This window comes from Streptomyces bluensis (assembly GCF_014650715.1).
Classification (GTDB): Bacteria; Actinomycetota; Actinomycetes; order Streptomycetales; family Streptomycetaceae; genus Streptomyces; species Streptomyces bluensis.
This window is the reverse complement of the sequence record NZ_BMVM01000002.1, coordinates 692,060-807,402: the sequence shown is the minus strand read 5'-3', so window position 1 is coordinate 807,402 and position 115,343 is coordinate 692,060. Positions and strand designations below refer to the sequence as shown.

Here is a 115,343-nt window from a genome sequence, read left to right as displayed (position 1 = left end):
GACCCTGATCGCGCTGCTGCTCTTCATCATCGCGACCGCGCTGCCACCCTTCCGCTCCCGCTTCCACGACCACTTCGAGAAGATCCACCGCTTCGGCGGCTGGACCGCGCTGGCGTTGTTCTGGACGCACACGTTCCTGAGCGGCGAACGCGTCGGCCTCTGGGTCCTGGCGGTGGTCACCTTCAGCGTGGCCCTGCCCTGGATGCGCCTGCGCAAGGTGGACGTCCGGATCGAACGCCCCTCCTCGCACGTGGTGCTGGCCCGCTTCGACCACGGCGAAACCCCCTTCGCGGGCTCCTCCACGGCGATCAGCCGCAGCCCGCTCACGGAGTGGCACTCGTTCGCGAACGTGCCCGCGCCCGGCGAGTCCGGCTTCCGGCTCACGATCTCGCGGGCGGGCGACTGGACGGGCGCGTTCATCGACGACAGACCGTCCCGCGTCTGGGTCAAGGGCATCACGACAGCCGGGGTGGCGAACATCGAGACCCTCTTCGAGAAGGTGGTCTACGTGGCGACGGGCAGCGGCATCGGCCCCTGCCTGCCGCACCTGCTCGCCGCGGAGGTCCCCTCCCGCCTGGTCTGGGCGACCCGCAGCCCCCGCACGACCTACGGCGACGCCCTCGTCGACGAGATCCTCGCGGTCCAGCCGCACGCCCTGATCTGGGACACGTCCCTGGACGGCAAACCCGACATGGTGCGCCTCGCCCACGCCGCGTACCGGGACTTCGGTGCCGAGGCGGTCATCTGCATCTCCAACAAGAAGCTGACCTGGCAGGTGGTGCACGGTCTGGAGCGACGCGGGATACCGGCGTACGGCGCGATCTGGGACTCGTGAGGGAAACGAGGGAAGGCAACCCATGAACACCATCAAGCTCGAACGCCACGACCGCGTGGTGACGGTACGGCTCCACCGCCCGCAGGTGCTGAACGCGCTGAGCAGTGAGCTGATGACCGAACTCCTGGACGTTCTCCGCCCCTTGGACCCGGACCCGGAGGTCGGCTGCTTCGTGGTGACCGGCTCGGAGAAGGTCTTCGCGGCCGGGGCGGACATCAGGGAGATGTCCGGGAAGTCGGCCGTGGAGATGGCGGCGGAGGACTACTTCGCCGGCTGGGAGGAGTTCGCGAGCTTCCGCACACCCAGGATCGCGGCGGTCAACGGCTACGCCCTGGGCGGCGGCTGCGAGCTCGTGATGATGTGCGACCTGGTCATCGCGGGCGAGTCCGCGGTCTTCGGCCAGCCCGAGATCAAGCTGGGCGTGATCCCCGGCATCGGCGGCACCCAGCGGCTGACCCGGCTGGTCGGCCGCGCCAAGGCCATGGACCTGATCCTCACGGGCCGCACGATGGACGCACGCGAGGCCGAACGCTCGGGACTGGTGTCGCGGGTGGTCCCCGACGAGCGCGTCCTCGCCGAGGCCGTACAGGCCGCCACCGCCATCGCCGGGTACGGCACACCCGCGGTCCGCGCGGCCCGCGAATGCGTCGACCGCGCGCTGGAGACGGGGCTCACGGAGGGCACCCTCTTCGAACGCCGCGTGTTCCACGCGTTGTTCGCGACGCAGGACCAGAAGGAGGGCATGAGCGCGTTCCTGGAGAAGAGGGAGCCGAACTTCAGAGGCTGCTGACGCGCGGGGCCGGCCACCGGGTTCCCCGTGCTGGGGCCGGCCCCCGAAATGGGCCCGGGGCGGGACCCCGAAGAGGGCGGGTGCGGAGCCCCCTGGTCGGGGTCGAAGGGGCGGAGCCCCATGGCCCCATGGCCCCGGTGGGCAGTGCTCGTCAGCGCGTCCGGTAGGCCGCCGTCACCTCCACCTCGACGAGCCAGCCCTGCACCGCCAAGGAGGCGACCTCCATCGTTGCCCGTGCCGGCCGGGCCTTGTTGGCGAGGAGCGGCGGCTTGGCGGCCGAGGTGCCCATGGGTACCGGTACCACCTCGTTCGACTTCAGGTCGACGTTGGCGAAGTACTGCCGGTACGCCCGGTTCCAGCCCGCGTAGTCGGCGCTCTCGGAGCCCGGCGGTTTCATCAGATAGCACTTCATCGTGATGACATCGGCCGGTGTCAGGCCCGCGGCTTCGAGGTTCGTCTTGATGTTGCGCAGCACGACGAGGGCCTGCGCCTCGGTGATCGTGACGCCTTGCGCCCCCTCGGTGAGGGAGGGGTCCGTATAGCGCTCCGGCGTGCCCGCCGGCGCGGCGGGATTGAGCGCGGAGGGGCCGAGGCCGCTGCTCTGGTAGGAGGCCACGTCTCTGCCGGTCGCCACGCCGTTGGCGATGGACGGGTTGGACACGCCGTCGGGCAGCATGACGCGTACCTGCTTCGGGTCGGGCCACCAGCCTCGCCCCTCGGCCAGCGCGGTACCGCCGGTGAGGAGCGAACCGGTCAGAGCCGCACCGATCAGTACCTTCGTACCACGCTTCATGCGGACATCACCCTCTCGTGGATCTCGGTCACGACCTTGCGGGCCGAGGAGAACGCGCCGTGCTGCCAGGCGATGACGTGGCTGAGCCAGTCGCCGGCGAAGTAGACATGGCCCGCGGGCTTGTTGAGCAGGGCGTACTCCGGGCCGCTCTGCGAGGGCCAGCCCACCCAGCCCGCCTCGATGTGGGGGGTACGGTGCCAGGCCACGCTGAAGGACCGGTCGAGTTCGGTGCGGTACTTGTCGCCGTGGATCTTCACGCCCCGGCTCACCGCCCGTTCGACGCGCTCCGCGTGCGACAGGTCGCTGTACGCGAGGGCGTTGGCGCCGAAGTTGTAGTAGCCGATGAGCGTGCCGCGGCGGCCCTGGTAGCCGTACGAGGGGTACCAGATGGTGGACAGGTCCGTGTCGGTCGGCGTGATGCCGCCGTATATGTGCTGGTCCTTCTCCCACCAGCGGCTTCGGTACTCAAGCCCGACCTTGCCGACGGGGGTCGGGACGGGGTACTTCAGCGCCGCGGTGATGTCGGAGCCCAGGTTGTGCTTGATCCGGGCCATGACCATGGGCGGGACGGCCGCCACGACGAAGTCGGCGCGCTGGGTGCGGGTCCGGCCATGCGCGTCCTGGTAGGTGACCTCGGCGCCGTCCTGGAGGTCATTGACCTCCAGGGCCTTGGCGCCGTAGGTGATCCGGTCCCGGCCGACGGCCTTCGCGAGCGCGTACGGGATCGCGTCCATGCCGCCCACCGGCTGGAACATCAGCATGGCCTGGTCGTAGCCGAACTCGAACGAGAAGCGCTGCCCGACGCCGCTCGCGATGACGTCCGACAGCGACGGCACCGTGCCGAGGACCTTGCCCTCCTGGAAGGCCGCACCCGGCTCGACCGTGTAGCCGCGCCGGTCGGTGCCCGTGTAGGCGTAGTTGTCGGCCTTGCCCTTGATGGCGCCGAAGTTCTGAAGGAACGCGATCAGCCTCTCCTTGTCGGCGGCAGTCAGTTCCTTGTCGAGGGCCCCCCGGTCCGTGGCCTTGGCGAGCAGTTCGGAGACATAGCCGTAGACATCGGCCTTCGCGGTGCGCCAGCGGATCGGATTCCCTGCCAGCGCGTCGCTCTTCTCGTGGTAGATGTACGCGTTGGCGTTCTGATTGGTGAACACCTCAAGCGGTACGCCGAGTTCGCGACAGTAGTCGAGCGTGACATGGGACTGCGGCAGCCGGGCCGGTCCCGCGTTCATGTACTGGCCCTCGGTGAAGGACGCCGTCTGGGTGCGCCCGTCCAGATCGGTCAGTTTCGTGCCGCCGCGGACCGTCCAGTTGCGGCCGCCGGGGCGGTCCTTCGCTTCCAGGATCCGGCAGTCGTAACCGGCCTTGCCGAGCTCGTAGGCCGTCGCCAGGCCGGCTATGCCGCCGCCGAGTACGAGGACCTTCCGTCCGCTCCGTCCGGTCAGCGCGAAGTCGCTCCGCTGGGGCGCCCGGTACTCCGCGGCCCGTACGTCCGGGACGGGCGCCAGACCCAGTGCCCCCATCGCCGAGTACAGCACTCCGGCGCCGCCCGCGACACCGACGGATCTCAGGAAGTTGCGGCGAGATGCCTGTTGAGCCATTCGTTCCTCCCTTGCCGGCGCCCGCGGCACGGGACTGGCCGGGGGCGCATCGTTCTAGCCCGTAGCCCGGCCACATGGGGGGTGTGTTGCTGGTGGGAGCGGAAGGCCCCCTCAGCTTTCGTTTGAGGTGTTGCAATGCCATGTCCATGGCGTAACCATCCATGTTGTGGCATGAACATGCATGGTTGCTCGCCAGGCGAGGACTCGCGCCGTCGGTGCACGCACGCTCACCGTCGTGGGACGCTGTTCCGGGGGGTAGCCGGCGGCAACCGTGGTGCTGGTGCTGGTGCTGGTGCTGGTGCTCCGCTTTCAGACCCCGGGAACCGCCCCACGACCTACCGCGCAGCCCCCAACGCCCGCTCCACTCCCGACTCCTGCGGCCCCAGGAACCGCGGATCCGGCTCGAACACCGCATCCACCGCCGCCTTCCCCGCAGCGAAGATCTCCCGCACACCGCCGTAGTACCAGGTCACATTGCGTCGATCAGCAACCCCGACCCCGTACGACCGCACCCCAGCCGCCTCACACAGAGCAACCGCCCGCCGTATGTGGAACCCCTGACTGATGAGCACCGCACGATCCACCCCGAAGATCCTTCTGGCCCGCACACACGAGTCCCACGTGTCGAACCCGGCGTAGTCACTCACGATGCGCGCATCGGGAACGCCCCGCTCCGTCAGATACGCCCGCATCGCGTCCGGCTCGTCGTAGTCCTCACGACTGTTGTCCCCGCTCACGAGCACGACCTCGATACGCCCCTCCCGGTACAGCTCCGCCGCCGCGTCCAGCCGACGCGCGAGGGGCGGCGAGGGCTCGCCGCCCCGCAGCCCGGCGCCGAACACCACGGCCACATCGGTCCGCGGCACGCTGTCGGTCGTCCGCAACCGGTCACCCGCCGCGAGGAAAATCCACGTCGCCGGCAGCAGCGCCAGCGCACACAGCACCATCACCACCTGTACGGCCCGCCGCTGCCCGGCACGGGTACGTGGCAGCCGCGGCAGGCGCATGACGGGAATCCCCCTGAGACGTGTGAGAGCTGGTATGTCGATCAACGAAGACGCCGCACCCAGCGATCCGGTTCGCCCCACGACGTGACCAGGTTCACTCTCCGCGAACAAAGTCGCTGGTCACCGCACCTCACACAGCCGGGTCACCGCACCGTGAACCCCCGGAAAACACCCGTCACGCCCGTGCAACGGCTCGGCAACGTCCTGCGGCGACGATCGGTTCATGACCACCCGGCTCAGCCTCGTCACCTCCGACGGGACCCGGCGCCCCGCCCCGCCGCCCGCGCTCGTCCTCGTGGCGCACGGCAGCCGCGACCCGCGCACCCTCGCCACCGTGCACGCCCTCGTCGACCGCGTGCGCGAGCTGCGGCCCGGCCTGCCCGTGCATCTCGGGCACATCGAGCTCAACGAGCCCCTGCTCCCCGACACCCTCGCCGCCCTCGGCGCTCCGCGCGCCCTCGGCGACCAGGAGGCGGACGGCGCCGTCCTCGTACCGCTGCTCCTCAGCCGCGGCTACCACGTCAAGCAGGACATCCCCCGGATGGCGGCCGCGTCCGGGGTGCGGGCCCGGTTCGCGACGCCCCTGGGCCCGCACGCCCTGCTCGTGGACACCCTGTACGAGCGGCTCGTCGAGGCCGGCTGGCACACGCCGACGACCGGGGCCGAGCGCCGTTCGAGCGGCGTCGTACTCGCCGCCGCCGGCTCCCGCGACCCCGACGCGGCCGTGGACACCCGCCGCACCGCCGGACTCCTCGCCGAACGCCTCGGCGTCCCCGTTCTGCCCGCGTACGCCTCCGCCGCCGCGCCCACGGTCCCGGAGGCGGTACGTGCCCTGGCCGCCCGCGGCCGCCATCTGGTCGCCGTCGCCTCCTACTTCACCGCACCGGGCCGTTTCGCCACCGAGTGCGCCGACGCGGCCCCCTGGATCGCCGCCGCCCCCCTCGGCGCCCACCCGGCGATGGCCCGCCTGGTCCTGCACCGCTACGACGAGGCCGCGAGGGTCCCGGCGGGCGCGACCGCACCAGCACTGGCCACGGCCTGACGCCACGCCCCGCTTGACCGGACCGCAACGTCCCGTTTGTCGCTGCCTGCGTTTACTGTCGGGACATGGAAGGCACCCCACCCAAGGCAGCAGGCAACGAACCCTTCGCACCCGACGCGTACGACGAGACCGCCGTCGAGCGATGGGCGGCGGAACCCGACAAACGCCCCGGCCGCACCGCCTTCCAACGCGACCGCGCGCGGGTACTGCACTCCGCGGCGCTGCGCCGCCTGGCCGGCAAGACCCAGGTCGTCACACCGGGCACCCGAAGCCATGTCTGGGACGCCAGCCCCCGCACCCGCCTCACCCATTCCCTGGAGTGCGCCCAGGTCGGCCGCGAGCTCGGCGCCGCCCTCGGCTGCGACCCCGACCTCGTCGAGGCCGCCTGCCTCTCCCACGACCTCGGCCACCCGCCCTTCGGCCACAACGGCGAACAGGTGCTGAACGGGTTCGCGGAGGACTGCGGCGGCTTCGAGGGCAACGCCCAGTCCCTGAGACTCCTCACCCGTCTCGAACCCAAACGCTTCACCCCGGAGGGCTCCGTCGGCCTCAACCTCACCCGCGCCGCCCTCGACGCCGCCACCAAGTACCCCTGGCCGCGCGGCGGTCACCCCACCGCCCCCGCCTCCCCGAAGTTCGGCGTCTACGAGGACGACCGGCCGGTCTTCGACTGGATCCGCAAGGGCGCCCCCGAGCAGCGCACCTGCTTCGAGGCCCAGGTCATGGACTGGTCGGACGACGTGGCGTACTCGGTGCACGACTTCGAGGACGGTCTGCACGCGGGCCACATCGACCCGGGCTGTCTGTACGCCGAGCCCGAGCGGCAGTCGGTCTTCGCCGTCGCCCTCGGCCGGTACGCCCCCGCCGACACGGACCCCGCCGAGCTCGCCGAGGCCCTCGACCGCCTCCTCGACCAGGAGTGGTGGCCGCACGGCTACGACGGAACGGCCGTCGCGCAGGCCCGCCTCAAGGACGCCACCAGCCAGCTCATCGGCCGCTTCTGCCTGGCCGCCGAGGGCGCGACCCGGGCGGCGTACGGCAGCGGACGGCTCACGAGGTACGCGGCCGAACTGGTCGTCCCGCGCGAGGCCCGGCTGGAGTGCGCCGTGCTCAAGGCCGTCGCCGACCGGTACGTCATCCAGCGCGCCGAGCACGAACGGCTCCGCGCCGACCAGCGGATCATCGTCGCCGAGCTCGCCGAGGCGCTCACCGCCCGCGCACCGGACGGACTCGAACCACAGTTCCGTGCCCTGTTCGACGGGGCGGCCGACGACCGCGCCCGCAAGCGCGTGATCGTCGATCAGATCGCCTCCCTCACCGATGCCTCGGCGCGCACGTTGCACACGAGACTCACCGGGCACATGTGACAGCAGTGATCCTGGAGGGGGACGGGCGTGACCCTGCGTGGCCTGATCGGGCCACTCCCTCTTCCCGCATCACGCTCCGTGCGGGACGCTCGCATGTGGCGGCACCGCAATGTTCAACTGGCGCAATGTTCATCCGGGGGTCACCCCGCACCTCGGCAGGAGGAAACAAGTGGTCGACGCGGATCAGACATTCGTCATCGTCGGAGGAGGACTGGCCGGCGCCAAGGCGGCCGAGACGCTCCGGGCGGAGGGCTTCACCGGCCGCGTGATACTGATCTGCGACGAACGCGATCACCCCTACGAGCGCCCGCCTCTCTCCAAGGGCTATCTGCTGGGCAAGGACGAACGCGACAGCGTCTTCGTCCACGAGCCCTCCTGGTACGCGCGCAACGACATCGAGCTGCACCTCGGCCAGACCGTCGACGCCATCGACCGCGCCGCCCGGACCGTCCGCTTCGGTGACGACCACACCCTCGTCCACTACGACAGGCTGCTCCTCGCGACCGGCGCCGAGCCGCGCCGCCTCGACATCCCCGGCACGGACCTGGCCGGCGTCCACCACCTGCGCCGCCTCGCCCACGCCGACCGCCTCAAGGGCGTCCTCCACGCCCTCGGCCGTGACAACGGCCACCTCGTGATCGCGGGCGCCGGCTGGATCGGCCTGGAGGTCGCGGCGGCCGCCCGCGAGTACGGCGCGGAGGTCACGGTCGTCGAACCCGAGGCCACCCCGCTGCACTCCGTGCTGGGCCCCGAGGTCGGGGGCCTCTTCGCCGAACTGCACCGCGAGCACGGCGTGCGCTTCCACTTCGGCGCGAGGCTCACCGAGATCGTGGGCCAGGACGGCATGGTGCTGGCCGCGCGTACGGACACGGGGGAGGAGCATCCGGCGCATGACGTGCTCGCGGCGATCGGCGCCGCCCCGCGGGTCGCGCTCGCGGAGGCGGCCGGACTGGAGGTGGCCGACCGTGCCCACGGCGGGGGCATCGTGGTGGACGAGCGGTTGCGTACGTCCGATCCGCATGTCTACGCGGCCGGGGACGTGGCCTCCTTCCCCCTCGCCCTGTTCGACACCCGGCTGCGGGTGGAGCACTGGGCGAACGCCCTCAACGGCGGCCCCGCCGCCGCACGGGCGATGCTGGACCAGGAGGTCACCTACGATCGCGTGCCCTACTTCTTCACCGACCAGTACGACCTGGGCATGGAGTACTCCGGGTGGGCGCCGCCCGGGTCGTACGACGAAGTGGTGATCCGCGGGGACGCGGGGAAGCGGGAGTTCATCGCGTTCTGGCTGAAGGAGGGCAGGGTGCTGGCCGGGATGAATGTGAACGTGTGGGATGTCACTGAGCCGATCCAGTCCCTGATCCGGGCGAGGAACGCCGTGGACGCGGAGGCGCTGGCAGACCCGCACGTTTCGCTGGAGAGCCTGCTCGTCCACGATTCCTAATCTCTTTGTCAAGCGGCGTTTGTGACAGGGGGTATGGGTTCGTAGCACCGTCCGTCGCGCAACAGGGCCCGCAGGACGTTGACCCGCCGGTCAGCGCGGCCAAAGCGGCGGAAAGGGCGCCGGGGGCACCGGTGCGGGTTCCCCGTGCCCCCGGCCGGGCGGCGGACTCAGCGACGCGCCCCCGCCAGCCCCCGCGAGCGCAGCACCCGCCGCTCCACGGGGGCGAACAGGAGCAGGTCCACGGCCACCCCCACGGTCAGGATCTCCGCGATCGACGCGAGCACCAGCGCCATATCCTGGTACGACCGTGCACTCTCCAACAGTTGCCCGAGCCCCAGTCCCAGCTCGGGTGAACTGGCGATGAGTTCCGCCGCCATCAGGGACCGCCAGGAGAACGCCCAGCCCTGTTTGAGCCCGGCCAGGAAGCCGGGCAGCGCGGCCGGCAGCAGCACGTGCCGCACTCCGGAGACCCCGGTGGCGCCAAGCGTCCGCCCGGCCCGCACGTACAGCGGCGGCACCTGGTCGACGCCCGATAGCAGTCCGTTGGCGACGGACGGTACGGCGCCCAGCAGGACCACTGCGTAGAGCGTGGCGTCGGTGAGGCCGAACCAGACGATCGCGGCCGGCACCCACGCCACCGAGGGCAGCGACTGCAACCCGGACAGCACCGGCCCGATCGCCACGCGCAGCGTCCGCATCGCGGAGAGCAGCAGCCCGAGTGCCGTGCCCAGGCCGACCGCGACCGCGAAGCCCAGTGCGCCGCGCCGCACGCTGTTCCACACGGTGGACAAGAGCGTGCCCTCGTACCACTGGTCGCTCAGCGCACGCCACACGTCGGCGGGGGAGGGCAGCAGGTAGTCGGGTTTGAGGTGGGCCGCGCAGGCGCCCTGCCAGAGGAGCAGGATCAGTACCGCGGCGGCGAGGGGCGGCAGCGCCTTCTCGCGCAGGACCCGGCCGAGCGGCAGCCGCCCGGCCGCTCGCGGCGGGCTCTCCAGTGCGTCCAGCCCCGCCTCGACCGCGGCCGTCTCCCCGCCCGTGTCGGCCACCGCGCCGGGGTTCTTCTCCACGGTCTCACCGGCGCCCATGACGGCGTATCTCCTTGCGCAGGGCGTCCGTGATCGTGGCCGTCAGAGCGGCCTCAGGGGCGTCGCCGGCACTCCACTCGCCGACGATCCGTCCCGGTCGGGAGGAGAGCAGCACGACGCGGCGGCCGAGGCGGACCGCCTCGCGGACGTTGTGGGTGACGAAGACGACGGAGAGCCCCCGCTCCGACCAGATGCGGGCAAGTTCCTCGTGCAGGACGTCCCGGGTGATGGCGTCGAGCGCCGCGAACGGCTCGTCCATCAGCAGCACGTCGCCGTCCTGGGCGAGGGCCCGTGCCAGGGCGACCCGTTGGCGCATCCCGCCGGACAGTTCGTGGATCCGTTTGCCGTACGCGCCCTTCAGCCGCACCAGTTCCAGCAGCCGCAATGCCTCCTCCCGCCGCTCGCGCCGGGGCACCCCGCGCAGCCGCAGGGCCAGTTCGATGTTCCGGCCCGCGGTGAGCCAGGGGAACAGGGCGTGCTCCTGGAACATAAGGGCAGGGCGCCGCCCGCCGGACACGTCGATGTCCCCGGCGGACGGCCGGTCCAGGCCCGCCACCAGGTTGAGCAGCGTGGACTTGCCGCATCCCGAGGCACCGAGCACGCACAGGAACTCGCCTCGGCGCACGGTCAGGCTGACGTCTTCCAGGACGGTCTGCCGCCCGGCCGTCCCGAACCACTTCGAGACACGTGTGAGCCGTACGGCCGGACGGCCGGCCGGGGGAGCGGGGACGGGACGGACCGGAGCACCAGACGGTACCCGTAGCACCGTTTCTGACATGACAACAAATCCCTTGACTTGTCGATGAGTTACCGGATGAGTCGCTTCTCATGGGTCGGTGACACCCAGGCCCGCGTCGTCCACCGCCGCTCTGCCCTCGCGGTCGAGGACCCGGTTGAGCAGGCGGAGGTCGAAGATTCCGCGCAGTGACGCGCGTAGCCCGTCGGTGCCCGTGGGATCCCGGGGGCCGAGGAGTTCCAGCTCGGCGGCGCGCCCGGCCACCTCCGCCAGAGTGCCGGCGAGCGGATCGTCCAGGAGGTCGACGTGTCTCCAGGCCCGGTCGAGAACGCCGTCCGCCAACGGCCGCCCGGTCAGCCGCCGTATGGCCCGGTTCACGCTCGCCGCGGCCTCGGCCCGGTGGCTGTGGATCCACGCGTTGGTCCGCACCGAACCACGCAGCACCGCCTCGACGACGTCGGGATGGTCGGACAGGAACCGCTGGGAGACCACCACGAGGGCCGTGACGAACGAGCGGTCCCGCCACAGCGACCGCTCGTCCACGAGCACGCGCCCACCGGCGGCGACGAGCTGCGCGGCCACCGGCTCGGGCACCCACGCCCCGTCGATCGCGCCCCGCCGGAAGCTTGACGGGATCTCTTTGCCGGACTGCCGGACCACCGTCACGTCACCGCGCCCGGTGCGCGCGTCCACGTCCCAGCCCTGCCGCCGTATCCAGTGCAGCAGCGCCACGTCCTGGGTGTTGCCCGCCTCCGGGGTGGCGATGCGCAGCCCCCGGATGTCCGTACCGCGCACCCGGGCCGCGGAGGACACGACCAGCGCCACCCCGCCCGAGGCGGCACCGGAGACGATCCTCAGATTGCGACCGTGGGAGCGGAGATAGCCGTTGACGGCGGGCGACGGTCCCAACCAGGCGATGTCCACGGCACCGGCGTTCAGCGCCTCCAGCGCCGCCGGACCGCCGTTGAAGACCTGGGCGCGCAGCTGCGTACCGCCCAGCTCCCGAGCGAAGAAGCCGTCCTGGACGCCGATCAGCGGGGAGGCGTGGGTGACGGTGGGGAAGTAGCCGACCGTCACTGACTGGGCCGACAGGGCCGGGCCGGTTCCGGCGGCCGGCGAGCCCGCCTCCCCCGGCGTGCGGGACCCGTAGCCGCAGCCCGCCGCCAGGAACAGCAGCAGGAGCAGCGCCAGGGCCGCGCGCGGGGACGACCGGGGGCGACGGTCCCGTAGAGGGTCAGCCCAGTGCATCGCGCTCGCCCTCGTGGGGAGTGGGCACGAAAGGCGGTGGGGTTCCGCAGACCATGCCCGCCGTCAGCGTGGTTCCGTCGGCCGGGTCGATCAGGATGAAGGAGCCGGTGCGCCGGTTGTCCTCGTACCGGTCGAAAGCGAGCCGTTCCGCGGCGCGCAGCGTGACCTCGCCGATGTCGTTGAGGTCGAGCCGCCTGCCGCCGGGGATCCGCCGGATCACCGCGGGCACCGTACGCGTGGTGTGCTTGAGCAGGACGCGGTCGCCGGCGCGCAGCGGGCGCTCGTGCAGATGACAGACGGCCGCCGTCACGTCGCGGGAGACCTCCGGCGGAGCCCCGGCCGGGACCACCAGGTCGCCGCGGGCGACGTCCAGGTCGTCGGCGAGCCGCAGCGCCAGCGACTGCGGAGCCCGTGCGGCGTCGGCCGGCACCCCCAGGACCTCGATGCCGACGACGGTGGTGGTGCGTCCGGACGGCAGCACGGTCACCCGGTCGCCGACCCTGAGGACGCCGCCTGCCAGCTGACCCGCGTAAAGCCGGGCGTCACCGCTGCGGATGACGTGCTGGACGGGGAACCGGGTGGGCTCCCACGCCACGGCGTCATCCCCGACCGGCACGGTCTCCAGGTGCTCCAGGACGGTCGGCCCGACGTACCAGTCCATGTGGGCGGAGGGCTCCACCACGTTGTCCCCGGCGAGCGCGGAGATCGGTATGGCGGTGACCTCCGGGATGCCGAGGGCGGCCGTGAGACCGGTGAACTCCTCGGCGACGGAGGCGAAGACCGGCTCCGCGTAGTCCACCAGGTCCATCTTGTTGACGGCCAGCACGACGTGCGGGACGCGGAGCAGGGCGGCGACGGTCGCGTGCCGCCGGGTCTGCTCCACGACACCCTTGCGGGCGTCGACCAGGATCACCGCCAGCTCGGCCGTGGAGGCGCCCGTCACCATGTTGCGGGTGTACTGCACATGGCCGGGTGTGTCGGCGAGGATGAACCGGCGGCGGGGCGTGGCGAAGTAGCGGTGGGCCACGTCGATGGTGATGCCCTGCTCCCGCTCGGCGCGCAGCCCGTCGGTGAGCAGCGCCAGGTCGGGCCCCTCACCGGAGGAGGCCCGCGCCACGGCCTCCAGTTGGTCGGCGAGAACCGACTTGGAGTCGTGCAGCAGCCGTCCGACCAGGGTGGACTTGCCGTCGTCCACCGAGCCCGCGGTGGCCCAGCGCAGCAGGTCGGTCTCCGGCGCCGGCGCGGCGCGGTCCTGGGTGGCGTGGCTCATGGAATCTGTCTGTCCCTCCTGTGCGCGGTTGCGGGGCGGGGCCGACAGCCGGGCCCTGACCTCCTGGAAGATGCCGCGCATCATCAGCGCGGCGGTGGAGTGCGGGGGATGGCCGGCGGCCGGGAACGGGGGCCGGCCGGTCGGGGAGAGCGGCCGCCGGGGATGGTCGAGGGCCGCCATGTCAGAAGTACCCTTCGCGCTTGCGGTCCTCCATCGCGGCCTCCGACATCCGGTCGTCGGCGCGGGTCGCCCCGCGCTCGGTGAGCCGGGACGCGGTGATCTCGGTGATCACCGCCTCGACGGTGTCCGCCTCGGAGAGGACCGCACCGGTGCAGGACATGTCGCCCACGGTGCGGTAGCGCACCCGGCGCCGCTCCACCGGCTCGCCGTCCTTCGCGTCGCCCCACTCACCGGGCGCCAGCCACATGCCGGACCGCAGGAACACCTCCCGGTCGTGGGCGAAGTAGATCTCCGGCAGTTCGATGGACTCCCGGGCGATGTACTGCCACACGTCCAGCTCGGTCCAGTTGGACAGCGGGAAGACCCGCATGTGCTCGCCGGGCGCGTGCCGCCCGTTGTAGAGCTGCCACAGCTCGGGGCGCTGGCGACGAGGGTCCCAGCCGCCGAACTCGTCGCGCAGCGAGAACACCCGCTCCTTCGCCCGTGCCTTCTCCTCGTCCCGGCGCCCGCCCCCGAACACGGCGTCGAACCGGTTCCGGGTGATGGTCTCCAGCAGCGGAAGCGTCTGCAACGGGTTGCGCGTGCCGTCCGGGCGCTCCCGCAGCCGCCCCTCGTCCACGTACCGCTGGACACTGGCGACGTACAGCCGCAGCCCGTGCCGGGCCACCACGCGGTCCCGGTAGCCGATGACCTCCGGGAAGTTGTGCCCGGTGTCGACGTGCAGCAGCGGGAAGGGCAGCGAGGCCGGGGCGAACGCCTTCAGTGCCAGGTGCAGCATGACCACCGAGTCCTTGCCGCCGGAGAAAAGGATCACAGGCCGCTCGAACTCGCCCGCCACCTCGCGGATGATGTGCACCGCCTCGGACTCCAGGACGTCCAGGTGTCCGAGCCGCCCGGGAACCGGGTGCCGGGTGCCGGTACCGACCGCCGTCACAGCAACCCCCGTTCCTTCAGCAGGCCGTGGAGCGTGTTCACCGACTCGGGGACGGCCTCCTTCTGCGTCTCGATCCGCGCGTCCGGCGCCTGCGGCGGCTCGTACGGGTCGTCGACGCCGGTCAGCCCGGACAGCCGTCCGGCGCGCTGCTGCGCGTACAGGCCCTTCACGTCGCGTACGGCGCACACCTGGAGCGGTGTGGCGACATGGATCTCCAGGTACTGCGTCCCGCTCGCCTCGTGCCGCTTGCGGACCGCCTCGCGGCTGTCGGCGTACGGCGCGATCACCGGGACCAGGACCAGGATGCCGTTGCGGGCGAGGACTTCGGCGACCAGGCCGATGCGCTGCACATTGGTGAACCGGTCCTCGCGGGTGAAGCCGAGACCGGCGCTGAGGAAGGTGCGGATCTCGTCACCGTCGAGTACTTCGACCCGGTGGCCCTCCCGGGTGAGGCGGCTGGCCAGCGCCTGCGCCAGGGTGGTCTTGCCGGAGCTGGGCAGCCCGGTCAGCCAGATCGTGGCACCCCGTGTGGGGGGCGTCAGCCTGTTCATGTGCTGCTCCTCACGGTGGTGTCGGTGGAACGGGTCACGCCGTGCGCGGCGAGGGCGGAGAACCCGGCGGCGCACGCCTCGTCGAGTTCGTCGCGCTCGGCGTCGGGAAGGTCCCGCCAGGACGAGGAGGGTGTGGCCACGTGGGCCGCGGCACGCCGCTCCCACTGCTCGTCGACGTGCTCCGGGCCCAGGAACCCGGCGATACGGCGCAGGGTCTCTGCGGGCGCGGCGAGCAGGTCCTCGTACCAGATCTGCAGGACCCGGTCCTCCGGGAGCGCGGACAACGCCTCCGTGCCGCGCTTCATCTCGTCCGACCAGTAGGTGCCGAACAACGAGGCAGGGATGCGGTAGGCACGCACCGCGGCGGGGTCGAAGCGGTCGGGCAGGAACGGCAGCAGTTCCTCCGGCACGAAGCCGAGGTCGTACCCGTCGTCGGCCGGCCGTTCGGCGTACGGGTCCCTGCCCAGTGTGAGGTTCAGGGCCATCACAACAGCGGCCATGCGGAAGCCGGAGTGCCGACTCATGGACAGCGCGCAGTCCCGGCCGTCGCGCACGATGTGCAGGTAGCGGGCGTCCGGGAAGTGCTGCCGGAACTGACCGGCGAGGATCAGCGAACCGCCGCTGCGCTCGGCCCACACGGACTTGCCGAACCGCTCGCACAGCCAGGAGAACAGCCGGGTGTACTGCTCGCCGACGGGCGCGTCCGGGAAGGCGCCGACCGCGGTCTCCAGCTCGTCGTACAACTCGTCCGGGGTGTCGGAGAGATGAGGGAGGGTGGTCAACAGGACGGCCGGGATGCCCGTCTCGCGGCGGAAACGGGAGGTGTCCGTCATTCGGTAGAGGACTTCCTTCGGGGTCAGGCCGCCTGCGTTCAGCAGCCCGTTGACGGCGTTGCACGAGGAGAGGAGCGACCAGAACTCCCCCGCCGTGACAGGCCCTTGGGGGAAGACCCGCGCGGTGATCCGGTACATGTCGGTGAGGTGGTTGAAGAACTCCGACAGGCTCAGCACCCGCGGGTGGGTGCGCAGCAGTTCGGAGACGAGGGTGGAGCCGCAGCGTCCGGTGCCGGTGACGAAGACCTGGCCCGGAGGTCGTCTGCTGGGGTTGGACATGGAGAGCCCGTTCCTTCCCTGAGGTGCGAGCGGCGATGGTGGTGACGGATACCGGTCAGGAGCGCCGTAACAGCGCCGCGTACAGCGTGAGGCCGGGGCCGAAGGCCATGGCGACCACGGGGCCGGGGGCCTCGGGCAGGCGCTGGAGGACCATGAGGACGGTGGGGGAGGAGCAGTTGCCGCACTCGTCGAGCACGTCGTACGACGGCTTGAGGGCGTCGTCGGACAGGGCCAGGCGCTCGCCGACGACTTCGAGGATCCGCTTGCCGCCGGGGTGGACCGCCCAGCCGGTGACGTCCTCGGGAGTGAGCCCGTGCGGGGCGAGCAGCTGGTCGCGGACGACCCCGCCGACGTGCTCGGCCAGTACGTCGGGCACTTTGGGTGACAGGCCCATCTTGAAGCCGAGGTCGGTGATCTCCCAGCTCATGTGGTCGGCGGTGCTGTGGTCGGTGACGGCGACGACGTCGACGACCTCGAAGCCGCTGCCCGCGTCGGGTTCGAGGACGACGGCCGCGGCGGCGTCCGCGAACAGGGCGTGCGCCACGACCTGTTCGAGGTCGCGGGTGGGCGGCTGGACGTGCAGCGAGGTGAGTTCGAGGCACAGCAGTACGGCCGGCCGGCCGCGGGCGGCGACGAAGTCGGAGACCGCGCCGAGCGACGGGACTGCCGCGTAGCAGCCCATGTGGCCGATGAACAGCCGCTGGACTCTGCTGCTCATCCCCAGCTCGTCGGCGAGCCGCAGATCGAGCCCCGGTGTGGTGTAGCCGGTGCAGGAGGTGACGGCCAGCAGGCCCACGTCCTGCGGGTCCAGGCCCGCCGAGTCCAGGGCCGCGGTGACGGTCTCCTTGCCGAGCGGGACGGCCTCCTTGATGTAGCGCGCCATGCGCTGCCCGGTGCTCCACCGGGAGACCTCCCGCTCGCTGCGCGGATCCACGGCCGTGTTGCGGGCGCTGATTCCGGAGTTCTGGAATATCCGCCTGGCCAGCGGAAAACCGTCGTAGTGCGCGTGGAAGAAGTCCTGCCACAGGTCGTTCTGGCTGCTTCGCGTCCCGGGAAAGGAACGGGACGAGCCGGTGATGACCGGGCGGGCGGCGGCGCCAAGTCCGCGAGGAGCGGGCGCGAGCTTTTCTTTGAGATACATGCGTGATTCCTTTGCGATCGGCAGAGGGAATGCACCCTGGGTGGAAATCGATCCCGGAAATCGGGAGATCGGCCCCCGGGCGGGGAATCGTGCATGACGGAGTAATGGCCCGTGCGCCCTTGCGCAGACCAAACCGTACCGCAGTGCTTTCCCCGGGCTGATGTACCAGAAGGTGTAGGGACGTGCGGAGACGCGCGGTCGGCCGGGAAAGCCCCGAGGAGCGTGAAAGAGAGTCGTGGATACCCCGTTCGAACCGATAGTCGATTCGTTGCTTCATCAGTCCAACACAGGGTTCTGGGTGGAATCAAATATTCCGCGGTTAATTTTCCGGGATGAAATAATTGCCGCGTTAAATACGGCGCCCCACCCCTCTGTGGAGCGGAGAGGGGTGAGGCGTTCGAGGCTCGGTGTCCAGTTATGCTGGTACAGGTGGCCTTGTCGAGGGATTATTTTCGGCCGGATGCGGGGAGTGAATCGGTGGGCGCGGAGCCTTCCCCGCCGCCCCCGTTCCCGCCGTTCTCACCGCTCGCGCCGTTCTGCTGGGATTTCCCGCTCGGATTCGGCTCGTTCGCGTTCTTCACGTCGTCGGTGTCGCCGTGGAGCGGTCCCAGTCGGGCGCCTTCGATGTCCAGGTCGGGCAGCAGCCGGTCCAGCCGGCGCGGCAGCCACCACGCCCGGCGGCCCACCAGGGCGAGCACCGCGGGCACCAGCGTCATCCGGACGGCGAACGCGTCCACGAGCACCCCGAACGCCAGCGAGAACGCGATGGGTTTGACGATGGAGTCCTCGGTCGACACGAAGCTCGCGAAGACGAAGAACATGATGAGCGCCGCCGCCGTCACCACCCGCGAGGCATGCGCCGCCCCCTCGATCACCGAGGTCCGGGCCCGTCCGGTGCGCACCCACTCCTCGCGCATGCTGGACACCAGGAAGACCTCGTAGTCCATGGCCAGGCCGAAGAGCACCGCCATCAGCACGATGGGCAGGAAGCTGACGACGGGTCCGGTGGCGGCCACGCCGAGCGCGTTGGCGAGCCATCCCCACTGGAAGACCGCCACGACGGCCCCGAAGGACGCCGCGACCGAGAGCAGGAAGCCCACCGTCGCCTTGACGGGAACCACCAGTGAACGGAAGACCAGGAGCAGCAGCACCAGGCAGAGCCCCACGACGACCGCGGCGAACGGCAGCAGGGAGGCGCTCAGGCGTTCGGACACGTCGATCCCGATCGCCGTGGTGCCGGTGACCGACACGGTGGCGCCCGTCTCCTTCGTGATCGCGGGCGCCTCGGAGCGGATGGCGTCGACCAGGTCCTGAGTGGCCTCGTCCTGCGGGCCGCTGTCGGGGACCATCTGGATCACTGCCCGGCCGGAACCGGCGTCGTACTGCGGTGCGCTCACCCGGACGACGTCCGGCAGTTGCCCCAGCCGCTTCGCCACGGCCCCCGCCGCGCGCTGTCCCGCCTCGCCCTCGGTGTCCGTCTCGGCCAGTACGAGCAGCGGGCCGTTGAAGCCGGGGCCGAAGGCGTCGGTGACGGTGTCATACGTCTCGCGCTGCGAAGTGCCGTGTGCCGCCGAGCCGTTGTCAGGCAGGGCGAGTCGCAGGTCCGTGGCGGGCAGGGTCGACGTCACCAGGGCGGCGGCCACGCCGATCACGACGAGCAGGGGGCGGCGGGTGACCAGGTGGGCCCAGCGCTGTCCCATCACCAGGCGGCGGCGGGGGGCCGCTTCGGCGCCGCGGTTCTCCGTGCCGCCGTCATCGGTGTCCGCACCGCCCGCACCTCCGGCACGGCGGGCCGCGCGGGAGCCGGGGCGCGGGGCGAGCCGGGCGCCGGCCATGCCGAACAGCGCGGGCAGCAGGGTGACGGCGACCAGGACGGCGATCAGCACGGTGGCCGCCGCGCTCAGCCCCATCACCGTCAGGAAGGGGATACGTACGACGACCAGGCCCACCAGGGCGATCATCACCGTCGCCCCGGCGAAGACCACCGCGCTGCCTGCCGTGCCGACCGCGCGGCCCGCCGACTCGCGGGGGTCCATGCCCTGGGCGAGCTGGGTCCGGTGCCGGGAGAGGACGAACAGGGCGTAGTCGATGCCGACGGCGAGCCCCAGCATCAGAGCGAGGCTCAGCGCGGTCGAGGACACCGTCAGCGCCGAGGAGGTCAGCAGCAGTCCGCACAGCCCGGTCCCGATGCCGACGAACGCCGTCAGCAGCGGCATCCCGGCCGCCAGCAGCGAGCCGAAGGTGATGCCGAGCACGGCCAGGGCGATCACGACACCGAGGAGTTCGAGGACGCCGGGGGTCAGCACCCCGTTGCCGTACGCCTGTCCGCCCACGGACACCTCCAGGCCCGCCTGCTCGGCGGGAGCGGTGGTCTTCTCCAGTTCGTCGAGGGCGTCCTCGGCCAGGTCGGTCTTGCTGACCGAGTAGTTGACCTGAGCCAGCGCGGTCCGTCCGTCGGGGGTCACGCCGCCGGTCCTGTCGGGCGGGAGGACCACGGTGACCTGCGGGGCGTCCTTGGCGTCGGCCAGCGTCCGCTGGATCGCGGCGGCGGGGCCGGGGTCGGTGACGCGTTGACCTTCGGGGGCGGTGAACACGATCTGGGCGCTGGCCCCGGCGGCGGCAGGGAAGTCCCGCGCCATGGTGTCCAGCGCCTTCTGTGACTCGGAGCCCGGGATCGTGAACTCGTTGTCGAGCTTGCCGCCCACGACGGCCAGACAGCAGACGACGGCGGCCAGCAGGGCCAGCCAGACCGCCAGGACCGGCCGCCGACGCCTGTAGGCGCCGAGACCGAGCCGGTAGAGCCATGTCGCCACGGAAGTGCTCCTCGCGCAGTAGCAGTTGTGGGCGCGGTGGTCGCGCGGTGATGACGGAACGCTCAGGCGGAGACGGTGCTGCGGCCGCCCGCGAGGTCCAGGCGCAACCCCTGATCGGTGACGGACAGCCGCCGCGGTGCCAGGGAGAGCGGCAGGCCGGACAGGTCGAGCTCTCGGGGCGTTCCGCCCTGGAGCAGCCGATCGGCGAGGCCGTCCGGGAGGGCGCGCTCACCGATCCGCACCGCGGTGCGCTGGAAACGGAGGTTCTCGCCGTCGAGCTCCGGGCGGAACGCGACGGAGATCCGGCCGGCCGGGCCGGTGTGCACTACCAGTTCGGAGGCGGCGGGGTCGGTGGTCACGGTCGCCGATGGGCCGGCGGCGCCCCCGGTCACCGTGGCCACCGCGGCCGCCAGGGCGTCGGCCGGCATCTCGGCGCGGACCCGTGAGTCGCGCACCGACAGTCCGTCGCCGGTACGGACCACGTCGTCCAGTTCGGCGCGCAGATCCACCCCGGAGAAGCGCCGGAAGGTCGCGTCCCGCCCCGACACCTCGACCCGGGAGAACGCCCCGCGCGCCAGTTGCAGCATCACCGGTGTCGGGCCGAAACCCACGTCGAGCCCGGTGCGCAGGCGCCGCTCCACGCGGTCCGTGAACCGGTCGGCCGCACGGTGCCGGACCGCCGCCTCCGCGACCGCCCCGGTGGCCAGCACCGCGCAGACCACTCCCCAGGTGACGAGGTGTGCCCGACGGGAGACGGGTCGCCGTCGCCGCCCTCGAAAAAGTGTCATGACTGACAGTATAGCCAAAGTGTCATGACTGACACTTCTTTCGGCGCCTGCGATACTCCTCACATGGAAAGGGAGATCGTGAACCCCCCGGGCGCCGAGCCGCGCGCCCGGCCCCGGGCCGGGTCGCGCAACGAACCGCACACCGAACCCGGCGCCAGAGAGCGGGCCGATCCCCTGGGGCGGCGCGAGGCGCACAAGGCGGCGACGCGGAAGGCGCTGAACGACGCGGCACGCCGGATGTTCGAGGAACGCGGCTATGAGCGGACCACCGTGCGCGACATCGCCACCGAGGCAGGTGTCACCGAACGGACCTTCTTCCGTTACTTCCCTTCCAAGGAGGACCTGGTCCTCGAAGAGGTCCTGGAGCTCATCCCGGTCGTACAGTCCCTCGTGGTCGCCCGCCCCGCCGACGAGGACCCGTACACCGCCGCGCTCAACGCCGTGCTCGCGCTCGTGGCCGACCGGCGGCTCGCCCTGATGTTCAGCGGCCCCCCGCGGCGGTTCGGCGGCCGGCCGATGGGTCATCTGCCGCCGGTGCTGGGCCAGTTCGAGGACGGGCTCGCGAAGGCGTTCATGGAGCGGCTGGCCGCGCGGGACCCCGCGACCGCGACACCGCTGCGGGCCGCGGTGCTCTCCCGGGCCGCTGTCGGAGCCATGCGCTCCGCGCTCTTCGAGTACACGGCGCTGCCGGTGCAGGAGCGCACGGAGGGCCTGGCGCGCGAATTGCTTGACACCGCGTTTGCACACCTCACGGAGGGCTGGCCGGCATGATCTTCAACCCGTCCGCCGGGTCCTCGTCGTCAGCCCCGAGCCCCTGAAGGGGTGCTCCCATGGCCCGGAGGTGTCGGCGCTCCCCCGTAGAATCACCCCGTGGCAGGACGGATCAACGACGAGGACGTGAAGGCGGTTCGGGACGCGGTTCCGATCGACGCCGTGGTGTCCGAGTATCTCCAGCTGCGGGGCGCGGGCGGGGGAAACCTCAAGGGCCTGTGCCCGTTCCACGACGAGAAGTCGCCGTCCTTCCAGGTCAGCCCGAGCAAGGGGCTCTTCCACTGCTTCGGCTGCCAGGAGGGCGGCGACACCATCACCTTCGTGATGAAGGTCGACCACCTCTCCTTCTCGGAGGCGGTCGAGCGCCTCGCCGCGCAGGCCGGCATCACGCTGCGGTACGAGGAGGGCGGGTACAACCCGTCCCACCAGCGCGGCGAACGCATCCGGCTGGTCGAGGCACACAAGATCGCCGCCGAGTGGTACGCCGAGCAGCTGGCCACGAGCCCCGAGGCCGACACCGGCCGGATCTTCCTCGCCGAGCGCGGCTTCGACCAGGCCGCCGCCGTCCACTTCGGTGTCGGCTACAGCCCCCAGGGCTGGGACCACCTCACCCGCTATCTGCGCGGCAAGGGCTTCACCGACAAGGAACTGCTGCTCTCCGGGCTGTCGCAGGAGGGCCGCCGCGGCCCCATCGACCGCTTCCGCGGCCGCCTGATGTGGCCCATCCGCGACATCGGCGGCGAGGTGGTGGGCTTCGGCGCGAGGAAGCTGTACGAAGCGGACAACGGGCCGAAGTACCTCAACACCCCCGACACCGCGATCTACAAGAAGTCCCAGGTCCTCTACGGCATCGACCTCGCCAAGCAGCACATCGCGAAGTCCAGCCGCGCGGTCGTCGTCGAGGGCTACACCGATGTCATGGCCTGCCACCTGGCGGGCGTGACGACCGCCATCGCCACCTGCGGTACGGCCTTCGGCGGCGAACACATCAAGATCCTCCGCCGTCTGCTGATGGACAACGGCAGAGCCCGCGTGATCTTCACCTTCGACGGCGACGCGGCCGGTCAGAAGGCGGCCCTGCGCGCCTTCGAGGACGACCAGAAGTTCGCCGCCGAAACGTACATCGCCATCGCCCCGGACGGCATGGACCCGTGCGAGCTGCGGCTGGAGAAGGGGGACGAGGCGGTCGCGGAGCTGGCCGAACCGCGCACCCACCTCTTCGAGTTCGCGCTGCGCCAGATCGTGGCGCGCTACGACCTGGAAACCCCGGCGGGGCGCGCCGGGGCCCTCGACGAGGCGGCACCGGTCGTCGCCCGTATCAAGAACAGCGGCGCCCAGCACGAGGTCGCGGTGCAGCTCGCGGGCATGCTCGGCATCCTCGACACGCAGTTCGTGGTCAAGCGGGTGGCACAGCTGGCGCGTTGGGCCCGAGAGCGCGGCGGCAGGCCGCCCGCGCCGGGACCCCGCACGCCCCAGGAGTACGAGGCCGCCCCCCGCCCGACCACGAGCGGCCCCGCGCTCACGCTCCGCAATCCCGTCTACGCCACCGAACGGGAACTGCTCAAACTCGCCCTCCAGCGCCCGGAGCTGGTCTCCCCGGCGTTCGACGCGTACGGGGTCGACGAGTTCACCGCCGCACCGTACGCGGCCGTGCGCCAGACCATCCTGGACGCGGGCGGCGCCGAGTACGGCACGCGGGACCCGCAGGAGTACCTGATCAGGGTCCGCGAGGCCGCACCGGACGACACGGTGCGGGCCATGGTGACCGAGCTCGCCGTCGAGGCCATCATGCGCAAGACGGTCGACGAGGTGTACGCGGGCGAGCAGTTGGTCACCGTCCGCAGGCGTGCCGTGGAGCGCCGCGTCCGTGACGTCCAGAGCGCCCTGACCCGCCTCGGCCAGCACGCCGACCCGGCCCGGTTCGCCTCCGTGCAGAACGAGTTGTGGGTCCTCCAGCAGTACGACCAGGCGCTGCGGGAGCGGGGCGCGGAGGCGCTCTGACGCTGTTCCACGCCCCCTGGAGGGCGGGCCCGCACGTCAAGGTAACCGGGCGGTCACGGCCCGGACGCAAAAAGTCACCGCACGCCCCTCGTGGCGGCGATGTGTCGTACTCCACACTGGGTTCCGGTGCCTGAGTCCTCGGAGCGCGGCCGACCCGCCCCCGGTGGACGGCGGGTGAGGCCGTCGCCATCCCCGACGTACCGCTGCCGCACGTTTCAGCAGCGACATTCCTGGAGGTCGCCCCCGTGCAGACCCAGACCCTCACACAGCACGAGAACAGTACGGACCGTACGGAGCCCGAAGCGGAGACCGCCGTCCTCACGGCGGTACCGGTGCCGGTACCGGCTGCCGAGCTCGTGGACCCCATGGGGCTCGTGGAGCCGGTGGAGCTGCCGCGCGGGCGCACCGACACCGCTGGGCCCACCTCGGACCTTTTCCGCCAGTACCTGCGTGAGATCGGCCGCATACCGCTGCTCACGGCCGCCGAGGAGGTCGAGCTGGCGCGGCGCGTGGAGGCCGGCCTGTTCGCGGAGGAGAAGCTCGGCAACACCCCCGACCTGGACACCCAACTGGCCCTGGACCTGGACAGGTTGGTCGTGATGGGCCGTATGGCCAAGCGGCATCTGATCGAGGCGAACCTACGGCTGGTCGTGTCGGTGGCGAAGCGTTACGTCGGGCGCGGGCTGACGATGCTGGACCTGGTGCAGGAGGGGAACCTGGGCCTGATCAGGGCCGTCGAGAAGTTCGACTACGCCAGGGGCTACAAGTTCTCGACCTATGCCACGTGGTGGATCCGTCAGGCCATGTCGCGGGCGCTGGCGGATCAGGCCCGTACGATCCGGGTCCCGGTCCACGTGGTGGAACTGATCAACCGAGTGGTCCGCGTCCAGCGCCGCATGCTCCAGGAACGCGGTTACGAACCCACGCCCGAAGAGGTCGCCGTCCACCTCGACCTGCCCAGCGAGCGCGTCAGCGAGGTCCTCCGCCTCGCCCAGGAACCCGTCTCCCTCCACGCCCCCGTGGGCGAGGAGGACGACGTGGCCCTGGGCGACCTCATCGAGGACGGCGACGCGGCGAGCCCGGTGGAGTCGGCGGCGTTCCTGCTCCTGCGGGAACACCTGGAAGCGGTCCTCTCGACGCTGGGCGAACGCGAACGCAAGGTCGTCCAACTCCGCTACGGGCTGGCCGACGGCCGTCCGCGCACGCTGGAGGAGATAGGGCGCATCTTCGGCGTCACCAGGGAACGCATCCGCCAGATCGAATCCAAGACCCTCAACAAACTGAGAGACCACGCCTTCGCGGACCAGCTACGGGGTTACCTGGACTGACCGGGGATTGATTCCGCCCCCGCCGCCCCTACCCATTCCCATCCCTTCCCTGGGGGCTGCCGCCCCCAGACCCCCGCTTGTCGGCCTGAACGGCCTCGTCCTCAAGCGCCGGACGGGCTGGGGGTGCCGGGCCTCGGCCTAGAATCCCAGCCCCGCCCGCACATTCCAGCCCTGGCCGCGCATTCCAGCCCCTCCGGCGTTTGAGGAGCGGGGGTCCGGGGGCTGGCCCCCGAAACGGGGTCCGGGGCGGAGCCCCGAAGCCCTGGGGGTCCAGGGGGCGGAGCCCCCTTGGCGGGGTCGAAGGGGCGGAGCCCCTGGGGATGGGACGGGTAGGGGCGGCGGGGGCGAAAACCCCCACGACCCCCAGCCGACTCCCGACCCGCGCCCCCAACCCCCAACCCCCAACCCTCAGTCCACCTCCGCCACCGCCTGCGCGAACTGGGCCTGGTACAGCCGGGCGTACGCCCCACCCGCCGCCAACAGTTCCTCATGATCGCCCTGTTCGACGATCGAACCGTTCTCCATGACGAGGATGATGTCGGCGTCACGGATGGTCGACAGACGATGCGCGATCACGAACGACGTACGCCCATGGGCGAGTTTCGCCATCGCCTTCTGGATCAGCACCTCCGTACGCGTGTCGACCGAACTCGTCGCCTCGTCCAGCACAAGGATCACAGGATCGGACAGGAACGCCCGAGCGATCGTGATGAGCTGCTTCTCACCCGCACTCACCCCCGCCCCCTCGTCGTCGATCACCGTGTCGTACCCCTCGGGCAACGTACGGATGAAACGGTCCGCGTGCGCCGCCCGCGCCGCCTCCTCGATCTCCCCCCGGGTGACCTCCCGCGACGCCCCGTACGCGATGTTCTCCGCGATCGTGCCGCCGAACAGCCAGGTGTCCTGGAGCACCATCCCGATCCCGGCGCGCAGCTCGTCACGGGACATCGTGGCGATGTCCACGCCGTCCAGCGTGATGCGCCCACCCGTGACCTCGTAGAACCGCATCAGCAGGTTCACCAGGGTGGTCTTGCCGGCCCCCGTCGGACCCACGATCGCCACCGTGTGCCCGGGCTCCACCTTCAGCGACAGGTCCTCGATGAGCGGCTTCTCCGGGTCGTACCGGAAGGAGACCCCCTCCAGCGCCACCCGCCCCCGCAGCTCCTCGGGCAGCTTCCCCGGCAGGGGATCGGCCCCCTGCTCCTCCGCGTCCAGCAACTCAAACACCCGCTCGGCCGACGCGACGCCGGACTGCACCAGGTTCGCCATCGACGCCACCTGCGTCAGCGGCATCGAGAACTGCCGTGAGTACTGGATGAAGGCCTGCACGTCACCGATCGACAGCGACCCCGAGGCGACCCGCAGCCCGCCGACGACCGCCACCAGCACATAGTTGAGGTTCGACACGAAGAACATCAGCGGCTGCATGACCCCGCTGTTGAACTGCGCCTTGAACCCGGCCTCGTACAGCCGCTCGTTCTCCTCGGCGAACTGCTTCGCCGACTCCTCCTGCCGCCCGAACACCTTCACCAGCGTGTGCCCGGTGTACATCTCCTCGATGTGCGCGTTGAGCTTCCCGGTCGTCCGCCACTGCTGCACGAAGTGCGGCTGCGACCGCTTGCCGATCCGGGTGGCCACCACGAACGACAGCGGCACGGTCACCAGCGCGACCAGCGCCAGCAGCGGTGACACCCAGAACATCATCACCAGCACGCCCACGATCGTGAGAAGCGAGTTGACGAGCTGGCCCAGCGACTGCTGGAGCGTCTGACCGATGTTGTCGATGTCGTTGGTGGCGCGGCTGAGCACCTCACCGCGCTGCCGCTGGTCGAAGTACGACAGCGGCAGCCGCGACAGCTTCGCCTGCAACTCCTCGCGCATACGGCCCACGGTGAAGTTGATCGCCCGGTTGGAGAGCCGGGTGGCCGCCGCCATCAGCAGACCGGCCGCCACGAACACGGCGAGCGCGACCAGCAGGACGTTCCCGACGGCGGTGAAGTCGATGCCCTCGCCGGGGGTGAAGTCCGTGCCCTGGAGCATGTCGGCGACACCTCCGTCCCCGCGTTCCCGCATGCCCGCGAGCACCTCGTCCTTCGTGGCGCCCTCGGGCATCTCCCGGCCGACGACCCCCGCGAACACCAGGTCCGTCGCCCTGCCGAGAATCCACGGGCCCAGCACCGACAGCCCGACGCTGAGCACGACGCACGCGAGCATCGCGTACATGGTGGACTTCTCGGGCTTGAACTGGGCGAGCAGCCGCTTCCCGGACGCCTTGAAGTCCATGGAGTTCTGGTCGGGACCGCCCGCCATCATCCGTCCCATCGGCCCGGCCATCAGGCAGCCTCCGCTTCCGTGAGCTGGGAGAGGACGATCTCCCGGTAGGTCTCGTTGCCGGCCATCAGTTCGTGATGGCGGCCCGTGCCGACGACGAGGCCCTGGTCGAGGACCACGATCCGGTCGGCGTCCCGGATGGTCGACACGCGCTGGGCGACGATCACGACGGTCGCCTCGGCGGTCTCACGGCTCAGTGCCGACCGCAGGGCCGCGTCGGTGGCGTAGTCGAGCGCGGAGAAGGAGTCGTCGAACAGATAGATCTCCGGGCGCTGCACCAGCGTCCGGGCGATGGCGAGCCGCTGGCGCTGACCGCCCGACACGTTCGTGCCGCCCTGGGCGATGGGGGAGTCAAGACCGTTCTCCAGCCCCTCGACGAACTCCTTGGCCTGGGCCACCTCCAGCGCGTGCCACAGCTCCTCGTCGGTCGCGTCCGGGTTGCCGTACCGGAGGTTGGTGGCCACCGTGCCCGCGAAGAGGTACGGCTTCTGCGGCACCAGCCCGACCGTCCGCGCCAGCAGTTCCGGATCGAGGGTCCGCACGTCCACGCCGTCCACGAGGACGTCACCCTCGGTGGCGTCGAACAGCCGGGGCACCAGCCCGAGCAGGGTGGACTTGCCGCTGCCCGTGGACCCGATGACCGCGGTGGTCTCGCCCGGCCGCGCCACCAGGTCGATGGACTTGAGCACCGGCTCCTCGGCACCGGGGTAGCGGAAGCCACCGCCCCGGATCTCCAGCGTCCCGTGCCGCCGCAGCTCCCGTACGGGGGCGGAGGGCGGTACGACGCTGCTCTCCATGTCGAGGACGTCCTGGATGCGCTCCGCGCAGACCTCGGCGCGCGGCACCATCATGAACATGAAGGTGGCCATCATGACGGACATGACAATCTGCATCAGATAGGCGAGGAACGCGGTCAGCGCGCCAATCTCCATCCCGCCGTTGTCGATCCGGTGCGCGCCGAACCACAGCACCGCGATCGACGACAGGTTCACCACCGTCATGACGATCGGGAACATCAGGGCGAGCATCCGCCCGGTGCCGAGGGACACCTCCGTGAGGTCGGCGTTCGCGCCGCGGAAGCGGTCCTTCTCGTAGTCGTCCCGTACGAAGGCACGGATGACGCGGTTGCCGGTGATCTGCTCGCGCAGCACCCGGTTCACGGTGTCGAGCCGCTCCTGCATGGAGCGGAACAGGGGGCGCAGACGGCGCACGATGAGGCTGACGGAGATACCGAGCACCGGCACCACGGCCAGCAGCACCCCCGACAGCGGCACATCCAGGCCGAGCGCCATCACGATGCCGCCCACGCACATGATCGGGGCCGACACCATCAGCGTGAACGTCATCAGGGCGAGCATCTGCACCTGCTGCACGTCGTTCGTCGTCCGCGTGATCAGCGAGGGCGCACCGAAGTGACCGACCTCACGCGCCGAGAACGACTGCACCCGGTCGAAGACGGCGGCCCGGATGTCCCGGCCGACCGCCGACGCCGTACGGGCGCCGTAGTACACGGCCCCGATGTTGCAGACGACCTGCGCCAGCGACACCCCGATCATCAGCGCGCCGAAGGACAGGATGTAGCCCGTGTCCCCCTTCACCACGCCCTCGTCGATGATGTCCGCGTTGAGCGTGGGCAGGTAGAGGGTGGCGCAGGTCTGCACGAACTGCAGCAGCACCAGCAGAGCGATGGGTTTCGAGTACGGCCTGAGGTGGGTCCGTAGAAGTCGTATGAGCACGCGAGGTCTCTCGGTTTGTGACGGGGATGGGTGCATCACCCACCATCGTCGGACACTCCACCGGCGTTACCCCAACCAATTAACCCAAGAGAGGTTCACGGTCCGACCCGGTGCGGGTCTGGAGATGTACACGGCCGGGGTGAATGCCGCAAACACCGGATCTACCCCCTGATGACCCCCTGATGACACCTTGCTGGCAGCCGGATCACACCCGGAAGGCCCCGGGATGCGTCTGTTCCCGCACCGACACGTACTGCTGTCGCACCGCCTGTCCCACGGCCAACTCCTCGCCCGGCTCCAGGTAATGGGCGGGCGCGCCCTGCCAGGGCGGCGGGTTGTGCGGGTCGAGGGTGCCCTGGGAGACACCGAGCGCCCAGGCCGCCTGCCGGGCCGCACCGATCGCCGCGTAGTCGCCGGGCTGCGGTACGACGACCTGCACCCCGAACAGCGCGGGCGCCGCGGCCTGCACGGCCGGCAGCTCCGCCGCCGCGCCCAGCAGGAAGATCCGCCGCACGTCGACCCCGCGGCCACGCAGCACGTCCAGCGCGTCCGCGAGCCCGCACAGCATGCCCTCGAACGCGGCCCGCGCCAGATGCTCGGGTTTCATCGCCTCCCGCCGCAGCCCGGTCAGGGTCCCGGCGGTGTGCGGCAGGTTCGGCGTCCGCTCGCCCTCCAGGTACGGCAGCATCACCAGCCCGTGCGACCCCGGTGTCGACTTCATCGCCAGATCGGACAGCCCCTCCAGATCGGGCACGCCCAGCATCTCGGCGGTACCGCGCAGGGTCCGTACGGCATTCAGCGTCGTCACCACCGGCAGGTGCATACCGGTCGCGTCGGCCAGGGACGTGATCATCCCGCTGGAGTCGACGAGGGCCTCCGGGTGCACTGCCATCACGGACCCCGACGCGCCCAGCGACACGACCGCGTCCCCGAGCCCGATGCCCAGCCCGAAGGCGGCGGCCATGGTCTCGCCGGTCCCCGCGGAGATGAGGAGCCCCTCCGGTGTCGTCCCCGCCGCGTCGGACGGCCCGAGCACCTCCGGCAGCATGGCCTGGTGCCCGAGCGCGAGCTCGACGAAGTCGGTGCGGTACGAGCCGGTGGCCGCCGACCAGTACCCGGTACCGGAGGCACCGCCCCGGTCAGTCGTTCTGCGCACCGGCCGCCCGAGCAACTGCCAGACGAGCCAGTCGTGCGCCTGCATCAGCACGGCCGTGCGCAGCGCGGCGTCGGGATCGGTCCGGGCGAGCCAGCGCAGCTTGGTCACCGGCTGCGCGGCCTGGGGTACGCACCCCACGGCCTCCGCCCAGGCCTGCCGGCCGCCGAGCGCGTCGACCAGATCGGCGGCGGCGACCTGTGCCCGCTTGTCACCGCCGACCATCGCCGGCCGTACGGTGCCGCCCTGGGCGTCCAGGGCGATCAGCCCGTTCTGCTGCGCGGAGACACCGATCGCCTGCACACCCTCCAGCAGTCCGCCCCCGGCCGCCTCGCCCAGGGAGAGCAGCCACGCCTGCGGGTCGACATCGGAGGGACGGCCGCCGCTCTCCGTCTTCTCCAGCGGGTGCGGGGCATACCCCTGCCTGAGCACGGCACCGGTATCCGTGTCACAGACGACGATACGAGTGAAATCGGGCGAACTGTCCAGCCCGGCGACTATCCCCATGGCGGAAATTCTGCCGTACGGAAGAAGGTGGGACTGTCGCGCGGTACGGAGCGCATCCGGCGCACGACAGCACGGCCGAAGGGCCCCGGCGCTGCGGCCGGGAGCCTCTCCGCGCCTGCGGCATCACCGGCCGTGGCTGTTACTGGTTCCCCAGTCGTCCGTACCGCTGCCGTTCGTGTTCCGTTCACGCAGCGAGCGGACCCGCGCCGCGACCGAGTCGGGCATGTGCACGTGATCCCCGACCTTCTCGCTCACCACGTGGTACGCCTTGCCCGCGAACGCGCGCCCCTGCTGGGCGGCCGACTCGGCGGTGTTGCGCACCGCGGGGTTCTCGGCGACCTGCCGGGCGGAGTTCTTCAGCTGCTCGTAGCGCTCGCGTCCGGCCCGCGTGCCCAGCACGTAGCCCAGAGCGAGCCCGGCGACGAACGTGAGCCGATAGCGCATGGCGGCCACCTTCCCTGACGTCTGCGTCGGTCCTTGTTCTGCCCGTGTCCGGCCTCAGTCCTGCCACGGGGTACTGATTGGCGGAGCACCCCCCTGCTTGCGCTAATGTATGTGTCGCAGCGAGCGGGCGCCCCCTGGCGGATACCCAGGTAGGTACGTTCGATGCAACGAGGCATTCCTCCGTAGCTCAATTGGCAGAGCAGCCGGCTGTTAACCGGCAGGTTACTGGTTCGAGTCCAGTCGGGGGAGCTCGGTCCTCCGTAGCTCAATTGGCAGAGCAGCCGGCTGTTAACCGGCAGGTTACTGGTTCGAGTCCAGTCGGGGGAGCAGCCTGAACGAGGACCCCGGCGGGGGTCCTTTTTCATGTCCGCCGGAACCACGGAGCCGCTGGTGGGGTCCTTGAGGGCAGGCTAAGTCGACCATCCGAGGCAGGAGATCGTATGAGCGGCTATGCTGCGGCAGACGGCGCGCACAAATGTGCGCGACGCGCCGTACTGGGGCGGTAGCTCAGCCGGTTAGAGCAGCGGACTCATAATCCGTCGGCCGTGGGTTCGAGTCCCACCCGCCCCACCACTCGCTACGCGAGAAGAATCGATCTGACCAGCAACTACGCGAGCTCAGCAGCGAGTTGGGGACGCTCGTGGAGCGTCTCGATACGTGTTTTCATGATCGGCAGGACAGATTCGGGACGCTGATTACGGTCAAGTCGGTCATAGGTCCCATGGGGTGACTCCTGTCGGGGTGCGGCAGGCGCCGCTGATCCGTTCTGTGTGGGGAAGCAGTCCGAATGCAAACACCCCGACATTCGGCGCGCCTCCGTTGAGCGGTCTGTTGCGATCGGTGGCCGTACGCAATGTTGGCGATGTATCTTGGTTCCATACATTGTGGACGTTGGGGGTGTCCGGTGTCCGTCACTCAGATTGATCTCGACGACGAGGCGCTGGCCGAGGCCATGCGGCTCATGGGTGCCACGACGAAGAAGGAGACCGTCAACACGGCGCTTCGGGACTACGTGGCGCGGATCAGGAGGCTTGAGGCCGCGGAGAAGCTGGCCGCGCGAGGTGAGCGCGGCGAGTTCGAGCGGGCCGCAGCGGCGCATGAAGCCGAGAAGCGTGCGCGGCGCGAGGCCTTCGAGTGATCACGTATCTGGTCGACACCTCGGCTCTGTGGCATCTGTTCCGTACCCCAGGTGCGCTGCGCCCCTGGGAGGGACACATCGCCGCCGGGGTGTTTCACCTCTGCGAGCCGACACGTGCCGAATTCCTCTACTCGGCGACCAGCCCGTCTCACCGAGATGAGCTGGCCGAGGAACTGGACGCGCTCTGTCTGCTCTCCCCGGTTCCGAAGAACGCCTGGCGGTGGGTCGACACCGCCCAGTACAAACTGACCCAGAGGGGCCAGCATCGGGCGGCGGGAGCGATCGACCTGTTGGTGTGTGCGACAGCTGTACACCATGGGCACACCGTCCTCCATGTGGACAATGACTTCGCGACGGTGGCCGGAGTCCTCAAGGAAGTCCAGCAGCGAGACGTACGAGGCTGATCTCCGGAGGCAGGAACACGTCTGTCGGCTTCTGACCTCGGTGGCCCGCAGCGCGCCGATGAACGCGGCCACGTCGGCCCCGCGCACCCGGGGATAGTCCCAAGGCGTACCTGTCGGCGTACACCATGGCCGAGTCGCCCCCCCCGCACGCGGGGATAGCTCCGCTGCAACGGTGATCAACGCGGGTATTACTTCTGCGTACATGCCGAAGACGGCCAGGCCGCGGGCCAGGTCCAGCCCAATCAGCCGGCCCACGCCGGGCGCGCCGGTCGAGGGCTCACTGCGCTCGCGTTCGGGGGACGGCGCGTCGGCCGTAAGGGGCCGGGAGTCTGGGTGATGGGTCATGGCCCTCAGGGTGGAAACTCGGGCCGATCATGGACTATCCGGCAGAAGGCTGCCGTGTCCCTGCCGAGTGGTGGGTGCTACCCCGCCGTGTGGCTGGAGCTGCCGCTCGCCGGGTCGCAAGGGCTCTACGTGGCTTTAGGGCCGAGTCGGCATGGGCCGTAGGCATGAACGAGGGTGAGGCGGAGCGCGTGATCCGGGTAGTGGTGGTCGACGACGAGGCACTGGTCCGCTCGGGCTTCGAACTCATCCTGGGCGCGTCCGAGGACATCGAGGTCGTCGCGACCGCGAGCGGCGGCGACGCGGTGGAGACCGTCCGGCGGGAGCGGCCGGACGTGGTGCTGCTGGACATCCGGATGCCGGACGTCGACGGGCTCACCGTCCTGCGCGAGTTGCGGACGATGCCGGATCCGCCGGTGGTGGCGATGCTGACGACGTTCGACGCCGATGAGTACATCCTGACCGCGCTGCACTCCGGTGCGGCCGGTTTCCTGCTCAAGGACACCGAGCCGGAACAGCTGGCCCACCTGGTGCGGACCCTGGTCGCGGGCGGTGTGGTGCTGTCGCCCAAGGCGTCGCGGACGCTGCTGCACAGGCACCCCGGCACCGAGGCGGCCGTCGACGAGGAGGCCGCGCGGGTCCGGCTGCTCACCGCGCGGGAGCGCGACGTCCTCGTCCTGGTGGCGGAGGGGCTGTCGAACGCCGACATCGGGGCGCGCATCCACCTGGGGGCGGGCACGGTGAAGGACCACGTCAGCGCGATCCTCACGAAGCTGCGGGTGACGAGCCGGGTGCAGGCCGCGCTGCTGGCGCAGCGGGCCGGGCTGCTCGACGAGCGCACGTGGTCGGAGGCCGGCCGATGAGCCGTGCCCGTGCCGTGCGGCAGCGGGTTCCCGCGCCGGTCGTCGACATCGTCCTGGTGGCGGTGGCGGCCGTGGATGTGCTGGTGGTGGACATGTGGGAGCACACGCGCCCCGAGGTCGCGCTGGCCGCGGTCGGCTGCGCCGCGTTGGCGTTCCGGCGCAGGTTCCCGCTCGGCGTCTTCCTGCTCACCCTGCCCATCGCGCTGATGCAGGATGTCGCCGTCGCTGTGCTCGCGGCGCTGTTCACGCTGGCCGAACGCTCCCGCAACCGCCGTCTCCTCGCGGTGTGCGTCGTCCTGGCCGCCGTCGCGAGCAGTACGCCGTGGCCCCTGGCCGAGGCGGACCGGACCATGACGCTGGTCTTCTTCGTGTACGGCCTGGCAACCAGCGTCGCCCCGGTCCTCTTCGGCCAGCTTCTCCAGGCACGACGGGACCTGGCGTGGCGGCTGGCCGAGGTCGAGGAGGCCAGGGAGCACGAGCGGACCCTGCACGCCCAGGCCGTGCTCGCCCGTGAACGCGCCCAGCTGGCCCGCGAGATGCACGACGTGGTCTCCCACCAGGTCAGCCTGATCGCCGTACGGGCCGGGGCGTTGCAGGTCGCCGCCAAGGACGCGGACGCCAAGGAGGCGGCCCGCACGATCCGTTCGCTGAGCGTCACCACCCTCGACGAGCTGCGCACCATGGTCACGCTGCTGCGCGCCTCCGGCGGCAAATCCACCGAGCTGACGCCGCAGCCCACCTTGGCCGACCTGCGCAAACTGGTGGAATCCAGCGGCACTCACACGGAGCTGACGGGTGAGCTGCCGCCCACCGTGGGCACACCCGCCCAACGCGCCCTTTACCGCACGGTTCAGGAGGCGCTGACCAACGTCCGCAAGCACGCCCCCGGCGCCAACGCTCGCGTGGAGCTGTGGCAGGACGGGGACGGTATGGGAGTGACCGTCACCAACACCCCTCCCACACGCCCCTCCCTCTCCCTGCCCGGATCGCAGCAGGGCTTGGTCGGTCTGCGCGAACGGGCCGACATCCTGCACGGCACCCTGGACGCGGGCCCGACCGCGCAGGGCGGCTACCGGGTGCGGCTGAGGGTTCCCCTCAGCGCGGACTGACATGCTGTTCCGTCGGCTTGCGGCTCACAAGACCCACGCGTGAGCCGCGGCCGGCAACGGACGCCGGCGCCCCTGGACCGTGCTCCGCCGGCTCGCCCGCTCGTCCAGCTCCCCGTCCTGACCGTGTCCGGTGCCGCGTCAGCCCGGTGAGGATCCCGGCACCAGGCTGACAGTCCTGATCGCCGCCTCACTTCAGTGGGCAGCGCCGCCACTACCAGCGGCCATTCGGTGAGCACGGCACGCACCACACCTCGTACGCCGGGATGGCCTTGCGCGTCGCGGTGGGCGATCTGGTGGGCGTACCCATGAGCCAGGGCCGAGGCAAGGGCGGTGAACAGGACCCAATAGGCGGCCTTTCGGGGTCTTGGTTTCCGTGGGTGTCGGTGCGTGGGTTGTCCGGCCGGGACTGGGGCAGTGGACGACCGGACAACCCTGCGTGTGGTGGGTCATCGCGCGGGGGCCAGGAGCTGGGTGGCCGCCAGCCGCGCGTACAGCCGGTCCTGGTCCACCAGTTCCTCATGGGTGCCCACGGCCCGGACCCGGCCGGCGTCCATGACGACGATCCGGTCGGCGCCTGTCACCGTCGACAGGCGGTGGGCCACCACCAGCACCGTGGTCTCCCGGGCCACGTCCGCGATGACGTCCCGCAGCGCCAGCTCGTTGACGGCGTCGAGTTGCGAGGTCGCCTCGTCCAACAGCAGCAGCCGGGGCTTGCGCAGGACGGCGCGGGCGATGGCGATGCGCTGCCGCTCACCGCCCGACAGCTTCGAGCCGCGATGGCCGACCGGGGCGTCCAGGCCGTGGGGCAGACGCTCCACGAGGGTGTCGAGCTTCGTGCGGGTCAGGACGTCGCGGAGGGCGTCGTCCGTCGCACCGGGCGCCGCGAAGACCAGGTTCTCCCGTAGCGTGCCGGCCAGCACCGGAGCGTCCTGCTCCACGTACCCGATGGCGGACCGCAGCTCGCCCAGGGACCAGTCCCGTACGTCTTTGCCGTCGACCAGGACCCGGCCGCCGGTGGCTTCGTAGAACCGCTCGATGAGCGCGAAGACCGTCGACTTGCCCGCGCCGGAAGGACCGACGAAGGCCGTCGTCCCGGCACCGGGTACCTCGAAACTCACCTGCTGGTGGGTGTACGGCAGGCCCGGACGGTAGCGGAAGGACACGTCCTCGAAACGGACCGACGCCGGACCCGGGGCGGCTGTCCCCTGCCGGGGCAGGGCGCCTGTCCGCCGGGCGGGCGATTCCGTCGAGAGGCGTTCCACGGCCGCGATGCGGGAGATCGCGGCCGCCCCCTCCTGATAGGAGGTCACGGCGTCGACCAGCCTGGACACCGGCTCGATCAGATAGAAGAGGTACAGCAGGAAGGCGATGAGGGTGGACACGGGGATCTCCCCGGACGCCACGCGCGCCCCGCCGACGGCGAGCACCGCGAGAAAGGCCAGCTGTACGGCGAGTTCGTCGGCCGAGCCGGCCACGGCCTCCCACTTCGCGCTCTTCACACCGTGCCGCCAGGCCCGCCGTGCCGCCGCCTCCACCCGGGCGGTCTCCCGCACCTCGGCACCGGACGCCTTCACCGTGCGAAACGCCCCGAGAGACCGCTCCAATCCGACGGAGATCTCCCCGACCGCCTCCTGCGACCGCTCGGTGGCCCGCGCGATCTGTGGCATCACCAGCGCGGCGGCCCCACCGACCAACACGATCACACCGAGCGTCACACCCAGCAGCACGACGTCCAGGAACGCCATCACCACGACCGCCGCGACGAAGGCCACCGCGCCGGTGGCCGCGGAGACGACCGCCTGGGTGCTGACCGCCCGCAGCAGCGTGGTGTCCGAGGTGACCCTCGACATCAGATCGCCCGGCGGGATCCGCTCCCACTCCGCGATCCGCAACCGCAACAGCCGCCCTACAAGGGTGCGTCGCGCGGCCAGGACCACCGACTCCGCCGTCCGCTCCAGCACGTACGCGCCGAACGCCTCGACCGCCGTGCCCAGCACCACCAGCACGGTGAGCGCGATCAGGATCCCGGCGGTGGTCTCGCCGGAGGCCAGCCGGTCCACCAGCGCCTTCGTGGCCAGCGGCTGCAGCAGCCCCGAGGCGGCCCCGACCAGGGCGCACAACAGACCGAGGGCGACCGCCCACCGGTGCGGCCGCACATACGCGCCCAGTGCCTTGATCGTCTCCCGGGCGGACAGGGACGGCTCATCCGTCGTCGGAGCGGATGCGGTGTTCACGAAGTTCCTTTCTTCTGCGGTGTCGCGGCGTCACAACCCGGTACGCGGGCCGAAGTGCCGGGGCAGTCCTCGCGCTCCTTGTGCCGGCGTGGTCTGTCATGCCTCCAGCCTTCAAGCCCGGCCGCCACGCGCCCATCCGGCAACCGTCGGGTCCACCCCCGCCAAGTGGCTGAACAACACCGCCCGTCCGGTCGCACCGGACCGACGGGTCAGGACGAGACTCCGCCAGTCGGCAGGGTGGTACCCGCCGATCGGCGGGGGAGAGCCCGAGGACTGCCGGATGGTCCGCCCCCGGACGCCCACGCAGGTTCTCCGTATGACACAGACACAGCCGCCGCAGGAGACGTCAGCTCCGCAGGAGAACTCGCCTCCGCCGCCCCAGACCTCCCCCGAGTCCCCGGCCTCGCCCGGTCCCTCGATGGGACGCCTCGTCGGGGTGGACCTGGCCCGCGCGCTGGCGGTGTTCGGCATGTACGTCGTGCACATCGGCCCCCCGCTGTCCGCCACGACTGGTGTCGCCAGCTGGATCCGATACATGTCGGACGGCCACTCGTCGGTCCTGTTCGCCACCCTCGCCGGGTTCTCACTGATGCTGCTCGCCGGCCGCCGCGAGCCCAAGACCGGCCAGGCGGGCCGGCAGGCGAGGGCCCGCATCGCGATCCGCGCCGTGATCCTGCTGGCGCTGGGCACCGTGATGGCGATGGAGTACGGGGGCGTGATCATCCTCGGCTTCTACGGCGTCTACTTCCTCCTCGCCCTGCCCCTGGTGCGACTTGGCGCCAGGACCCTCGCGATCATCGCGGCCGCGTTCGCCCTCGTCACACCGCAGCTGGCGTTCGTCCTCACCTCGCTGCTGACCCCGTCGGTTCAGCAGAGCATCAACACCTACGACCCGCTCCGCCACCTCAGCGAGGTCGGCGTCCTCGATCTGGTGCTCACCGGCTTCTACCCGGCGCTCACCTGGATGTCGTTCGTCATCGCGGGCATGGCGCTGGGCCGCCTCGACCTCTCCTGCGGCACCATCCAGAAGCGCCTGGCCGCGCTCGGCGCCACCCTCACCGCGGCCGCCTACGGCATGTCCCTGCTGCTCGCCGGCAAGGGCGCGTTGCGGAGCCTCGCCGAAGACGGGCCGTCGTCCGGCGGCTCCGGGTCGATGCCCGCTGATGCAGGGTCGTTCCCCGACATGTCCGCGTCGTTTCTCCTGAAGGCCGGGCCGCACAGTGGCACCACGTTCGACATCATCGGCAGCGTCGGAATCGCGATCCTCGTGATCGTGGGCGCGACGGTGGCGATGGACCGCCTGCCCCGACTGCGCCGCCTGGCCAAGCCGCTCATCGCCGTGGGCACCATGTCCCTGACCGCCTACGTCGGCCACTTCCTCGCACAGACCGCACTGTCCACGCCCGCCGGAACCGGCACCCAGCAGTCCTGGCTGCCCCTGATCATGTACATCCTCGCAGCCATCCTGTTCGCCGCGATCTGGTCCCGCTTCTTCCGCCGCGGCCCCCTGGAGTACCTGCTCAACGCCGCCACCAAGCCTGCGAAGCACATCCGATGAGACCCGGGCCGGGGTGTGAACCTCCACACTCCACCCCGGCCCGGGCCGCTCATGGATCCAGCATCTGCCGCTGCTGCCCCAACGCCCATCCGGACAGGTGGTGCTGGAGCAGGCTCCCGTCACAACCCGGACCAGAAGGTTTCGAGACCCTCTCATCAGCTGGGGAGAGGATCCTTGAACCGGGTGTGCGCGTCCGTCCCGGGCGCGTTCTGGACGCAGGTTGGACACAAGGATCGGAAAGGACTGACAAGGGTCGAGGAGAACTGAGGCGCCAAACCTCGTCATCATCCGTCGGCCGTGGGTTCGGGTCCCACCCGCCCCACTGCGCAGGCTCCTGACCTGCGGGAACGTTTCTCGCGCTGGATCTGCGGCATTCCGGCCGCCTCAACGCGGGCCTGCCCGCGCGTGAAGTCATGCTCACGCCAGTTTCACCCGGCCCTGCTGGATCGCGGCTCATACCGATGGGTAGGCTGCGATGAAAGATCACTTTTGATGCGATGGGACGCCCACGGCGGCCATCCCATCGGGCACGGGGGTAGCCAGTGAGCTCTGATTTCGACGACATACGTCCGATATCCGCGCCGAACACGGGGCCGGATCCACGTATATCCGCGCCGACCGCGCCGAACACCGGGCCGGACCCGCGCACCGGGTACCAGATGCCGGACCCGCCCACGCAGGCCGATGTGCGCGACTTCGACCCCGCGCCGGGCGCGACCACGGGCGGCGGCCACGACAGCGGAGACATCCAGGTCATGTCCGCCGGAGGCGGCTCCGGCGGCGTACAGACGAACGGCATGTCCGGCGTGCGGGACCCCGCCGCGCTCAACCGCGCGGGTCAGGCCTCCACGGAGATGGCGAGCGTCGTACAGAGCCACGGACACGTCGGCAGCGACGACCGCATGTGGGGCGGGGTCGGCGCACTGAGCGGCGACCTGTGGGGCGGCCAGCTGGGCGCGGAGCTCAGCAAGACCATGGAGAGCTGGGACAAGCAGGCCACGAAGCTGAAGAAGCTCTGTCAGGAGATCGGCACGCGGTGCACCACGACCGCGGGGAACTACACGCGCACGGAGTCGGCGAACGAGCAGGAGATGAACGCCGTCCGCAGCTCCCTTTCCGACTTCAACTGACGGGACCCGCCCAGTGATCGCCTACGAACAGCTCTACCACCTCGACCTCGACGGCATCCAGAGCGCCATCGACTCCTGGAACGAGTGCATCCGCCGCTACGACGCCATGGACGAGGCCTACGACAAGCAGGTCGTCAAGGAGTTCGACAAGGCCGGCTGGACCAGCCTGGACGGCACCGACCTGTACGCAAGGACCCAGGTCGTCACGGCGAACCAGGAGTTCAGCGACGCGGTGACCGAGGCCAAGGGCATCCGCACCGTCCTCCAGGACGCCTACGACGAGCTCAGGAAGTACAAGAGCGACCTGCACCAGCTCACAGAAGACGCCAAGAAGGACAACATCACCATCAGCGCCACCGGCGCGGTGTCGCTGACCCAGCCGGACCCGGACGGCGACAAGCCGATCGCCCCCGGAGCTCCCGGCCACCTGATCCCGGACGCGCCCAGCACCAACAGCGTGAAGATCGAGTTCTGGGAGGGGAGGATCGCGGTCGTCCTCGCCGCCGCCGACAACGCCGACATCTCCGCCTCCCACGCCCTGCGGCGCAACACCGGGAAGGGCGGCGACGAGGGCTTCAACGACAAGACCGTCAAGTCCGTCGACCAGGACGAGTCGCAGCGCGCGTCCAAGCTGCTGAAGAAGTACGAGAAGGGCGAGAAGCTCTCTCCCGCCGAACTGGACGAGCTCGACCGGCTGATGAGCCACAACCAGAAAGACCCCGAGTTCAGCCGGATGCTCCTCGACGACCTCGGACCCGAGACCACGTTGCGCCTGGCCCAGGACCTGGAGGCCTCGTCGGGCAGCGGCGACGACCGGCAGAAGTACAGCACCATCCAGAACTCGCTCGCCAACAGCATCGGGGCGGCCAACGAGAACAAGGAGTTCTCCGACAAGTGGCGTGCGGACATGCGCGAACTGGGCACCAGGCGCCCGGAGGGCGACGCAGCCGGGCCGTACGGCTACCAGACCCTGACGGAGCTGCTCAAGCATGGTGACCAGGGCCAGTACCCGCCGCACATGACAATGGGTCTGACCGACGACATCATCGAGGCCGAGAAGGACGACCCGGAGATCTGGGACGAGTCCCAGAACATCGAACGCGGCGACGACCCCGAGGCGATGGAGATCGTCGATCCGGTCGACAACATGCTCGGCATCATGAGTCAGGACCCGGACACCGCCACGCGCTATCTCGACCCGGAGGCGGACGGGGACAAGAACCGGCTGTGGTACCTGCACGAGGACCGTCACTGGCCCGATGTCCAGGTCACCGAGTCCGTGTCCGGCCGTGGCGGCCCCACCGACGGGGCAGTTCTGGAGGAGTACGACCAGGACGCCACCAACAGCCGCACCGGATTCGGCCGGGTCCTGGAGGCCGCCACCACCGGTGCTCGGCCCGGCGAAGAGCGGATCGACTACAAGGGCCACACCGAGGCCCAGGCCCGCGTCATGCAGGACACCATCACATACCTGGACACGGACGTCGACGAGGACGGCAAGGTCACGGGCCGTGCCAAGGGCGACTCGATTCCGGAGAACATGCAAAAGCCGCTGGCCCGGGCCTTGTCCGACTACACGGCGGACACCCATGACATCATCGCGGGCAGCAAGGACGAGTACGACGACGAGCGCGGCCGGAACACCATCCTGGGCAGCGGCGACGACGCGCACATCGCCAACCGGGAGGGCAGCGTCATCCGTGTCCTGCGCGGCGTCTCCGACGACCCGGAGGCGTTTACGCAGATCCGCGAGGCCGAACGCGTCTACGCCGTCGACCAGATGGACCGGGCGCCCAGGGACCCGGGCGGGAACAACGAGAACTGGAACGTCCCGGCGCGCGACGCCGCCAACGTCCTCGGCGCGTACAACGCCATCGGCTCCGACACATATCTCGACCAACGCGACGAGAAGAAGCAGTGGGCGGACGACGTGGCGAAGGCCCGCTACCACCAGGGCGGCCTGCCGCTGACCGCGTTGCCGTACGTCGGCGACGGCGCCCAGCGCATGCTCGACCAGGACACCTACGACTGGTCGAAGGACGTCAAGGCGGAGGCCGACCTGCGGGGCAAGAGCGGCTCGGAGGAGGAGAGGGCCAAGGGCAGCGCGGGCACCAAGTCGCTCATCGACACCTGGGTGGCGGACCGCAACAGGCAGGGTGCGAACATCTCCGACAACACCGAACGTGACCTCAAGCAGGAGGCCGAGCTCAGCTACCTGGCCCACCGCGGTTCCGCCCTGGCCAGCCTGCGCGGCGAGTACTGACGGCCGCGCGCGTCGCCCTCCGGGCAGGTGCCGGGTCCCTCGCCACGCTCGCGGTGGCGGGGGACGACCTCCAGCCCAGCCCAGCCCAGGGTGGCACCGCCTTCTTCACCTCGGAGACCCTGACCAGCGGTGAACCCCGGTGCGGAGCACCGGCGTTCGGCGAGTGGTCTGCGGCTTCCGCCGGGACTGCTCGTGGAGACCGACACCATGGCCGTGCCCGGCCCCTTCCGGCCATACGGCGTGCCCGGCCGCCGCGGTATGGGTGTTCGCTCCACCATCGGTGCTCGCGGACCGTGGGTTCCCTCCGTGGCCGGGTCGCCGCGCGGCGCCCACGATGTGCGCCATGGCGAGGACGCGCGCGCCGCGCCCAGCGGCTGACGCATGCCCTGCGTCACCGACGCGTTGGACGCCCTGCCCCGCACACGTCCGTCCCCGGAACCTGGAGCCGCATCCATGTACCCCAGTCGACGCAGCACCCTTCTGTCCGCCGCCCTGCTCGCCACGGCGGCGATGACCCCCGGCGCCACGGCCCGCGCCGCCGACAACGCGCCCGGCCGCTGCGGCCACCGGCACCGCGTCCACGTCCCCGGTGCCGCACTCCAGCAGATCTCCTGTCACGACGACCTGACCACCAGCGCCCTCGCCGGCACCTCCTATACCGACACCGCCGACCAGGCCGGCCTCATGGCCCGCGGCACCCACAACCCCTCCGGTGTGCCCGGCCTGCAGATCGACGGCTACTTCCCCGACTCCTCCCACCTGAACACCACCCACGGCTGGAACCACGACGCCCAGTTCGTCATCCGGCTGCCCGAGCACTGGAACGGCAAGCTGGTCGTCACCGGCGCGCCCGGCGTGCGCAAGCAGTACTCCCTGGACGCCCTCATCTGCGACTGGGTGCTGGCCCAGGGCTACGCGTTCGCCTCCACCGACAAGGGAAACAACGGACCCGACTTCTACACCGACGGCAAGCGTCCGGGCGGTGCGCTCGCCGAATGGAACCTGCGCACCACCCAACTCACCCTCGCCGCCAAGAGGGTGGTCGCCCAGCACTACGGACACGCCCCACGGCGGACCTACATGACGGGCATGTCGAACGGCGGGTACCTCACCCGCTGGCAGTTGGAGAACCGCCCCGAGCTCTACGACGGCGGCGTCGACTGGGAAGGCGCCCTGTGGCGTCCCGACGGCCCCAACCTGTTCACCTTCCTGCCCACCGCCGTCGCCCGCCAACTGGGGCAGGCCGGCGACGAGGACATGTACGCGGCCGGGTTCAGCCGGGGCACGGAGTTCCTGTGGCCGTACCACGAGAAGGCGTACTGGGGCCTGACCCAGAAGACCTACCGCGCCGCGTTCGACCCCGGCTACGACCCCGACTGCCCCGGCGCCTCGGCAGGTTCCACCACGGAGGAGATCCTCGCCCCCTGCCCCTCCGACGCCACCTACGCCTACGCGACGCGGCCCCGTTCGGTCCATGACGCCGTCGCCCGGATCTCGCTCACCGGCCGCATCGGAAAGCCCATGATCACTCTGCACGGCACGCTGGACGCGCTGCTGCCCATCGGCGTCCAGTCCGACGTCTACGCGCGCATGGTCGCCGACCAGGGCAGGGCCGGCCTGCACCGCTACTACCGCATCGAGGGCGGCACCCATGTCGACAGCCTCTACGACACCCATCCCGACAAGCTGCGGCCGATCCTGCCCTGCTACCGAGCCGCTTTCACCGCCCTGACGGACTGGGTGGAACACCGCGAGGAGCCACCGGCCGGCCGGACCGTCCCCAGACCCACCTCCGGCGACCTCGTCAATACCGGCTCCCTGGACTGATCCCTCCCTGCCCACCGCAACGGTGGCGACCCACAGGCCCCACCACGGCGAGGTGGTGTGCCTCTCCATTACGGCCCCGGCAGGCCGGACGTAACGTCCAGTAAGTCTCGTCCTGGTAACTCCCGAGCCGCGCACCGGAATTCGGAAGCAGGGCGCGGCTGATCTCAACGTCCCCACCCGTCGCGATCACCAGGTGGCACGATGAACCCCACATCCCCCCCTTCCCGTCCGCGCCGCTCTTGGCGCCTCACACGGCCGCGTCCCGCCTCCCCGGCAGCGCTGGTCCTGTCCCTGATCGCCCTGATCCTCGGACTCTCCCCGGCCCCGGCGCAGGCGGCGAGCCTGCAGGAGATCACCGGCTTCGGCTCCAACCCGGGCAATCTGCGGATGTTCCAGTACGTTCCCGACAACCTGCCCTCCGGCGCGCCGCTCGTCGTGGCCCTGCACGGCTGCACCCAGAACGCCAGTGACTACTACGGCCACTCCGGCTGGCCCAAGTACGCCGACATGTACGGCTTCGCGCTGGTCTTCCCGCAGACCACCAGCTCCAACAACCTCAACTCCTGCTTCAACTGGTACCAGCCCTCCGACTACACCCGTGACCGGGGCGAGGCGCTGTCCATCAAGCAGATGGTGGACTCCGCCACGTCCCGCCACGGCAGCGACCCCAGCCGCGTCTACATCACGGGGCTGTCGGCCGGCGGCGCGATGACCTCGGCCATGCTCGCCGGCTACCCCGACGTGTTCGCGGGCGGTGCCATCGGCTCCGGTGTCCCGGCGGGCTGTGCGACCACCCTCTCCAGCGCCCTGACCTGCCAGTACAGCGGGGTGAACAAGACTCCGCAGCAGTGGGGCGACGCGGTCCGCAGCGCCTCCGGCGGCTGGGGCGGGCCCTGGCCCCGCGTCGCGATCTGGCAGGGCACCGCCGACTTCACGGTCAACCCGTCCAACGCCACCGAGGAACGGGACCAGTGGACCAACGTCTGGGGCATCAGCCAGACCCCGTCCTCCACCAGGACCCTGACCGGCGGCACCACACAGGCGGTCTACAACGACGCGAACGGCAGGCCCGCGGTGGAGACCTTCTCCGTCTCCGGGATGGGACACGGCCTCGCCGTCAACCCCGGATCCGGCATCGACCAGTGCGGCAGCACGGGCACGTACTACCTCAACTCCATCTGCTCGTCGTACTGGACCGCGAAGTTCTGGGGTCTGGGCACCTAGGGCCTGGCGTCAACCTCCCCCCTGCACCGAGCGATGACGACGGGAAGCCTCCTGAGGGAACGCGACCGCCACGACGTACGCCACTGGAGCTGCTCGGCCGGAACCGCGAGACCCAGGTGAGGAAAGCGTTCGAGCACGGTGCGCAGGGCGATCTGGATCTCCATCCGTGCCAGGGGCGCGCCGAGGCAGTAGTGCACGCCCTGACCGAGAGCCAGGTGCGCCTTGTCCTGACGGTGAAGGTCGAATCGGTCCGGGTCGGGGTAGCGGTCCGGGTCCCGGTGGGCGGATGCCAGGCAGAGGATGAGCGTGTCTCCCCGCGGTATCCGCACACCGGCGATCTCGATGTCCTCGGTGGCGAAGCGGCGAATGGCCATGAGGTTGGGAAGGGCGAAGCGCAGCAGCTCTTCCACGGCTTCCGGCAACAGGTCGTGGTCGGCGCGCAGTTGTTCAGCCTGCTCCTGGTGGACGAGCAGGGTGAACAGCCCGGTGCCGATGAGGTGCTGAACGTTCTCGACGCCGGCGGTGAGGATCAGGAACGCGAGAGAGCTGAGTTCGTCCTCGGAGAGCCGGTCGTCGACGTCGCGGGCGGCGATCAGCGCGGAGAGCAGGTCGTCGCCCGGCTCCTCACGCCGGGCGGCGATGAGGTCGACGAAGAACCGGTGGAGCCTGCCGATCGCCTCGGGAATCTCGCGGGGGTCCTCTGGGGCGACCATGGTGGTGATCCACTGGGAGAACGGCGTACGGGACGCCTCGGGGACGGCGAAGAGGTCGCCGATGACCATGAGCGGCAGTGGGCCCGCGAAATCGGCCACGAGGTCGGGCTCGTCCTGCTGGGCGAGTGCGTCGGCCAGCCGTTCCGCCGCGCCCCGCACCGACGTACGCAGGTCTTCGACGCGGCGCGGGGTGAAGCCCTTGGAGACCAGACGGCGAAGCCGCAGATGGTCGGCCCCGTCCATGTTGAGGAGATTGGCGTCGAGGGCGGGCGGAAGCGAGAAGCCCTTGTAGCCGTTGCCTGAGTGCGCCTTGTCGAGCGACAGCCGCTGATCGGATATCCACGCGCGTACGTCCGCCTCACGCGTCACCAGCCAGACCGGCGCTCCGTCGGGAAGCGCCACCCGGTGCACGGGGGCCTCGGCGCGGAGCCGGGCGAATAAGGCGTAGGGATCGGCGGCGAAGGAACCGTCGAACGGCTGGGGCAACGCCTGCGTGGCCGTCGTGGAATGCACGTCATCTCCTTGGCGTGGGGGGACCGTTACCGGTGCATTGTCGACGATCAGGGCCTGCGAAGATCAGGGCCTGCGACGGTCCAGGACCGCGACGATCCGGGTTCCATGTCTGCCCGCGCGTCACGGGCCGACCGGGCGGGCCCGCGCATCCCGCGCCGGTGCCGAGCCAGAGGCGCCGGCGGGGGGTCGCCCCGGGGGCTGCCGGTGTCGTCGGCCGAACAGGGAAGGCAGGCTCGGTGCGGCCACGAAGCCCTCCGCGCGGGCACTGGCCAGACCGATCCGGGGGAGTTCGCTGGTCTTCTCGAACAGCAGGTAGCGGGGCTCCCACACCGGCCGGTACTTGGCGTTGGCCCGGTACAGCGACTCGATCTGCCACCACTGGGAGAAGAACGTCAGCACCGAGCGCCACAGCCGCAGCACCGGCCCGGCGCCGATCCGGGCCCCTCGCTCGAAGACGGAGCGGAACATGGCGAAGTTGAGCGACACCCGGTCCACGTCCGCCTCGTCCGCGCGCAGCAGCAGCTCGACGACCATGAACTCGATCAGGCCGTTGTCCGCGTCGCGGTCCCGTCGCATCAGATCGAGCGAAAGCCCGCGTCGTCCCCAGGGAACGAAGGACAGCAGCGCCCGCGGTTCGCCCTCCCTGTCGTGGCACTCCACCATCACACAGCGCCCGTCGGCCGGATCACCGAGGCGTCCCAGCGCCATCGAGAAGCCCCGCTCCGTCTCACTGTCCCGCCAGTGGTCCGCCCGGTCCAGCAGGGCCACCATCTCCTCCTGCGGGATCTCCTCGTGCCGCCGGACGCGCACCGTGTACCCCGCCCGGAGCACCCGGGCCCGCGCCTGGCGGACGCCCCGCATCGCCCGGCCGTCCAGGGTGAAGGCACCGCGCTCGACGATCGCCTCGTCACCGAGTTCCAGGGCGTCGAGTCCGTGCCGCGTGTAGATCGTGCCGGCCTCCTCACTCGCCCCCACGACGGCCGGCACCCAGGCGTACTCGCGTGCCTCACGGAGCCACTGCTCGATGGCTCCGGGCCAGGCCTCCGGGTCGCCGAGGGGGTCGCCGGAGGCGAGGGTGACCCCGCCCACCACGCGGTAGGCGATGGCGGCCTTGCCGCTGGGCGACCAGATGACGGCCTTGTCGCGGCGGAGCGCGAAGTACCCGAGGGAGTCCCGCTCGCCGTACCGGTCCAGCAGATCACGCAGCCGTCTCTCGTCCTCGGCGGTGAGCAGCTCACGGCCTCGCGGAGCGCGGAAGCAGGCGTACAGCAGAAGCAGGAACAGCACCGTGGCCAGCACGTTGATCACCACATCGACCCAGCGTGGCGCGTGCACCGTGACGGACGTGCCGGACAACGGGCCGAGCGTCACCACGCGCAGCAGGGCGTAGGAGAAGCGATCGGTGAACGATGTCCCCGGCTCGGTGGCCGTCGCGCTCACCAGCAGCGCCCCCACCAGACCCGCGACCGCCAGGCCCGCCAGCAGGAGAACGGCTGCCAGGCCGCGGTGCCACGCGCCGCTCCTGGCCCGGAACTCCCCGCGGCCGATCACCAGCGCCAGGACGAACCCGCCCGTGAGCGCCGTGGAGAACCAGTTGAAGACGTGCTGCCGGTACGCCTCCTGGGTCATGAGCAGCACGTACAGAACGAACAACGGACCGGCCAGCAGGGTGTTGAAGACCCATGCGGCCCTCTTGCGGCGCCGCATGGCCACGGCGAGGAAGAGCGACAGAGGAACCGCCACCAGGCCCGCCGTCGCCAGGTAGGGGGTGAAGTACTCACTCGCGCGGTGCTCCCGCACCTCCTCGCGGAACGGCACCGAGGCCACCGCCACCAGGTTCAGCAGCGCCATCAGCCGCAGGTACCAGACCGCGGCCGAGGCAGCCCGGCCGCGCCATGCGGCGCGCGCCCCGGACACGCCCGTGTCACCGGCCGACGCGGACGGGAGGCATCCCGGGGGATCGCTGGGTGAGGAAAACGGGGCAGGCAAGGAAAGTCACCACCCTCCGGAAGCCGGTGCCTTGCGAGCCGCGGCAACCGCGTTCCCTCAGGTCGCATTCCCCGGTCGCGTTCCCCCCTGTCCGTCACCACCGACTGTAACCGCACAGCCGGGACGGCAGCACGTGGTGCACCGCCGTGCGGACGATCGGACGGTGGGTACGCCCGGCCCCGCCCCCAGGGCCTACGCCCCCGCCATGACGCGCAGCGCCTTCTCCTCGGGTGAGCCGGGGGCGGCGGTGTAGACGAGGAGGCTCAGTTCGGGATCCTGGGGGAAGTGGGTGATCTCGTACGAGAGGGTGAGCGGGCCCGCCTCCGGGTGGTCGACGCGCTTGAGCCCGTGGGACTTGGTGCGCACGGTGTGCAGCCGCCAGTGGCGCCGGAACTCCTCGCTGCGCTCGTTGAGTTCCTCCACCAGCCGCCACAGCTCGGGGTCGTCGGGGAAGCGGCCCGCCGCGAGACGGAGATGGCCCACCGCCTCACGGGCGATCATCTCGCGGTCCGGATAGCGGCGGCCGATCTCGTCGTTCAGCAGATGGAGCCGGCACAGGTTGCGCTCGGCCGGGGGCAGCGCGGAGAAGTCGGTGATGAGGGCGCACGCGGCCCGGTTCCAGGCCAGTACGTCCATCCGCCGGCCCATGGCGAGCGCCGGAGCGCTGATCCAGTCCAGCAGCCGGCGCACCCCGGCGCGCGCCGCCGCACCGTCATGGGCCCGCCCGGGGTCCGCCTCCGGTTTCTGGGGGCGGGCGAGCCGGAAGAAGTGGGCGCGCTCGTCCTCGTCCAGCCGCAGGGCGCCCGCCACCGCTCCGAGCACGGCGTCCGACACACCGCGGTTGCGGCCCTGCTCCAGACGTACGTAGTAGTCGACGCTCACCCCCGCCAGATGTGCCAGCTCCTCACGGCGCAGCCCCGGCACCCGCCGCACTCCCGATCCGGAGGCGAAACCGACGTCCTCGGGCCGGATCCTGGCCCGTCGTGAACGTAAGAAGTCCCCCAACTCGCCCGATGGCCGCATGCGTTCATTATCGCGTTCCTGGGTTTCGCTGTCCCTGGGTACGACGGACCCCTGGCACGACGGGGCACGGCCAGGGCGCCGCGGGCGGGGTGAGCATGAACAGCGGAAGCCAGTACGAAACAGCGGACGACAGCAGGAGAGGACGGGCGTATGCGCAAGCGGACACGACGAGCCGCGGCGGTGGCCACGACAGCGGCGGCCCTGCTGGGCCTGGCGGCACCGGGGGCGGTCGCCGACGAAGGGCGGCTCCCCGATCCCGCGCCTGGCGGCCCACAGCGCCCGTACGAACCCGATGTGACGGGCCCTCGCAACATCGACACCCTCAGTGCCGCGATCACCCCCGACGGCGGCACCGCGCACGGCGTGCAGGTGGCCTTCGACCGCACCAGCCGCGCCGAACCGGCCGGCCCGCCGGCCGCGGCCCGCCGCTTCGTGTTCCTCTTCGACGCCTCGCTCCGCTTCCGGCCGGACTCCTTCCCCACCTGCGCCCGTACGACGATCGAACAGCACGGCGTGCACGCCTGCCCGCAGGGCTCCCGGATCGGCCGGGGCACCAGCCACCTCTATCCCGAGGGCACGGCCGAGGTGTACGCCTTCAACGCCCGCCACCCGGGCGGCACGCGCGGAGCCCTGGTCGTCATCCCCGCCGGCGGAACGATCCTGGAGCTGACCTGGGAACGGGTCACCCCCCACTACCAGCGGGTGGGCTACCGCTGGGCCCTCGACGAAATCCTGCCCCCCACCGCCACCCCGCCCGATCAGCGCGTGGGCACCCGCCGTTTCGAACTGACCTGGGGCGCCACCCGCCGCACGGGCGAGGGCAGGCCGGTGAGCTTCGCCGAGACCACCGCCCGCCCGGGCGCCGCACTGGGCATCGGCCTGTGGAGCGAGTTCGTCACCGGGCAGACCGTGCTGCCGGAAACCACCGCGGTCCGGCCCTGACGGCCGACCGCCGTGGAGCTACCCTTGTCGTCGGCTGCGACCACTGGTCGCGGCGCGGCGGTGGGGCTCGCCGGACCCGAACCGCGGCAGCGACGCCGCCAACAGTCCCTACTTGCGATGGTGGATGCCCGCGTGCCCGGGCCCGGCGAGTAGGAGACGTACGTTCATGACAGCCCCGTACCGCAAGATTCCGTACTCCGAGATCCCGTACCGGAAGCAGGACGCGTGAACTGGCTGCTGGTCGTCGTCGGAGGCATGGTCGGTGCGCCGCTGCGGTACCTCACCGACCGGGCCGTGCAGAAGCGGCACGACACCGTGTTCCCCTGGGGCACCTTCACCGTGAACGTGAGCGGCTGCCTGATCCTGGGCCTGCTGACGGGTGCCGTGCTGGCCGGGGCCGCCTCCTCGCATGTGCAGCTGCTGCTGGGCACGGGGCTGTGCGGGGCGCTGACGACGTACTCGACGTTCTCCTACGAGACGCTGCGGCTGGCCGAGGACGGGGCGAGGTTCTTCGCCGCCGCCAACGCCGTCGCCAGTGTGGTGGCGGGGCTGGGCGCCGCGTTCGCCGGCGCCGCGATCGCGGAGGCGCTGTGGGCATGAGAGCGGTGGCAGGGCGAGCAGAAGCGACGGGAGGGAGCCGGATGGGGCCGTGGCGGTTCGTGGTGTGGTTCGGCACGGTCAGTCTGCTCGCTGACGTCGTCTACGAGGGCGCCCGCTCCATCACCGGGCCGCTGCTGGCCTCGCTGGGCGCGTCCGCCCTGGTCGTCGGCGTGGTCACGGGCGCCGGTGAGGCGGCGGCGCTGGGGCTCCGGCTGGTCTCCGGTCCGCTGGCCGACCGTACCCGCCGCTTCTGGGGCCTGGCGATCGCCGGATATGTACTGACCGTGGTGTCCGTGCCGCTGCTGGGCGTGGCCGGGACGCTGTGGGCCGCGTGCGTGCTGGTGGTCGCCGAGCGGGTCGGGAAGGCGGTGCGCTCGCCGGCGAAGGACACCATGCTGTCGCACGCCGCGGCCGCGACGGGGCGCGGGCGTGGCTTCGCCGTGCACGAGGCCCTGGACCAGGTCGGGGCCCTGGTCGGCCCCCTGCTCGTGGCCGGTGTGCTGGCGCTGACCGGAGGCGACTACGGGCCGGCGCTCGGCGTGCTCGCCCTGCCCGGCGTCGCGGTGATCGGGCTCCTGGTGTGGCTGCGGGCCCGGGTGCCGGACCCGGAGGCCTACGAACGTGAGGTGGCCGCCGCGGCGGAATCGGATACGGAGACGGTGGACGGCCGGCGTCTGCCGAGAGCGTTCTGGACCTACGCCGCCTTCACGGCGACCACCACGACCGGGTTCGCCACCTTCGGCGTGCTCTCCTACCACCTGGTCGAGCGGCATCTGCTGACCGCCGCGTGGGTGCCGGTGCTGTACGCGGCGGCGATGGCCGTGGACGCCGTCGCGGCCCTGGTCACGGGCTGGCTGTACGACCGTCACGGCCCCCGCGTGCTGATCGCCCTGCCCGCGCTGACCGCGGGCGTGGCCGCGCTGGCGTTCACCGACACGCTCGTGCTCGCCGTGGCCGGATCGCTGGTGTGGGGTGCGGCCATGGGCATCCAGGAGTCCACCCTGCGCGCCACGGTCGCGGATCTGGTGCCGCGTGGGCGCCGGGCGACCGCCTACGGGCTGTTCGCCGGTGTCGTCGGCGCGGCGAGCCTCGCCGGTGGCGCACTGATCGGCGGCCTGTACGGCTACTCGATCCCCGTGCTGATCACCGTGGTCGTCGCCATCCAGGTCCTCGCCGTGGTCCTGCTGGCCGTGACGCGGACCCCGCGGCGCTGACTCCGGGACTTCGGCCGGGATTTCGGCCGGGGCTTCGGCTGAGGCTTCGGCCGGGGCTTCGGCCGGGGCTTCGGCCGGGGTGAAGCCGGGCTGGAGGCGCCCTGTCCTGGCTCTTGACCGTTAAATAACCTTGGGCGGTACACCCGTTGCTCATCCCAGTCCCAGGGAGTTTCATGTCCACCGCGCAGCAGGCCCCCGACATTCTCTCGCCCGAGTTCGCGGCGGACCCCTACCCCGCCTATCAGGTGATGCGCGAACGTGCCCCGCTCATCTGGCACGAGGCCACCCAGAGCTACATCATCTCGCGGTACGAGGACGTGGAGCGCGTCTTCAAGGACAAGAACGGGGAGTTCACCACCGACAACTACACCTGGCAGCTTGAGCCCGTACACGGCAAGACGATTCTCCAGCTCAGCGGTCGGGACCACGCGGTGCGGCGCGCCCTGGTCGCCCCGGCCTTCCGCGGCAGCGATCTGGAGCGGAAGTTCCTTCCCGTGATCGAGCGCAACTCCCGTGAGCTGATCGACGCCTTCCGGCACACCGGGTCCGCCGACCTGGTGACCGACTACGCGACCCGTTTCCCCGTCAACGTGATCGCGGACATGCTGGGCCTGGACAAGGCCGACCACGACCGGTTCCACCGCTGGTACACCTCCGTCATCGCCTTCCTCGGCAACCTCGCGGGCGACCCGGAGGTGGCCGCGGCCGGCGAGCGGACCCGGCAGGAGTTCGCCGAGTACATGTTCCCGATCATCAGGGAACGCCGGGAGAACCTCGGTGACGACCTGCTGTCCACGCTGTGCGCCGCCGAGGTGGACGGCGTGCAGATGAGCGACGAGGACATCAAGGCCTTCTGCAGCCTGCTGCTCGCCGCGGGCGGCGAGACCACCGACAAGGCGATCGCCGGCATCTTCGTGAACCTCCTGCTGCACCCGGAGCAGTTGGCGGCCGTACGGGAGGACCGCGGCCTGATCGCCCGCGCCTTCGCCGAGACGCTGCGCTACACACCGCCCGTCCAGATGATCATGCGGCAGTCGGCGACCGAGGTCGAGCTCAGCGGCGGCACCGTACCGCCCGGCGCCACCGTCACCTGTCTGATCGGCGCCGCCAACCGGGACGGCGACCGCTACCAGGACCCGGACCGCTTCGACATCTTCCGCGACGACCTGACGACGTCGACCGCCTTCTCGGCCGCCGCCGACCACCTGTCCTTCGCGCTCGGGCGGCACTTCTGCGTGGGGGCCCTGCTCGCCAAGGCCGAAGTGGAGATCGGTGTCGGCCAGCTCCTCGACGCCATGCCCGACGTGCGGCTCGCCGACGGTTTCGACCCCGTGGAGCAGGGTGTCTTCACCCGGGGCCCGCAGTCCGTGCCGGTGCGGTTCACGCCCGTCGCGGGCTGACCCGCCGTGGGGTTCGGGGCTTAGGCCCTGTCGTCAAACTCCCTCCCCCACTGCCTCAAGGGCGTGGGAGGTGCCCCCAGCCGGGCGACGCCATGCACGCCCTCTCGCCGCACCGGGCGAAAGCCCACGTACATCCAGTACGAGGGCTTCCGCCCGGCACGCCGAGAGCACGCACCTGACGCCACGCGGCCCGCCCTTCGGGCGAACGACGGGAGTTCGACGACAGGACCGGCCCCGAACCCCGTTCCGGGGCCTCACGGTGTGCTACTGCACCACCGGCGTGAACTGCACCGGCAGCGAGGTCAGGCCGCGCATCCAGATGGACGGGCGCCAGGTCAGCTCCTGCGGCTCCGCCGCCAGGACCACGTCGGGCAGCCGCTCCAGCAGGGCCTCCACCGCCGTACGGGCGATGACGTCGGCCAGCAGCGGGGCCGGGTAGGGGCAGCGGTGCTCGCCGTTGCTGAACGACAGGTGCGCGGCGTTCTCCGCGCCGACGTGCCCCTCGGGCCAGATCTGCGGGTCGGTGTTGGCCGCGGCGAGCCCCAGCACGAGGCAGTCGCCCGCCTTGATCTGCCGTCCGCCGAGCTGGGTGTCGCGCACGGCCCAGCGGCCGATGAAGTTCTGCGTCGGCGTGTCCAGCCACAGCACCTCGTTCAGCGCCTCGCCCACGCTGAGCCGGCCGCCCGAGACGTTCAGGGCGAAGCGTTCGTCGGTGAGCAGCAGCCGGAGGGTGTTGCAGATCCAGTTGGCCGTCGGCTGCTGTGCCGCGGCGACGATGGAGATCAGGTCCTGGATGATCTCCTCGTCGGTCAGCCCGGCGGGATGCTGCAGCATCCGTGAGGTGACGTCAGGTCCGGGCTTCTCCCGCTTCTCCTTCACCAGTTGCTGGAACCGCGCACCCACCCGCCCGTACGCGGCCACCGGGTCGTCGCCCTCGGCCGCGTCGAGCGAGATCCGCAGGTCGTCCACGAGCTGCTCGGTGTCCGTACCGCTGTGCGGCATCCCGCACATCTGGACCGCGGCCCGCATCGGCAGGGCGTGCGCGTACGCGCTCATCAGTTCGGCGTGGCCGCTGCCCGCGAACGACGCGATGAGCTCGTCGGCGATCTGCTCGCACTCACGGCCCAGCTCGAACTGGTCGACGCCCTCCAGCGCCTGAGTGATCACCCCTGCCCGCCGCTGGTGCTCCTCGCCCTCGGTGAACAGCACCGACGGCTGGTATCCGACGAACGGCAGCAGCGGCCAGTCCGCGGGGATGTTCTCCCACTGGTTCCAGCGCCGCGAGTCCCGCGCGAACAGCTCGTCGTGGGCCGTCACATAGCCGACCTCCGAGTAGCCGAGGACCAGCCAGGCGGGCACGTCCCCGTCGAGCAGCACGGGCGCCACCGCGCCGTGCTCCCGGCGCAGGGTGCGGTACAGCTGCGACGGTGTCTGCTGGTATTCCAGACCGCTCAGACGGACCGCGCCCGCATGGGCGGGGCAGCCCGCGGCGGCCGCCTCGGGGGAGGAGGATCCGGTGTCGGTCACGGTGTCATCTCCCGGGTCATGGCCTGTTCGTAGAGGTGGTTCACGAGGGTGATCAGCACGTCCTTGCCCGACGACCTGACCCGCGCGTCGCAGTCGATCAGCGGCACATGCTCAGGGAGGGCGAGCGCCTGGCGGATCTCGTCCAGGGAGTACCGGGACGGGTCGTTGTCGAAGCGGTTGACGGCCACCACGAACGGCGTCTTGTGGTGTTCCAGCCGGTCGATCGCGTACCAGGAGTCGTCCATCCGGCGTGTGTCGACCAGGACGACCGCGCCGAGCGTGCCGGAGAAGAGCCGGTCCCACAGGAACCAGAAGCGCTCCTGCCCCGGAGCGCCGAACAGGTAGAGGACCATGCGCTCGTTGAGACTGATCCGCCCGAAGTCGAACGCCACGGTGGTGGTGGTCTTCGCCGCCACCCCGTGCGTCTCGTCGACGCCGACACCGGCCTGGGTCATCACCTCTTCGGTGTTGAGCGGCCGGATCTCGCTGACCGAGCGGACCAGGGTCGTCTTGCCGACGCCGAATCCGCCCACGATGACGATCTTCAGGCCGGTTTCTGCGGCGTCGGCCAGGGGCGTACGTCGGGAAGGCAGCTCAGAGACGGCGGAGCCCATGGAGCACCTCCTGGAGAAGGGCGGAATCGGGGAGTGAGGCGACGGACTGCGCCGCGCGCGGGTGGCGGGCGGTGATGTTGCCCATGGCGAGGAGGTCACCGAGCAGGATGCGCACCACCGTGATCGGCAGCTTCAGTTCGGCGGCGATCTCGACCACGGCCGTGGGGTGCCGGCACAGGTCGAGGATGCGGGCGTGCTCCGACTGCATCCCGGCGGTGGGGGCGCACTCACTGACCACGAGGGTGACCAGATCGAACGCGTCGTCGGCACGGCTGCGTCCGCCCGTGACGGTGTAGAGCCGGTCGGGATCACCGGTGTCCACGGGCCTGCGTATCACGACGGAGTACTCGCCCGGCCGCCCTGGCGGGGCTCGGCCCGCAGATGCTCACCGATCTTGTCGACCAGTTCGGTCATCTGGTGACCCACCACCCCGGGGTCGGCGGTCTCCTCGGCGACGACCGCCAGATGCGCCCCCTCGCCGGCCTCGACGATGAAGAGCAGTCCGCCGTGGAACTCGGTCATGGAGTGGCGGACACCTCCGGTGCCGTCTCCGAACTCGACGGACGCGCCCTGGGCGAGGGCCTGGATCCCCGAGCAGAGCGCCGCCAGCTGGTCGGCCTGGTCCAGCGTCAGATGTTCGGTCCAGCACAGCTTCAGGCCGTCCCGGGACAGGACCAGCGCGTGCCGCGTGCCGGGGGTGCGCTCCAGAAGGCTCTGCAGGAGCCAGGTGAGGCTGGTGTCGGTGGTCTGCATGGTGGGTGAGGGGACGGTTCTGCCCGGCTGGCGGGTCACCGCCCCGTTCCTCCAATCTCACAAGGTCGAGGGGCAAGGGCGCCGGGGCCCCGAGCGCCGTATGTGTGGGGGGACGAACCTACGAGTCGGCCGGCGGCTCGGGAGCGGCGTCGGATGCGGGGCGGGCCCACGATCCGGTGTCGCCGGTGCCGGACTGGCGGCCACGGTGGAAGGAGCCGAACAGCGAGCCCGCGTCGCGCCTCGCCGAACGTCCCTCCGCCCGTGTCCCGTCCTGCGCGGTGGCCGAGGCCGACGCTCTGCGCTGCTCCCGCTCGCGGTCGGCCTCGGCCATGGTGCGGCCGGGGGCGCGCACGGGCAGGCCGTTCGGGGTGGCGTCCGCGGGACGGCGGCCTGCCCCCGGCTCGGGGAGTTCCGACCCGGCAGTGGGCCGCACCGTGGCGGCAGGCCGCGTGACCTCGGCGGGCGCCGGTTCGGGTACGGCGGGCGGTGCGGTCTCGGCGGGCGCGGGCGCCGGTGTGGGCGCCGCGGCCGAGGGACGGGGTGCGGTCAGCCGTTGTGCGGCGTCGCGCTGCTGGGCGAGCAGCTGCGGGGGCAGCAGGACGACGACGCCGGTGCCGCCGCGCGACGAGGGCCGGTAGTTGACGCTGATGCCGTACTTGACGGCCAGCCGCCCGACCACGGCCAGACCGAGCCGCGTGCCCTGCAACGAGGCGAGGTCCGTCATCCGCCCGGCCACCGACGCCTCGGCACGCCGCATCGCCGCGTCGGCCATCTTCAGGCCGCTGTCCTCGATCGTGACGACGATTCCGGCGCTGCGCTGCTCCACGTACACGTGGACCTCGTCGATCGGCGGCGAGAAATTGGCCGCGTTGTCCATCAGTTCGGCGAGCAGATGCATGACGCCTTCCGCGGCGAATCCGGAGACCGCGGCGTTCGTCGAACAGTGCAGCCGTACGCGCCGGTAGGCGGCGATCCGGCCGACCGCGCCCCGCAGGATGCTCTCCATCACGATCGGCTTGTTCCAGGCGCGGCTGGAACGGCCGCCCATGAGCAGCGCCAGCCGGTCGGTCATGAGGCCCAGCTGCGAGGTGCTGTGATCCAGCTTCAGCAGGTCGCCGAAGACCTCTTCTCCGTGCCGCTCCTGCATGTCCCGCAGGTCGGCGAGCATGCTGACGGCCTTGGCCTGCACCCGGCTCAGGGCCTTCGCCGAGGCGGACTGCGCGGCGGCGGCCCGTCGTTCGCTGTGGGCGAGTTCACGAATGAACGATTCGGCGGGGACACGCAGCAGAGGGATCTGCGGCCACCCCACTTCAGCGAAGATGGTGTCGGCCGAGACACCTTCCCGCAGCTTCGCCATCGCGTCGGGCAGGGTCTCCTTCGTCAGCCGCTCCAACTCGGCGGCGGTATCGGCCAGTTCCTGCTGGGCCTGCCGCCGTTCGTTGTCCAGGGCCGCGGCACTCTTCACGTCCTGCTCCACCATGGTGGTGAAGGAGTGCAGGACCTTGCGCAGCTGGGGATCGGACGGCTGCGTCACGCCCGTCAGAGCGTCCTGTGCGCTCGTTCCGTCCCGCAGCCGCGCGGCGACCGCGGGCAGGGTCACGTTCACCAGATGCGCGGACTCGGCCGCCTGCTGTGCCAACTGCGACCGGATCTGGCCGACCTCGCCGACCTGCGACGCGGCGGACCGGCGGGCGCGCCGGATCAGCGACGTACTGACGACGACGGTGACCGCCACGCACAACCAGGCGCCCAGAGCCGAAGCCACCGTCCAGGTACGGGCGTTCTCGGGAGCCGCCGCGATGGCCGCACCAGCCGCCGCGGCGGTCACGACCAGGACGACCAGGGGTGCGACGGGCGAGGCGTGAGGCGCCTTCCCTGACCGGTGTTGGCTGAGTGGTGAAGGCACTGACATCCAGCGGTCCTCGGTCCTTGGCAGCGGGAAAGACAGAGCGACCGACGCGCGACGGCCGCGGGCAGGGCAGATCACCAAGAGGACGGTGATCGTCCGGCAGGCATTCGCACATGCTAGTCACCCATCCGGGTGTCGCGATCTGACTGGCTGTCTAGTCCGCTCAGGACGTAATTTCGTCGAAAACCCGTCGACCGAAGGATGTGACGTGGTAATGGGGTTGACGCGCCGTCCACCCCTCTGACGACCACGGATGACCCTCTGCGCGCCCTCGCGGGCTCCTCGGCAGGTGCCGGATCGTCGCGGCTTCGGCGTGTCGGAGGTGGCGGAGCGACGGGTTTCAGTCAACTGCGGGGCCGCCTGACGTCCGCGACGTCCCTGCGCGATCTTGAGGCCCTTGGTCTTGATGCCGCGAATGGCAGCTGTGTTGCGGCTGATGTGTACAGTTGCCCACGACGCACGTTGTGGTGAATTCCATGGCCGCTGGTTGTTGAATCCGGTGCGCTGCAATCCACCTGTTTACGGGTCGTTCTTTCCGCGTCATGGCCGCATCCCTTCCGTCTTATGTCCGCATCGCGGGAGGCGGCCATGACGCCCCCTAACGTTCTCTTCGGCGCTGCCGGTGCAGGGCGGACACAACCCGCCGCGCCGGAAAAGCGTTGCGATCGGTTTCCCGCAGTCCGTAAACCCAGGGCGCTTGCGCCCGTGTCGACTTGTGCGCGACAAGAGCGATCGGGAGGGGAAGATGTCCACTTTTTCGTCCGGCGAAATGGCGGCGGAAGTCTTCGGCCGACTGTTTTCCGTACTGCTGGAGGACGAGGAATTCGTCGCAAGGGCCCGACAGGAGGGACTGTCGGTCCGGCTCGTCCACACGAAGCCCGACTGCCAGGTCTTCGTGTCGCCGCAGGGCGTCGTCGTCGGTGAGGAGGCTGCTCCTCAGACCGCGGCGATCACGCTCAAGATGTCCTGCGACACGGCCCACGCGCTGTGGATGGGCCGGCTCATGGTGCCCGTCGCCATCGCCACGGGCCGGCTCCGGATCCGCGGCAAGGTCGCCAAGGTGCTGGAACTGGTGCCGATGCTGCGGCCCGCCTTCGACCGCTACCCGGACATCGCCGCCGCCTCCGGCGTCGGCGCCTGACCTGCTGCCCGGCACCGGTTCCGGCCGGCGAACCAACGCGTAAGGAGTGTCGTCCACGTGAACACCGCTCTGTCCGAGTTCCAGTCCGAGTCCGTGTCCGAGTCCGTGTCCCTGTCGGGGCTGAACTTCGACGTACTGCCGCCCGAGGTCCAGCGGTTCAGGGACACTGCGAGGGCCTTCGCCCAGGACGTCGTCAAACCCCGTGTCCAGCACCTCGACCAGGCACCGGCGGCCCACTTCGACTGGCAACTCGTCGCCCAGGGCCACCAGATCGGCCTCACCCGTGCGGCGGTCCCCAAGGAATACGGTGGCGCGGGCGTCGGCATGCTGGGTGTCGCCGTCGCACTGGAGGAGGTCGCCGCCGTCTGCCCGGGAACGGCGCTGATCTTCGGCGCCACCCTGCTCGGCCAGGCGCCGATCCTGCTGTCCGGCGACCCCCGCCTGCAGTCCCGCTTCCTTCCCCTGTTCTCCGGTGACGAGCCCGTGCTCGCCTGCAACGCGGTCACCGAGGAGGACGCGGGCTGCGATCTGATCATCCCGTCCCTGGCGCAGCACGCGCAGAACGTCACGACCGCGCGCAGAGACGGCGACCACTATGTGCTGACGGGCCGGAAGCGGTTCATCACCAACGCGAAGTTCGCCGCGTTCGCCTCCGTGTTCGCGAACATGGAGGGCAGCCCGGGGGCGACCGGGCTCACCTCCTTCATCGTCCCCCTGGACCTCCCCGGCGTCGTCCGCGGCCCCGTGGCGGACAAGATGGGATACCGCGCCTGCCTGGGCAGCGAGCTGGAGTTCCACGACGTCCGGGTACCCGCCGAGTACATGATCGGCTCGGAGGGCGAGGGCATGGCCATCAACATGGCGCAGAGCAACATGGCCCGCGCCGCGGTGGCCGGCATCTCCACCGGTGTGGCACGCAGCGCCCTGGAACAGGCGATCGCCTGGTGCGGTGAGCGGGTACAGGGTGGGCAGCACCTGCGGCACCACCAGTTCACGGCGGCGAAACTCGCCGCCATGACCACCAAGGTCGACGCCGCCCGCATGCTGTACCTGCGCGCGGCCGACAAGGTCGACAACGAACTGCCCCCGCCGGTCTACGAACCGGCCGTGGCCAAGCTGTTCGCGGACCGGGCCGCGATCGACGTCGCCGACGCGGCCCTCTCGCTGATCGGCGCTCGCGGCTATCTGCGCTCCTACGGGGTGGAGAAGATGATGCGTGACGCCCTGGGCACCCGCATCTACGAGGGCACCCCCGAAGTCCTGGCGCTCGCCATCACCGACAGTCTCTACGCCGAGAAGGAGGAGTGGTGAACGCCGTTCCGGTCGTCGGCGCCGCCACCGCATCCCGCCCGTCCCCGGCCACGGGGCCCGTCACCGGGGACGCCCGCGCCCGGCGCTACGCCGTGGACATCATCAGGCTCCACGAGCGGCTCACCTACCGGCGGTTGCTCACCGAGCTCAAGGGGGATCCGCTCTCCCTCATCGAGGACCCGCGGCGCCGTCTGGTCACCCTCACCGCCCGCGACAGCCAGTTTCCCACCCGGTACCTCAAGGGAATCCTCGGCTTCCGCCTCGCGCAGTACCTGAGGCTGAGCTGGATCTCCCCCGACTCCGTCCACCGGACCGCCGCGTTCCACGAACCACTGCTGGGCTCGCGCGCCGTGGAGAACGTCCACACCGTGACCCTGTGCCGACGCACCTGGAAGATACGCGGATACGTGGGCCTGGCCTGCTCCGCGGACGCGGAAAGCCTCCCCCTCGACTCCCCGCGCCGTACCCCGTTCCCGACGGAGGCGGCACACGGCGTCGACCTGCTTCGGCGGTACGCACAGCCCGGTCTGGGGACCCACCAGGTCTTCGAGTTCAAGCGTTTCCTGCGGGACCAGACGATGCCGCGCGGCGCACAGCACACCTGCGTCCCCTGGCACCTCATGCTCGGCATGGGGGAGAGCCTCATCGGGCTCGGCGACGCCGTGCGCATCGTGCTCGGCGACGCCAAGGAACACGTCGCTCTGCGCCATCTGCGCCTCGGCGGCTTCGACCTGCACGTGGTCGAGGGCACGTCGCCGCGCCTGGGCGCATCGGATCCCATGGCGCCGATCTACCGGCAGTCGGTGGTGGCCAGGCCGTTCGTCGCCCCGGTGCCCACGGACCTCCCCTGGTACCGCGACATGATCCGTTCCTACCTCGCCGGGACGAGCGACCTGACCTCGCCGCAGGCCCTGGTCACGGCCCTGGCCGCGCGGAAGAGGGCAGGGAACGGCGTCCCCCGTCCGTCACACGAAGGGTCTTGCGGGTGATGAACGTTGACAGCCAGCCGGTGTCGCCGGCAGAGGAAAAGCCCACGGTGGGCGCCGAGTTCTACGCCGAGCTGACCACCCGGAACACGGGGGTGGTGGCCGCGGCGGACCAGCGGGCCCTGCGCACGGCCACCGTCCTGGTGGCCGGCTGCGGGTCGATCGGGGGCGCGGCCGTCGAACCGCTCACGCGGCTGGGCGTGCAGAGCTTCGTCCTCGCCGACCCGGGAACGTACGAGCTGAACAATCTCAACCGGCAGTCGGCGATGGCCGCCGACATCGAGCGGAACAAGGCCTCGGTGGCCGCGTCCCGGGTGCGGGCGATCAACCCGTATGCCTCCGTCGAGGTCTTCACGGAAGGAGTCACCCGGCAGACCGTGCCGAAGCTGACGGGCTCCTGCCAGGTGATCATCGACGGGGTGGACGTCACGACACCGGAGGGGTGGAAGGCCAAGCACCTGCTGCACCGTCACGCCATCCGGCGGCGGCTGCCCCTGATCACCGGGTGGGACATGGCGGGCACCCAGTACGTCCGCTGCTACGACTACCGGCACCTCCGTGAACCGTTCGACGGGACCATCAGCACCGAGGACCTGTCCCGCCTCGACACATGGGAACTGCTGCGCCGAGCGGTGCCGTTGAGGTACGTACCGACCGACATGCTCGCCGAGATCCGGGCCAACCACGCGCGGACCGACTACGCCTTTCCGCAGGTGTCCTACACGGCCACGGCGTTCGGCGTGATCAGCTCCCACATGGTCGTCAGGCTGCTCGCCGGACAGCGGGTACGGCACCACATCCGCCTCGACGTGCACCAGAAGACCAGGCCGCGTGCGGAACAGTGGCGCACCTGGGCGCGATGGCCGGTGGAACTGGGGGGCCTGCTCCCCGAGCTGCTGCGCATGCTCCGCACCCCCGGCGCCCGCCAGACCCAACCCCCCACGCAAGACCGCCCCACCCAACCCTGACCCCCGCCGACTCGGGCCCTTGGCCCCAGCTTTGGTCCTTGGCCCTGGTCCGATATTGGCCGCCCTTGGCCCTGGTCCCTTCTTGGGTCGGTCTTGGCCCTGGTCCTGTCTTGGGCCCCCGAAGACGACCGGCAGCGGCGGTCTTGGCCCTTGGGGCCTGGACCGCCCGGCGTGGTCTTGGCTGAGGCCTTTGGATGGCGGGCTTGGCGCTTGGCTCTGGTCCGGTTTTGGCTCGTGGCTCGGCCCGGTCCTGGTCCGGTCTTGGGTCGGTCTCGGCCCTTGGGGCCGGCCCCGGCCCCTGGTGCCCGCTCCGGTCCTTGGGTCCCGGCCCCGGCCTGGCTCTGGCTGAGGCTCTAGGTCCGGGCTTTGCCCTGGCCCTGGGTCCTGGCCCTGGCCCTTGGGTCCCGGCCCCGGTCCTTGGGGCCTGGCCCCGGCCTGGCCCTGGCCCTTTGGCCTTGGCCCAGGCCTCCGGCCCTCGGCTCCGGCGCTGGTCCCACCCTCGGCTCTGGGGCCGGTCATGGCCTCGGCTTCCGGCTCCGGTCTCGGCCCCCGGCCCCCCGGCCCTCGGCCCCCCGGCCCCCGGCCCCCCTGCCCCCTGCCCCCTGCCCCCTGCCCCCTGCCCCCTGCCCTCGACCTGGGGCCGGTCCTGCTTTGGCCCCGGCCCGGCCCCCGGCCCCGGCCCCGGCCCCGACCCGTGGCCCAGGCCACAGCCCCCGGCTGCGCCCAGCCCCGCCCGTCCGCTCGCGCACCGCGTGTCGGGCGAGTGCGTGGGTCGGGGCCAGGGCCGGGCGGGGGCGTCAGGTTCGTGTTGTGGGGCCGCCTGGCGGCGGCCCCCGGTGGCATTCCCGTCATGGAGGTGGACATGAGTATTCCGAAACAGAACGTGCTGTGGACGTTCCTCTGCTGTGGCCTTGGCGTGGCCATGGTGTCGCTCGACAACCTCGTCGTCATCACGGCCCTGCCGGCGATCCGCAATGACCTCGGCGGGAGCATCCAGCAACTGGAGTGGACCGTCAACGCCTACACCCTCACCTACGCGGTGCTCATGCTGCCCGGTGCCGCCCTGGGGGACAGGTTCGGCAGGCGGCGGATGTTCGGCGTCGGGCTGGGCCTCTTCGTCGCCGCGTCGGCCGGGGCCGCGCTGGCCTCCGGCATCGGCGCTCTGATCGCCGCCCGCGCCGTTCAGGGGCTGGGCGCCGCGCTGCTCATGCCGCTGAACCTGACGATCCTCACGGACGTCGCGCCCCCGCACCGGCGAGGCGCCCTGCTCGGCGCGATGAGCGCCGTGGAGGGCGTCGCCATCGCGATGGGCCCGCTCCTCGGCGGAGCGGTGGTGGAGCACCTGAGCTGGCAGTGGATCTTCTGGATCAACGTACCGATCGGTGCGGTGGTGCTGCCGCTCGCCCGCTGGAAGCTCGCCGAGAGCCGCGGACCCAGGTCCCAGCTGGACCTGGTGGGGACGGTTCTGGCCAGTATCGGCCTCTTCGGGATCGTCTTCGGCATCATCCACGGCCACGCGGACCACTGGAGCAGCGTCCGCGTCCTGGCCTCGCTGACTGGCGGCGCCGTCGTCCTGGTCGCCTTCGTGCTCTGGGAACTGCACACCGAACTGCCCATGTTCCCGATGAAGTTGTTCCGCCACCGCACCTTCAGCGCGATGAACGCGGCCGGGCTGCTGATGTTCGCGGGCATGTTCGGCTCGGTGTTCCTGCTCACCCAGTTCTTCCAGGGGCCGCAGGGCTATTCGCCCCTGGAGGCGGGTCTGCGCATCCTGCCGTGGACCGCCGTACCCATTTTCGTCGCGCCCTTGGTGGGGCTGCTCTCCGACCGCGTCAGCAGCCGGACCATCGTCGCGCTCGGTCTGGCCTTCCAGGCGTGCGGACTGGGATGGATCGCGTCGCGCATCTCTCCCCACGTGGACTATGTGTCGCTCATCCCGGCACTGGTCCTGTGCGGTCTGGGAATGACCTTCTACTTCTCTCCCACCGCGAACATGGTGATGAGCGCGGTCGACGCCGAGGACCGCGGAATGGCGTCCGGCGCCATCAACGCGCTGCGTGAACTCGGCGGTGTTCTCGGTATCGCGGTGCTCGCCTCCGTGTTCTCCGCGAACGGGGACCTCACCACGCCGGACACGTTCACGGACGGCATGATCCCCGCGGTGTGGACCGGTGTCGTCCTGATCGCCGTCGGAGCCCTGGCGGTCCTGGTGGCACCTCGGCGCCGTCGCGAGAGCCGTCCCGTCGAACCCAGGCCGGCCGTCCCCGCGTCCGTGAGCGACCCGATGTGACGACGGCGCGTCCAGGTGTGGTGCAGGCAAACGTGTTCCGTCCAGAGGATGTTCCGTCCAGAGGAGAGGGAAAGCGATGAGCGCGCCGATCCGAGTTCTGCTGGTGGACGACCGGGCCATCGCACGAACAGGAATCCGGGCCGTCCTCGACGAGGACCGAGACATCGAGGTGGTGGGTGAAGCGCCCGACATCGCCAGTGCGGTCGCCAAGGCACGGCACCTTCAGCCGCGTCTGCTGCTCGCCGGTGCCCTGTCCCAGGCCGTCGACCCGGTGGAACTGGTCGACGAACTGCACGTGCGCTGCGGTGAGAGAGTGCCCGGAGTCCTGCTCATGGCCAACGAGGCGGACACCTGTGTGCGACGCGCCTTCCAGGCCGGGGTGCAGGGGGTCGTTCTCAGCCGTGTCACTCCCGGTCAGCTGCTGTCGGCGGTCCATGTCGTGGCCGCCGGATACCGGATCTACTTCGACGAGAGGGTTGTTCAGGCGCGTGACGACGACCCGGTTCCCCCGGTCACTTCATGCCACGACGTCTCCACGGAGGACACCACGGGAATCAGCCTGCTGACCCGGCGGGAGAAGGAGGTCTTCCGGCTGCTCGCCCAAGGGCTGAGCAACACGGAGATCTCGACGGAACTGGTGCTCAGCGAGAACACGGTGAAATCCCACGTGCAGCGACTGCTGGAAAAACTGAACCTGCGCAATCGCGTGCACGCGGTCATCCACGCCTATCGCACGGGCCTGGTGACGCCCCCCTGCCCGGAGCTCGGGCCGCAGCAGGACGGCGACTCCTTCCCGTACGGCTCACGGGTCGGCGCATCCGCGTGAAGCGGTGGTGGCACGACGGGAGTGCCCCCGGAGTGCTCCTGTGAGCCTGCGGCGTTCCGCACAAGCCCTGTTGGACGTTTCACGCCAACAGGGCTTGTTCTCGTGCGGGTCACCCGCTTGATTCGAGGAGGTACCCCCGCCCGCTGGCCGTCCGGATGCGCAGTCCCACCGAGACCACCTTGCGCCGGATTCTCATGATGTGCAGGTCGAGCGCGTTCTGACTCGCCCGTCCGCGGCGTGCCGAGAGAAGCGTGATCAGCTCGTGCCGGGCCACGAGGCCGCCGAACCGATCGACCAGCGGCTGGAGCAGCTCCATCTCGGTCGGTGACATGGGTACCACCTGGCTGTCGTAGTGGAGCAGCCCGTCCTGGTCCAGGACAGGGATCCGCTGTGTGCCGGCCTTGGCCCGGAGCGCCGCGACACGGGCGGCGAAGTCCGCCCTGCTGACCGGCGCCCGCACCCAGTCCTCCCGTGAGTCCGTCGGTACCGGTGGGGTGGCGCCGTTCTCGATCACGAGCAGACGAAGAATCCCCCGGCGCCGTAACTGCTCCAGCTCCGTCACCTCGACCGGCCAGCGGACGACGCGGACGTCATCCCCGGTCGAGGAAATCTCCCCCTGGCTGTATTGCGGCACGTATTGCCCTCCTTTTTGGCATGGCAAAGAATGCGAAATACTGTTGCCGAGTGGCTGCGATTGGTCAGGTCGCCCCCCTGCGCAGGCATCGCTTCACTATGCAGCGGGTCCGAGTGTCGCTGCAACAAGCAAAAGCGGGATCCGCTGCGGGACTATCGTCATAAAATGACGAAGGCTTCAGCGTGTTTATCTTACTGATGGTCCTTTCGGTGGCCCTCCGTGTCCGGCCGAGGCCTCTCGGGAGGCCCTGTATGGCTCGAACGGGTGAGGATCCCCGTGAAGGCGAGGCGGGTGCGGGGGCGGCAATTCATGAAAAGAGATGAAGCAGCGGGCGTTCCGGTCGACTAGTTTGTTTCCGGTCGCAGCGAATGCGACTTCTGGAATGCATTTCCTCGTCAAAGCAATCGGTCGACGCGCTGAAGGTGCCAAGGAAAAGCCATGGAAAAGACCGAACGCTGCTGTGAGGCCGCGGAGTGTCCGAGGCCCTCCGGCGGCCCTCTTCTCACCACCGGGGAATTGTGGACCGCCATCGCCGCGCTGGTGCCGGCCGGACTCGGCAACCGCTGTCCCCGTCCCCGTCCCGGCCCCGACGGTCCCGAAGTGCCGCCGGACACCCTGTCGGCAACGCAACCCAAGAGCCAGTGAAACCGTGCGGAAGGAACCCGTCATGCTTCCCGTGACCGCTGAAGCAACGTACCCCGACATCCTGGTGACGGGCCTTGGCGCGACCACCCCACTCGGCGGCGACGTTCCGTCCAGTTGGCAGGCGCTGCTGTCCGGCCGCTCGGGCTTGACCCGGCTGGACACCCCATGGGCCGAGCGGCTTCCGGTCCGTATCGCCGGAAACATGAGCCAGGACCCCGCCTCGCGGCTGGACCGGGTCCGGCAGCGGCGGCTGGACCGCAGCCAGGCGGCCGCGCTGGTGGCGGCCCAGGAGGCATGGGCGGACGCCGGCACGCCCGAGGTCGAGTCCGAACGGCTGGCGGTGGTGGTGGGGACCGGCGTGGGCGGCGCGCTCACCATGCTCGAACAGGACGACCGACTGGAGGAGCGGGGCCCCCGCGCACTCTCCCCGTTCACGGTGCCCAGGCTGATGCCCAACGGCAGTGCCGCGGCGGTCGGTCTGCTGCTGGGGGCCCGGGCCGGCACTCACGCCCCCACCAGTGCCTGCGCGTCCGGTGCGGAGGCGCTCGCGGTCGGCGCGCTGCTGATCCGGTCCGGCCGCGCGGACGTGGTCGTCGCCGGGGGGACGGACGCCTGCCTGCACCCCCTGTCCCTCGGCGCGTTCGCCCGTATGCGTGCCCTGTCCCTGCGCAACGACGCACCGGACCTGGCGTCCCGGCCGTTCGACCACGACCGCGACGGGTTCGTCATGTCCGAGGGCGCGGGCATGGTCGTGCTGGAGCGCGCCGGGTTCGCCAGGGCGCGCGGAGCGCACGTTCACGCGGCCCTGGTGGGCGCCGGGGTCACCTCCGACGCGTACGACGTGACGCTTCCCGATGCCGAGGGGCAAATGCGGGCCATCAGCGCGGCGTTGCGGGACTCCGGTCTCACCGGGGCCGACATCGCCCATGTCAACGCCCACGCCACCGGCACTCCGGTCGGGGACGTCACCGAGGCGCAGGCCCTGCAGAAGGCGGTGGGCACGCACCCCGCGGTCACCGCCTGCAAGTCCGCCACCGGCCACCTCCTGGGTGCCTCCGGCGCGGTCGAGGCGGTCTTCACCGTCCTCACCCTCGAACACGGTCTGATCCCGCCCGTCCGCAACCTGGACAAGACCGGGGACGGGATCGAACTGGACCTGGTGAGCGGCGAACCACGACGGACACCGCAAGGGGCCGCCCTGTCCACGTCCTTCGGGTTCGGGGGCCACAACGTGGCCCTCGCCTTCACACCCCGTTAGGGCACTAGGTCCTGTCGTCAAACTCCCGTCGTTCGCCCGAAGGGCGGGCCGCGCGGCGTCAGGTGCGTGCTCTCGGCGTGCCGGGCGGAAGCCCTCGTACTGGATGTACTTGGGCTTTCGCCCGGTGCGGCGAGAGCACGTGCATGGCGTCGCGAGGCAGATGGGAGTTTGACGACAGGGCCTGGCCCTACGGGGCGCCCACCCGGTCCCGGCAGGAGGCCAGACAGCCCGCGAGGGCCGCCGGATGGGTGATCTGGGGATAGTGCCCCGCGCCCTCGATCACCGTGACCGGCGAGTCCACGGCCTCGGCGAGCGGATCCTCCGACCCGACGACGAGCTCCACGGGCGAGGGCAGGTCCCGGAACAGACGGCGCAGTTCCTCACGTTGTCCGTGGGCCGTGCGCACGGCGGCGATCACCCGGTGCGCCGCCCCCGCACGGCGCAGGTCCGTCACGAGACCGTCGAGGGCATCGTCCTCGGGCAGGCCGAGCGAACGGGCCAGACGGGGCGCGGGAGTCGTACGCAGCAGCGGTGCCGCGAGGGGCGAGCGCAGCAGACCCGAGGACGGCGGCTGGAGGAAAGGCGGCGCGACGAGAACGAGTGCCGACAGCCGGTCGGGCCGGGCCGCGGCGTAGCGCAGTGCGGGGCCGCAGGCGAGCGAGTGCGCGACGAGCACGGGCCGGGTCTCCACAGGGTGCAGCAGATCGGTGAGCCAGTCGTCGAGCGATCCCTCACCCGGCCCCGACCTGCCGAAACCGGGCAGGTCGGCCGCGAGGGACGGCGCGTCCAGGCGCTCCACCGTTCCCTCCCACGCATCGGCGTTCAGCGGAAGTCCGTGCAGGAACACATAGTCCGGGCGCCGCCGCTCACCGATCAGCCACGTCCGGCTGCCTCCCACGCTGTGGAAGCCGTAGGGACGGCGGCACCGGACGGTCCGGCCGAAGCGGGTGGCGACCAGGTCGTCGGCCCACTGGCGCAGCGCCGTCTCCACGGGCGGCGCGGACAGCCCGTGCGACTCGGCCAGGGCGCGGGTGGAGGCCGTGTCGTAGCGGTCGGTCGACAGGAAGGACAGGGTCTCCGGGTCGGCCCGGGTGATCGTACGGGGCAGCCGGCGCAGCAGGCCGACCGGAACCGAACGGTGGGGGGCCCGCACACCCATGTGCTGAGCGAGCAGCCCGATCAGCTCCGGCAGCGTGGGGGTCGCCTCGTCCAGCACCCAGTAGGCGCGGCCCGCGCTCTCGTCGTGCTCCGGAAGAGCCGCCAGGAACCGCACGAAGTAGTCGAGGGCCACGACGGGGAGGAGGATCTCGGGGCCGCCGGGCAGTGCCCGCAGCCGGCCCTGCCACAGCTCGGAGACCACGGAGGCCAGGCCGACGTACTGGTCGGGTCCGATCACCGTACTGGGGTTGGCGATGCTCAGCGGCACCCCCAGTTCGCGGCACCGTGTCCGCACCGCCGCGTCGGCTTCCTGCTTCGACGCCTCGTACGCGCCCAGCCGGCCGTAGTCCGGCGGACCGTCGTCCGCGGCGACCATGCGGTATCCGCTGATGTGGACCACCCGGCGCAGCTCCGGCAGGGAGGCCGCCCACTCGACCACATGCACGGCGCCCGTCACATTGACCGCCCTGGCCTGGTCCGCGTCGATGCCGAAGGCGAAGCGCGCCGCGGTGTTGTAGACGTCGCGTACCCCGGACAAGCCCTCCAGGGCCAACCCCTGTCCGGACAGGCCGAGTCCGGGCAGGGTGATGTCGGCCCGTACCACGGTCAGCCCCGCCCGGTCCACTCCCTCCCCGTCGAGCCAACTCGTCAGCGCGTCACCGGAGTCACGCACCGCGGCCGCCACCCGGTGGCCGCCACGCAGGAGTTCGGCCACCAGGGAGCGGCCGATGAAGCCCCCAGCACCGAAGACGATCGAGTCCGAGAGCATCTGTTTGTCTCCTTGCCAGGTCCGGAATTCCACGTCAGCGCCACGTCAGCGCTTTGGGGGCCGGGTTCAGGGCCCCGTCCGCGAGGCGCTCCACCGTACCGATTCACCGGGGACGAGCACGGCGAACCATGCCGATGCCACACGATCGGGGCGTTCGGCAAGAACACCCCGGCGCACGCGCGGGCGCGTCGGGGTTCGGGGGACGGCCGTTGGGTCTGCCTGGGGGCATGCAGGGCTCATCCCGGGGGCGTGCGGAGGGGGTTGTGTGCTTCCTCGGACGTAGGGCAATTCCGATCACTCCTCCCCAGGAGGCATGACAAGTGCCACCGTGGGCACGATGTACACCCGGCTGCGGTGGCGAGGAGGCTGGTCGCGGCGGGCACGGAAACGCCCCGGGGCATCGGGTGGCCGAACGCCCCGGGCACAGGCATGAGGAGGCCGTCATGAACCGCCGGATCCGCATCCGTACCAGCCGTCGGCCCTCCGCCCCGCGCGACCTCACGATCGACCGGAGGACGCCGTCGGGCCGGGTTCTGCCCTACTGAACAGCGATCTCCTGCGCGTACGCACGTCACGGGGAGCCGTCGCGGCCGGTGTTCAGTCCTCCGGCGTCAGGTCCAGCTCCAGCGGTTCGACATGGCCCTCCATCATGGCGCCCAGGCCCTCGATGGCGCACAGTTCGGGGCGTTCGGCGATGTGCACCGGCATGCCCGTGGCCTGCCGCAGCATCTGGTCGAGGCCCGGCAGCAGCGCGTTCCCGCCGACCATCATGATCCCGCGGTCCGCGAGGTCGGCCACGAGGTCGGGCGGGCAGTCCCGCAGGACCTTGCCGATGCCGTCGAGCACGGCCGTGAACGGCGTCTGGATGGCGTTGCGCACGGCGGCGGTGTCCACCTTGACGGACCGGGCGAGCCCGGTGGCGACGTCCAGTCCGTGGATCTCGGTGACCGCCGGGCCGTGCGGGGTGAGCCCGTTCCCGGCCAGGGCCAGCTGGAGCGGCCGTACGGACTGGCTGGGCAGGATCAGCTGGTGCTGGTGGCGCAGATGCTGCACGATCGCGTGGTCCACGGCCTCACCGCCCACCGGGATGCGCTCGGCGGTCACGATCGAGCCGAGGGAGAGGACGGCGATCTGGGTGGCGGCGGCACCGCACGCCATGATCATGGTGGCTTCCGGGTGCTCGACCGGCAGCCCGGAGCCGACCCCGGCGGCGATGAGGGTGTCGACGAGTTCGACGCGCCGGGCGCCGAGCCCCACCAGCGTCTCGATCACCGCACGCCGGCCGAGCGGGTCCGTGTCGCTCGGGGCGCAGGCGGCGGCGCGCAGGAAGGCTTTGCGGCGCAGCGCGCGGCGCACCCTGTCACCGAGCAGATGGCGCAGCATGCGCTGGGCCATCTCGATGTCGACGACGTTGCCACCCGACACGGGGCGGGCGACCCTGATGTAGTGCGGAGTACGTCCCGTCATCTGCTCCGCGAACTCCCCGACCGCGATCAGGGCGCCGGTCCTGGTGTTCAGGGCGGCCACGCTCGGCTGGTCGACGACCAGCCCGGCGCCCTTCACATACACACGGGTTCGGGACGCGCCCAGGTCGACGGCGAAGTGGCAGCGGCGCAGCTGATCCAGCCTGGCAGTCATGGGTCCTCCCGGAAGCACGGACCGCGTGGTCGTGGGTGGCGGTCTTCTTGCATCGTGTGCGGGGGAGAGACGCGGCGCCTTCCGGATTGGGCCAGTTGGGGGGCAGGGCTCTTCTGGCGGAAGGACCTAGGCGGGGCGGACCGCCTTCAGGAGCGGCTCAAGGGACGAGACGGTGTACCGGCAGCCCGCCTCCCGTAGCCGCCGCTCGGCCTCCCGGCCCGTGGCGTACCCGATGAAGGGCAGGCCGAGGTCGGACGCGGCGGTGAGTTCGGTGACGGAGGAGCCGATCAGGACGGCGTCGTCCGGCGCGGTGTGCAGCCGCTCCAGCGCCCGGAGCAGACAGTCGGGGTGCGGCAGGAGCAGGCCGGGGTCGTCGGAGCGGCCGTGGACCCCGCCGGACGCCGACCCGGTGAGCCCCCGTCGTGCCAGGTAGGCGGCGACGGCGCCGGACGAGTGGTCCGTGACGACGGCGACGCCCAGGCCCCGGTCGGCGAGCGCGTAGACCAGGGACCCGGCGAAGGGTGACGGCACCGCGGCTCCGAGGTTCTGCCGCTCGATCCCGTCGAGCGCGCGGCTCAGCTCCGGAGCCAGACGGTGGTGTGCGAGGGCGCGCAGGAGCGCCAGCGGGTCAGGCTCTTCCTCCAGAGGTGCGGGCGCCCCCTGAAGGAGTGGTTCCGCGCCGCTCAGCGCGTCGTCGGGGTGGCGCAGCTCGACGAGGTGCTCGGCGAGGGCGCGGGCCATCCTGGTCCGGCGCCTCGCGGGGATCCGGGCGAGGGTGCCGTCGAAGCCCAGCAGCACGGACTCGGCGTGGGCGAGAACCAGGGCCAGGCCGTCCGCGGGCGCCGTGCCCGCGTCCCGGTCCCGCGCCATCTGGTCCAGCCGTGGTGAGGGGCCGGGCGAGAGCCGCATCGAGAACGACACCGACAGCCCGGGGACCGGCCATCCGCGCACCCCCTCGTGCACGGCGCGCTGGGCCGTGCCCGCCCACCGCAGCGGATGACGCCGCGTGATGCGCGCGGCCTCCCGGGTGAGGTGCTCAAACAGCTGTTCCGCCACGCCGGAGGCCTCCGCGCGTACGAAGGCGAGCGGATCGTCCACGTGCCAGGACAGCTCGGCCGACGCCACGAACGTGGTACTGGTACGCCCCGCGGCGGGCAGCAGCAACTGGCGTGTGGCCTGTTGGGCGGTCAGGTCCACCTCGTAGTACGTGACCCGGGAGTGCGCGGGCCGGCCCGAGTGCGGCCGGTGGGGGTCGAGTTCGGTCAGCCTGCCGTCGGGCCCGGTGTACACGACCGCGGTGCGGCCCTGGAGGGGCGGGCGGATCTGGGCGGCGTGGCGGACGGTGAAGGGGCCCCGCACGAGATCGCGGTGCTCGGGCACGGGCGCGGGCTCGGGGAGGTCCAGCGGGAGGTACCAGGCGTCCGGCGGGGTGTCCGGCGACGAGCCGCGCAGGGGCAGGAAGCCGGCCGGGTCGACGGTGCGGTCGGTGGCGGCCGTGAGCTCCTGGTGCAGGACCGGGGAGAGCACGACCACGATGTCCGCGGAGGAGCGGCCGCCCAGAGCGGACGTCAGGTCCGGGGTGCCGGCCGGGCGGTCGGCCCCCGTGAACTGGGCGGTGTGCCAGAAGGTCACCCGGATCGCGGGCGGATCGTCCACGTCCATCAGCGCACCGGGCAGCTCGCGCAGGACCGCGTGCAGGACGGGCAGCACGGGGGTGCCGGGCTCGGTCACGACCACGTACCCGTTGTCGCGGGTGAGCAGTTCGTACCGGCTGGGGTCCAGGTCGCCCAGGGAGAGCAGCCAGGGGAGGGTGCGGCCCAGGAAACGGTGGGTCTCCGGGTGCGGGCCGGGGTCGGTGATCTCCACGGTGAGGGTGGCCCGCCCGCTCTCCGACGCGGAGCGTTGCGCGAGCGCGTGCAGCCGACGGAAGTCCTCGTACTCCGGGAACTCCTGGAGGAGCGGGGCGAGATCGGCTGCCGCCTGCTCGAAGTGGCCCAGTTCCAGGTCGAGTTCGGCACGCGTGACGTACAAGGACAGGCGCAGGGCGCTCAGGCGGCCGCGGGCCGCCTCGGCCGCCGGGCCGGGGACACCGTCGAGGGGGTCGCCGTACCAGAGGTCGAGGGCGTACTGGACGGACGCGCGGGCCGCCGCCGGGTCGCCCTCGGCCCGGCGGGAGTTCACCCTGGCCACGAGGTCCTCGCAGCGGAGCACATCGACGGCGGAGGGCATCGCGTGGAGGGCGTAGCCGTCCGCCGTGGTGGCGAGGAGCCCGGGGCCGAGGGCCGCGCGCAGGGAGGAGGCGAGAGCGGCGAGCTCCGGAAGAGGGCGCTCGGGGCGGTGCTCTCCCCACAGGCCCTCGATCAGTTCGTCGTTCGTGACGGTCCGGCCGTGCCGCAGGACCAGCATGCACAGCAGGGCCTGGGCCGGGCCGTCGTCGACCGGCAGCGGGAGGCCCCGCTGGTCGACCCGCACGGGACCGAGCAGGCGGTACTGGTACCGGTCCTCGGCGACGGCCTCCAGCACCTCGGTGAACGAGGGCGCCCGGAACAGGCTCCTGCCCTGGCGCTGTACGTCGGGCGAGGGGTTGAGGAGCTTGTCGACGATCACCGGGAAGCGCGCCCGGAACAGGGCGAGGCCACGCGGAAGACCAGGCCGCGGCTCGTCGTCGGACCTCGCCGGTCCCCCGCCCAGATTGGTCAGCAGGCGGCCGAATTCCTCCAGGTCCTTCGACTCGGTGCGGCCACGGACGTTTCCCAGCGCGAAGCCGGTGATCTTCACCGTGCCGTCCGGGCAGAGCAGAAGACAGTGGGCAGTGAACCGGCCGTGCGCCAGACCCTGTTCGTGCACGGCTTCGAGGCCCTTCGCGACCTGGAGCGCCAGCGGGGCCAGCAGCCAGTACGGCAGCCGGAAACCGCCCTCGGCGGTGAGCTCGGCCAGGGAGACACCCTCCACGAACTCGGTGACCAGGTAGGGAACGTCGCCCTCGACACCGTGGTCCAGGGCCGCGATCACGTTCGGGCGGTGGAGGTCGGCGATGAGGCGTGCCCGCGCCAGGAACGGTTCGTGCTCCCGCCGCGCTGAGTACTCGTACACCGCCACCGTACGGTCGAGCCGCGTGTCCTGGGCCAGCCACACCTGTGGAGAGCCCATGCCCAGGCGCCGCACCAGCCGGTACCTGCCCAGCACCACCCGGGAGCCCCCCGCAGGCGCCCCGCCCAGCCGCCGCAGGCTCTCCGCCCGCACCGCCGCGAACGGCTCCCCCCGCGCGGGCACACCCCCGTCACCGGGCGCCGCGATCCGGAACTCCCGGGCCCCCACTCCGGCCCGCTCGTCGATCAACGCGCCCATGCGGGAGAGGAGTTCGGACGTGCGCCCGTGCGCCGTGCGCGGCAGGGTGCGCAGCAGCAGCTCGCGCACCCCCGGACGGAAGTCGTACGACCCAGCAGGCCCCGGCACCGTGGTCAGCAGACCGCTCAGTATCACCTCCGCCAGGTGCTGGGGGCGCGGGTCGGGTTCGATCGCGGCGTGCAGAAGCCGCATCACCGGCAACTCGGGGCGGCCCAGCGCGAGATGGCCCGCCAGGCGGAACGCCTCCGGGGAGGCGATGGAGCGGAAGCGGAGGACGAGCTCCTCCGGCGAGAGCCGCTCCACATCGCTGCGGCCCAGTTCGTCGACCGGGTCCAGGGGAGGGACCGGCCCCAGCAGGGCGACCGAGCCAGGCAGCCGGCCCGCCCGGCCCAGGAGCTTCGACCAGTTCGCCAGCCAGGGCGCCGAGGGCTCCAGGACGGGAACGGGAAGCGAACCGGGCTCGGCGATGTCCGTGAGGTACGAGTCCACCTCGTACGCCGAGTTGGGCGCCGCCGGAGAGGGCGAGGTGATCCGCGCGGTCACGGCGGGCAGCGCCGTGGTACGCCACAGGCGTTCCGGGAGCGGCTGGACCACGGCCACCGGCATGCGCGCGGCCCACCGCCGCAGCGTGCGGTACCAGCGGTCGCCCGCCACGCCCTCCCGCCACTGCGGGCCCATGCAGTCGGAGACGATCAGCGTGACGGTGCGGCCGTCGGCGTACGACTCCTGCGAACCGGGCCGCCGTACCGTGCCGTCGGCGGCCAGCCGGTGCGACTCCACCGTGCGGAACACGCCCGACTGGGCGAGCGCCGTGTGCAGTTCCCGCACGAGCGGGCCCCAGACGGGCATGGTCGGACCGGAGTCGTCCACGAGGTGCAGGGTCAGCCAGCGTTCGGTCGCCGGGCGCAGGACCGGCTGCCACCACTGGGGTGCCGCGCCCAGCCGGGCGATGCGATGGGCGGTCGCCTCCTCATCCACCTCCTGGCCGAAGGGCGCGGAGACCCGGCGCTTGAGGGGGCGCAAGGCGCGCTGGAGGGCGAGGGGGTGGGACAGCATCGGGGGCGCGGGCGCCAGGAGCGCCGTGTGGGAGGCGCCGCCGCCACGCGGGCCCGTGCCGGGCAGACGCAGGGGCACACGGTCGTCGGGGTGCGCCGGGTCCGTCCCCGGTGCCGCCGGGCCCGTCCCCGCGTCGGCCTGCTGTGCCCGGGGCGCCCGTGCGGAGCGGGACGGTCCAGGCCGGGGAGCCGGAACGGACGGTGCGCGGGAGCCTCCGGCGCGGTGCGCGGGAGAAGGGTCGGCCGCGGAGTCACCCGGCGTCTCCGGTCCCTCCGATCCCTCGGGACCCTCCGGTCCTTCCATGTGCCCGGCCAGCCACAGCAGTTCGGCCAGCTCCACGGAGGTCGGCGGCTCGCCGTCGCCCGCCTCGGCGAGCAGCTCGGCGAGCCGGCCGATTCCCTCCGGCCCGTCTCCCGCGGAACTCATCAGAACGTGTCCGCCTCGTCCCCGGAACGGCTCAGATACGGCATCAGCTGCTCCGCGAGCTCGTCCCGGGACGCCGTGTCGAGGCCCGCGACCCCGGTGAGGTAGACGGCGTTCAGCAGCTGGTCCGTCGCCAGCTCCCCGTCCGTGCCCCGGGACAGGAAACGGTTGATCAGGTCGCGGGCGTACGCGTCCGGCTCGCCCAGGTGGGCGCGCACGATCTGCTCCAGGTGCGTGTCACGCGGCTGGTGCAGCTCCAGACGGACGCAGCGGCGCAGGAAGGCCGGCGGGAACTCGCGCTCGCCGTTGCTGGTCAGCACCACGAACGGGAACGCCCGGCACCGCACCCGGCCCCGCGCCACCGGCACCCGGTCGTCCGTGCCGTCGACCATCACCTCAGCCGTGGGGGTGTGCCGGGCGGCCCGGACCAGCTCCGGGATCTCGTACTGGCCCTCCTCCAGGATGTTCAGCAGGTCGTTCGGCAGGTCCAGGTCGCTCTTGTCGATCTCGTCGATCAGCAGGGCGCGGGGGCGGCCGTACGGCAGGAGGGCCGTGCCCACGGGGCCCAGCCGCAGATGGTCCTGGAGTTCGCCGTCCAGCGGCAGCTGCTCGCGGGTGGCGGAGCGCTGCTCGCGGGCGGCGGCGCGTCCGGCGGCGTACAGGCGGGACAGCGGGTCGTACTGGTAGAGGCCGTCGCGGAGCGTCGTCCGGCTGGTGATGTTCCAGCGCAGCACCGGGCCCAGCCTGAGCTCCCGGGCGACCGCGTACACGAGGCTCGACTTGCCGCTGCCGGGCGGGCCGGTCACCAGCAGCGGTCTGCGCAGATACAGGGCCGCGTTGACGAGCTGGACCGCGCGGTCGGTGGCGCGGTAGGTGCGGGCACGGTGGAGACGGTCCGGAGAGGAGGCCGAGGTGTCGTCGCCGTCGGCGGGCGTGGCCAGCGCCGGGCCGCCGTCGAAGGCGCGCCACGGCGGCGGGTCGGGCAGCCGGTCGATGCCGTCGTGGGGCTCGCTCGAACCCGTGTAGACGGGCCACAGGGACATGGGGGGTGTGCTCCTCGTCGGAGTGCGTGCGGAGTGCGGGTGGGATGCGGGCGGGCGTGGGGTCCGGTTCTCGTGTGCGCCTCACCCCACCGGCGAGTGCTGGTAGCCGACGGGATCGGGCAGACAGCGGGGATCCTCCCAGAGCAACGCCAGATCGGACGCCCAGTGCGGCTCGGGCGACTCCGACGCGTAGGCCGTCTCACGCAACTCGTGGATGTGCGAGGGAAGTTCACCCGGGGCCAGGCCCGCGAGGTGCTCGGCGAGGCGGTCCAGGAAGGCCGCGCCGCGGCAGTCGTCGTGCGTGTGCCCGCCCCGGCAGCCGGAGCGCGGCCACAGCATCACCGGCACCGCCGCGTTCAGGGTCGCCTGGAACAGCCGCCGGGTGCCGTCGGCGCGCGGCGGGGCGCCGAAGCCCACCATGTCCGCGCCCCGGCGCAGCCCGATGGTCAGCTTCACCGGGTCCTGCCCGACACTCCCGCAGCCGATACGGCGCAGCCGGGCCGACCGCTGCGTGTCGAGCTCCCGCCACTTCTGCAGCAGCTTGTGCTGGAGGCCGCCGCTGCGCCGCCGCTCCAGGTCCATGACGACGAGCGGCGCGAACGTGCCGAGCGGACTGTCGTCGTCGGCGCTGCGCTGCCAGTGCGCCACGTCCGCGTTGAGCCACCGGCGCGGCAGCACGAAGGCGAGCAGCTCCCGGGCGCCCGGCTCCAGCGCGTGGTACGCCTCGTCGATGCGCTCCAGGGCGTACGGCCGCACCCGGTCGGCGGGCAGCCGGCGCTGGCCCACCACCTTGCGGTGACTGCCGTTGTACGCGGACACCTCCACCAGGAACTGCTGGTCCCCGGAGCCGCTGGGCGCGATCTCGACGAGGATCGGGGACCAGGAGCGGGTGCCCGTACCGCTTCCGGGCGCGGGCGACGTGCGGGGCGCGGGCCGCGGCTCCGCCTCGGCGTGGGTGTACGGCCAGGACCGCAGGGCCGTCCGGGTCGGCGTGTGCTCGACGAAGTCGGCGAGCCGCTCCGCGAACCGGACCGCCGCCTTCGTGTCGGTCACCTCGGAGAGCAGATACCAGGCGGCGTCCCACAGCGAGGCGAAGCCGTGCGGCGGGGGTGGGGGGCCGAAGGCGGTGACGGCTTCCTCGTAGAGCCGCTGGGGACTGCACTCCAGTTCGCCGTGGCGCGCCGCCTCCTCGACCAGCAGCCGGAGCCGCTCCTTCTGCGGCCCGTCGTACTCCGGGGTGGGGATCAGGTCGCCGAGGCGGGGCCAGTAGCGGGCCATGACGTTCGCGGGCAGCATCCGCCCGTTGCGGACCCCGGGGTCGCGGGCCGCCGCCGAGACCATGCCGACGACCCGGCCACTGTCCGCTAGCGTCACCGCCGCCCCGCTGAACCCGGGCACCAGCGGCTGCCCGTGCACGGCCCACGCCTCCAGCTGCACCCACTCCCCGGCGATCAACTGGCCGGCGGTGGCCCGGTACTCGGCGAGCGTCCCCTCCTCGTACCGCTTCGGGAAGCCGTACGCGAGGAGCTTGCGCGGCGGGTCGCCGTACGCCTCGTCGGGTGCCGCGAACTCGGCCGGTTTCAGCGCCACGTCCTGGTCGAGCTCCAGGACGGCCAGGTCGCCGGGGTCGGTGTCGCGGCCGTCCCAGCCGCCGTGCGCGATGACGCGGGCGCCGACCGGCTCCCCGGCGGCGTGTGCGAAGGACACGCTCACCGGGTCGGTGGCGCCGCGGGCGACGACGTGCGCGCAGGTGACGACATGGCGTTCGGTGACCAGGAAGCCGGCGCCGGTGTCGCGCCCGCAGCTGATCCTGGCGTGCCAGGAAGCGCTGGTCATGACGGCGAGCTGGTCTCCGGGGGAGCGTCCGACCGCCCTGGGGACCAGGAGAGCTTGACCACGAGATGCCCCTCGACCGCGCTCTTCGCGATCAACGCGCCCGCCTCCGCGGTGAGCTTCACACCGAACTCGATCTCGACCGCGTCGGGTTGCAGCGAACCGTCCCGGAAGACCCGCAGCGCGGACTCCGCCGCGGAGCGCACGCTGCCCAGGGCGCCCTCGAAGGTCCGTGTCGCCTGCACCGCACCGTCGTCCCCGCGGGCCACGAGACGCGAGCCCGCCCCGGTCCCCTCGTCGACGGCCTCGACCGTGACCACGGCACCGTCGTCGGTCTTGAACTCCACCAAACCGTCCACCACGCCCCCGTCCTGCCCGTCCTGTTGTTTGTGACGATCAACCACCCTATTGTCACGGACGGTACTCGCGCTGTCCCCTTTTCCACGAGCCGTACACATACCCCGAACGAGGGGGGCGCGGCCTGGTCATGTGATACCGCAACCTGGTCATGTGATACCGCGTACGACCCCCAGCGCGACCAAGTCCTGTGGCCGCACCCGCAGTTCGTCGGCCGTGGCACGCACCTGCTCCTCCGGGCGCTTGAGGATCGCGGCCGCCGACTCCGGGGCGATCACCGAGAAGTAGCTGTCCGGGGTGGCCCAGGTGCGGCCCGGCGCGGCCAGGGCGAGCGCCCCGCCCGAGCCGCCCTCGCCGATGACCAGGGTGGTGACCGGAGTCCGGGCGGTGGCCACCGCGTCGAACACGTCCGCGATGGCAGCTCCGGCGCCCTGCCGCTCCGCCTCCGCGTCGTTGGCGGCCCCCGGCGTGTCCACCAGCGTCAGCACGGGAACACCGAGCCGGCCCGCGAGGCGGATCAGCCGGGCCGCCGTGCGGTACCCGGCGGGGCGGGTCGCCGTGCCGCACTGGGCCGCGTACGCGACGGTCCGGCCCTCGTGCTCGCCGAAGCCGCACAGCATGCCGGGGTCCGTGCCGCCGCAGCGGTCACCGCCGACGGCCGCCCGGCGCGTGAAGTACGCGTCCAAGTACGCCTCGGCGCGGGGGCGTTCGAGGGAGCGGGCACGCAGGACGGCGGCCCAGCCGGTGTCGGGGAGGCCGCTTCCGGAAGCTCCGAGCGCGCTCGGCGGGGGCGCCGGTTCCGACGAGGGGCGGGTCAGCAGCTCCAGCCACAGCGCCAGCGTCCCGCGCAGCTCCTCCGGCCGTACGACCGCGTCGGCCGCGCCCGCCGCCACCTGGGCCTCGGCCGTGTACGCCGCGGGGTCCGCGTCCGCCGGGCGCACCCGGGAACCGGCGAAGCCCACCTGGGCGCCGGGCTGCGCGAGGACGACATCGGCGCCCGCGCCCAGGGTGGCCCAGCCGCCGCCGGTCGTCGGGTCCCGCAGCACGGCGATCTGGGGCAGCCCCGCCTGCCGCGTCAGCGCCGACTGCCGGGCGACCCGCTGGAGCTGGGTGAGCGCGCGGATGCCCTCCTGCATCCGGCTGCCGCCCGTCGCGACGAGCGCCACGACGGGCAGCCGGTGCGCACGCGCCTCCGAGTACGCCGCCTCCAGCAGGTCTCCGGTCCGCTCCCCGAGCGAACCCCCGAGGAACCCGAACTCAAAGGCGAGGACCACGGCCTCGACACCGCCGATGGTCGCGCGACCGCAGACGACCGACTCCTGCTCACCGGTGCGCTCGCGGGCACGGGCGCGGGAGGCGTCGTACCCCTGCCAGGCGAGGGGGCCGTCGGGCTCGTGTTCCCGTGCGGGGCACGGTAGTTCAGTGAAGTTGTCGGCGACCAGGGCGACGGCCTCGCGCGCGGAGTACCGGGCGGCCGGTTCAGGCATGCTTCAGCGCCCGCTTCATGATCTTGCCCATGTCATTGCGGGGGAGCGCGTCGAGGAAGTGCACGACGCGGGGGCGCTTGTGCGGGGCGAGGCGCCCGGCGACGTGATCGGCCAGCTCCCCGGCGCCGGGCGGGGATTCGGGGTCGGCGGGCACGATCCAGGCGACCACGCGCTCGCCGAGGTCGTCGTCCGGTTCGCCCGTGACGGCGGCCTCGCGCACCGCCGGGTGTTCGAGCAGGGCGTTCTCGATCTCCCCCGCGCCGATCTTGTAACCACCGCTCTTGATCAGGTCGGTGGCCTTCCGGCCCACGATCCGTACGTACCCGTCGGCGTCCCGGACCGCCATGTCGCCCGTGCGGAACCAGCCGTCCCCGGTGAACGCGGCCGCCGTCGCGTCCGGACGGTTCAGATACTCCGTGAAGAGGTTCGGGCCGCGCACCTGGATCTCCCCGACGCTCTCGCCGTCGTACGCCGCGATGGCCGACCCGTCCTCCTCCACCAGACGCAACTCCACGCCCGGCAGCGGCACTCCGACCGTCCCGGCGCGCGGCTCGCCGTCCGCGCGCACACTGGTGTTCATGAGGGTCTCGGTCATGCCGTACCGCTCGATGACCCGCCGCCCGGTGGCCACCGCGATCCGCTCGTGGTCGTGCACCGGCAGCGCCGCCGAGCCGGACACGAGCAGCCGCGCCCGACCGAGCGCCTTCGCGAGCGCCGGGTCGCCGGGGAGTGCCTCCGCGAGCCGGTGGTACATCGTCGGCACGCCGAACAGCATGGTGGCGCCCGCGTTCAGCTCCTGGGTGACCCCTTCGGTGCCGAACCGCCCCAGGTGCCGGACCGAGCCGCCGCGCCGCAGCGGGCCGAGGATGCCCAGGATCAGCCCATGGACGTGGAAGAGCGGCAGCGCGTGGACCAGGACGTCGTCCCCGGTCCACTGCCAGGCGTCGGCCAGCGCGTCCAGGGTGGCGGCGATGGCCCGGCGGGGGATGACGGCGCCCTTGGGCGGGCCGGTGGTACCGGAGGTGTAGACGACGAGGGCGGGGGAGTCGGCGGTGAGGGCGGTGAGGGAGTGCTGGGCGCTTTCCCGTCCGGCTTCCCGTCCGGCTTCCCGTACGGCGATCTCCAGGCGCCCCAAGTCGCCCAGCGCGGGCGGGAGTTGAGTACCCGGCGCGGTGAGGACGAGTGCGGGCGCGCTGTCGTTGACGATGTGCCCCAGCTCGCTGTCGCCCGACTTCGGGTTGAGCGGCACCGCGGGCACCCCGGCCAGCAGGGCGGCCACCACGCCGACGGCCGTCTCCAGCGTGGGTGTCGCCCAGACGGCGACCCGGCCCGTTCCCTGGATCCTCCCGGCGAGCGCGCCCGCCGCCGCGGCGAGTTCCGCGTACGTCAGGGAGCGTTTGCCGAACCGCAGGGCGGGCCGCTCGGCCGGGGAGCCGATCAGGGCCGGGAAGAGTGAGGTCACGGGTTGTACTCCTTACCTGTTTCCGTCTGTTGCCGTGGCCGCCGCCAGTGGGGCTATCCCCAGCCGGGCACGACCATCACCAGCCACACCACCGCGGGTACCACCGCCACCACGATCCCTCCGTACACCATCAGCTGCCGGAAGAAACGCTCCCGGTCGACGTCCGGTGCCGCGGCCAGCACCAGCGCGCCGTTCGTCGAGAACGGGCTCACGTCCACGACCGTCGCCGACACCGCGAGCGCCGACACCATCCCGATCGCGCCGATCTCTCCCTGTGCCAGGAACGGCACGGCCAGCGGGATCAGCGCCCCCATGATCCCCACGGACGAGGCGAACGCCGACACGATCGCGCCGATGTAGCAGAGCAGCACCGCGGCGAGCAGCGGGACGCCGATGCCGCTGACGCCCTCACCGGCCCAGGTGATGGTGCCCATCTGGTCCAGCACGCCGACATAGGTGAGGACACCGCAGATCAGCAGCACGGTGGGCCAGGCGATCTGCCCGACCGCCACGCGGCTGTCCTCCGGCCATGCCGCGCTGAGCAGCACGGCCAGGGTGATCGCGGTGAGGCCCGCGTCCAGGTCGAAGCCGAGCACGGCGACGACGAGGGCGACCAGTGCGGTGAGCGTGGCGGTGCGGGCGGGCGTGAGGCGGGTGGTGTCGGGGCCGGGTTCACCCGGGTGGGCAGGGGCGGCGGGGGCGGCGGTGGCGACGGCGGTGGGGCTGGTGCCCGGGGCCGTACGGCTCGTACTGCCAGTACCTCCGCTCACGCCACTCGTACTCGTACCACCTGCGCCGCCTCGGGAGTCGCCGGTCGCAGCCTTGCCGTCACCGTCACCATCACCGACATCGGCACCGTCCACCGCCACGGACCCGCGAGCCCACAGCTTGAGCCCGCCGAAGAGGAAGAAGACGACACCGGCGATGACCAGGTTGACGGTGAGCGAGGCCAGGAAGAGCGTGATCTCGCTGCCCGGGAGCTTCTCGCGCTCGACGATGCCGTTGACGATCGTCCCGTAGATGCTGATCGGTGAGAACCCGCCGGCCTGCGCGCCGTGCACCACCATCGTGCCCATCAGCAGCGGGCTGATCCCGTACCGGACGGCGAAGCTCAGCGCGAGCGGAGCGACGATCGCGACCGCGGCCGGACTGACCGCGCCGATCGCCGTGAGCGCGCCGGTGAGAGCGAACATCACCCAGGGGATCAGCGCCACCCGCCCGCGCACCAGCCGGATCGCGGCGTGCACCAGCCAGTCGGTGGTGCCGTTGGCGCGGGCGATCGCGAAGAGGTACGTGACGCCGACGAGGACGACGAAGAGGTCACCGGGGAAGCCGGCGAAGATGCCGTCCGCGTCGAGGTCGGCGACGAGTGCGCCCACCCCGAAGGCGGCGGCGAAGGCGAGGGCTCCCATGTTGACGGAGCGGGTCGTGGCGATGACGAACACCACGACGAGGACGAGGATGGAGATGAGTTCGGGGGACATACGGGCTCCCGTCTTTGGGTCCCGGAGTGGCTGATCCGAGGTGCTGGTTCGGAAGTGCTGGTTCGGAGGTGCTGGTTCGGGGCTGCTGGTTCGGAGGTGCGGGTTCGGAGGTGGCTGGGTCCGATGTGCTGGGTCCCAGGCGCTGAGTGGCTGAGTGGCTGAGCCACTTGGTTGCCGGTGTGCTGGCAGGTCAGCGTGGGGCCCGCCGGTGGCCACGTCAAGAGGTCGCGCAGAGATTGGCTCAGCCACTCGGCCAGCCAGCCACTGACCGAACCCGGTGTTACGCTCCCGACGAGAGGGGGGAGCCGTGACCGATGCCCTGCGCCCCATGACGAAACAGCGCCTCTACGAGCAGGTGCTCGACCGGCTGCGCCAGTACGTCGCCGAGGGGGGTCTGCGCGCGGGGGACCGGCTGCCGCCCGAGCGTGACCTGGCCCAGCGGCTGGGCGTCAGCCGCGCCTCGGTGAAGCAGGCGATCGTGGTGCTGGAGGTCCAGGGCCTGGTGGAGGCACGGCACGGCGGAGGCACGTACCTGGTCCGCGACAGCCTCGACGTCGAGCCCGTCGAGGAGATGGTCGAACGCCGCCGTCGTCTCCCCGATGTCCTGGAGGCCCGCGAGGCGTTGGAGACGAAGCTCGCCGAACTGGCCGCCGAGCGCCGCACGGAGGAGGACCTGGCCGCGATGAGGTCCGCGCTCGCCCATATGACCAGGGAGATCGAGGAGGACGGCCACGGTGTGGAGGGCGACCGTCTGTTCCACACGGCCGTGACCGCGGCCGCGCACAGCAGCATCCTCGCGGAGTTCATGCGCTCCATCGCCGACCAGATCGCCGAGAGCCGCACGGAGTCACTCCGTCAGCCCGGCCGCCCCACCCGCTCCCTGGAGCAACACCAGGCCATCCTCGACGCCATCGCCGACCAGCAGCCCAAGCAGGCGGCCACCGCGATGCGCCGCCATGTGCGGACGGTGGCGAAGGTGCGGCTGCTGGACTGGGACCCGGAAGGGGAGCGATAGCGGGGGCGCCGCCGCCCGCTGTGGGGGCTGCCGGGCCCGTGTGTGGGGGCTGCCGGCCCGTGTGTTGGGCTGCCGGGCCCCTGACGCCACCTCAGCGGTCCCACCAGCCCCTTATGACACTTAGTCACTTGGTTAATTTCATGTATCGACCATCATTCGTGGGTTCTCCCGGCCCTCTGCGCGCTTCTACGGTCTCTCGCAAGTACATGATCGTCGGAAGGTGGGGCCTTGAGCATCACACGTCGGACCTTTGCCAAGCGCAGTGGGGTCGTGGCCGGAGCCATATGGATGGCCGGGGGCGCCACGGCGCTGGAAACCGCGGCACAGGCGGCCCCTCGCGGTCGGACCACCGGGGATCAGGTCACTCTCAGTGAGATGACCAACGCTTCGGCGGCGCTCTCACCGGACGGGAAGACCATCGCCTTCGACCTGGTCAACCTCCTGTGGACCGTACCCGCCTCCGGCGGTGACGCCACCCGCCTCACCGGCATCGAGCAGGAGGCGACCGAGCCGGACTTCTCTCCCGACGGCCGCCGGATCGTCTTCGTCTCCTTCGTCGATGGCGCCTTCCACCTGTGGCTCATCAACACGGACGGGACCGGCCTGCGTCGGCTCACCACCGGATCCGCCGACCACCGCGAACCGCGGTTCTCCCCGGACGGCACCCGGATCGCCTGCGCCGTCGAGACCGGAGGCCGCTACGCCATCCACGTCCTGGACCTGGACAGCGGCAAGAGCGAGGCATGGACCGAGGGCAAGGCTCAGGAGGCCCAGCCGGTGTGGTCCCCGGACGGCTCCGCGATCGCCTTCACCTCGGGCACCGGCAGCGCCCCCCGGGCCATCGACATGGTCGACGCCTCCGGAAAGCGGAGCACTCTGGCCACCGTCTCCGAGGGTTTCGTGGCCGGTCCGTCCTTCTCCCCGGACGGTCGCCGCCTCGCCTATGCGCACCTCACCTCGACGGGCACCGCTCTCGTCGTCGACGGCAAGGCCGTCACCGACGAGGGGGAGGACGTCTTCCCCTTCCCCGCCCGGTGGGTGTCCAAGGACGAGTTGCTGTACACGGCCGATGGGAAAATCCGCCGCCGTGCCATCGGCGGCAGCGGCGGCGTGGCGAAGGACATCGAGTTCACCGCCCGCGTCACGGTGCCCCGCGTCGAAGAGCGGCCCGCCGCCCGGGACTTCGACAGCACCGCTGCCCGGCAGGTCAAGGGCATCGTCAGCCCGGCGCTCTCGCCCGACGGCACCCGCGTCGCCTTCGCCGCCCTGGGCGACCTGTGGATCATGCCCCGGGGCGCCGCGCCCAAGGCCGTGGTCTCCGACGGGCACTACAACACCTCGCCCGACTGGTCCCCGGACGGCGACACCCTGGTGTACAGCAGCGACCGCACCGGCGCCGCGGAACTGTGGCTGTACGAGGTCAAGAGCGGCACCAGCCGGCAGCTGACGGCCCTGGGCGGTTCCGCCGGCACCCCGGCGTTCAGTCCCGACGGCTCGACGATCGCGTTCGTCGGCGACTCCGGCACCATCCACACCGTCGACGTGGCCAGCGGAGACCTCCGCAAGGTCGTCGGCCCGCTCAACGGCCCCGGTCGGCCCAGCTTCTCGGCCGACGGCAAACGGATCTCCGCCTCCGTCCTGGTGCCGGTCACCCCGCGCTTCCGTGAGGGCCACAACCAGATCCTCACCGTCGACCTGGACACCGGCAGCGCCCACTACAGCGAGCCCGTTCCCGGAGCCTCGCTGAGCAACCGCATCGACGGCGGCCCCGTCTACTCGCCCGACGGCCGGCAGATCGCCTACGTCGTCGGCGGCACCCTGCGGGTCAGCGCGGTCGACGCCTCCGGCCGGCCGACCGGGGAATCCCGCGAGATCAACGGGGAGACCGCGGACGCCCCCACCTGGAGCGGCGACTCCCGCTCGCTGCTCTACCTGTCCGACGGCCGACTGCGCCTCGCCGACGCCGCGGGCGGCCGGGCCCGTACCGTGCCGATGAAGCTGACGTGGCGCCAGGCCAAGCCGTCCGGCCGCACCGTGATCCAGGCCGGCGCCGTCTGGGACGGCACCGGCTCCAGGCTGCGCCGTGACGTCGACATCATCATCGACGGCAACCGCATCGTCGAGGTCGCCCCGCGCGGCACGGGCCGGACCCGGACCGGTGACCGGATCGTGGACGCCCGCCATCTCACCGCGATGCCCGGTCTGATCGCCGTCCACGAACACGGGCCCTGGGAGCGCAACGCCACCGGCCGGCTGTGGCTGTCGTACGGCATCACCGCCGTGCGCTCGCCGGGCACGGCGCACTACCACGCGGTCGAGGCCAAGGAGGCCGTCGACGCGGGACGCCGCAGCGGCCCCCGGGTGTTCGCGGCGGGCGACCTGATCGACGGATCCCGGGTCTACTACTCCTCCGGCCGACCGGTGACCAGCGGCGCCGAACTGCGGCGCGAACTGAACAAGACTCAGGCACTCGGCCACGACCTGGTCAAAACGTACGTCCGGCTGCCGTACGCGTTGCAGCGCGAGGCCATCGAGGGCGCCCACCGCCTCGGCCTGCGGGCCACCTCGCACTACCTGTTCGGCCCGCTCGCCCTCGGCGGGGACAGCGTGGAGCACATCGGCGGCACCAGCCGCTACGGGCGACGTCAGAAGGAGACCCACCTCGGCCACACCTACCAGGACGTGATCGGCTCGCTGACCGGCTCGGGCATGCCCCTCGTACCGACCCTCGGGCTGTCCGGACTGGGCCTGCCCGCCGTGCGAGCCGCGCTGTACCGCCACGCCGAGTGGGCGGTGGGCGATCCCCGCCTGACCGCGCTGATGAGCTCGGCCGAGTACGAGGAGTTCGCCGACGGCGTCGAAGCCGCGCTCGCCAAGGAGCCGGTGGCGGAGCTCGCGTTCGTCGAGCGCCACGTGGAAACGATCCGCCGCGTGCTCGACGGCGGCGGCCGCGTGGCCATCGGCACCGACAGCCCCCTGGTCCCGCCGGCCGTCTACTACCACCTGAACCTGCAGGCCATGGTGCGCTACGGAGTGAGCCCCCGCGACGCACTGCACTCGGCCACGGTGGAAGGCGCGCGCGTCCTCGGACTCAGCAGCGATCTCGGCACCGTCGAGCCGGGCAAGCTCGCCGACCTGGCGCTGGTCGAGGGCAATCCACTGGAGGACATCGCGGCGGCGGCCGCGGTCCGGCAGGTCGTCACCGGCGGCACCGTGCACCGTGTGGACGACCTCGTCACAGGGTCGGCGAAGTCCCGGGCCTCAGCCGACAGCGGGGCCCGCGTCGCCGCCGCCCCCGTCGTCCGCAACGCGGTGCTCCCCGACGTCCCCCAGAAGCCCGCCAGTGACCGCTACTGGTGGCACCGAGAGGAGCACGCCTCGCACTCCTGCTGCTGACCGCCCTCCGGTCTCCATGGGGCGGTGACCCCATGGACCCCATGGACCCCATGGAGGCCACGGAGACCATGGAGACCAAGGAAACCCTGGAGACCGGAGTGACTTCACAGGTTCCGGAAGTGCCCCGCCTCCACCACGTCGGCCACCACGCAGCTCACGTTGTCCGGACCGCCCGCGTCGTTGGCCCCGGCGACGAGCGTGCGCGTGGCCTCCTCGGGGTCGGGAACCGACGCCAGGGTCCGCTCGATGTCCGGGTCCGTCAGCACCCGTGACAGGCCGTCGGAGCACAGCAGATACCGGTCGCCGGGCAGGGCGTCCTGGAGCCGGAGGTCCGGGGACGGTGCGGCGCCGTCCCCGGACAGGCTCTTGAGCAGCAGGGGCCGCTGAGGGTGGGCCGCGGCCTCCTCCACCGTCAGCCGGCCCTCGTCGACCATCGACTGCACGAGCGTGTGGTCGTGGGTGATCCGGAAGAGCTCGCCGTCGCGGAGCAGGTACGCCCGCGAGTCGCCGATGTGGACGAGGGCGAGCTGCGAGCCGGTCCAGAGCATCGCCGTGAGTGTCGTCCCCGCCTCCTTGTCGGCCGCCGCGGCCTCCCGTACGGCCCGCGTAGCGCCGCGCACCGCGTCGTCCAGCAGATTCAGCACGCTGCCGGCGGGGAACGTCTCACGGTCAAGGACCTTCAGCGCCTCCACGGCGGCCGTGGACGCGTGTGCCCCGGCGGAGCCGAAACCGTCGGCCACGGCGAGGACACGGGCGCCCGCGTAGGCGGTGTCCTGATTGGCAGGGCGGACCAGTCCGGTGTCGGAGAGGGCGGCGTAACGAAGTTCCCACATGGCGGTGTCCTTCTGTGATGAGGTGCCGGTGAGGTGGTCCACGAGGAAGGCCGCCAGGTCCCGGCGGTGCGCCGTCTCGGCCTCGACCCGCGCCCAGTACGCCCGGATCTCCCGGCCCGCGGCGGGCCCGTCGAGCGCGCACACCTGGCGGATCCGCGCCAGCGGCATCCCCAGCCGCCGCAACCACGCCACCAGTCGCGCCTGCTCCAACTGCTCCACCGCGTAGTAGCGGTACCCGGTCTCCGGGTCCACCCGGGCGGGCCGCAGCAACTCCAACTCGTCGTACAGCCGCAGCGCCTTCGGCGAGAGCCGGCACGCCTTCGCGAAGGCGCCGATCGTCAGCATGCCCACGGTTCCCCCTCGGCCCCGGTATCGGCCGTTCCTCGGCCGACCCTCGACCGTTGCTTGGCCGTTCCCCGGCCGTTCCTCGTTCCGCTCCCGATGCTGGGGCTTCACCGAAGGGGAAGGTCAAATGGGTTGCCTCGGTTGCGGAGCATGTTGTTGGCTTCGCTGCTGAAGCCGGTACGGAACGGTCGAACGACGTGACGGGGAGTCCTGACATGGCCAGTAAGTTCACCGAGCTTGCGATCGACTGTGCCGATCCCCACGGTCTCGCCCGGTTCTGGTGCTCGGTCCTTGAGTACGAGGTGCAGGAAGAAGAAGATGGATTTGTCGCGATTGGCTCCCCTGCGGTGCCGGAAGGAAAAACCCGTCTTGGCCCGGTGCCACCGACGTTGACGTTCGCGCGCGTGCCCGAGGGCAAGACCGTCAAGAACAGGCTCCACATCGACGTCAACCCGACGGACAGGGAGCAGGACGAAGAGGTCCGTCGCCTGCTCGACCTGGGTGCTCGGCACGCCGACGTCGGCCAAACCGGCGATGAGAGCTGGGTCATCCTTGCCGACCCGGAGGGGAACGAGTTCTGCGTCCTCGCGGGCCGCCACCCCTGATCGGAGCCAGCACACCGCGCCAGACTTGCTGCCTCCGGCCGCCTGCCCACGCTCACGCGAACCCGATGAGGAGCCCCTCCCATGACGGAGCATCCCGACCCCCGCATAGCGCTCGTCACCTACGACCCGGGAGCCGAGGCGAGCAAGGACCGCGATCTGCCGGTGCTGCTGCGGGAGCTGGCGGCGGCCGGGGCCGACGCGACCGCCGTGTACTGGGACGATCCGGAGACCGACTGGGCCGGTTACGACCTCGCCGTCATACGGTCCACCTGGGACTACTGCTGGCGGGCGGAGGAGTTCGCGGCCTGGGTGACGCGGTGCGGGAAGGCCACGCGGCTGGCGAATCCGGCGGACGTGGTGCTCTGGAACACCGACAAGCGGTACCTCGGGGATCTGGCGGCGGCCGGGGTGCCCGTCGTACCGACCCGGTATCTCGCGCCCGGTGACGCCCCCGACCTCCCGGACGACCAGGAGTACGTCGTGAAGCCGACGTCCGGGGCGGGCGCCCGGTACGCCGCGCGCTACACGCCCGCGGACAGGGAGACGGCCGTACGGCACCTCGCGCGGATGCACGCGGAAGGGTTCACCGCGATGGTGCAGCCGTACATGCGCGGCATCGACGTCACCGGTGAGCGGGCGCTGCAGTACTTCGGCGGGCGGCTGCTGCACGCCAGCCGCAAGGGAGCGGTCCTCGCCCCCGGCACGGCGTACGACGCGGACAAGGTGCCCCACCCCGACCTGGAGCCCTGGACCCCGTCCCCGGCCGAACTCCACGTCGCCGAGCGCGCGCTGGCCTCCGTACCGGGCGGCTCCGAGCTGCTGTACGCCCGGGTCGACCTGATCCTCGGGGACGACGGCGAACCTCGCGTCATGGAACTGGAGTTGATCGAGCCGGCCCTCTTCCTCGATCTGCACCCGGACTCGTTGCCGGTGGTGGTGGAGGCGATCCGGGCGGCGGCAGGCGGCTGACCGGTCTGCCGACAGTGACGTCCAAGGCCGACAAGCCTGCGGTGGTCCTGCAGGCGTCAACAGGCTTGCCGGGCGCGGCATCCTGGTCGAGACCGGGCAGGGTTTGTTCGCCCAGCCGCGGCCGTAGCTGCCCGGCGGCCCCCGCCCAGCCTGCCTGCCCCGGTCAGCAAGGCAATACGGACCTCACCTCACGTACGGCCCTCTCCGAACCGCTGTTGCCTCACACCCGGCGGAAGATAGCAGGGGGTGGTGACCACGTACTGCAGGCCGTCGGGGGCCTCGATGCTTTCGACGGTGAGAGAGATCCGCTCCTTCTGCTTCCCGACGACGCTGCCGTCCAGGATCACCGGGCGGTCGTCGCCGGGCCTCTCGTCCAGACTGTCGACGGTGATTCGGTGCCCTTCGAGTGCCTTGCTGAGCCTGCGGGCGGCTGCGATGTGCTTCTCCCTGGGAAGCTCGCCCTTGATGTGGTACGTCAAGGTGAAGCGGCCGTCCTCGGCGATCTCGTCGTCCTTCCCGACACAGTCGTAGACGTCCTTCACTGCTGTACCGGAAGAGAGCACGACACCCGAGTAGCGTGCCATGGCCTCTGTGTACTGCTGCGCCTCGCTCAGGGCCTGCTTCTCGCTCTTGCGCGGCAGGGCGGCGTTCTTGTCGTCCTCGCTGTCGCCGCCTGCGCATGCCGCGGTAATCAGCAGCGCGGCGGCCAGGGACAGCGCGCCGCGTGCCCTCCGTACGGTGACCAAGATCTTCCCCCAACGCCCGTGCACGGGCGCGTCTTCCCTGCTACCAAGGAAGGAGCGGCCAGTCGTTGTCGTTCTTGGGGACTGTTCGCGGCCGCTCCCCTGCGATGATTCTGCCCTGATTCTCCAGTGCCTTGCTGTCCTCGTTCCAGTAGTCGCTGTGCCCGCCGTCGGGGTCGACGTAGAAGTTGTTGCCGCCGAAGGGTTCCTCGGCCGGATTGTCGCCGAGGTTGAAGTCCGAGAACCCGTCCACGATCTCGTCGTTCTTGGAGTTGCCGATCCAGACGTGGTCCGGGTCGATGTTCAGGTCCTTGGCCTCGTTGACGTGCATGCCCGGGCTGCCGACCCCGATGATGTCATCGGCGCCGAGGCCGCCGTCCCGGCTCGCCGCGACGCCCACTGTCGTTGAGCCGTAGCTGTGGCCGATCACCGTCATGTGGGTGGGCGTGCCCTGGTGCGACTCGCGCAGGCCGGTGACGAACCTCTGCAGGTCCGGCGCGCCGGCGTTGGCGCGATCCTCAGTGCTCACCCCGCCGGAGGGCAACTTGTCGCCGCCTTCCCACTCGGGGGCGTCGTAGCCGAGCCACCAGATCGTGGAGACGCTTTCGTCCGGACGGGCCTCGCGCGTCGCGGCGTCGTGCAGCCTGTCGACGCGGCTGATCTGGCCCGGGGCGCTACCCAGGTCGGTATCGGTCCCTGGGACCAGGACGGCGGTGTGGTCGGCCGCGTCGGGGTTGCCAAGAGCGACCGCCGCCTTGCCGTCGCCCTCAGAGTCCAGCATCAGCAGGTATGGACGCTTACGCTCGGGACCACCGTCCGCCTCGTCGAGGGCGTCCCTGAGCGCCATGAGGTTCTTGCGGCGCCTCAGATAGGCGTAACCCTCGGTGTCGAGCGACTGCCTCGGGTTCTGGTCCATTTCCTCCAGCTGCTTGTCGAGCGCCGTACGGTTGGCCTCGTCGCGTACGTCCGAGGGGAGGCCCCTCATGCCGCCGATGATCTCCGGATACGCGGCGAGGTACAACTCCTTCTTCTCCTCGGGCAACAGTGCCCACCAGCGGGCGTTCTCCGCTTCGAGATCGTTGAGGGGTATGTCGCTGACCCGCACACCGGCATGCCGGGAGATCTCATTGGCGTCGCCTGCGGCGTCCTGCCAGCCGATGGCGGACGTGAGCACCTTCGCCTCAAGACGGCCGAGGTCGGCGACGGCTTGGTCGTTCGCGTCCTGTGCCCGCTTCAGGGCGCGGTTCAGGGCGTCGCGATGGTCGTCGAGTGAACCGCCGTAGTGGGACGGGCCGCCCGGGGGCGGGGTGATGACACCGTCATCGGTCACCTCGAAGCCGTCGTCTTCTGCGGCTCGTACCGCGCGGCCCAGGTCGGCGCGGGCGGCAGTCAGCTCCTGCGAGGCGGTGCCGAGCGTCGTCCGGATCAGCATCGTCTGCTGTGCGGCGAGCCCCAGTTGACTCTCGTGCTCCTCCATCGCATCGAGGGCGGTCTCCGCCGCCTTGCCCCGCCAGTCGTCGTGGAGGGGGCCGGTCACGCGGTGACGGTGGGCATCCCGGGAGCGTTCGAGCTGTTCCGAGAGCTTCTTCCAGCGGGACTCGGCGGTTTCGAGATCGGAGACGTCCAGCTTGAGCAGGCGTTTGAACGCGTTACTCATGGCCCGTCACCCAAAGACGTCGCGCATGGTCCGCGCGACGTGCGACTCGGTGCTGTCGGTGGAATTCGCGGTGGTGCGCAGATTCTGTGCCGACTTGCGGACACGGGACTGCAGGCCTTTCAGGCCGCTCTCCCAGTCTGCGGCGGTCGCGGTGAGCTGCGCGCCCAGGCTCCAGCCGGAGAGCGAATCGGCCGCCGTTCGCGTGCCCTTGAGGGCGGCGCTGATCTCGCTGTCGTTGTCATCGGCCAGAATGTCGGCGGCTCGCGCGGAGGCACGCAGCTCGTCGGGTCTGACCTGCATGTTGTCGGCCAATGCTTCAACTCCCCCGTTGAACTGGCACATCAAGCCATGTCAAAAGATGGTAACTGACACATGCGTGTACCTGTCAACTGGATCCCGAGCCGCCGGCAGTGGCCGTTGGCAAGGATTTCAAGAGCACCGTGTTCTGCTCGCCTGGCATGTCGGGCGCATCGAGCAGTGCCGGCATCAGGCCGATGAACAGCTCCGGTCGCCCGGCAAGCGGAGAGTGACTCGCTTGCCACCCTTTCCGCCCGCAGCCAGCGGCCTGCGCTCGGCTGGATGTCGTAGGGCGGTGGTTCGATGCTCCTATGAACGTGAACGAAGTAATGGCCGAAGTTGAACGGCACTGCGCTGAGGTACTGGGGGAGCACGGTGGACGGAACATGGCGGCGCTGGCCCGCCGCGGCCACTTGATCACCCCGATCAGTGACGGAGGCCCGCCCACGGGCCGGTGTCGCCTGGGTGGGACAGCCTTGTTGGACCCCGGAACCCACTGGCCGGAGGTCGACGGCATACCGCTCAGCCTTCTCGCAGTACTGGACGTCGACGCCCTGGCCCCCTGGCTCGGCGAGGAACTCCACACAAGCCCCGGACTGCTCAACTTCTTCCATGTCCAGCCCTACCTGGACTACGAGCAATACGACGGCATCAACCCGTTCGACGACCCACGCGCCTGGCGGGTCATCGCTGCCAAGCCGGAAAGAGCGGTCGAGACACCCGCCCCGGCGTCCGCGTTCGTCTTCGACCAGCGTCCAGCGTGGGCGGACCCCATAATCACGCTGCCGGGCCACGAGGAGTCCGTCGTCGGTTCCCTCGACCTCGGCCCGGGCTACGAGCAGAGGAACTCAGTCGTCGAGGCATACGACATTCACACGACCTGGCCTCCGGGCACGGACGGTTACGCCGATGGTCACCGTGCTTTCGGCTGGCCGTGGCCCCAGCAGGGTGCCCTCACCGGAGAGGACGAGGTTCTGCTCCTCCAGCTCTCCAGCGACGACGAGTTCCAGTGGGGTGACGGGGGATTGCTCTACTACATGATCACGGCAGAAGCGCTACGCGCGGGTGACTTCAGCCAGGTGCGTGTCCAGCAGGGCGAGTGATGACCGGCACTCCACCTCCTGCCGGATCGGCGCAGCCCAATGGCCACATGATCCGCCGGACAGGCCGTGGTACTCCAGTTGCGGGCTCTCGTTACTGGCCGACCCTTCCGTCGATGCACTCGCGCAACAGGTCGGCGTGGCCGCAGTGGCGGGCGTACTCCTCGACCCTGTGGACCATCAGCTCCCGCACCGAGGTCCTGTCCTTCCCCAGACGCTCGCTCAGGTCCGGGTGCTCGGCCAGCGCGGCGTCGGTCGCGGCCTGCTCGCGCGCGAGATCGGAGTAGGCGGCGTCGACCTCGGCCTGCTCGGCGACTGCTCCGTTGAAGTCCGCGTCCCGCTCGCCGTACAGCTTCGGCAGCGGGTCATCGTCGGTGATCCAGTTGCGCCAGTCCCGTTCCACCTCGGCGAGGTGGCGGAGCAGGCCGAGCAGCGACATGGTCGACGGCGGAACCGACCGACGGGCCAGTTGCTCAGCGTCCAGGCCCTCGCACTTCATCCGCAGGGTCGTGCGGTAGTCCTTCAGGAACTCCTGCAGCGTCGCGAGTTCGCCCTCCGGACCGGCTCCCTCCCTGTCGCGAGGGTCGTTCTCCGGGTCAGCCCACATGTCGGGGTAGACGGTGGCCTGGCTCCATCGTGCGGGTTGGTCACTCATGCGGCTCATGGTCGTCCGCGAGGCCCCAAGCTCGCTACTTCTTTACCCCGCGGGCGAGATGCCGGTCCTGCTACCTGATCACCGTCGGCCGGCCCATGTGATGCTGGGTCACCCCCGAAGTACGGACAGTTCGAACCAGACCACTTTCCAGCCGGGCGTCCTGGAGTTGGGCACCAGCGGGTAACGGCCCCACGTGTCCGCCAAGACGTCGACGAGGAACAGGCCACGACCGAAGTCCTGGTCGGAGGTGGAGGGCACGGCAGAGGGGAGTTCGGGGTGGTTGTCCATGACGCCGACGCGGATGGTTGCGGGGCAGGAGTTGAGCCTGACGGAGACCGGGCCGTCGGAGTGTTTAACGGTGTTCGAGACGAGTTCCGAGGTCAGCAGCTCTGCCTTGTCGGTCAGTTCGGGGGTGTGGGCGTGGCTGAGGAGGGTGGTGCGGATGGTGTGACGGGCGATGCGTGGGGCTCGGGGGTCGTTGGGGAGTTGCAGGTGGCATTCCCAGGGGGTGAGTTCGGGCATGGGTGATCTCCGTTCCGGGTGGGTTGAGAGGTGAGTCGTGGCAGTAGGTGGCTCGTCTCCCTGGCGCGGGCCCCGCCCCTCCCAGGGGAGGAGTACGCGGGCAGGCTCGCGCGATGCACTTTCAACTACCGTGCGCGGCTGATGCGTTACTGAATGTAGGGTTCGCGGGGTCACCGTGTCCATTCATTCGGAGATAATTACCCCCATCGAGCGTGGACGCGCCTGCTCCTGCACAGGCAGACTGTCGTCATGTCAACCAGAACCACTCCGACGGAACGGCAGAAGCGCCTCGGCGCGGAGCTGCGCAAGATGCGGTTGGCGGCGGGGGCCACCACGGAATACGCCGCAGGCCTTCTGGGCATCGACAGGACCCGGCTGTCCAACATGGAGTCAGGCATCCGCCCCTTCTCTCCTGAGCGCATTCGTACCCTCGCCTGCAACTACGCCTGCACGGACGAGACTTATGTTGAAGCTCTGGAGGCCATGGCATCCGGCAAGGAACGCGGATGGTGGGAGCGTCACAGAGGAACGCTGCCCGCCGGGCTCCTGGACATCGCCGAGTTGGAGTGGCACGCCGCCCGCGTCCGGACAGCGCAGGTCATGCACGCCCCGGGACTGCTCCAGACCGAGGAGTACGCCCGCGCCGTTTTCGCGGCTGTGCTGCCACCGCTGAGCCGACTGGAGATCGAACTGCGCGTGGCGCACCGTATCGAGCGCCAGCAGGTCTTCGAACGGCCCCACCCGCTCTCGTACATCGCCTACGTTCACGAAGCCGCCCTGCGCATGCCCTACGGCGGCAGGGGAGCGACCCGGCAGCAACTCAAGCATCTGGCTGCCCAGTCCGAACGGGAGAACATCGATGTCCTCGTGATCCCCACGTCCAAGGGCGGGTTCCCCGGAGCGGGACACGCTCTGCTCTACGCGGACGGGCTCGTGCCCCAGCTCGACACCGTTCAACTGGATTCGGCACACGGACCGGAATTCACCCATGCCGAGGCACAGCTCACGAAGTACCGTGCGCATCTGGACTGGATGGACGCCGCAGCGATGAGCCCAGAAGCATCACGTGACGTCATCCACAAGATCGCCAGTGAACTGTAGGAGACGTCGTGACCGATCGCATCGCCTGGGAAGAACCCTTCTGCGGTGAGGGCAACAACTGCTTCCGCCTCGGCACCGACGACACCGGCAACGCCTACATCGCCATAACCGGCGCCGAGGACCACTACCTCACGGACAGCCGGGAGGCACTCCGCACACTGATCCTCGACATCAAGGCGGGCAAGGCGGATCACCTGCTCTGAGGGCTGCGGCCCCTGGCCGGATGGCATACGAACATCAACCCCGCCGAACGCTCCTGGCCGCAATGCCGGCCAGGGCCCGCGGACGGAGGTCGTGCCGAGGCGGCCCGTCGGCCGGGCCGCCCGTCGTTCAGTGGAGCGCTGTCACTCCTCCAGCGCCTCTGCGGATGCCGTTCGCTGTCCAGCCGCAGGTAGGGCACGCCGCCGGCCGTAGAGGCTTGGGGCGGGAGCTGCCACTCGCAGTCGCTCGGAGTACGGGTCGTACGCGCCTACCCGCAGGAACTGCTCGATCAACTTCCACTGCTCGCCGGTGAGCTGTCTGACGTGACGATCGTTTCCTTCCGGATTCGCCATCCGATCATGCGCTCAGCTTGCATGAGGACGGTCCAGAACCGGAGGCCGGACTCGGTCTCGGCCTCGGGGCGGATGCAGCTACAAGATGCCGACTTCTCACGGGCCTGAATTTTTTTACCCGGCGGCCCAGTTGCGGAAGTACTGATCCTGGACATCAAGGCCGGCAAGGCGGATCACCTGCTCTGAGGCCCACGCCCCCGGATCGGAGCAAGCTATCCGTGGCTGCCGACCGCCACCCGCTGCAGCAACCCCCACGTGAACTCCGCCACGCACTCCCGTCGTACGCCGTCCGCGTCCGGGGCCGTGAAGGCGAGGCCGAAGCGGGTGGGGGCGGTGCCCTCCAAAGGGCGGGCGGGGGCGAAGGCGCGGGCGGCCTCGTCGACCGTGCAGGACCAGGGGGTCAGGTCGTCCAGCGTGCGCAGCTCGGGCACGGCGGCGGCCGGGGCGCGGACCAGCCACTCGTTCCACACCGTGCCGTTCGGGGCGAGCATCACCTCGAAGCGGAGGTCCGGCCACAACGGGACCGGCCAGCGCAGGGCCTCGCACTCCAGGTCACCGATCTTCCGGAGTGCCACCGACTCGGGTTCGCCCAGGATCGAGCGGTATCGGGAGGTGGCCGCGCGGGGGCGCGGGGAGCGGAGCATCGCCTGCCAGCGCTTGTTGGCCTCGCGCATGTCGGTGATCGAGACGCCCAGCTCACGACGGGCTTCCGCCACCAGGTCCGGATTGTGGTCGGCCATGCGGCGCAGCAGGACGAGCTGGAAGTCGAGCGGGGTGAAGGGGCTGGCGGGCCTACCGGGGGGCTTTGCGGAGGGCATGTGCTCCATGGTGGCGTATGGGGCGTTTGGCCGGTGCGCCCGGGCGGCGGCCATCCGGGAGGAACAGGACCGAGTTCACGTATCGGGGGCCCCGGAAGAAGGGCAGGACGCGGCGCAGGAGGCCCTGCGACACCACATGTGACGCCCGTGCCTGATGGCTCTCCAGCGCCGCCGGGTCCAGGGGCAGCCAGGTGCGGCCGGGGAGGACCCAGCCCGCGTAGCCGAGGCCGGCGAGGAGGTCGACGACCGGGGCGATCGGCTGGATACGGGATTCCAGTTCGATGAAGAGGGCCGGACGGTCGCGGACCAGGATGCCCCTCGCGCCGCGCAGGACCGCCGGCTCGCTGCCGTCCACGTCGATCTTGATGAAGTCGACGTCCCGCAGGCCCAGACCGTCCAGCGTGACGCAGGGGACATCCAGCGCGCGGGCGTGGATGTCACGGCGGACGAGGGACGACACGCCCCGTTCGCCCTCGTCGCCCGGCGGCAGCCACAGGCGGGCGGTGCCGGGGTGGTCCGAGGCGGCGGCCTGGATCACGCGGACGTTCGCGGGGGCCGTCGAGGTGAGCAGCCGGGCCAGGTGGGGGACAGGTTCGACGGTGACCACCTGGTGGGCGCGCCCGGCGAGGCGGCGCGTCCACGGGCCGTACCAGCCGCCTACGTCGACCGCCGTGCCGCAGCCCGGCGGGCAGAGGTCGCCGAGGCGCGCGAGCTCCGGCTCGAAGCGTGGGTAGACGAGTCCAGCCGCGGCGGCGATCAGCCGGGTGGGCAGGTGAGGGGCGAGGCGGGCGGCGAGGGTCATGGCGATATCCGTTCGATCAGTTCCTCGTCTTGTTCGATCAGTTCCTCATCCGTATCTGTTCAGTCAGTTCCTCGTCTCTTTCCTCGTCTCTTCGGTCAGTTCCTCAGCCCTTTGATTAGTTCCGCATCCCTTTGGTCAGTTCCTCGTGTTCGTCCTCGGTGACCTGTTCACCCGAGGACGGCAGCAGTTGCGGGATGCCGTCGACGATCGGGTAGCGGCGGCGCAGACGCGGGTTGTACAGCGCCTCGGGCGACCGGGGGGCTTCCCGCTGGACCACGAGGTGCAGCGGGCCCTTGTCCAGCGGGCACGCCAGGATCTTCAGGAGGGGGTCTTCGGGGTTCACGGTGGTGTCAACTCCTTGGCACCCACGGGTGGTTGGGGTGCGGGTCGGGGCGCGTCGTGTTTCGGCATCGACAGCAGTACGGTCACCGCGAGCGCCGTGCCCGTCACACGCAGCGCCAACCGCAGCGGGTCGTCGGGCAGTGCCTCGCCGAACGACAGCGTGCCGAGCACCGCGGTGAACAGGGAGGTCACGGTGGTGCACACCGGCACGATCAGCGAGGCCCGGGAGCGCTGCAGCGCCGCCTGCGACATGACCAGCCCGAACGCGCCGGTGAAGAGGAGGAGATACGGGTACGGGGAGCGCAGGAGCGCGAGGAGGGACTCGACGGGGGCGCTCGTCGTGAGATGGCTCGACACACCCTTGATCGCCAGCGAGCTCACCCCGTACAGCAGGCCCACCGCCACGCCGTAGTCGACGCCCGTGGTGGGCAGCCGGTGGCGGTGCCGGGCGCGCCGCTCGGCCGAGGCGTACAGCCACACGCCGAGGGCGAGGGAGGGCAGGCAGACCGTCAGGACAAGGGCGTACGGTGCGCTGCGGCTCACCGTGTCGGAGGCCTCGTCCAGCGACAGGACCACCATCAGCAGCGCGGTCAGGATCGCGCCCAGCGCGTACCGTTCGCGGCCCGTCGTCTCCTCGCCGAGCAGCCGCGCGGACAGCAGGACCAGCAGCACGAGCCCGGAGACGAAGATGCCCTGCGCGGCGGCGATCGGCAGGGTGCGGTAGACGGCGAGCTGGGCGGCGAAGCCGGCGGCCAGGGCCAGCGAGCCGCCGATCCACAGCGGGCTGCCGAGCACCAGGCGCAGCAGCCGGAAGGGTTGGCGAACGGTCACTTGTGGCAGTGAACTCAACGCCCGCTTCTCCAGGACGAATCCGGTGCTGTACAACGCGTTCGCCAGCAGGGCCGCGGCCACTCCCCACCACATGCGCTACGTCCTGCGCGCGTGCAGCAGCAGGATCGACGCCGCCGAGGGCACCGCACAGGCCAGCCGGTCCAGCGGCCGCAGCGGACGCGGTACGCCGTGGAAGGGCGCCCCGCGCAGGCCCACGACCTCGAAGCCGGACGCCGCCACGAACTCCCGTAGCGCGCGGGCGGTGTACAGCCGTAGATGGCCCACGACCTCCTTGCCGGGGCGGCCGTGGATCGCGCGCAGGCTCACCTCCGAGAACACGGGCTGGACTCCGGCGAGGAGCAGGGCACGGTTGTACCAGGCGGCGAGGTTCGGGGTGGAGAGCATCAGGTGGCCTCCGGGGCGCAGGACCCGGCGGATCTCGTCCAGGGCCGCGTCCGGGTCGACCAGGTGCTCGATCACCTCGCTGAACAGGACGGCGTCGGCGACGGCGGACGCGAACGGCAGCCCGCCGTCGGTGAGTTCACCGCGCACCGGGTACGGCAGCCGGGCGCGGGCGCGTCTGAGGGCGTCCTGGGACCAGTCGACGCCGACGATCCGGTGGCCGGCGAGGAAGGGCGCGGCGGTGGCGGCCGCCGTGCCGTCGCCGCAGCCGACGTCCAGGACGGTCTTCGGGCCGCCGGTGGTGGCCGGGCCGAGTGCGGCGGCCAGCATGCGGGCCTGACGGACGCTGCGGGCGGTGCCGGAGGCGACGGGGACGGACGGGTTCTCGTAGAAGTCGCTCAGGCCGCGTCGCTCAGGTGCAGTGGTCGTCACGGGGTTCACGGGGTTCACGGGGCTCATGGGGTGCCCTCTGTGCTGTTGACTTCCGTCGTGCGCAGGTAGTGCTCGAAGAGGTCGCGCAGGCGTTCGCCGTCGCCGTGACCGAGGAGGGCACGCGACCAGCGCAGGGCGAGGTGGAGGCGGCCCGCCGTGGAGGCGGTGGTGACGGTGAGGCCGCGCGGCATTCGGGCCGGCGCCGAGAACCACACGGCGTGCGCGCGGCCCGCCCCCTCGCCGAAGTCCAGCGGATACGGGACCCGGCCGATGTTGCTGAGCAGTGTCGTCGACGTCCAGGGGGCGGCCGCCCTGCGCAGCCCCCGGGTGAGCGCGGCCCGCACACCGACCGGGGCCCAGGGAGCGGTCAGGAGTGCGGCTCCGTGGCCCAGTTGGGGGCGGGGGAGGGATCTGAGGGTGCGGGTGCGGGCCGCCGTGCGGCGCAGCAGGCCGGGCATGTCCGAGGGGTCCAACTCGCCAACGGCGAAAGGGACTTCGACGAGGCGGGTGCCGTTGCCGATGGGCATCGAGGCGTCCCGGGGGCGGTCGTCCACCGGCATGGTGATACGCATCGGCCGGGGATGGACGCCGTGTTCCCGGTTCCAGTGGGCGAGCATCAGGGCCGTGGTGACCATGAGCTGGTCGTTGACCGTGTAAGAGGAGCCCTTGGGGCGGAGGGGGAGGGGGAGCTCGGTGACGAGCATGCCGTTGCCGGGGGAAGGGGCAGGAGAAGGGGCGGGGGCGCCGGGGGCCACCCGGGCGGGTGGGGACCAGAGGGAGGGCATCTCGGCCGGAGGTGCCGCGGCGTCGGCCGTTCGTACCGGCGGCGCGGCCGGGGAGTTGACCCGGCCGCCGTACAGTTCCGCGGCCGTGGCGAGGACACGGAGGCAGGCCGGGCCGTCCAGGGCGGTGTGGTTGATGGTGAGGAAGAGGACGGTGCCGTCGGACCGGTCGTCCTCCTCGACGACCTCCAGCCGGACGGGCGGTGACGCCGACAGCGGCGGCGCGTGCGTCAGGGCCCTCGTCCGGGCGTCCCGCAACGCGTCCCGGCCCGGTGGCGGGAACGTCACCACCTCCACCTCCGGATCCGCGGTCAGCTCCCACTCGTAACGGCGCCGGTACCAGCGCCCCGGCGCCTCACGCATCAGGATGCGCGGGTGGCGGTGCAGCGCCCCGGCGACGGCGGCCCGCAGGCGGGCCGGGTCCAGGCGGCCCGGGAGATGGACCTCGATGTGGACGGTCTCGGGCTCCTCCTCCTGGAGACAGTGCCGTGAGATCTCGTCCACCACCGGGAACGGGACGCGCGTCGGCGGTCGCACGGGACCGGAACCGGGACCGGAACTGGGATCGGGATCGGGGCCGGAACCGGGACCGGGATCGCCCGTACCGTCGCGAGCCGGGTGCTCCACAGCCGTCATGTGGCCTCGCCCCTCCCGGTGCTGTCGCTCTGTCCGGCGCCGTCGCCGGGCGGGGTCGCCCGGAACCTCGGCCTGGGGAGCGGAGCCCCCGGCGTCGGCGGGCCGGGCTCGGGCGGGGCGGAGCCCGGACCCCTCGCGGAGACGGTCGGCCCGGCCAGGGGCTCCGAACCCGGCGTGCCCTCGGCGGCGCCTCCCGGCTCCCGGCCCGGACCGCTCGCGCCTCGCTTCCGCCTGGGCAACGGCGCGGTCGGGGCCTCCGGGTCCGGCGGCAGGGACAGTGCGGGCCGGGACTTCCGTCCCCCACTCACCAGCCCCGCGAACAACCCCACCAGCGCCAGCACCTGGGCCACTGGCCCGAACGCCCCCTCTCCGGCGCCCGCAGGCTCCCCGGCGCCCGTGGCGGCGGCGACACCCGCCCCGGCCAGCGCGAGGAACGCGATCGGCACCAGCAGCGCATGCCGTTTCCACGCCAGCAGCGCCAGCACCGGCACCAGCAGCGCGAAGAAGCCCGCGATCACGGCGCCCACGAGGGTGAGTGCCACCGTGCCGAGCCAGAGCCCCGGCCCCGGCGGCGCGGGCTGCGGCTCGTCCGCGTTCGGTGTACGACGCCGCCACAGCACCAGCCCGATCAGTACGACCAGCCCGACGCCGGAGCCGACCAGCCCGGCCCGGTACGTCGTGGACGGCTCGTACGTCAGCTTGACCGTGCCGCCCGCGCCGCCGGGGATCTGCCACCCCTGCTGCCAGCCGTCGAGCCGCAGAGGGGTGAGCTCGCGGCCGTTCAGGGTGGCCTTCCAGCCGTCGTTGACGTTCTCGTACGTCGTCAGGTACGAGGCCGCGCCCGAGCCGACCGACAGCTCGCGGCGGTCGCCGAGCCAGTCGCGTATCCGCAGCTCGCGGGCTGTCGTGCCGGAGGGCTCGGTCACCGTTCCGCGCGTGAGCGTCACGTCGGTCACCGCGAGCGGCCCGCCGTCCCCGGCCTCGACCCGGTGGGAGCCGGAGGCCAAGTCCAACTCAGCATGGGCCGCGCCCCGCCGGCACAGCTTCAGGTCGACGGGGCGCCGCTCCCGCAGGTCCTGCACCGATCCGCTCGCACTCGTCTCGTACAGGTCGTCGTCGATGGCGAGCACCGGGCCCTCGCCGCACGGCAGCGAGAAGGCGATGGCGTCCGCCGGCTGCTTGGCCCGCTGGTCGGCGAGGGCCGGGAGGTACGCCTCCGTCAGGCCGACCGGGAGTTGCAGATCGTCGCCGGCGACCGGGTTGTGGACGGTCAGCGGGGCGGTGGCGGTGACCGTGATGTCGAGGCGGTTCGTGGTGATCGGCTCGAAGCGGGCCCAGCCGTTCTCGTCGACCGCGGCGACCGCCGCGCCGTCCGGCGAACTGATCGACACCTGCGTCGGACGGGTGGACAGGCCGCCCGCCGCGGCCAGCACGATCGAGTCGACCTCCTGCCGGTTCGGCCACGTCAGCCGGATCACCGGCTTGTCGCCCGCGATCCACGCCGTCGTCAGGTCGCCGTCGGTGAGGTTGCGGGGCGACAGCCCGGTGCCGAGGCGTGCCGTGGAGTCCGCCGTCGCGGTGACCCGGTTGTCCTCCTCGGGCGCGACCTCGTACAGCAGCCTGTCGAGCTCGGCGCCCGGCACGGGCACGGCGCTCGCCTTCACCTCGTACGTCCCGGACGTGCCCGTCGAGAACCTCCGGTGCAGCCCGGTCTCCGTACCCGTAGGGGAAAGACCGGTGGGGTCGGCGGCTCGGTGCAGGGAGACGATCTCGGCGGAGGCGTCGGCGCCGGAGCGTTCGGCGTCCATGGGCAGCCGCAGCATGCGGGTGACCTGGACGCCCGGGAGGTCGATCTCCGAGAAACCGGCGCCCGTGAGTCCGGCGTGCCGCTCCACCGAGTCGATGATCGTGATCTTCAGCCAGTCCGTCGTACCGGGGCGGGCCCGCACGGTCTGCGGGGAGCCGTCGGGTTGCAGATAGCTCGTGACCGACCCCCGCTCCGTCTCCACCCGCACCCGCGTCGGCGCGGACCGCACCCCGTCCTGCGGCAGCGGGGTCACCTCGAAGGACGAGGGGATGTCCTCGGCCCCGTCGAACGCGATCCGCAGCCACTGCCCGTCCGCCGAACCGGCCGCGCCCTCCGCCCACGCGGTGTTCGGGTCGCCGTCGAAGGCGTTCACCGGGTCGTACTGGGGGAGGTGGAACAGCCAGTTGCCGGACGTCGACGCCGTCACCGAGCGGGCGCCGCGCAACTGGGCCACCGTCTGATGGGCGATGCCCTTCGTCGGAAGGATCTGGTGCGGGCCGTCACCGGGGTCCTGGAGGCTTCCGCTGTGATTGCGTTCGCCGGCGGTGTACGTGTACGAGGTGTTCGCGTTGACCAGGCCGAACCGCGTGTCCGCGCGCCGCAGCCCGTCGCCGACGACCTGGACCCGGGGGGTGCCGAGACCGGGGTGGTCGTCGCCGGTCAGGACGGTGGCGCGGCCCCGCAGCGCAGGGTCGGCGGCCAGCGGCAGCAGCGTCTCGGGGCCGCCGGACACGACGGCGGTGTCCGCGATCGGCTTCAGCCCGGCCTGCCCGGGGCGGGGTGCGGCCGCCGGGGGCCGGTAGATCTCCACGGCCCGCTGGCGCGGGTACAGGCCCTCGACCTGGAGGGGTGTGCCGTCGGCGATCCGCCCACCCGTCATCAGCGGCCCGAAGCCCGTCTCCCGCTCGTACCCCGACTGCTCCAGGGTCCGCTTCACGGTCGTGGTCGGGACGTAGCCGATCTGATCCGGGTCCAGGTCGTTGCGGACGACGACGTAGTACAGTCCGGCGCGGCTCAGGTAGTCGGCGAGGCCCGGGACTTCGCCGCCGGTCAGCAGCGCCTGCTCGACGGCGTCCATCGCGCGCCGGTTGCCGGGGGTGCCGAAGGGCACGTAGTCCCGCTGGGCCCAGCGGGACCCTGCGAGCACGTCGAGGGGCTGGTCGATGGGGGAGCCCCAGGTGTAGATGCCGTGCGCGGTGGCGGGGACGACGAGGGCGCGCGAGTCGGGCGAGTTCTTCTCCAGCCAGCCGGCCGTGGCATTCCAGTACTTGGGCAGCTCCTGGAACGAACCCGGTTGCAGGATCGACCCGTTGAGGTACGGCCACGCGAGGCCGGGCAGCACGAGCACGGCGGCCACCAGCGTCGCGTACCGCCGCCCGCGCACCGGGCGAGCCCCGCGCGCCCGGCGAGTCCCGTGCCCCGGGCGAACCCCGCGTGCCCGGGCCGCCACGCCCACCACGTGCGCCAGCCCGAGGACCAGGGCGAGCGCGAGACCCGTCTGGAACTTGTAGATGTTCCGGAAGGGCGCCAGAGCCCCGTTCAGCCAGTCCTGCACGGCCTCGTGGAACGGCGCGCCGACCGCACCCCCGTACCCGGCGAGGGTGACGAGCGCGACACACAGCACCGTCAGCACCAGCCAGCGCCGCTCCGGCAGGTCCCGCCGCGCCAGCCCCGCCAGCCCCAGCCCGGCCGCGAGCGCCGAGCACACGATCACCACCACCGAGGACGCGACCGTCCAGCCGGCGGGCAGCCAGGCCTCCCCGAAGTGCAGATACGCCACCCAGTTCCCGGCGCCGCGCAGCGCCTCGGTGGCCGACATGGTGGCCGTGGTGGTCCCCGACGTCTCCACGTACGGCAGGAAGTTCTCGCCGTACGCGCCGAGCAGCAGCAGCGGGATCACCCACCACGCGGTCGCCAGGATCACGCCCGGAACCCACCAGGCGATCAGCCGCCGCTGCCGGGGGCCGCGCGGACGGGACAGCAGGTACAGCGCGACCGGGAGCAGCGAGGCGAGGGTGGAGGCCGCGTTGACGCCGCCCATGAACGTGACGAGCAGCGCCGAGCGGAGGGCGGCGATCCGCGCGCTGTACCGCTCGTTCGTCAGCGGCAGCAGCACCCACGGCAGGAACGCGCCCGGCAGCGCGGCCGCCGAGGTCGAGCCGACGACGGTCGTGAACACCGGCCACAGCGCGTACGCGACGGCGCCGAGCAACCGGCTCCCGGGGCTCCCGACGCGCAGCCGCTCCATCAGCCGCAGCGCACCCCAGAAGGCGACCGTCACCACGATCGACAGCCACAGCCGCTCTGCGAGCCACACCGGCAGCCGCACCAGATCGCACAGCGCGTAGTACGGCAGCATCGGCCACGCATAGCCGACGTACTGGTCCTGGAGCCCGCCGAAGCCGCCCCGGTCGTGCCACAACTGCCCCAGGTCGGACAGGAACTGCCAGGGGTCGAGCGCGACACCCAGCTTGGTCTCGAACGTCATCCGCCCCGGACGCACGGCCAGGAACAGCACGAACACCACGGCCCAGAACCCCAGCAGCCAGCGCCGCGACCGTGGACCCTCGGGGGGCCGCCGCGCGGGCCCGTCGGGTCGTGCCGGGGCGGGGGGAGGAGCCTGGACCGTGCTCGTCATGGGGGACACCGCCGGAGGATGAGGAGGAGGTTCCAGGTGGCGAACTCGCGCAGGACCGGCGCCTTCACGACGGTCTCCGCGAGGAAGGGCCAGTAGCGGGAGCGCGCCGAGACGACCCTGACGTCGTCGCGGGCACGCACCTGCCGCAGGGTGGGGCCGATGTGCACGGCGAAGAGGTTCTCGCCGAGGGTGTGCTTGGCCTCTCTCCCGGTACGGCGCCGGTAGCGGGCCCGCGCACGCTCGGCGCCGAGGTAGTGCCAGGGCGCCCACTCGTGACCGCCCCACGGGGAGTACCAGTTGGTGAACGACACGTAGATCAGCCCGCCGGGCCGGGTGACCCGCACCAGCTCGCTGAGGAAGGTCCCCGGATCGGCCACGTGCTCCAGCACGTTGGAGGAGAAGCACACGTCCGCGACCCCGCCGCCCAGCGGCAGCAGATACCCGTCCGCGACGACCGCGCCCTCGGGCGGCGCGGCCCCCAGCTCCCGGACGTCGGGCTCGAAGAGGTACGCGTGCGCCCCGCGCCGCCGGAACTCCTCCGTGAAGTACCCACCGCCCCCGCCGACGTCCACCACCGTCCGCCCGTCGACCGGACCGCCGTACGCCTCCACCTGGTCGGCGGCGTCCCGGGCGAGGAGGGAGTAGCAGTACTCGGGGTCGTCCTGCTCGCGGAGGAAGGCACGGAAGAGGGCGACGGAGCGGCGGAGGGAGGGATCCTTCACACCACCCCCGAACTGACCGACCCTCACGGCACCCAGTCCCTCACCGCCTCAGCAGCCACCGCCCCGAACTGCCGAACCGTGTGATCCCAGCGGAAGCGCCCCGCACGCTCCCTCGCCGCCTTCCCCATGAGGGCCCGCCGGTCCGTGGACAGCGCGAGAGCGCACCACGCGGCGGCGAAGGACGACGCGCCCTCGGCCAGCACACCCGTCTCGCCATCCACGACGGAGTCGCGCAGCCCCGGCACGTCGAAGGCGATCACCGGGGTCTCGCGGGCCGCCGCCTCGGTCACGACCAGGCCCCAGCCCTCGACCGCGGAGGGGTGCATCAGCAGCCACGCCGCGCACAGCAGCCGGTGCTTCTCGGCTTCGGAGACATGACCGGTGAACTCCACGCCGGGGCCCGCGAGCCGCTCAAGGCGGGCACGCTCGGGGCCCTCACCCACGATCACCAGCCGCCCGCCCGTCACCGGCCGTACCCGCTCCCACAGCCGCAGCAGCAGATCGATCCGCTTGTACTCGACGAGCCGCCCCACCGCCACGAACAGCGGCTCGGGGGAGCGTTCCGTGCGCGGCCCCGGCTCCTCGACCCCGTTGTGCACCACTCTGATCCGTTCGCGCTCCACGCCGATCTCCCGCAGCGCGTGCGCCGTCGACGGTGACACGGCGACGAGCAGGTTCCCCCGCTGCGCACCCGCCAGCGCCCAGTGTTCGAGTCTTCGGCCGAGACGCGCCGCCGGGGCCAGCGGGCCGCCGAACCGCATGGTCCACAGCTCCGTGTGCACATGGTTGACCAGGCACAGCGTCGGGCCGTCGTGCCACAGCGGTGCCAGGTACGGCATGCCGTTGCACACCTCGACCAGCAGGTCGCAGTCGCCGACCTGGCGGGCGAACGAGGACTTGGCCCGCAGATAGTGGCTCAGGTCGCCGCCGGCCGACACGACCCGGTAGTCCCGGAACGCCGCGGGTCCGCCGCACAGCAGGGTCACCTGGTGACCGAGCCGGGTCAGTCCGACGGCGAGCCGGTCGACGAGGAGTTCGGAACCGCCGGCCGCGGGATTGCCGAGGTCACGGCGGGCCAGGAAAACGATGCGGCGCGGTGGTGGGGGGTGCGCCGGAGAGGGCCGCACGGAGCGCGGGAACGCTTCGAGCAGCGAGAACGGCACGTGCTGGGGCATCGGTGCTCCAACTCGTCTCAGGGGGGCGGAACGCGGCGTGGGGGGTGCGAACCTGCCGGGTGGGGGTGGGCTGTGCTCAGGTGGGGTGGACAGTTTTCGCTGAGCCGTTCGGAGCTGCTACTCACCGAGGTGACAAATTCCGGCCTCTTGGAGCTGACGCTTCGTCAAATTGTGAGTGCGCCCTGGGATGACTCGGACGTTTCGGGATGTGGACGCCCACGCACCACCGAAACGGCACCCACCACGACGAGAACGAACCCGAGCACAGCCGCACCCACGGGCAACGTCCGTCCCACCAGAAGCAGTTGACCACTGTCCTTCTTCGCCTGCTCGACCGCGAACTTCTGTGTGCCGGCAGTGAACGCGATCTTCCGGCTGTCGAGGAGCACAGCCGCGTCCTTCTTCCCGCCGGGCGCCCGCAGCGTCTGGCGCGGTCCCGTCTGCGCGTAGAGCACGCGTCCGGTGGCCTGGTCCACGACCAACTCGATGCCGTGGTTGGAGTACCACTCCTCGGCGACCACCTGCGGACGGTTCGGCTCGTCGACGATCGCGCCCGGCACCAGCCGGGTGCCGTTCCTCGTCGCGGGCACGGAGCCGGTGAACCGGTAGCCCTCGTACCCGCGGACCTTCTTCTCCCCCCGGTAGTGGAGGGTCACGGTCGCGCCGAGGGTGTTGTCCCACCAGCGGTAGTCGCGCTTCTGCACGTCGAAGGGGAACTTCAGATAGGCCTCGCCCTGGATGTAGGGCTTCTCACCGCAGCAGTGCACGGGCCGGTTGGTCCGGCGGTCGCTGACCCAGCGATGCGGGGTGAAGTCCAGCGCGTCGTGCGGGTCGGCGGCGGGCAGCGACTGGTCGGTGTCGACCGAGGTCGTCACGTCCCAGACCGCGGCCCTCCCGCTGCGCTCGCTGTCGGTGACGTCCCCGCGCACCCGCTGGGTGATGGTGATCCTCTGACCCGGTACGGTCCTCACGTCCTCCAGGTCGAAGACGCTGCCGGTTCCGGTGTAGACGGCGGTGGTGTCGATGTCGATCGGGTTCACCGCGGCCCGCGGCTCCACGTACCACGCGAGCAGGGGTGCCAGCACCAGCAGGAAGGTGCCGACCCCCAAGGTGACCAGGGATAACGGTGAGGCAGAACGGCGCATCCGGCACTCCAGTGACTTGGGTCGGCGCGACGGGCGTACGGGTACGCCGGGGTCGCGCGCCATGGGGGAAAGTGCGCGTGCGGTAGGCGGTGCCGCGCTGTTTCGCACGGCACGCACCATGGGCCGGGAACCGTAGGCGCACTCTTGACGGAGTGTCAATGCTTGTCGAGACTGGGCCGGGCTGGAGCCGGGCCAGGTCCCCGGCCATGTGGCCGGGTGCCCGGGTGGGGACGACCTTTCGAGAGATCTTTCGACACGTCTTTCGACGCGTCTTCGGACAGATCTTTCGACAAGACCGTTCGACAGAGAGGCTGACCCGTCGATGTCCAGACTGCTCGCCGCCCTCACCACCGTCGCCGTCGCGGCCGCGCTCGCCGTGGGCGCCGCGCTCGGTGCCGTAGCCCTGCTGGAGGCGACCCCGGACCAGCCGAACACCCCGCTGATCACCTACGAGAACGCCGGCGCGGAGCGCTGAGAGGTGACCCGCCGCCAGGGCACCGTCACCACCCGCTCGGCCTGGCGCGACGTACCCCGCTTCCAGGTGCGCCAGTTCGCCGCGCTCGCCATGGCGGAGGCCCCGGTGCTCGCCGAGGAGATCCTGCGGGAGATCCGCCGCGAGTACCCGCATCTGCCCTTCATACTCGACGACTCCGGCGAGCCGATGGCGCTGGTCGGCATCCGCCGCGCCCTTGAGGTCTTCGTGCAGCACCTGGAGACGGCGGAGGGCCGCCCGCGCGTCCCTCCGGGCGTCTTCCAGGAGTTCGGCCGCGGTGAGGGACTGAACGGCCGCAGCCTCGACTCGCTCCAGGCGATCTACCGCCTGGGTGTACGGCTTGCCTGGCGCCGTTTCGCGGAGATCGGCCAGCGCGTCGAGATCCCGCCACCGGCGATGTACGAACTCGTCGACGCCGGCTACGAGTACCTCGACGGCCTGGTGGACCAGTCGGTGCGCGGCTACGCGGAGGCGGCGGCCCGCCAGGCGGGCGAACGGCTCCGCCTGCAACGCCGCCTGATAGAGCTGCTGTTGTCGGAGCACCACCGGGGCGACCCGGGGGAGGCGCTCACGGAACGGGCGGCCCGGATCGGCTGGCCGCTGCCCGAGAAGGTCGCCGTGGGGGTCCTGTTGCGTCCGGCGCGTGAAGCCGTCGCCCCCGCCGTGAGCCAGGGCGTGCTGCTCGACATGGAGTACGAGCAGCCCCGCATGGTCGTACCCGACCCCGGCGCGGCCGGCCGCCCCGAACTGCTCCACCGCGCCCTGACCGGCTGGTCCGGCGCGATCGGCCCGCCCGTGCCGCTGCCCGACGCCGCGAAGTCGCTGCGCTGGGCCGAGGCCGCGGTACGGCTGATGGAACGGCGGCTGCTGCCCGGCGGGGAGGTGCTGCACTGCACGGAGCACACGGAGGCGCTGGTGCTGTTGCAGCCCGAGGAACTCATCGACGACCTGGCCCTGCGGTGCCTGGCCCCGCTCGCGCACTGCGGCCCCGCTCACGGCCGCCGCCTGGCGGAGACCCTGCTGGCCTGGCTGGAGACCCGCGGCGGCGCCCCCGAGGTGGCCGCACGCCTGGGCGTCCACCCTCAGACGGTGCGCTACCGCCTGAGGCAGATACGGGAGTTGTGGGGCGACGAGATCGACGACCCGGACCGCCGCTTCGAACTGGAACTGGTGTTACGGGCCCAACGATTACGGGGCGAACTGGGCGACCCACGGGCCCGCCGCTGACACCTGGAAAGCGCCCCCGCTCACCGGTCCTCTTGAGCGAGTGCTGCGGCGGAGCAGGTGGCCCGGCCGAACGCACCCGTGGCGGTGGCGCTCTGGACGTGCTCGCCGCGGACAGCGAGGGCGCAGCGTACCTGCCCGCCCTTGTCGCCCAGGGTGATACCGATGACGGGTTCCGTGCCGAGGGGAACCTCCACGGTCTTGCGCCAGGGCAGGTCCGAGGCGCCCACGGTGACGGTGCGCCCGGCCTCGCCGCGGGCCTGGTAGGTGATGTCGGCGGCGCCGGTGCCGGTGACTTCGTACGTCACCGCGGCCGCGGGGGCGGGGCGCTCCCGCGCGGTGTCCCCGTCCTCGCTGTCGAGTACGCCGTACAGGACGAGCCCGCCGCAGGCGGCCAGCAGCGCCCCGGCCACCAGCAGCCCCGCGCGGTCGGGGCGGCGGGACCGCAGGGCCGTTGTGGATTCCCCGGTTGTGCCGCCCATGAACTGCCCCCTGGAAATCAGTAAGTCTGCGCATGCCCGGCAGGCATCCGGGGCGGTTTATACATGACGCCATGACGGATGGCCAGCGGCCGGAAATTTCGGACACTTTGCCACTTGACCAGGCGTTATCCAGGCGAGCGCTGCGGTCGGGTCAGCCGCGCTGGGCTGGTTCGGGACGCCCGGACCGGACTCTCTTGGGCCCGAGCCGGGTGGCGTGCAGGTTGAGGAGGTCGCGCAAGCGGTCGACGTCCACCGGTTCCGCGGCGCCGCGCTTGGGGAGGACGACGATGCCGATGCCGTACCTGTCGGGCGTCAGCAGGACGAACAGCTCGTCCGTCTCCGTGTACCGGGTGAGCATCGGCCACCGGTACGTCGTCTCGCTGTACCGCGAGGCCACCCGCACCCCGCTGTCGTCCACGACGGCCTGGAACTCTCCCTGCGGGGCGATCATGCGGTGCACCTGCCGCCCCTGGAGCGCCGGGACCAGCAGATACACACCGACAACCAGGGCAAGAGCCGAGAGGCTCAGCACCGTGGACTGGAAGCTGGGCCCTTTCGGGCCCGTGAAGTTCATGACGAGCCCCTGCAGCACGACGAGCCCGCTGGCGATGAGCACCCAGTTCTGCAACCGCCCCGCCGGGGTGGCGCGCATCCGTGCACGGATCGCCGTCACCGCGTCCGCGGGCGTCGGCAGGTAGGCCAACTCCACCGGCCTCACTGCTGGCCTCGCTTCCTGCACGGTCACTCCCTGGGCTGTGGGGACGGTCATGTATGGATATGTGACATCTGTGTTCTGCGTTGCGCTTGGATCTAGCCGCCCGGCGGACGCGACGTCAAGCCGACCGACAAAGGAATAGAAAAGTGGGTATCAAGGATGAAGTGGACAAGGTGTCTGCTTGAGGTGACCGGACGAGAGTCGCTGGGATCGCCTGTCGCATGGGCTGAGATCGAGCGGGAGCTGGATGCGGAACTTCCGGCTGACTACAAGGAGTTGTGCGAGGGATTCGGTGGGGGCGTCTTCTCGGACTTCCTTCTCCTGCACTGCGTTGATGAGGGCAGGATGTTCGACCTGGTCACTCAGTGGCGGGGTTTCCTGAGTGACGCCCGGGAGTACGGAGTCGTCGACGGCGAGGCCGACCCCGTTTTCGCTCCCTACCGCATCTACGAGCCGGGCAAGGAGGGGCTCATTCCCTGGGGCTCCACGGTGTCAGGAGACGGGTTCTACTGGCTGGCCGGCTCCTCGGGTGGCCGTGAGTGGCCGATTGTGGCGCGCATCGCGGATTCTGAGGACTGGCATCGCTACGACATCGGAGTGCCCGAATTCATAGCCCGGGTCCTTACCGATCCTGAATTCCGTCCGTTCAGTATCGCGGACGACGTTTCCCGTCATTCGTTCGCCGCGGTTGCCCAGACGTGACCGAGCGCCCCGAGAAAGCAGGGGAAGCAGGGGAAGCAGGGAGAGCAGGGCAAAAGCAAAGGCAAGGAGCTCCCACTCCTTGCCACTCTCAACCTATAGCGCACCGGGGGGCTTGCGGCAAGGCCCTGGTCGTGCCGCAGGATGGTCGGCCGATGCCGGAAGCTGTGGAATGGGGGGATGTGCGACATGCGTGTGGTGTTGTCTACCTGGGGATCGCGCGGGGACGTCGAACCGGTGGTGGCACTCGCGGTGCGGCTGCGGGAACTCGGCGCGGAGGTGCGCGTCTGCGCGCCGCCGGATCAGGAGTTCGTGGCGCTGCTGGCCCGTGTCGGACTGCCGCTGGTGCCGCTCGGACCGACCGTGCGCTCGGTGGTTGCCGGCGAGAAGCCGCCGTCGGCGGAGGCCGCGTTCCGGCTCGCGCCCGAGCTGGTCGCCGCACGGTTCGACACGCTCACCGCGGCGGCCGAGGGATGCGACGCGCTCCTGGCGACCGGCCTGATGCCGGCCGGCGCTCGCTCGGTGGCCGAGAAACTCGGCATCCCCTACGTGCTCGCGTGCTTCCATACGTTGGGACTGCCGTCGAGCCGGTTCCCTCCGCCGATGCGGCCGGGCGGGCCGTCCCCGCGGGAGGAGACCGACCTCAAGGTGCTGTGGGAGCAGGACGCCCAGCGCGTGAACAAGTTGTACCGAGAGGCGGAGAACCGCCACCGGGCGGCGATCGGCCTGCCCCCGGTGGACAACGTCCGTGACTACGTCTTCACCGACCGGCCGTGGCTGGCGGCGGACCCGAACCTCGTTCCGTGGCGGGATATGACGGACCTCGACCTCGTGCAGACCGGAGCGTGGATCCTGCCGGACGAGCGCCCGCTCCCCGACGAGCTGGAGACGTTCCTGGAGGCCGGCGCACCGCCGGTGTACGTGGGCTTCGGCAGCATGGCCATGCGCACCGCGACGGACCCCGCCCGGGTGGCGATCGAAGCGATCCGTGCGCA

At 71.1% G+C, this 115,343-nt stretch carries 93 protein-coding genes, 3 tRNA genes and 1 pseudogene (2 of these 97 running past the window's edge); 43 read left to right on the top strand and 54 right to left on the bottom strand.

The annotated features are described in order from the left end of the window. Positions 1–835, top strand: partial view of an FNR domain-containing protein gene (locus tag IE262_RS08750; protein ID WP_189872526.1) — the 3' portion only. It extends 443 nt beyond the left edge of the window; 835 of the gene's 1,278 nt are visible here — the last part of the coding sequence; its start codon lies beyond the left edge, outside the window; the stop codon is at positions 833–835. Between the two features lie 22 nt (positions 836–857). After that, entirely contained in the window at positions 858–1,625 is a 768-nt protein-coding gene (locus IE262_RS08745) for an enoyl-CoA hydratase-related protein (protein ID WP_189872524.1), read from the top strand. A gap of 151 nt (positions 1,626–1,776) precedes the next feature. On the opposite strand, the gene IE262_RS08740 is transcribed toward IE262_RS08745, so the two are convergent. From IE262_RS08740 to IE262_RS08730, 3 genes are all read right to left on the bottom strand, one after another. Next, entirely contained in the window at positions 1,777–2,418 is a 642-nt protein-coding gene (locus IE262_RS08740; RefSeq protein WP_189872522.1) for a Rid family hydrolase, read from the bottom strand. Next, on the bottom strand, positions 2,415–4,016 hold the full coding sequence (locus IE262_RS08735; protein WP_189872520.1) for a flavin monoamine oxidase family protein: 1,602 nt from the start codon (positions 4,014–4,016) through the stop codon (positions 2,415–2,417). Before IE262_RS08735 ends, IE262_RS08740 begins: the two co-directional genes overlap by 4 nt. Before the next feature lie 335 nt (positions 4,017–4,351). After that, entirely contained in the window at positions 4,352–5,023 is a 672-nt protein-coding gene (locus IE262_RS08730) for a SanA/YdcF family protein (protein WP_189872518.1), read from the bottom strand. 223 nt (positions 5,024–5,246) lie between these two features. On the opposite strand from IE262_RS08730, the gene IE262_RS08725 reads away from it, so the two are divergent. The 3 genes from IE262_RS08725 to IE262_RS08715 all read left to right on the top strand — a co-directional run bounded on the left by IE262_RS08725 (position 5,247) and on the right by IE262_RS08715 (position 8,876). After that, positions 5,247–6,065, top strand: coding sequence for a sirohydrochlorin chelatase (locus tag IE262_RS08725; protein WP_189872516.1), 819 nt, complete (start codon positions 5,247–5,249; stop codon positions 6,063–6,065). 65 nt (positions 6,066–6,130) lie between these two features. Continuing rightward, on the top strand, positions 6,131–7,432 hold the full coding sequence (locus IE262_RS08720) for a deoxyguanosinetriphosphate triphosphohydrolase (protein ID WP_134039842.1): 1,302 nt from the start codon (positions 6,131–6,133) through the stop codon (positions 7,430–7,432). 169 nt (positions 7,433–7,601) lie between these two features. Continuing rightward, positions 7,602–8,876 (top strand): NAD(P)/FAD-dependent oxidoreductase, encoded by a 1,275-nt coding sequence (locus IE262_RS08715; protein WP_189872514.1) that lies wholly within the window; start codon positions 7,602–7,604, stop codon positions 8,874–8,876. 167 nt (positions 8,877–9,043) lie between these two features. On the opposite strand, the gene IE262_RS08710 is transcribed toward IE262_RS08715, so the two are convergent. The 10 genes from IE262_RS08710 to IE262_RS08665 form a co-directional block, all read right to left on the bottom strand. Beyond that, positions 9,044–9,961, bottom strand: a complete 918-nt coding sequence (locus IE262_RS08710; RefSeq protein ID WP_189872512.1) for an ABC transporter permease — start codon at positions 9,959–9,961, stop codon at positions 9,044–9,046. Next, complete coding sequence (locus IE262_RS08705; RefSeq protein ID WP_189872510.1) at positions 9,948–10,739, bottom strand: ABC transporter ATP-binding protein; 792 nt, start codon at positions 10,737–10,739, stop codon at positions 9,948–9,950. Before IE262_RS08705 ends, IE262_RS08710 begins: the two co-directional genes overlap by 14 nt. A 48-nt stretch (positions 10,740–10,787) precedes the next feature. Continuing rightward, positions 10,788–11,945, bottom strand: coding sequence for an ABC transporter substrate-binding protein (locus IE262_RS08700; protein ID WP_189872508.1), 1,158 nt, complete (start codon positions 11,943–11,945; stop codon positions 10,788–10,790). Continuing rightward, positions 11,932–13,215 carry a sulfate adenylyltransferase subunit 1 gene (locus IE262_RS08695; protein ID WP_134039962.1) on the bottom strand — a complete coding sequence of 428 codons (1,284 nt, stop codon included), beginning with the start codon at positions 13,213–13,215 and terminating at the stop codon, positions 11,932–11,934. The genes IE262_RS08700 and IE262_RS08695 overlap by 14 nt, the downstream gene beginning before the upstream one ends. Positions 13,216–13,396: 181 nt before the next feature. After that, positions 13,397–14,329: a sulfate adenylyltransferase subunit CysD gene (gene cysD / locus IE262_RS08690; protein WP_134039847.1), complete on the bottom strand. Its 933-nt coding sequence runs from the start codon at positions 14,327–14,329 to the stop codon at positions 13,397–13,399. Next, on the bottom strand, positions 14,326–14,880 hold the full coding sequence (cysC, locus tag IE262_RS08685) for an adenylyl-sulfate kinase (protein ID WP_189872506.1): 555 nt from the start codon (positions 14,878–14,880) through the stop codon (positions 14,326–14,328). Before cysC ends, cysD begins: the two co-directional genes overlap by 4 nt. Further along, positions 14,877–15,992 carry a sulfotransferase gene (locus IE262_RS08680; RefSeq protein ID WP_189872504.1) on the bottom strand — a complete coding sequence of 372 codons (1,116 nt, stop codon included), beginning with the start codon at positions 15,990–15,992 and terminating at the stop codon, positions 14,877–14,879. Before IE262_RS08680 ends, cysC begins: the two co-directional genes overlap by 4 nt. Positions 15,993–16,047: 55 nt before the next feature. Continuing rightward, a complete protein-coding gene (locus IE262_RS08675; RefSeq protein WP_134039849.1) occupies positions 16,048–17,133 on the bottom strand; it encodes a type III polyketide synthase in 1,086 nt (361 codons plus the stop codon). Between the two features lie 446 nt (positions 17,134–17,579). Next, complete coding sequence (locus IE262_RS08670; protein ID WP_189872502.1) at positions 17,580–19,946, bottom strand: MMPL family transporter; 2,367 nt, start codon at positions 19,944–19,946, stop codon at positions 17,580–17,582. 62 nt (positions 19,947–20,008) lie between these two features. Further along, complete coding sequence (locus tag IE262_RS08665; protein ID WP_189872500.1) at positions 20,009–20,734, bottom strand: LmeA family phospholipid-binding protein; 726 nt, start codon at positions 20,732–20,734, stop codon at positions 20,009–20,011. A gap of 24 nt (positions 20,735–20,758) precedes the next feature. Between IE262_RS08665 and IE262_RS08660 the strand changes: the two genes are divergently transcribed. From IE262_RS08660 to IE262_RS08650, 3 genes and pseudogenes are all read left to right on the top strand, one after another. Next, positions 20,759–21,505, top strand: a complete 747-nt coding sequence (locus tag IE262_RS08660) for a TetR/AcrR family transcriptional regulator (protein WP_189872498.1) — start codon at positions 20,759–20,761, stop codon at positions 21,503–21,505. 99 nt (positions 21,506–21,604) lie between these two features. Then, positions 21,605–23,506 (top strand): DNA primase, encoded by a 1,902-nt coding sequence (gene dnaG, locus IE262_RS08655; protein ID WP_134039853.1) that lies wholly within the window; start codon positions 21,605–21,607, stop codon positions 23,504–23,506. Positions 23,507–23,632: 126 nt separating this feature from the next. Beyond that, positions 23,633–24,834: pseudogene (locus IE262_RS08650) on the top strand (RNA polymerase sigma factor). A 408-nt stretch (positions 24,835–25,242) separates the two neighbouring features. Here IE262_RS08650 and IE262_RS08645 read toward each other — a convergent pair. The 4 genes from IE262_RS08645 to IE262_RS08630 all read right to left on the bottom strand — a co-directional run bounded on the left by IE262_RS08645 (position 25,243) and on the right by IE262_RS08630 (position 31,005). Then, positions 25,243–27,168 (bottom strand): ABC transporter ATP-binding protein, encoded by a 1,926-nt coding sequence (locus tag IE262_RS08645; protein ID WP_134039855.1) that lies wholly within the window; start codon positions 27,166–27,168, stop codon positions 25,243–25,245. After that, positions 27,168–28,901 (bottom strand): ABC transporter ATP-binding protein, encoded by a 1,734-nt coding sequence (locus IE262_RS08640; RefSeq protein WP_134039856.1) that lies wholly within the window; start codon positions 28,899–28,901, stop codon positions 27,168–27,170. The genes IE262_RS08645 and IE262_RS08640 overlap by 1 nt, the downstream gene beginning before the upstream one ends. A 205-nt stretch (positions 28,902–29,106) precedes the next feature. Then, the gene (locus tag IE262_RS08635; protein ID WP_189872496.1) at positions 29,107–30,561 is read right to left on the bottom strand and encodes an FGGY family carbohydrate kinase; all 1,455 of its coding nucleotides are present in this window, start codon (positions 30,559–30,561) and stop codon (positions 29,107–29,109) included. A gap of 123 nt (positions 30,562–30,684) precedes the next feature. Continuing rightward, on the bottom strand, positions 30,685–31,005 hold the full coding sequence (locus tag IE262_RS08630) for a YtxH domain-containing protein (protein ID WP_189872494.1): 321 nt from the start codon (positions 31,003–31,005) through the stop codon (positions 30,685–30,687). Between the two features lie 176 nt (positions 31,006–31,181). Between IE262_RS08630 and IE262_RS08625 the strand changes: the two genes are divergently transcribed. From IE262_RS08625 to IE262_RS08595, 7 genes are all read left to right on the top strand, one after another. Further along, positions 31,182–31,254, top strand: a tRNA-Asn gene (locus IE262_RS08625). A 5-nt stretch (positions 31,255–31,259) separates the two neighbouring features. Continuing rightward, positions 31,260–31,332 (top strand) — tRNA-Asn (locus IE262_RS08620). A 169-nt stretch (positions 31,333–31,501) separates the two neighbouring features. Then, positions 31,502–31,578 (top strand) — tRNA-Ile (locus IE262_RS08615). A gap of 331 nt (positions 31,579–31,909) precedes the next feature. After that, on the top strand, positions 31,910–32,143 hold the full coding sequence (locus IE262_RS08610; protein ID WP_189872492.1) for a type II toxin-antitoxin system VapB family antitoxin: 234 nt from the start codon (positions 31,910–31,912) through the stop codon (positions 32,141–32,143). Continuing rightward, on the top strand, positions 32,140–32,547 hold the full coding sequence (locus tag IE262_RS08605; RefSeq protein WP_189872490.1) for a PIN domain nuclease: 408 nt from the start codon (positions 32,140–32,142) through the stop codon (positions 32,545–32,547). Before IE262_RS08610 ends, IE262_RS08605 begins: the two co-directional genes overlap by 4 nt. A 509-nt stretch (positions 32,548–33,056) precedes the next feature. Next, entirely contained in the window at positions 33,057–33,752 is a 696-nt protein-coding gene (locus IE262_RS08600; RefSeq protein WP_189872488.1) for a response regulator, read from the top strand. Beyond that, the gene (locus tag IE262_RS08595) at positions 33,749–34,861 is read left to right on the top strand and encodes a sensor histidine kinase (protein ID WP_189872486.1); all 1,113 of its coding nucleotides are present in this window, start codon (positions 33,749–33,751) and stop codon (positions 34,859–34,861) included. The genes IE262_RS08600 and IE262_RS08595 overlap by 4 nt, the downstream gene beginning before the upstream one ends. A gap of 446 nt (positions 34,862–35,307) precedes the next feature. Here the strand turns inward: IE262_RS08595 and IE262_RS08590 are convergent, their stop codons facing one another. Then, entirely contained in the window at positions 35,308–37,095 is a 1,788-nt protein-coding gene (locus IE262_RS08590; protein ID WP_189872484.1) for an ABC transporter ATP-binding protein, read from the bottom strand. Positions 37,096–37,411: 316 nt separating this feature from the next. Between IE262_RS08590 and IE262_RS08585 the strand changes: the two genes are divergently transcribed. The 6 genes from IE262_RS08585 to IE262_RS08560 all read left to right on the top strand — a co-directional run bounded on the left by IE262_RS08585 (position 37,412) and on the right by IE262_RS08560 (position 45,097). After that, a complete protein-coding gene (locus IE262_RS08585; RefSeq protein WP_189872482.1) occupies positions 37,412–38,653 on the top strand; it encodes a DUF418 domain-containing protein in 1,242 nt (413 codons plus the stop codon). A 542-nt stretch (positions 38,654–39,195) separates the two neighbouring features. Further along, a complete protein-coding gene (locus IE262_RS08580) occupies positions 39,196–39,783 on the top strand; it encodes a WXG100 family type VII secretion target (protein WP_189872480.1) in 588 nt (195 codons plus the stop codon). Positions 39,784–39,796: 13 nt separating this feature from the next. After that, positions 39,797–42,046, top strand: coding sequence for a hypothetical protein (locus tag IE262_RS08575; protein ID WP_189872478.1), 2,250 nt, complete (start codon positions 39,797–39,799; stop codon positions 42,044–42,046). 129 nt (positions 42,047–42,175) lie between these two features. Next, positions 42,176–42,424, top strand: a complete 249-nt coding sequence (locus tag IE262_RS08570) for a hypothetical protein (protein ID WP_189872476.1) — start codon at positions 42,176–42,178, stop codon at positions 42,422–42,424. Positions 42,425–42,499: 75 nt separating this feature from the next. Next, a complete protein-coding gene (locus IE262_RS08565; RefSeq protein WP_189872473.1) occupies positions 42,500–43,873 on the top strand; it encodes a tannase/feruloyl esterase family alpha/beta hydrolase in 1,374 nt (457 codons plus the stop codon). 201 nt (positions 43,874–44,074) lie between these two features. Beyond that, complete coding sequence (locus IE262_RS08560) at positions 44,075–45,097, top strand: extracellular catalytic domain type 1 short-chain-length polyhydroxyalkanoate depolymerase (RefSeq protein WP_189872471.1); 1,023 nt, start codon at positions 44,075–44,077, stop codon at positions 45,095–45,097. Here the strand turns inward: IE262_RS08560 and IE262_RS08555 are convergent. The 3 genes from IE262_RS08555 to IE262_RS08545 all read right to left on the bottom strand — a co-directional run bounded on the left by IE262_RS08555 (position 45,094) and on the right by IE262_RS08545 (position 49,335). Beyond that, a complete protein-coding gene (locus tag IE262_RS08555; RefSeq protein WP_189872469.1) occupies positions 45,094–46,323 on the bottom strand; it encodes a cytochrome P450 family protein in 1,230 nt (409 codons plus the stop codon). The two genes, IE262_RS08560 and IE262_RS08555, sit on opposite strands and share 4 nt — an antisense overlap. Before the next feature lie 120 nt (positions 46,324–46,443). After that, on the bottom strand, positions 46,444–48,240 hold the full coding sequence (locus tag IE262_RS08550) for a phosphatidylglycerol lysyltransferase domain-containing protein (RefSeq protein WP_229877161.1): 1,797 nt from the start codon (positions 48,238–48,240) through the stop codon (positions 46,444–46,446). A 264-nt stretch (positions 48,241–48,504) separates the two neighbouring features. Further along, positions 48,505–49,335: a helix-turn-helix transcriptional regulator gene (locus IE262_RS08545; RefSeq protein WP_134039871.1), complete on the bottom strand. Its 831-nt coding sequence runs from the start codon at positions 49,333–49,335 to the stop codon at positions 48,505–48,507. Positions 49,336–49,485: 150 nt separating this feature from the next. On the opposite strand from IE262_RS08545, the gene IE262_RS08540 reads away from it, so the two are divergent. The 4 genes from IE262_RS08540 to IE262_RS08525 all read left to right on the top strand — a co-directional run bounded on the left by IE262_RS08540 (position 49,486) and on the right by IE262_RS08525 (position 53,491). Beyond that, positions 49,486–50,277 (top strand): hypothetical protein, encoded by a 792-nt coding sequence (locus tag IE262_RS08540; protein WP_229877160.1) that lies wholly within the window; start codon positions 49,486–49,488, stop codon positions 50,275–50,277. Positions 50,278–50,502: 225 nt separating this feature from the next. Further along, positions 50,503–50,877: a fluoride efflux transporter CrcB gene (gene crcB / locus IE262_RS08535; protein ID WP_134039872.1), complete on the top strand. Its 375-nt coding sequence runs from the start codon at positions 50,503–50,505 to the stop codon at positions 50,875–50,877. Positions 50,878–50,918: 41 nt separating this feature from the next. Then, complete coding sequence (locus IE262_RS08530) at positions 50,919–52,091, top strand: MFS transporter (RefSeq protein WP_208329810.1); 1,173 nt, start codon at positions 50,919–50,921, stop codon at positions 52,089–52,091. Between the two features lie 173 nt (positions 52,092–52,264). Further along, complete coding sequence (locus IE262_RS08525; protein ID WP_134039874.1) at positions 52,265–53,491, top strand: cytochrome P450; 1,227 nt, start codon at positions 52,265–52,267, stop codon at positions 53,489–53,491. A 264-nt stretch (positions 53,492–53,755) separates the two neighbouring features. Here the strand turns inward: IE262_RS08525 and IE262_RS08520 are convergent, their stop codons facing one another. The 5 genes from IE262_RS08520 to IE262_RS08500 form a co-directional block, all read right to left on the bottom strand. Beyond that, complete coding sequence (locus IE262_RS08520; protein ID WP_189872467.1) at positions 53,756–55,018, bottom strand: cytochrome P450; 1,263 nt, start codon at positions 55,016–55,018, stop codon at positions 53,756–53,758. After that, positions 55,015–55,632 carry a GTP-binding protein gene (locus IE262_RS08515; protein WP_189872465.1) on the bottom strand — a complete coding sequence of 206 codons (618 nt, stop codon included), beginning with the start codon at positions 55,630–55,632 and terminating at the stop codon, positions 55,015–55,017. Before IE262_RS08515 ends, IE262_RS08520 begins: the two co-directional genes overlap by 4 nt. After that, entirely contained in the window at positions 55,613–55,969 is a 357-nt protein-coding gene (locus tag IE262_RS08510; protein ID WP_189872463.1) for a DUF742 domain-containing protein, read from the bottom strand. Before IE262_RS08510 ends, IE262_RS08515 begins: the two co-directional genes overlap by 20 nt. Next, positions 55,966–56,385 (bottom strand): roadblock/LC7 domain-containing protein, encoded by a 420-nt coding sequence (locus tag IE262_RS08505; RefSeq protein ID WP_189872884.1) that lies wholly within the window; start codon positions 56,383–56,385, stop codon positions 55,966–55,968. Before IE262_RS08505 ends, IE262_RS08510 begins: the two co-directional genes overlap by 4 nt. A gap of 118 nt (positions 56,386–56,503) precedes the next feature. Then, on the bottom strand, positions 56,504–58,297 hold the full coding sequence (locus IE262_RS08500; protein WP_189872461.1) for an ATP-binding protein: 1,794 nt from the start codon (positions 58,295–58,297) through the stop codon (positions 56,504–56,506). Positions 58,298–59,039: 742 nt separating this feature from the next. Here IE262_RS08500 and IE262_RS08495 point away from each other — a divergent pair. From IE262_RS08495 to IE262_RS08470, 6 genes are all read left to right on the top strand, one after another. After that, complete coding sequence (locus IE262_RS08495; RefSeq protein WP_134039879.1) at positions 59,040–59,435, top strand: SCP2 sterol-binding domain-containing protein; 396 nt, start codon at positions 59,040–59,042, stop codon at positions 59,433–59,435. Positions 59,436–59,492: 57 nt separating this feature from the next. Then, complete coding sequence (locus IE262_RS08490) at positions 59,493–60,746, top strand: acyl-CoA dehydrogenase family protein (protein ID WP_229877159.1); 1,254 nt, start codon at positions 59,493–59,495, stop codon at positions 60,744–60,746. Then, on the top strand, positions 60,743–61,735 hold the full coding sequence (locus IE262_RS08485) for a hypothetical protein (RefSeq protein WP_134039880.1): 993 nt from the start codon (positions 60,743–60,745) through the stop codon (positions 61,733–61,735). The genes IE262_RS08490 and IE262_RS08485 overlap by 4 nt, the downstream gene beginning before the upstream one ends. Then, positions 61,735–62,700, top strand: a complete 966-nt coding sequence (locus IE262_RS08480) for a HesA/MoeB/ThiF family protein (RefSeq protein ID WP_189872459.1) — start codon at positions 61,735–61,737, stop codon at positions 62,698–62,700. The genes IE262_RS08485 and IE262_RS08480 overlap by 1 nt, the downstream gene beginning before the upstream one ends. A gap of 862 nt (positions 62,701–63,562) precedes the next feature. After that, the gene (locus IE262_RS08475) at positions 63,563–64,990 is read left to right on the top strand and encodes an MFS transporter (RefSeq protein WP_268249565.1); all 1,428 of its coding nucleotides are present in this window, start codon (positions 63,563–63,565) and stop codon (positions 64,988–64,990) included. 76 nt (positions 64,991–65,066) lie between these two features. After that, a complete protein-coding gene (locus tag IE262_RS08470) occupies positions 65,067–65,816 on the top strand; it encodes a LuxR C-terminal-related transcriptional regulator (RefSeq protein WP_189872457.1) in 750 nt (249 codons plus the stop codon). A 109-nt stretch (positions 65,817–65,925) separates the two neighbouring features. Here IE262_RS08470 and IE262_RS08465 read toward each other — a convergent pair whose 3' ends face one another. Then, the gene (locus IE262_RS08465; protein ID WP_229877158.1) at positions 65,926–66,450 is read right to left on the bottom strand and encodes a helix-turn-helix domain-containing protein; all 525 of its coding nucleotides are present in this window, start codon (positions 66,448–66,450) and stop codon (positions 65,926–65,928) included. Between the two features lie 667 nt (positions 66,451–67,117). Here IE262_RS08465 and IE262_RS08460 point away from each other — a divergent pair. Continuing rightward, positions 67,118–68,353, top strand: a complete 1,236-nt coding sequence (locus IE262_RS08460; RefSeq protein ID WP_189872455.1) for a beta-ketoacyl-[acyl-carrier-protein] synthase family protein — start codon at positions 67,118–67,120, stop codon at positions 68,351–68,353. Between the two features lie 187 nt (positions 68,354–68,540). Here the strand turns inward: IE262_RS08460 and IE262_RS08455 are convergent, their stop codons facing one another. From IE262_RS08455 to IE262_RS08415, 9 genes are all read right to left on the bottom strand, one after another. Beyond that, on the bottom strand, positions 68,541–70,280 hold the full coding sequence (locus IE262_RS08455) for an alpha/beta fold hydrolase (protein ID WP_189872453.1): 1,740 nt from the start codon (positions 70,278–70,280) through the stop codon (positions 68,541–68,543). A gap of 597 nt (positions 70,281–70,877) precedes the next feature. Further along, a complete protein-coding gene (locus IE262_RS08450) occupies positions 70,878–71,918 on the bottom strand; it encodes a rod shape-determining protein (RefSeq protein ID WP_189872451.1) in 1,041 nt (346 codons plus the stop codon). Between the two features lie 126 nt (positions 71,919–72,044). Further along, complete coding sequence (locus IE262_RS08445; protein WP_189872450.1) at positions 72,045–76,748, bottom strand: SAV_2336 N-terminal domain-related protein; 4,704 nt, start codon at positions 76,746–76,748, stop codon at positions 72,045–72,047. Next, complete coding sequence (locus IE262_RS08440) at positions 76,748–77,788, bottom strand: AAA family ATPase (RefSeq protein ID WP_134039889.1); 1,041 nt, start codon at positions 77,786–77,788, stop codon at positions 76,748–76,750. The genes IE262_RS08445 and IE262_RS08440 overlap by 1 nt, the downstream gene beginning before the upstream one ends. 81 nt (positions 77,789–77,869) lie before the next feature. Continuing rightward, positions 77,870–79,624 (bottom strand): VMAP-C domain-containing protein, encoded by a 1,755-nt coding sequence (locus tag IE262_RS08435; RefSeq protein ID WP_189872448.1) that lies wholly within the window; start codon positions 79,622–79,624, stop codon positions 77,870–77,872. Beyond that, complete coding sequence (locus IE262_RS08430; protein ID WP_134039969.1) at positions 79,621–79,980, bottom strand: CU044_2847 family protein; 360 nt, start codon at positions 79,978–79,980, stop codon at positions 79,621–79,623. Before IE262_RS08430 ends, IE262_RS08435 begins: the two co-directional genes overlap by 4 nt. 147 nt (positions 79,981–80,127) lie before the next feature. Next, positions 80,128–81,465 (bottom strand): carboxyl transferase domain-containing protein, encoded by a 1,338-nt coding sequence (locus tag IE262_RS08425; protein WP_189872446.1) that lies wholly within the window; start codon positions 81,463–81,465, stop codon positions 80,128–80,130. Beyond that, positions 81,458–82,927: an acyl-CoA synthetase gene (locus tag IE262_RS08420; protein ID WP_189872444.1), complete on the bottom strand. Its 1,470-nt coding sequence runs from the start codon at positions 82,925–82,927 to the stop codon at positions 81,458–81,460. Before IE262_RS08420 ends, IE262_RS08425 begins: the two co-directional genes overlap by 8 nt. A gap of 53 nt (positions 82,928–82,980) precedes the next feature. Next, positions 82,981–84,411, bottom strand: a complete 1,431-nt coding sequence (locus tag IE262_RS08415) for an SLC13 family permease (RefSeq protein WP_189872442.1) — start codon at positions 84,409–84,411, stop codon at positions 82,981–82,983. A gap of 307 nt (positions 84,412–84,718) precedes the next feature. Here IE262_RS08415 and IE262_RS08410 point away from each other — a divergent pair, with 307 nt between their 5' ends. Together IE262_RS08410 and IE262_RS08405 are read left to right on the top strand one after the other, a co-directional pair. Then, complete coding sequence (locus tag IE262_RS08410) at positions 84,719–85,426, top strand: FadR/GntR family transcriptional regulator (RefSeq protein ID WP_134039894.1); 708 nt, start codon at positions 84,719–84,721, stop codon at positions 85,424–85,426. Between the two features lie 375 nt (positions 85,427–85,801). Beyond that, on the top strand, positions 85,802–88,822 hold the full coding sequence (locus tag IE262_RS08405; protein ID WP_229877156.1) for an amidohydrolase family protein: 3,021 nt from the start codon (positions 85,802–85,804) through the stop codon (positions 88,820–88,822). A 104-nt stretch (positions 88,823–88,926) separates the two neighbouring features. On the opposite strand, the gene IE262_RS08400 is transcribed toward IE262_RS08405, so the two are convergent. Beyond that, positions 88,927–90,006 (bottom strand): MerR family transcriptional regulator, encoded by a 1,080-nt coding sequence (locus IE262_RS08400; protein WP_229877155.1) that lies wholly within the window; start codon positions 90,004–90,006, stop codon positions 88,927–88,929. Between the two features lie 209 nt (positions 90,007–90,215). Between IE262_RS08400 and IE262_RS08395 the strand changes: the two genes are divergently transcribed. Together IE262_RS08395 and IE262_RS08390 are read left to right on the top strand one after the other, a co-directional pair. Beyond that, a complete protein-coding gene (locus IE262_RS08395) occupies positions 90,216–90,605 on the top strand; it encodes a VOC family protein (protein WP_189872440.1) in 390 nt (129 codons plus the stop codon). Between the two features lie 81 nt (positions 90,606–90,686). Further along, the gene (locus IE262_RS08390; protein WP_189872438.1) at positions 90,687–91,574 is read left to right on the top strand and encodes an ATP-grasp domain-containing protein; all 888 of its coding nucleotides are present in this window, start codon (positions 90,687–90,689) and stop codon (positions 91,572–91,574) included. Between the two features lie 188 nt (positions 91,575–91,762). Here IE262_RS08390 and IE262_RS08385 read toward each other — a convergent pair whose 3' ends face one another. The 3 genes from IE262_RS08385 to IE262_RS08375 are packed head-to-tail and all read right to left on the bottom strand — an operon-like array spanning position 91,763 to position 94,286. Continuing rightward, entirely contained in the window at positions 91,763–92,344 is a 582-nt protein-coding gene (locus IE262_RS08385) for a hypothetical protein (RefSeq protein ID WP_134039898.1), read from the bottom strand. Between the two features lie 16 nt (positions 92,345–92,360). Continuing rightward, positions 92,361–93,974, bottom strand: a complete 1,614-nt coding sequence (locus IE262_RS08380) for an alpha/beta hydrolase (protein ID WP_189872435.1) — start codon at positions 93,972–93,974, stop codon at positions 92,361–92,363. 6 nt (positions 93,975–93,980) lie between these two features. Continuing rightward, complete coding sequence (locus IE262_RS08375; protein ID WP_189872433.1) at positions 93,981–94,286, bottom strand: hypothetical protein; 306 nt, start codon at positions 94,284–94,286, stop codon at positions 93,981–93,983. A 296-nt stretch (positions 94,287–94,582) separates the two neighbouring features. On the opposite strand from IE262_RS08375, the gene IE262_RS08370 reads away from it, so the two are divergent. Next, a complete protein-coding gene (locus IE262_RS08370; RefSeq protein WP_134039900.1) occupies positions 94,583–95,374 on the top strand; it encodes a DUF1963 domain-containing protein in 792 nt (263 codons plus the stop codon). A 91-nt stretch (positions 95,375–95,465) separates the two neighbouring features. Here IE262_RS08370 and IE262_RS08365 read toward each other — a convergent pair whose 3' ends face one another. Then, positions 95,466–96,026 (bottom strand): DinB family protein, encoded by a 561-nt coding sequence (locus tag IE262_RS08365; protein WP_134039901.1) that lies wholly within the window; start codon positions 96,024–96,026, stop codon positions 95,466–95,468. 108 nt (positions 96,027–96,134) lie between these two features. Further along, on the bottom strand, positions 96,135–96,548 hold the full coding sequence (locus tag IE262_RS08360) for an ATP-binding protein (protein WP_189872431.1): 414 nt from the start codon (positions 96,546–96,548) through the stop codon (positions 96,135–96,137). Positions 96,549–96,797: 249 nt separating this feature from the next. On the opposite strand from IE262_RS08360, the gene IE262_RS08355 reads away from it, so the two are divergent. Both IE262_RS08355 and IE262_RS08350 read left to right on the top strand, forming a co-directional pair. Further along, entirely contained in the window at positions 96,798–97,649 is an 852-nt protein-coding gene (locus IE262_RS08355; protein WP_189872429.1) for a helix-turn-helix domain-containing protein, read from the top strand. A gap of 8 nt (positions 97,650–97,657) precedes the next feature. Beyond that, positions 97,658–97,852 carry a hypothetical protein gene (locus IE262_RS08350; protein WP_134039904.1) on the top strand — a complete coding sequence of 65 codons (195 nt, stop codon included), beginning with the start codon at positions 97,658–97,660 and terminating at the stop codon, positions 97,850–97,852. A 563-nt stretch (positions 97,853–98,415) separates the two neighbouring features. On the opposite strand, the gene IE262_RS08345 is transcribed toward IE262_RS08350, so the two are convergent. The 10 genes from IE262_RS08345 to pgfA form a co-directional block, all read right to left on the bottom strand. After that, complete coding sequence (locus tag IE262_RS08345; protein WP_189872427.1) at positions 98,416–99,021, bottom strand: hypothetical protein; 606 nt, start codon at positions 99,019–99,021, stop codon at positions 98,416–98,418. Continuing rightward, positions 98,996–99,823, bottom strand: coding sequence for an FkbM family methyltransferase (locus IE262_RS08340; RefSeq protein ID WP_134039906.1), 828 nt, complete (start codon positions 99,821–99,823; stop codon positions 98,996–98,998). The genes IE262_RS08345 and IE262_RS08340 overlap by 26 nt, the downstream gene beginning before the upstream one ends. 115 nt (positions 99,824–99,938) lie before the next feature. Further along, complete coding sequence (locus tag IE262_RS08335; protein WP_134039907.1) at positions 99,939–100,166, bottom strand: Trm112 family protein; 228 nt, start codon at positions 100,164–100,166, stop codon at positions 99,939–99,941. After that, positions 100,163–101,077 (bottom strand): hypothetical protein, encoded by a 915-nt coding sequence (locus tag IE262_RS08330; protein WP_189872879.1) that lies wholly within the window; start codon positions 101,075–101,077, stop codon positions 100,163–100,165. Before IE262_RS08330 ends, IE262_RS08335 begins: the two co-directional genes overlap by 4 nt. A gap of 15 nt (positions 101,078–101,092) precedes the next feature. Then, on the bottom strand, positions 101,093–101,830 hold the full coding sequence (locus IE262_RS08325) for a class I SAM-dependent methyltransferase (RefSeq protein WP_189872425.1): 738 nt from the start codon (positions 101,828–101,830) through the stop codon (positions 101,093–101,095). A 23-nt stretch (positions 101,831–101,853) separates the two neighbouring features. Continuing rightward, a complete protein-coding gene (locus IE262_RS08320) occupies positions 101,854–103,248 on the bottom strand; it encodes a condensation protein (protein WP_229877154.1) in 1,395 nt (464 codons plus the stop codon). Beyond that, complete coding sequence (locus IE262_RS08315; RefSeq protein ID WP_189872423.1) at positions 103,245–107,693, bottom strand: alpha-(1->3)-arabinofuranosyltransferase; 4,449 nt, start codon at positions 107,691–107,693, stop codon at positions 103,245–103,247. Before IE262_RS08315 ends, IE262_RS08320 begins: the two co-directional genes overlap by 4 nt. Then, entirely contained in the window at positions 107,690–108,415 is a 726-nt protein-coding gene (locus tag IE262_RS08310; RefSeq protein ID WP_189872421.1) for a class I SAM-dependent methyltransferase, read from the bottom strand. Before IE262_RS08310 ends, IE262_RS08315 begins: the two co-directional genes overlap by 4 nt. A 23-nt stretch (positions 108,416–108,438) precedes the next feature. Then, a complete protein-coding gene (locus tag IE262_RS08305) occupies positions 108,439–109,590 on the bottom strand; it encodes a glycosyltransferase family 4 protein (RefSeq protein WP_189872419.1) in 1,152 nt (383 codons plus the stop codon). A gap of 164 nt (positions 109,591–109,754) precedes the next feature. After that, positions 109,755–110,735, bottom strand: coding sequence for a cell envelope lipid trafficking protein PgfA (gene pgfA / locus IE262_RS08300; protein WP_134039913.1), 981 nt, complete (start codon positions 110,733–110,735; stop codon positions 109,755–109,757). 322 nt (positions 110,736–111,057) lie between these two features. Here pgfA and IE262_RS08295 point away from each other — a divergent pair, with 322 nt between their 5' ends. Then, positions 111,058–111,210, top strand: coding sequence for a hypothetical protein (locus IE262_RS08295; protein ID WP_166681738.1), 153 nt, complete (start codon positions 111,058–111,060; stop codon positions 111,208–111,210). Positions 111,211–111,213: 3 nt separating this feature from the next. Further along, positions 111,214–112,455, top strand: coding sequence for a PucR family transcriptional regulator (locus tag IE262_RS08290; RefSeq protein WP_189872417.1), 1,242 nt, complete (start codon positions 111,214–111,216; stop codon positions 112,453–112,455). Between the two features lie 20 nt (positions 112,456–112,475). Here the strand turns inward: IE262_RS08290 and IE262_RS08285 are convergent, their stop codons facing one another. Together IE262_RS08285 and IE262_RS08280 are read right to left on the bottom strand one after the other, a co-directional pair. Next, positions 112,476–112,934 (bottom strand): hypothetical protein, encoded by a 459-nt coding sequence (locus IE262_RS08285; RefSeq protein WP_229877153.1) that lies wholly within the window; start codon positions 112,932–112,934, stop codon positions 112,476–112,478. Between the two features lie 151 nt (positions 112,935–113,085). Continuing rightward, on the bottom strand, positions 113,086–113,703 hold the full coding sequence (locus IE262_RS08280) for a YcxB family protein (protein ID WP_189872415.1): 618 nt from the start codon (positions 113,701–113,703) through the stop codon (positions 113,086–113,088). 132 nt (positions 113,704–113,835) lie between these two features. Between IE262_RS08280 and IE262_RS08275 the strand changes: the two genes are divergently transcribed. Continuing rightward, on the top strand, positions 113,836–114,351 hold the full coding sequence (locus IE262_RS08275) for an SMI1/KNR4 family protein (RefSeq protein ID WP_189872412.1): 516 nt from the start codon (positions 113,836–113,838) through the stop codon (positions 114,349–114,351). Between the two features lie 186 nt (positions 114,352–114,537). Next, positions 114,538–115,343, top strand: the 5' portion of a protein-coding gene (locus IE262_RS08270; protein WP_189872410.1) for a glycosyltransferase. 430 nt of this gene lie beyond the right edge of the window; 806 of the gene's 1,236 nt are visible here — the first part of the coding sequence; it begins with the start codon at positions 114,538–114,540; the stop codon falls past the right edge of the window.

What these genes read in the sequence shown, in the direction of transcription:
- IE262_RS08360 (WP_189872431.1), bottom strand. Translation starts at nt 96,548, where the DNA reads ATGCCCGAACTCACCCCCTGGGAATGCCACCTGCAACTCCCCAACGAC.
- IE262_RS08435 (WP_189872448.1), bottom strand. Translation starts at nt 79,624, where the DNA reads ATGACCAGCGCTTCCTGGCACGCCAGGATCAGCTGCGGGCGCGACACC.
- IE262_RS08320 (WP_229877154.1), bottom strand. Translation starts at nt 103,248, where the DNA reads ATGACGGCTGTGGAGCACCCGGCTCGCGACGGTACGGGCGATCCCGGT.
- IE262_RS08340 (WP_134039906.1), bottom strand. Translation starts at nt 99,823, where the DNA reads ATGACCCTCGCCGCCCGCCTCGCCCCTCACCTGCCCACCCGGCTGATC.
- IE262_RS08415 (WP_189872442.1), bottom strand. Translation starts at nt 84,411, where the DNA reads ATGTCCCCCGAACTCATCTCCATCCTCGTCCTCGTCGTGGTGTTCGTC.
- IE262_RS08730 (WP_189872518.1), bottom strand. Translation starts at nt 5,023, where the DNA reads ATGCGCCTGCCGCGGCTGCCACGTACCCGTGCCGGGCAGCGGCGGGCC.
- IE262_RS08630 (WP_189872494.1), bottom strand. Translation starts at nt 31,005, where the DNA reads ATGCGCTATCGGCTCACGTTCGTCGCCGGGCTCGCTCTGGGCTACGTG.
- IE262_RS08480 (WP_189872459.1), top strand. Translation starts at nt 61,735, where the DNA reads ATGAACGTTGACAGCCAGCCGGTGTCGCCGGCAGAGGAAAAGCCCACG.
- IE262_RS08345 (WP_189872427.1), bottom strand. Translation starts at nt 99,021, where the DNA reads ATGCCCTCCGCAAAGCCCCCCGGTAGGCCCGCCAGCCCCTTCACCCCG.
- IE262_RS08705 (WP_189872510.1), bottom strand. Translation starts at nt 10,739, where the DNA reads ATGTCAGAAACGGTGCTACGGGTACCGTCTGGTGCTCCGGTCCGTCCC.
- IE262_RS08315 (WP_189872423.1), bottom strand. Translation starts at nt 107,693, where the DNA reads ATGACGAGCACGGTCCAGGCTCCTCCCCCCGCCCCGGCACGACCCGAC.
- IE262_RS08355 (WP_189872429.1), top strand. Translation starts at nt 96,798, where the DNA reads ATGTCAACCAGAACCACTCCGACGGAACGGCAGAAGCGCCTCGGCGCG.
- IE262_RS08455 (WP_189872453.1), bottom strand. Translation starts at nt 70,280, where the DNA reads ATGCTCTCGGACTCGATCGTCTTCGGTGCTGGGGGCTTCATCGGCCGC.
- IE262_RS08460 (WP_189872455.1), top strand. Translation starts at nt 67,118, where the DNA reads ATGCTTCCCGTGACCGCTGAAGCAACGTACCCCGACATCCTGGTGACG.
- IE262_RS08675 (WP_134039849.1), bottom strand. Translation starts at nt 17,133, where the DNA reads ATGTATCTCAAAGAAAAGCTCGCGCCCGCTCCTCGCGGACTTGGCGCC.
- IE262_RS08695 (WP_134039962.1), bottom strand. Translation starts at nt 13,215, where the DNA reads ATGAGCCACGCCACCCAGGACCGCGCCGCGCCGGCGCCGGAGACCGAC.
- cysC (WP_189872506.1), bottom strand. Translation starts at nt 14,880, where the DNA reads ATGAACAGGCTGACGCCCCCCACACGGGGTGCCACGATCTGGCTGACC.
- IE262_RS08475 (WP_268249565.1), top strand. Translation starts at nt 63,563, where the DNA reads ATGAGTATTCCGAAACAGAACGTGCTGTGGACGTTCCTCTGCTGTGGC.
- IE262_RS08680 (WP_189872504.1), bottom strand. Translation starts at nt 15,992, where the DNA reads ATGTCCAACCCCAGCAGACGACCTCCGGGCCAGGTCTTCGTCACCGGC.
- IE262_RS08440 (WP_134039889.1), bottom strand. Translation starts at nt 77,788, where the DNA reads ATGTCCCTGTGGCCCGTCTACACGGGTTCGAGCGAGCCCCACGACGGC.
- IE262_RS08305 (WP_189872419.1), bottom strand. Translation starts at nt 109,590, where the DNA reads ATGCCCCAGCACGTGCCGTTCTCGCTGCTCGAAGCGTTCCCGCGCTCC.
- IE262_RS08280 (WP_189872415.1), bottom strand. Translation starts at nt 113,703, where the DNA reads ATGACCGTCCCCACAGCCCAGGGAGTGACCGTGCAGGAAGCGAGGCCA.
- IE262_RS08405 (WP_229877156.1), top strand. Translation starts at nt 85,802, where the DNA reads ATGACCAACGCTTCGGCGGCGCTCTCACCGGACGGGAAGACCATCGCC.
- IE262_RS08735 (WP_189872520.1), bottom strand. Translation starts at nt 4,016, where the DNA reads ATGGCTCAACAGGCATCTCGCCGCAACTTCCTGAGATCCGTCGGTGTC.
- IE262_RS08660 (WP_189872498.1), top strand. Translation starts at nt 20,759, where the DNA reads ATGACTGACACTTCTTTCGGCGCCTGCGATACTCCTCACATGGAAAGG.
- IE262_RS08595 (WP_189872486.1), top strand. Translation starts at nt 33,749, where the DNA reads ATGAGCCGTGCCCGTGCCGTGCGGCAGCGGGTTCCCGCGCCGGTCGTC.
- IE262_RS08710 (WP_189872512.1), bottom strand. Translation starts at nt 9,961, where the DNA reads ATGGGCGCCGGTGAGACCGTGGAGAAGAACCCCGGCGCGGTGGCCGAC.
- IE262_RS08285 (WP_229877153.1), bottom strand. Translation starts at nt 112,934, where the DNA reads ATGGGCGGCACAACCGGGGAATCCACAACGGCCCTGCGGTCCCGCCGC.
- pgfA (WP_134039913.1), bottom strand. Translation starts at nt 110,735, where the DNA reads ATGCGCCGTTCTGCCTCACCGTTATCCCTGGTCACCTTGGGGGTCGGC.
- IE262_RS08665 (WP_189872500.1), bottom strand. Translation starts at nt 20,734, where the DNA reads ATGACACTTTTTCGAGGGCGGCGACGGCGACCCGTCTCCCGTCGGGCA.
- IE262_RS08585 (WP_189872482.1), top strand. Translation starts at nt 37,412, where the DNA reads ATGACACAGACACAGCCGCCGCAGGAGACGTCAGCTCCGCAGGAGAAC.
- IE262_RS08380 (WP_189872435.1), bottom strand. Translation starts at nt 93,974, where the DNA reads ATGAGTAACGCGTTCAAACGCCTGCTCAAGCTGGACGTCTCCGATCTC.
- IE262_RS08545 (WP_134039871.1), bottom strand. Translation starts at nt 49,335, where the DNA reads ATGCGGCCATCGGGCGAGTTGGGGGACTTCTTACGTTCACGACGGGCC.
- IE262_RS08645 (WP_134039855.1), bottom strand. Translation starts at nt 27,168, where the DNA reads ATGGCCGGGCCGATGGGACGGATGATGGCGGGCGGTCCCGACCAGAAC.
- IE262_RS08720 (WP_134039842.1), top strand. Translation starts at nt 6,131, where the DNA reads ATGGAAGGCACCCCACCCAAGGCAGCAGGCAACGAACCCTTCGCACCC.
- IE262_RS08540 (WP_229877160.1), top strand. Translation starts at nt 49,486, where the DNA reads ATGCGCAAGCGGACACGACGAGCCGCGGCGGTGGCCACGACAGCGGCG.
- IE262_RS08425 (WP_189872446.1), bottom strand. Translation starts at nt 81,465, where the DNA reads ATGCCTGAACCGGCCGCCCGGTACTCCGCGCGCGAGGCCGTCGCCCTG.
- IE262_RS08515 (WP_189872465.1), bottom strand. Translation starts at nt 55,632, where the DNA reads ATGGGCTCCGCCGTCTCTGAGCTGCCTTCCCGACGTACGCCCCTGGCC.
- IE262_RS08565 (WP_189872473.1), top strand. Translation starts at nt 42,500, where the DNA reads ATGTACCCCAGTCGACGCAGCACCCTTCTGTCCGCCGCCCTGCTCGCC.
- IE262_RS08635 (WP_189872496.1), bottom strand. Translation starts at nt 30,561, where the DNA reads ATGGGGATAGTCGCCGGGCTGGACAGTTCGCCCGATTTCACTCGTATC.
- IE262_RS08450 (WP_189872451.1), bottom strand. Translation starts at nt 71,918, where the DNA reads ATGACTGCCAGGCTGGATCAGCTGCGCCGCTGCCACTTCGCCGTCGAC.
- IE262_RS08365 (WP_134039901.1), bottom strand. Translation starts at nt 96,026, where the DNA reads ATGAGTGACCAACCCGCACGATGGAGCCAGGCCACCGTCTACCCCGAC.
- IE262_RS08500 (WP_189872461.1), bottom strand. Translation starts at nt 58,297, where the DNA reads ATGTCAGTGCCTTCACCACTCAGCCAACACCGGTCAGGGAAGGCGCCT.
- IE262_RS08390 (WP_189872438.1), top strand. Translation starts at nt 90,687, where the DNA reads ATGACGGAGCATCCCGACCCCCGCATAGCGCTCGTCACCTACGACCCG.
- IE262_RS08395 (WP_189872440.1), top strand. Translation starts at nt 90,216, where the DNA reads ATGGCCAGTAAGTTCACCGAGCTTGCGATCGACTGTGCCGATCCCCAC.
- IE262_RS08525 (WP_134039874.1), top strand. Translation starts at nt 52,265, where the DNA reads ATGTCCACCGCGCAGCAGGCCCCCGACATTCTCTCGCCCGAGTTCGCG.
- IE262_RS08725 (WP_189872516.1), top strand. Translation starts at nt 5,247, where the DNA reads ATGACCACCCGGCTCAGCCTCGTCACCTCCGACGGGACCCGGCGCCCC.
- IE262_RS08470 (WP_189872457.1), top strand. Translation starts at nt 65,067, where the DNA reads ATGAGCGCGCCGATCCGAGTTCTGCTGGTGGACGACCGGGCCATCGCA.
- IE262_RS08505 (WP_189872884.1), bottom strand. Translation starts at nt 56,385, where the DNA reads ATGCAGACCACCGACACCAGCCTCACCTGGCTCCTGCAGAGCCTTCTG.
- IE262_RS08600 (WP_189872488.1), top strand. Translation starts at nt 33,057, where the DNA reads ATGAACGAGGGTGAGGCGGAGCGCGTGATCCGGGTAGTGGTGGTCGAC.
- IE262_RS08560 (WP_189872471.1), top strand. Translation starts at nt 44,075, where the DNA reads ATGAACCCCACATCCCCCCCTTCCCGTCCGCGCCGCTCTTGGCGCCTC.
- IE262_RS08495 (WP_134039879.1), top strand. Translation starts at nt 59,040, where the DNA reads ATGTCCACTTTTTCGTCCGGCGAAATGGCGGCGGAAGTCTTCGGCCGA.
- IE262_RS08295 (WP_166681738.1), top strand. Translation starts at nt 111,058, where the DNA reads ATGTCCAGACTGCTCGCCGCCCTCACCACCGTCGCCGTCGCGGCCGCG.
- IE262_RS08700 (WP_189872508.1), bottom strand. Translation starts at nt 11,945, where the DNA reads ATGCACTGGGCTGACCCTCTACGGGACCGTCGCCCCCGGTCGTCCCCG.
- IE262_RS08740 (WP_189872522.1), bottom strand. Translation starts at nt 2,418, where the DNA reads ATGAAGCGTGGTACGAAGGTACTGATCGGTGCGGCTCTGACCGGTTCG.
- IE262_RS08445 (WP_189872450.1), bottom strand. Translation starts at nt 76,748, where the DNA reads ATGAGTTCCGCGGGAGACGGGCCGGAGGGAATCGGCCGGCTCGCCGAG.
- IE262_RS08745 (WP_189872524.1), top strand. Translation starts at nt 858, where the DNA reads ATGAACACCATCAAGCTCGAACGCCACGACCGCGTGGTGACGGTACGG.
- IE262_RS08530 (WP_208329810.1), top strand. Translation starts at nt 50,919, where the DNA reads ATGGGGCCGTGGCGGTTCGTGGTGTGGTTCGGCACGGTCAGTCTGCTC.
- IE262_RS08370 (WP_134039900.1), top strand. Translation starts at nt 94,583, where the DNA reads ATGAACGTGAACGAAGTAATGGCCGAAGTTGAACGGCACTGCGCTGAG.